This window comes from Streptomyces sp. NPDC001709, assembly GCF_053596375.1.
Genome location: NZ_JBSFGB010000002.1, coordinates 286,954 through 401,979 on the forward strand (window position 1 = coordinate 286,954; position 115,026 = coordinate 401,979).

General features: G+C 71.9%; 101 protein-coding genes and 2 pseudogenes (2 of these 103 cut by a window edge). 60 read left to right on the top strand and 43 right to left on the bottom strand.

All coding sequences use genetic code 11. The annotated features are described in order from the left end of the window. On the bottom strand, positions 1–576 hold the 5' portion of the coding sequence (locus ACWC0C_RS04150) for a GH92 family glycosyl hydrolase (protein ID WP_450861430.1). 3,231 nt of this gene lie to the left of the window's left edge; 576 of the gene's 3,807 nt are visible here — the first part of the coding sequence; it begins with the start codon at positions 574–576; the stop codon falls past the left edge of the window. A 343-nt stretch (positions 577–919) separates the two neighbouring features. Here ACWC0C_RS04150 and ngcE point away from each other — a divergent pair, with 343 nt between their 5' ends. From ngcE to ACWC0C_RS04195, 9 genes are all read left to right on the top strand, one after another. Continuing rightward, positions 920–2,362: an N-acetylglucosamine/diacetylchitobiose ABC transporter substrate-binding protein gene (ngcE, locus tag ACWC0C_RS04155; protein WP_450861432.1), complete on the top strand. Its 1,443-nt coding sequence runs from the start codon at positions 920–922 to the stop codon at positions 2,360–2,362. Between the two features lie 71 nt (positions 2,363–2,433). Continuing rightward, positions 2,434–3,369, top strand: a complete 936-nt coding sequence (locus ACWC0C_RS04160; protein ID WP_449194791.1) for a carbohydrate ABC transporter permease — start codon at positions 2,434–2,436, stop codon at positions 3,367–3,369. 14 nt (positions 3,370–3,383) lie between these two features. Next, the gene (locus ACWC0C_RS04165; protein WP_449194790.1) at positions 3,384–4,307 is read left to right on the top strand and encodes a carbohydrate ABC transporter permease; all 924 of its coding nucleotides are present in this window, start codon (positions 3,384–3,386) and stop codon (positions 4,305–4,307) included. 187 nt (positions 4,308–4,494) lie between these two features. After that, entirely contained in the window at positions 4,495–5,694 is a 1,200-nt protein-coding gene (locus tag ACWC0C_RS04170; protein WP_450861434.1) for an ROK family transcriptional regulator, read from the top strand. A gap of 133 nt (positions 5,695–5,827) precedes the next feature. Then, positions 5,828–6,928 carry a sugar ABC transporter substrate-binding protein gene (locus ACWC0C_RS04175; protein WP_450861717.1) on the top strand — a complete coding sequence of 367 codons (1,101 nt, stop codon included), beginning with the start codon at positions 5,828–5,830 and terminating at the stop codon, positions 6,926–6,928. A gap of 210 nt (positions 6,929–7,138) precedes the next feature. Then, on the top strand, positions 7,139–7,930 hold the full coding sequence (locus tag ACWC0C_RS04180; RefSeq protein ID WP_449194788.1) for an ATP-binding cassette domain-containing protein: 792 nt from the start codon (positions 7,139–7,141) through the stop codon (positions 7,928–7,930). Further along, on the top strand, positions 7,927–9,231 hold the full coding sequence (locus ACWC0C_RS04185) for a sugar ABC transporter permease (RefSeq protein ID WP_450861436.1): 1,305 nt from the start codon (positions 7,927–7,929) through the stop codon (positions 9,229–9,231). The genes ACWC0C_RS04180 and ACWC0C_RS04185 overlap by 4 nt, the downstream gene beginning before the upstream one ends. 232 nt (positions 9,232–9,463) lie before the next feature. Further along, entirely contained in the window at positions 9,464–11,392 is a 1,929-nt protein-coding gene (gene dxs / locus ACWC0C_RS04190) for a 1-deoxy-D-xylulose-5-phosphate synthase (RefSeq protein WP_450861438.1), read from the top strand. 154 nt (positions 11,393–11,546) lie between these two features. After that, complete coding sequence (locus tag ACWC0C_RS04195; RefSeq protein WP_450861440.1) at positions 11,547–13,073, top strand: amino acid permease; 1,527 nt, start codon at positions 11,547–11,549, stop codon at positions 13,071–13,073. Between the two features lie 620 nt (positions 13,074–13,693). Here the strand turns inward: ACWC0C_RS04195 and ACWC0C_RS04200 are convergent. After that, on the bottom strand, positions 13,694–14,074 hold the full coding sequence (locus ACWC0C_RS04200; protein ID WP_449194784.1) for an NTP pyrophosphohydrolase: 381 nt from the start codon (positions 14,072–14,074) through the stop codon (positions 13,694–13,696). Positions 14,075–14,114: 40 nt separating this feature from the next. Beyond that, positions 14,115–15,083 (bottom strand): hypothetical protein, encoded by a 969-nt coding sequence (locus tag ACWC0C_RS04205; protein ID WP_450861442.1) that lies wholly within the window; start codon positions 15,081–15,083, stop codon positions 14,115–14,117. 26 nt (positions 15,084–15,109) lie between these two features. Between ACWC0C_RS04205 and ACWC0C_RS04210 the strand changes: the two genes are divergently transcribed. From ACWC0C_RS04210 to ACWC0C_RS04235, 6 genes are all read left to right on the top strand, one after another. Further along, positions 15,110–16,330, top strand: coding sequence for a CapA family protein (locus ACWC0C_RS04210; RefSeq protein ID WP_450861444.1), 1,221 nt, complete (start codon positions 15,110–15,112; stop codon positions 16,328–16,330). A 206-nt stretch (positions 16,331–16,536) separates the two neighbouring features. Next, positions 16,537–18,780, top strand: coding sequence for a HAMP domain-containing protein (locus ACWC0C_RS04215; protein WP_450861445.1), 2,244 nt, complete (start codon positions 16,537–16,539; stop codon positions 18,778–18,780). Between the two features lie 6 nt (positions 18,781–18,786). Then, positions 18,787–20,340, top strand: coding sequence for a poly-gamma-glutamate synthase PgsB (gene pgsB, locus ACWC0C_RS04220; protein ID WP_450861447.1), 1,554 nt, complete (start codon positions 18,787–18,789; stop codon positions 20,338–20,340). Then, positions 20,337–20,819, top strand: a complete 483-nt coding sequence (locus ACWC0C_RS04225) for a poly-gamma-glutamate biosynthesis protein PgsC/CapC (protein WP_189950767.1) — start codon at positions 20,337–20,339, stop codon at positions 20,817–20,819. The genes pgsB and ACWC0C_RS04225 overlap by 4 nt, the downstream gene beginning before the upstream one ends. A gap of 37 nt (positions 20,820–20,856) precedes the next feature. Continuing rightward, positions 20,857–21,909 (top strand): NlpC/P60 family protein, encoded by a 1,053-nt coding sequence (locus ACWC0C_RS04230; RefSeq protein WP_449194779.1) that lies wholly within the window; start codon positions 20,857–20,859, stop codon positions 21,907–21,909. Positions 21,910–21,955: 46 nt separating this feature from the next. Next, positions 21,956–22,975 (top strand): hypothetical protein, encoded by a 1,020-nt coding sequence (locus ACWC0C_RS04235; protein ID WP_450861449.1) that lies wholly within the window; start codon positions 21,956–21,958, stop codon positions 22,973–22,975. A gap of 52 nt (positions 22,976–23,027) precedes the next feature. Here the strand turns inward: ACWC0C_RS04235 and ACWC0C_RS04240 are convergent, their stop codons facing one another. From ACWC0C_RS04240 to ACWC0C_RS04260, 5 genes are all read right to left on the bottom strand, one after another. Beyond that, positions 23,028–25,157, bottom strand: coding sequence for a 3-hydroxyacyl-CoA dehydrogenase NAD-binding domain-containing protein (locus tag ACWC0C_RS04240; protein ID WP_450861451.1), 2,130 nt, complete (start codon positions 25,155–25,157; stop codon positions 23,028–23,030). Further along, a complete protein-coding gene (locus ACWC0C_RS04245) occupies positions 25,154–26,371 on the bottom strand; it encodes a thiolase family protein (RefSeq protein ID WP_449194776.1) in 1,218 nt (405 codons plus the stop codon). The genes ACWC0C_RS04240 and ACWC0C_RS04245 overlap by 4 nt, the downstream gene beginning before the upstream one ends. Before the next feature lie 214 nt (positions 26,372–26,585). Next, positions 26,586–27,887, bottom strand: a complete 1,302-nt coding sequence (locus ACWC0C_RS04250; protein WP_450861454.1) for a ribonuclease D — start codon at positions 27,885–27,887, stop codon at positions 26,586–26,588. 134 nt (positions 27,888–28,021) lie between these two features. Then, positions 28,022–28,678 carry a response regulator transcription factor gene (locus ACWC0C_RS04255; RefSeq protein ID WP_031169226.1) on the bottom strand — a complete coding sequence of 219 codons (657 nt, stop codon included), beginning with the start codon at positions 28,676–28,678 and terminating at the stop codon, positions 28,022–28,024. Positions 28,679–28,969: 291 nt separating this feature from the next. Beyond that, positions 28,970–29,647 (bottom strand): DUF3000 domain-containing protein, encoded by a 678-nt coding sequence (locus ACWC0C_RS04260; protein WP_449194774.1) that lies wholly within the window; start codon positions 29,645–29,647, stop codon positions 28,970–28,972. A gap of 131 nt (positions 29,648–29,778) precedes the next feature. On the opposite strand from ACWC0C_RS04260, the gene hemE reads away from it, so the two are divergent. Next, a complete protein-coding gene (gene hemE, locus ACWC0C_RS04265; protein WP_450861719.1) occupies positions 29,779–30,819 on the top strand; it encodes a uroporphyrinogen decarboxylase in 1,041 nt (346 codons plus the stop codon). A gap of 1 nt (position 30,820) precedes the next feature. On the opposite strand, the gene ACWC0C_RS04270 is transcribed toward hemE, so the two are convergent. Next, a complete protein-coding gene (locus ACWC0C_RS04270) occupies positions 30,821–31,645 on the bottom strand; it encodes a rhomboid family intramembrane serine protease (protein ID WP_450861457.1) in 825 nt (274 codons plus the stop codon). A gap of 92 nt (positions 31,646–31,737) precedes the next feature. On the opposite strand from ACWC0C_RS04270, the gene ACWC0C_RS04275 reads away from it, so the two are divergent. Then, positions 31,738–32,007, top strand: coding sequence for a hypothetical protein (locus ACWC0C_RS04275; protein ID WP_450861458.1), 270 nt, complete (start codon positions 31,738–31,740; stop codon positions 32,005–32,007). Here ACWC0C_RS04275 and ACWC0C_RS04280 read toward each other — a convergent pair. Further along, entirely contained in the window at positions 32,004–33,398 is a 1,395-nt protein-coding gene (locus ACWC0C_RS04280; RefSeq protein WP_450861460.1) for an FAD-dependent oxidoreductase, read from the bottom strand. The genes ACWC0C_RS04275 and ACWC0C_RS04280 overlap by 4 nt on opposite strands. Positions 33,399–33,425: 27 nt before the next feature. Continuing rightward, on the bottom strand, positions 33,426–34,400 hold the full coding sequence (locus ACWC0C_RS04285) for a DUF4349 domain-containing protein (RefSeq protein WP_450861461.1): 975 nt from the start codon (positions 34,398–34,400) through the stop codon (positions 33,426–33,428). Positions 34,401–34,551: 151 nt separating this feature from the next. Here ACWC0C_RS04285 and hemG point away from each other — a divergent pair, with 151 nt between their 5' ends. Together hemG and hemQ are read left to right on the top strand one after the other, a co-directional pair. Further along, entirely contained in the window at positions 34,552–36,006 is a 1,455-nt protein-coding gene (gene hemG / locus ACWC0C_RS04290; RefSeq protein ID WP_450861463.1) for a protoporphyrinogen oxidase, read from the top strand. 5 nt (positions 36,007–36,011) lie between these two features. After that, positions 36,012–36,743 (top strand): hydrogen peroxide-dependent heme synthase, encoded by a 732-nt coding sequence (gene hemQ / locus ACWC0C_RS04295; RefSeq protein WP_449194768.1) that lies wholly within the window; start codon positions 36,012–36,014, stop codon positions 36,741–36,743. Between the two features lie 91 nt (positions 36,744–36,834). Here hemQ and ACWC0C_RS04300 read toward each other — a convergent pair whose 3' ends face one another. The 7 genes from ACWC0C_RS04300 to ACWC0C_RS04330 form a co-directional block, all read right to left on the bottom strand. Further along, on the bottom strand, positions 36,835–38,499 hold the full coding sequence (locus ACWC0C_RS04300) for an alpha/beta hydrolase (protein ID WP_450861465.1): 1,665 nt from the start codon (positions 38,497–38,499) through the stop codon (positions 36,835–36,837). A 158-nt stretch (positions 38,500–38,657) separates the two neighbouring features. Then, positions 38,658–39,443: a TIGR04222 domain-containing membrane protein gene (locus ACWC0C_RS04305; protein WP_450861467.1), complete on the bottom strand. Its 786-nt coding sequence runs from the start codon at positions 39,441–39,443 to the stop codon at positions 38,658–38,660. Between the two features lie 97 nt (positions 39,444–39,540). Next, positions 39,541–40,311: a DUF4142 domain-containing protein gene (locus tag ACWC0C_RS04310; RefSeq protein ID WP_449194765.1), complete on the bottom strand. Its 771-nt coding sequence runs from the start codon at positions 40,309–40,311 to the stop codon at positions 39,541–39,543. A gap of 276 nt (positions 40,312–40,587) precedes the next feature. Next, positions 40,588–41,901 (bottom strand): DUF692 domain-containing protein, encoded by a 1,314-nt coding sequence (locus tag ACWC0C_RS04315; protein WP_450861470.1) that lies wholly within the window; start codon positions 41,899–41,901, stop codon positions 40,588–40,590. Between the two features lie 105 nt (positions 41,902–42,006). Next, positions 42,007–42,603 carry a TIGR03086 family metal-binding protein gene (locus tag ACWC0C_RS04320; RefSeq protein WP_450861472.1) on the bottom strand — a complete coding sequence of 199 codons (597 nt, stop codon included), beginning with the start codon at positions 42,601–42,603 and terminating at the stop codon, positions 42,007–42,009. Between the two features lie 77 nt (positions 42,604–42,680). Next, a complete protein-coding gene (locus ACWC0C_RS04325) occupies positions 42,681–43,319 on the bottom strand; it encodes a TetR/AcrR family transcriptional regulator (protein ID WP_450861474.1) in 639 nt (212 codons plus the stop codon). Positions 43,320–43,329: 10 nt separating this feature from the next. Continuing rightward, entirely contained in the window at positions 43,330–44,055 is a 726-nt protein-coding gene (locus tag ACWC0C_RS04330) for an aminoacyl-tRNA hydrolase (RefSeq protein ID WP_450861476.1), read from the bottom strand. Positions 44,056–44,105: 50 nt separating this feature from the next. Here ACWC0C_RS04330 and ACWC0C_RS04335 point away from each other — a divergent pair, with 50 nt between their 5' ends. After that, the gene (locus ACWC0C_RS04335; protein ID WP_450861478.1) at positions 44,106–44,984 is read left to right on the top strand and encodes an ATP-binding cassette domain-containing protein; all 879 of its coding nucleotides are present in this window, start codon (positions 44,106–44,108) and stop codon (positions 44,982–44,984) included. Continuing rightward, positions 44,981–45,652: an ABC transporter gene (locus ACWC0C_RS04340; protein WP_450861480.1), complete on the top strand. Its 672-nt coding sequence runs from the start codon at positions 44,981–44,983 to the stop codon at positions 45,650–45,652. The genes ACWC0C_RS04335 and ACWC0C_RS04340 overlap by 4 nt, the downstream gene beginning before the upstream one ends. A 27-nt stretch (positions 45,653–45,679) precedes the next feature. Here ACWC0C_RS04340 and ACWC0C_RS04345 read toward each other — a convergent pair whose 3' ends face one another. The 9 genes from ACWC0C_RS04345 to zapE all read right to left on the bottom strand — a co-directional run bounded on the left by ACWC0C_RS04345 (position 45,680) and on the right by zapE (position 53,137). Beyond that, complete coding sequence (locus ACWC0C_RS04345; protein ID WP_449194758.1) at positions 45,680–45,862, bottom strand: hypothetical protein; 183 nt, start codon at positions 45,860–45,862, stop codon at positions 45,680–45,682. Between the two features lie 18 nt (positions 45,863–45,880). After that, entirely contained in the window at positions 45,881–46,729 is an 849-nt protein-coding gene (locus ACWC0C_RS04350) for a polysaccharide deacetylase family protein (protein ID WP_449194757.1), read from the bottom strand. Between the two features lie 87 nt (positions 46,730–46,816). Beyond that, complete coding sequence (locus ACWC0C_RS04355; protein WP_450861482.1) at positions 46,817–47,674, bottom strand: PPK2 family polyphosphate kinase; 858 nt, start codon at positions 47,672–47,674, stop codon at positions 46,817–46,819. Positions 47,675–47,784: 110 nt separating this feature from the next. Further along, the gene (locus ACWC0C_RS04360; RefSeq protein ID WP_450861484.1) at positions 47,785–48,348 is read right to left on the bottom strand and encodes a YbhB/YbcL family Raf kinase inhibitor-like protein; all 564 of its coding nucleotides are present in this window, start codon (positions 48,346–48,348) and stop codon (positions 47,785–47,787) included. Positions 48,349–48,368: 20 nt separating this feature from the next. Further along, positions 48,369–49,169: a slipin family protein gene (locus tag ACWC0C_RS04365; RefSeq protein WP_450861486.1), complete on the bottom strand. Its 801-nt coding sequence runs from the start codon at positions 49,167–49,169 to the stop codon at positions 48,369–48,371. A gap of 136 nt (positions 49,170–49,305) precedes the next feature. Beyond that, the gene (locus ACWC0C_RS04370; protein WP_450861488.1) at positions 49,306–50,790 is read right to left on the bottom strand and encodes a SulP family inorganic anion transporter; all 1,485 of its coding nucleotides are present in this window, start codon (positions 50,788–50,790) and stop codon (positions 49,306–49,308) included. An 8-nt stretch (positions 50,791–50,798) separates the two neighbouring features. Beyond that, positions 50,799–51,377 (bottom strand): carbonic anhydrase, encoded by a 579-nt coding sequence (locus tag ACWC0C_RS04375; RefSeq protein WP_449194752.1) that lies wholly within the window; start codon positions 51,375–51,377, stop codon positions 50,799–50,801. A gap of 95 nt (positions 51,378–51,472) precedes the next feature. Beyond that, the gene (locus ACWC0C_RS04380) at positions 51,473–51,868 is read right to left on the bottom strand and encodes a hypothetical protein (RefSeq protein WP_450861490.1); all 396 of its coding nucleotides are present in this window, start codon (positions 51,866–51,868) and stop codon (positions 51,473–51,475) included. A 165-nt stretch (positions 51,869–52,033) separates the two neighbouring features. Then, positions 52,034–53,137, bottom strand: coding sequence for a cell division protein ZapE (gene zapE / locus ACWC0C_RS04385; RefSeq protein ID WP_449194750.1), 1,104 nt, complete (start codon positions 53,135–53,137; stop codon positions 52,034–52,036). A 37-nt stretch (positions 53,138–53,174) separates the two neighbouring features. Between zapE and ACWC0C_RS04390 the strand changes: the two genes are divergently transcribed. From ACWC0C_RS04390 to ACWC0C_RS04460, 15 genes and pseudogenes are all read left to right on the top strand, one after another. Continuing rightward, complete coding sequence (locus tag ACWC0C_RS04390) at positions 53,175–54,035, top strand: pyrimidine reductase family protein (protein ID WP_450861492.1); 861 nt, start codon at positions 53,175–53,177, stop codon at positions 54,033–54,035. 129 nt (positions 54,036–54,164) lie between these two features. After that, on the top strand, positions 54,165–54,638 hold the full coding sequence (locus ACWC0C_RS04395; RefSeq protein WP_449194748.1) for an indole-3-glycerol phosphate synthase: 474 nt from the start codon (positions 54,165–54,167) through the stop codon (positions 54,636–54,638). Positions 54,639–54,717: 79 nt separating this feature from the next. Beyond that, entirely contained in the window at positions 54,718–56,106 is a 1,389-nt protein-coding gene (gene murC / locus ACWC0C_RS04400; RefSeq protein WP_450861494.1) for a UDP-N-acetylmuramate--L-alanine ligase, read from the top strand. Between the two features lie 14 nt (positions 56,107–56,120). Further along, positions 56,121–56,528, top strand: coding sequence for a peptide-methionine (R)-S-oxide reductase MsrB (gene msrB, locus ACWC0C_RS04405; RefSeq protein ID WP_449194746.1), 408 nt, complete (start codon positions 56,121–56,123; stop codon positions 56,526–56,528). 177 nt (positions 56,529–56,705) lie between these two features. Then, positions 56,706–58,010 (top strand): PP2C family protein-serine/threonine phosphatase, encoded by a 1,305-nt coding sequence (locus ACWC0C_RS04410; RefSeq protein WP_450861495.1) that lies wholly within the window; start codon positions 56,706–56,708, stop codon positions 58,008–58,010. Positions 58,011–58,244: 234 nt separating this feature from the next. After that, positions 58,245–59,582: a ferredoxin reductase family protein gene (locus tag ACWC0C_RS04415; RefSeq protein ID WP_450861497.1), complete on the top strand. Its 1,338-nt coding sequence runs from the start codon at positions 58,245–58,247 to the stop codon at positions 59,580–59,582. Between the two features lie 16 nt (positions 59,583–59,598). Beyond that, the gene (locus ACWC0C_RS04420) at positions 59,599–60,042 is read left to right on the top strand and encodes an FMN-binding protein (RefSeq protein WP_450861498.1); all 444 of its coding nucleotides are present in this window, start codon (positions 59,599–59,601) and stop codon (positions 60,040–60,042) included. A 1-nt stretch (position 60,043) separates the two neighbouring features. After that, entirely contained in the window at positions 60,044–60,766 is a 723-nt protein-coding gene (locus ACWC0C_RS04425) for an FAD:protein FMN transferase (protein ID WP_450861500.1), read from the top strand. Positions 60,767–60,925: 159 nt separating this feature from the next. After that, positions 60,926–62,041: pseudogene (locus tag ACWC0C_RS04430) on the top strand (ABC transporter ATP-binding protein); the annotation flags it as partial. A gap of 359 nt (positions 62,042–62,400) precedes the next feature. After that, complete coding sequence (locus ACWC0C_RS04435; RefSeq protein WP_449194741.1) at positions 62,401–63,054, top strand: ABC transporter permease; 654 nt, start codon at positions 62,401–62,403, stop codon at positions 63,052–63,054. Then, entirely contained in the window at positions 63,051–63,719 is a 669-nt protein-coding gene (locus ACWC0C_RS04440) for an ABC transporter permease (protein ID WP_449194740.1), read from the top strand. The genes ACWC0C_RS04435 and ACWC0C_RS04440 overlap by 4 nt, the downstream gene beginning before the upstream one ends. A gap of 152 nt (positions 63,720–63,871) precedes the next feature. Further along, a complete protein-coding gene (locus ACWC0C_RS04445) occupies positions 63,872–64,834 on the top strand; it encodes an ABC transporter substrate-binding protein (RefSeq protein WP_449194739.1) in 963 nt (320 codons plus the stop codon). 202 nt (positions 64,835–65,036) lie between these two features. Continuing rightward, the gene (locus tag ACWC0C_RS04450) at positions 65,037–66,461 is read left to right on the top strand and encodes an MFS transporter (protein ID WP_450861503.1); all 1,425 of its coding nucleotides are present in this window, start codon (positions 65,037–65,039) and stop codon (positions 66,459–66,461) included. Between the two features lie 40 nt (positions 66,462–66,501). Next, positions 66,502–66,870, top strand: coding sequence for an ArsR/SmtB family transcription factor (locus ACWC0C_RS04455; RefSeq protein ID WP_449194737.1), 369 nt, complete (start codon positions 66,502–66,504; stop codon positions 66,868–66,870). Then, positions 66,860–69,670 carry an HAD-IC family P-type ATPase gene (locus ACWC0C_RS04460; protein ID WP_450861505.1) on the top strand — a complete coding sequence of 937 codons (2,811 nt, stop codon included), beginning with the start codon at positions 66,860–66,862 and terminating at the stop codon, positions 69,668–69,670. The genes ACWC0C_RS04455 and ACWC0C_RS04460 overlap by 11 nt, the downstream gene beginning before the upstream one ends. Positions 69,671–69,738: 68 nt before the next feature. Here ACWC0C_RS04460 and ACWC0C_RS04465 read toward each other — a convergent pair whose 3' ends face one another. After that, positions 69,739–70,191, bottom strand: a complete 453-nt coding sequence (locus ACWC0C_RS04465) for a DUF6114 domain-containing protein (protein ID WP_450861507.1) — start codon at positions 70,189–70,191, stop codon at positions 69,739–69,741. Further along, complete coding sequence (locus tag ACWC0C_RS04470) at positions 70,185–70,886, bottom strand: DUF6230 family protein (protein WP_449194734.1); 702 nt, start codon at positions 70,884–70,886, stop codon at positions 70,185–70,187. The genes ACWC0C_RS04465 and ACWC0C_RS04470 overlap by 7 nt, the downstream gene beginning before the upstream one ends. A gap of 690 nt (positions 70,887–71,576) precedes the next feature. Here ACWC0C_RS04470 and ACWC0C_RS04475 point away from each other — a divergent pair. Further along, positions 71,577–72,230, top strand: a complete 654-nt coding sequence (locus ACWC0C_RS04475) for a Tat pathway signal sequence domain protein (protein WP_450861509.1) — start codon at positions 71,577–71,579, stop codon at positions 72,228–72,230. An 18-nt stretch (positions 72,231–72,248) separates the two neighbouring features. Here the strand turns inward: ACWC0C_RS04475 and ACWC0C_RS04480 are convergent, their stop codons facing one another. Continuing rightward, a complete protein-coding gene (locus tag ACWC0C_RS04480) occupies positions 72,249–73,133 on the bottom strand; it encodes a lytic polysaccharide monooxygenase (RefSeq protein ID WP_450861721.1) in 885 nt (294 codons plus the stop codon). Positions 73,134–73,566: 433 nt separating this feature from the next. Here ACWC0C_RS04480 and ACWC0C_RS04485 point away from each other — a divergent pair, with 433 nt between their 5' ends. Both ACWC0C_RS04485 and ACWC0C_RS04490 read left to right on the top strand, forming a co-directional pair. Then, positions 73,567–74,214: a ScbR family autoregulator-binding transcription factor gene (locus ACWC0C_RS04485; protein WP_449194731.1), complete on the top strand. Its 648-nt coding sequence runs from the start codon at positions 73,567–73,569 to the stop codon at positions 74,212–74,214. Between the two features lie 22 nt (positions 74,215–74,236). Next, positions 74,237–75,418, top strand: coding sequence for a damage-control phosphatase ARMT1 family protein (locus ACWC0C_RS04490; RefSeq protein ID WP_450861511.1), 1,182 nt, complete (start codon positions 74,237–74,239; stop codon positions 75,416–75,418). Here the strand turns inward: ACWC0C_RS04490 and ACWC0C_RS04495 are convergent. Continuing rightward, a complete protein-coding gene (locus ACWC0C_RS04495) occupies positions 75,411–76,673 on the bottom strand; it encodes a cytochrome P450 (RefSeq protein WP_450861512.1) in 1,263 nt (420 codons plus the stop codon). The genes ACWC0C_RS04490 and ACWC0C_RS04495 overlap by 8 nt on opposite strands. Then, on the bottom strand, positions 76,670–77,488 hold the full coding sequence (locus ACWC0C_RS04500; protein ID WP_450861514.1) for an alpha/beta fold hydrolase: 819 nt from the start codon (positions 77,486–77,488) through the stop codon (positions 76,670–76,672). Before ACWC0C_RS04500 ends, ACWC0C_RS04495 begins: the two co-directional genes overlap by 4 nt. Before the next feature lie 313 nt (positions 77,489–77,801). On the opposite strand from ACWC0C_RS04500, the gene cyc2 reads away from it, so the two are divergent. Further along, positions 77,802–79,964: a germacradienol/geosmin synthase Cyc2 gene (gene cyc2, locus ACWC0C_RS04505; RefSeq protein ID WP_450861515.1), complete on the top strand. Its 2,163-nt coding sequence runs from the start codon at positions 77,802–77,804 to the stop codon at positions 79,962–79,964. A 43-nt stretch (positions 79,965–80,007) separates the two neighbouring features. Here cyc2 and ACWC0C_RS04510 read toward each other — a convergent pair whose 3' ends face one another. Beyond that, positions 80,008–80,730: a CTP synthase C-terminal region-related (seleno)protein gene (locus ACWC0C_RS04510; RefSeq protein ID WP_450861517.1), complete on the bottom strand. Its 723-nt coding sequence runs from the start codon at positions 80,728–80,730 to the stop codon at positions 80,008–80,010. 94 nt (positions 80,731–80,824) lie between these two features. Here ACWC0C_RS04510 and ACWC0C_RS04515 point away from each other — a divergent pair, with 94 nt between their 5' ends. From ACWC0C_RS04515 to ACWC0C_RS04530, 4 genes are all read left to right on the top strand, one after another. Continuing rightward, positions 80,825–81,691, top strand: a complete 867-nt coding sequence (locus ACWC0C_RS04515) for a LysR family transcriptional regulator (protein ID WP_450861518.1) — start codon at positions 80,825–80,827, stop codon at positions 81,689–81,691. Positions 81,692–81,832: 141 nt separating this feature from the next. Then, the gene (locus tag ACWC0C_RS04520; protein ID WP_450861520.1) at positions 81,833–82,408 is read left to right on the top strand and encodes a PDZ domain-containing protein; all 576 of its coding nucleotides are present in this window, start codon (positions 81,833–81,835) and stop codon (positions 82,406–82,408) included. Between the two features lie 294 nt (positions 82,409–82,702). Beyond that, positions 82,703–83,830, top strand: a complete 1,128-nt coding sequence (locus ACWC0C_RS04525) for an aminopeptidase P family protein (RefSeq protein ID WP_450861521.1) — start codon at positions 82,703–82,705, stop codon at positions 83,828–83,830. 86 nt (positions 83,831–83,916) lie between these two features. Beyond that, positions 83,917–84,855, top strand: a complete 939-nt coding sequence (locus ACWC0C_RS04530) for an aminoglycoside phosphotransferase family protein (protein WP_450861523.1) — start codon at positions 83,917–83,919, stop codon at positions 84,853–84,855. A gap of 372 nt (positions 84,856–85,227) precedes the next feature. On the opposite strand, the gene treZ is transcribed toward ACWC0C_RS04530, so the two are convergent. Next, positions 85,228–86,973 carry a malto-oligosyltrehalose trehalohydrolase gene (gene treZ, locus ACWC0C_RS04535; RefSeq protein ID WP_450861525.1) on the bottom strand — a complete coding sequence of 582 codons (1,746 nt, stop codon included), beginning with the start codon at positions 86,971–86,973 and terminating at the stop codon, positions 85,228–85,230. A gap of 191 nt (positions 86,974–87,164) precedes the next feature. Between treZ and ACWC0C_RS04540 the strand changes: the two genes are divergently transcribed. Next, positions 87,165–87,716, top strand: a complete 552-nt coding sequence (locus ACWC0C_RS04540; protein ID WP_450861527.1) for an FHA domain-containing protein — start codon at positions 87,165–87,167, stop codon at positions 87,714–87,716. A gap of 108 nt (positions 87,717–87,824) precedes the next feature. Then, the gene (locus ACWC0C_RS04545) at positions 87,825–88,259 is read left to right on the top strand and encodes a subtilase-type protease inhibitor (protein ID WP_449194720.1); all 435 of its coding nucleotides are present in this window, start codon (positions 87,825–87,827) and stop codon (positions 88,257–88,259) included. 66 nt (positions 88,260–88,325) lie between these two features. Here ACWC0C_RS04545 and ACWC0C_RS04550 read toward each other — a convergent pair whose 3' ends face one another. Together ACWC0C_RS04550 and lpdA are read right to left on the bottom strand one after the other, a co-directional pair. Then, complete coding sequence (locus ACWC0C_RS04550; protein WP_450861529.1) at positions 88,326–89,576, bottom strand: M14 family zinc carboxypeptidase; 1,251 nt, start codon at positions 89,574–89,576, stop codon at positions 88,326–88,328. A gap of 138 nt (positions 89,577–89,714) precedes the next feature. Further along, the gene (lpdA, locus tag ACWC0C_RS04555; protein ID WP_450861531.1) at positions 89,715–91,193 is read right to left on the bottom strand and encodes a dihydrolipoyl dehydrogenase; all 1,479 of its coding nucleotides are present in this window, start codon (positions 91,191–91,193) and stop codon (positions 89,715–89,717) included. 96 nt (positions 91,194–91,289) lie between these two features. Between lpdA and ACWC0C_RS04560 the strand changes: the two genes are divergently transcribed. Further along, positions 91,290–92,306, top strand: a complete 1,017-nt coding sequence (locus tag ACWC0C_RS04560) for a LysR family transcriptional regulator (RefSeq protein WP_450861532.1) — start codon at positions 91,290–91,292, stop codon at positions 92,304–92,306. Positions 92,307–92,341: 35 nt separating this feature from the next. On the opposite strand, the gene treY is transcribed toward ACWC0C_RS04560, so the two are convergent. Together treY and glgX are read right to left on the bottom strand one after the other, a co-directional pair. Beyond that, complete coding sequence (treY, locus tag ACWC0C_RS04565) at positions 92,342–94,711, bottom strand: malto-oligosyltrehalose synthase (RefSeq protein ID WP_450861534.1); 2,370 nt, start codon at positions 94,709–94,711, stop codon at positions 92,342–92,344. Between the two features lie 82 nt (positions 94,712–94,793). Next, positions 94,794–96,905, bottom strand: coding sequence for a glycogen debranching protein GlgX (glgX, locus tag ACWC0C_RS04570; RefSeq protein WP_450861536.1), 2,112 nt, complete (start codon positions 96,903–96,905; stop codon positions 94,794–94,796). Between the two features lie 195 nt (positions 96,906–97,100). Between glgX and ACWC0C_RS04575 the strand changes: the two genes are divergently transcribed. From ACWC0C_RS04575 to ACWC0C_RS04590, 4 genes are all read left to right on the top strand, one after another. Beyond that, positions 97,101–97,892, top strand: a complete 792-nt coding sequence (locus ACWC0C_RS04575; RefSeq protein WP_450861538.1) for a Tat pathway signal sequence domain protein — start codon at positions 97,101–97,103, stop codon at positions 97,890–97,892. 59 nt (positions 97,893–97,951) lie between these two features. Beyond that, positions 97,952–99,277, top strand: a complete 1,326-nt coding sequence (locus ACWC0C_RS04580; RefSeq protein ID WP_450861540.1) for a copper amine oxidase — start codon at positions 97,952–97,954, stop codon at positions 99,275–99,277. A 117-nt stretch (positions 99,278–99,394) separates the two neighbouring features. Then, positions 99,395–100,633, top strand: a complete 1,239-nt coding sequence (locus ACWC0C_RS04585; protein ID WP_449194712.1) for an SAV2148 family HEPN domain-containing protein — start codon at positions 99,395–99,397, stop codon at positions 100,631–100,633. A 102-nt stretch (positions 100,634–100,735) separates the two neighbouring features. After that, on the top strand, positions 100,736–101,461 hold the full coding sequence (locus tag ACWC0C_RS04590) for an exonuclease domain-containing protein (RefSeq protein ID WP_450861542.1): 726 nt from the start codon (positions 100,736–100,738) through the stop codon (positions 101,459–101,461). 70 nt (positions 101,462–101,531) lie between these two features. Here the strand turns inward: ACWC0C_RS04590 and ACWC0C_RS04595 are convergent, their stop codons facing one another. Continuing rightward, positions 101,532–102,395: a phosphotransferase enzyme family protein gene (locus ACWC0C_RS04595; protein ID WP_450861544.1), complete on the bottom strand. Its 864-nt coding sequence runs from the start codon at positions 102,393–102,395 to the stop codon at positions 101,532–101,534. Between the two features lie 158 nt (positions 102,396–102,553). On the opposite strand from ACWC0C_RS04595, the gene ACWC0C_RS04600 reads away from it, so the two are divergent. The 4 genes and pseudogenes from ACWC0C_RS04600 to mgt all read left to right on the top strand — a co-directional run bounded on the left by ACWC0C_RS04600 (position 102,554) and on the right by mgt (position 106,910). Further along, complete coding sequence (locus ACWC0C_RS04600) at positions 102,554–103,474, top strand: carbohydrate ABC transporter permease (RefSeq protein WP_450861547.1); 921 nt, start codon at positions 102,554–102,556, stop codon at positions 103,472–103,474. Next, positions 103,471–104,304 (top strand): carbohydrate ABC transporter permease, encoded by an 834-nt coding sequence (locus ACWC0C_RS04605; protein WP_449194708.1) that lies wholly within the window; start codon positions 103,471–103,473, stop codon positions 104,302–104,304. Before ACWC0C_RS04600 ends, ACWC0C_RS04605 begins: the two co-directional genes overlap by 4 nt. 11 nt (positions 104,305–104,315) lie before the next feature. Next, complete coding sequence (locus tag ACWC0C_RS04610) at positions 104,316–105,584, top strand: ABC transporter substrate-binding protein (protein ID WP_450861549.1); 1,269 nt, start codon at positions 104,316–104,318, stop codon at positions 105,582–105,584. A gap of 77 nt (positions 105,585–105,661) precedes the next feature. Beyond that, positions 105,662–106,910 (top strand): annotated as a pseudogene (mgt, locus tag ACWC0C_RS04615) (macrolide-inactivating glycosyltransferase). A gap of 95 nt (positions 106,911–107,005) precedes the next feature. Here mgt and ACWC0C_RS04620 read toward each other — a convergent pair. Further along, the gene (locus tag ACWC0C_RS04620) at positions 107,006–109,258 is read right to left on the bottom strand and encodes an MMPL family transporter (RefSeq protein ID WP_450861551.1); all 2,253 of its coding nucleotides are present in this window, start codon (positions 109,256–109,258) and stop codon (positions 107,006–107,008) included. A gap of 399 nt (positions 109,259–109,657) precedes the next feature. Between ACWC0C_RS04620 and ACWC0C_RS04625 the strand changes: the two genes are divergently transcribed. After that, on the top strand, positions 109,658–110,209 hold the full coding sequence (locus ACWC0C_RS04625) for a DUF1697 domain-containing protein (protein WP_450861553.1): 552 nt from the start codon (positions 109,658–109,660) through the stop codon (positions 110,207–110,209). Here ACWC0C_RS04625 and ACWC0C_RS04630 read toward each other — a convergent pair. Further along, a complete protein-coding gene (locus ACWC0C_RS04630) occupies positions 110,175–111,044 on the bottom strand; it encodes a transglutaminase-like domain-containing protein (RefSeq protein WP_450861555.1) in 870 nt (289 codons plus the stop codon). The two genes, ACWC0C_RS04625 and ACWC0C_RS04630, sit on opposite strands and share 35 nt — an antisense overlap. Positions 111,045–111,238: 194 nt before the next feature. Between ACWC0C_RS04630 and ACWC0C_RS04635 the strand changes: the two genes are divergently transcribed. The 4 genes from ACWC0C_RS04635 to ACWC0C_RS04650 all read left to right on the top strand — a co-directional run bounded on the left by ACWC0C_RS04635 (position 111,239) and on the right by ACWC0C_RS04650 (position 114,121). Beyond that, complete coding sequence (locus ACWC0C_RS04635; RefSeq protein ID WP_450861557.1) at positions 111,239–112,210, top strand: sigma-70 family RNA polymerase sigma factor; 972 nt, start codon at positions 111,239–111,241, stop codon at positions 112,208–112,210. A 55-nt stretch (positions 112,211–112,265) separates the two neighbouring features. Beyond that, positions 112,266–112,925, top strand: a complete 660-nt coding sequence (locus tag ACWC0C_RS04640) for a mycothiol-dependent nitroreductase Rv2466c family protein (protein WP_450861558.1) — start codon at positions 112,266–112,268, stop codon at positions 112,923–112,925. A gap of 252 nt (positions 112,926–113,177) precedes the next feature. Then, positions 113,178–113,651: a hypothetical protein gene (locus ACWC0C_RS04645; RefSeq protein ID WP_450861560.1), complete on the top strand. Its 474-nt coding sequence runs from the start codon at positions 113,178–113,180 to the stop codon at positions 113,649–113,651. 146 nt (positions 113,652–113,797) lie between these two features. After that, positions 113,798–114,121 (top strand): hypothetical protein, encoded by a 324-nt coding sequence (locus ACWC0C_RS04650; protein WP_450861562.1) that lies wholly within the window; start codon positions 113,798–113,800, stop codon positions 114,119–114,121. A gap of 150 nt (positions 114,122–114,271) precedes the next feature. On the opposite strand, the gene ACWC0C_RS04655 is transcribed toward ACWC0C_RS04650, so the two are convergent. Further along, entirely contained in the window at positions 114,272–115,009 is a 738-nt protein-coding gene (locus ACWC0C_RS04655) for a sirohydrochlorin chelatase (RefSeq protein WP_450861564.1), read from the bottom strand. Position 115,010: 1 nt separating this feature from the next. Further along, positions 115,011–115,026, bottom strand: the end of a protein-coding gene (locus tag ACWC0C_RS04660; RefSeq protein ID WP_450861566.1) for an ABC transporter permease. 875 nt of this gene lie beyond the right edge of the window; 16 of the gene's 891 nt are visible here — the last part of the coding sequence; its start codon lies beyond the right edge, outside the window; the stop codon is at positions 115,011–115,013.

Consider the following 115,026-nt stretch of genomic DNA (forward strand, 5'->3'; position numbering starts at 1 on the left):
GGCGGGCTCGGCCAGGTCGTACGACTTGGTCTGGAACCGCTGGGAGAAGGTCTCGCCCGAGCGGCTGTCGACCGTCTTCCAGTCCTTGCCGTCGGTGGAGCCGAGCAGCGTCCAGTCCCGTGGGTCGCGCTCGGCGTAGTCGTTGGCCGAGGTCAGCGCGTACGTCTGAAGCTTGATGGGCCTGTCGAGGTCGAACTCCACCCAGCCGGTGGGCGCGAAGGTCAGCCACTTGGTGCCGGGCTCGCCGTCGACCAGGTTCTCCTTCACCTCGCCGGCGCCCGTGTTCTCGCCGCTCGCCCGGACATCGGTGACATGGTCGGTCACATTGCCCGGAATGCCGGTACTGTAGCCGCCGTCGACACCCGAGGCGCGTTTGTCGCCGTCCGGCCCGGTGTCGACGGTGTTCAGCCAGTCCGGAGCGGGGTCCCCCGTCTCGAACGAGGATGCGAACTCGCGGTCGGCGGCCGGAGTCCTGGCGGGCAGGGCGACCGCCGCGCCCTGTGCGCCGACGGCCATGACAAAGGCGGCCGTGAGGACGGCCGCCGGACCCCATCTGTGCCGAGTTCTCCGCTGCATCTAGTGGATTCCCCTCCTGGCGGCCGCCCTGGACAACGTTGTCACCTTCGGTACGCAGGAACCAGTAGGTGGTCAAGTGGCCGTTGATGTCAAGGGTGTTGGGTGTGGCATTCAGGGGCTGATGGCGCGAATTTTTCGCACAGGGCACCCACCGGGCGCTCATATTTCCGCGAGGTCTCAACTCGGAAAAGACCCATCGCGAACCTTGCATTCGATCTTGCTCCGCTGGCGGGAAGTGGACTATACCTGTCGGCGTTTCCCGCACAACCCTGCACTACCCGACCGCGGTGCCGGGGAGGATCCGGTTCACCGCTTGAGTCCTGGAGAAGGCGAGGACTTCAGCATGGGATCCACTGAGCACCACGGTGGCGAGGGTGTCGGCCGCCGCGATCTGATCAAGCGTTCGGCCGCGCTGGGCTTGGTGGCGGCCCCCGCGATGAGCCTGCTGTCCGCCTGCGCCAGCGGCGGGGACGGCGGCAACTCCGACGAGGGCAACACCAAGGGAAAGACGTCCAAGGACAACCCCTTCGGCGCGAAGAGCGGCAGCAAACTCGACGTCGTCGTCTTCAAGGGCGGATACGGCGACGACTACGCCAAGGCGTGGGAAGCCGACTTCGGCAAGAAGCTCGGCATCACCTCGACCCACACCGGCACCCAGGAGATCACCGGCAAGCTGCAGCCGCGCTTCAACGCCGGTAACCCGCCGGACATCGTGGACGACTCCGGTGCCCAGCAGATCAAGGTCGACGTCCTGTACAAGAACGACTCGCTGCTCGACCTCTCTGAGGTCCTCGACGCGCCGTCGGTCGACGACCCGGGCAAGAAGGTCCGCGACACCCTGATCCCCGGCACCCTCGACCCGGGTGTCCAGGAGGGGAAGGTCGTCGCCCTCAACTACATCTACACGGTGTGGGGGCTGTGGTACTCCGGCAAGCTCTTCAAGGAGAAGGGCTGGACGCCGCCGAAGACCTGGGACGACTTCCTCGGCATCTGCCAGGACGCCAAGAAGCAGGGCATCGGCGGTCTCGCCCACCAGGGCAAGTACCCGTACTACATCAACGTCGCCATCATGGACATGATCGCCAAGAAGGGCGGCATCGACGCCGTCAAGGCGATCGACAACCTGGACCCGAAGGCGTTCGTCGGCTCCGACGCGGCCCAGGCGGGCATCGAGGCGATCTACGAGGTCGTCGAGAAGGGCCTGTTGATGCCCGGCACCAACGGCCTGACCCACACCGAGTCGCAGACCCGCTGGAACCAGTACAAGGCCGCGTTCATCACCTGCGGCTCCTGGCTGGAGAACGAGCAGCTGAAGCAGACGCCGACCGACTTCGACATGAAGTTCCTGCCGATGCCGCTGCTGCCCGGCAGCAAGATGCCGTTCGAGGCGATCCGGGCCGGCTCCGGTGAGCCCTTCATCATCCCGGCGAAGGCGGCGAACCTGCCGGGCGCCAAGGAGTTCATGCGGCGGATGCTGTCGAAGGAGTGGGCGACCCTGTTCGCCAAGGAGGCGAACTCGCTGACGATTCTGCAGGACGGTGTGGATCCGAGTGTGAAGCTGCGGCCCGGTACGCAGTCGACGGTGGAGGCCTCCAAGGCGGCCGGCTCCAACACGTTCCGGTATCTGTACCCCGACTGGTACAGCGAGATGGACACGGCGATTCAGAACGCGTCCAATGAGCTCATGGCGAAGCGGATTCAGCCCAAGGAATGGCTGAAGAGGTGTCAGGCGGCCGTTGACAAGCAGGCGAAGGACCCGGCCAGCAAGAAGAACCACCACGCCTGAGCTCGACCGACCGGATTCGGGGCCGGGAACCGCTAGGATTCCCGGCCCAGAACTTCAGGGGCAGGAACGCCATGCGCAAAGGGCAGTACCGGTTCGTCGCGGGGTTTCTCTTCGTTCCCGTGGCGCTTTATCTGATCTTCGTGATCTGGCCGTACATCCAGACGTTCGGCTATTCACTGACCGACTGGAAGGGGCAGTCGCAGACCTTCGGCTTCGTCGGTCTGGACAATTACAAGGCCCTGTTCCAGGACGATGTCTTCCTGGAGGCCGTCTGGCACAACATCCTGTTCCTGATCTTCATCCCGGTGATCACGATCCTGCTCGCCCTGTTCTTCGCCTTCATGCTGAACGCGGGCGGGCGCAGCAGGGCCGGCGGAGTGCAGGGTGTCGCCGGGTCGAAGTTCTACAAGATCGTCTACTTCTTTCCGCAGGTGCTGTCACTGGCGATCCTCGCCGTGCTGTTCAACGCGGTGTACCGCAGTGACGGCGGCGGTCTGCTCAACGGCGCGCTGATCAAGGTCGGCCTGGTCGACGCCGACAACCCGATCGAATGGCTGAACGAGCCGAACCTGGTGCTGTGGGCACTGATGGTGGCCGTGATCTGGCAGGGCGTCGGCTTCTATCTGGTGCTGTTCTCGGCCGCCATGCAGTCCATCCCGAAGGACATCTACGAGGCCGCGCTGATCGACGGCGCGAGCCGCAACCAGTCCTTCTTCCGCATCACCCTGCCGCTGCTGTGGGACACCGTGCAGACCGCCTGGGTCTATCTGGGCATCGTCGCCATGGACATGTTCGTGCTGGTGTCCTCCATGACCCAGAGCATGGGCGCGTACGGCGGCGGCCCCGACCATCACAGCGATGTGATGGCGACGGTGATGATGCGCAACTTCCTCTACTACGGCAAGAGCGGCTACGCCTGTGCGATGGGCGTGGTCATGCTGCTGCTCACCCTGATCCTGTCCGTGGTCACGCTGCGCGCCACCCGCCGCGAGCGCATCGAGTTCTGAGCGGAGTGACGACGATGACCGCATCCGTCAAGGAGACCACCCCCGTTCCCGCCGAGCGCCCCGCGGCCAAGGCGCCCGTCGGGCCCGGTGACCGGCGCGGCGAGGGCGTGGTCCTGAACGTCTTCTCGCACGGCTTCCTCGCCCTGTGGGCGCTGCTGATCGTGCTGCCGCTGCTGTGGCTGGTGCTCAGCTCCTTCAAGACCGACGCCCAGATCGGCGGCTCCGCCTTCGGCTGGCCGCACGACTGGTCCCTGGACGTGTTCCGGCGGGCCTGGAACAAGGGCATCGGGGACTACTTCCTGAACACCGTGATCGTCCTGGTGTTCTCCGTGCCGCTGACGATGCTCTTCGGCTCGATGGCGGCCTACGTGCTGGCCCGGTACCAGTTCTGGGGCAACCGGCTGCTGTACTACTTCTTCGTCGCCGGCGCCATGTTCCCGGTGTTCCTGGCCCTCGTCCCGCTGTTCTTCATGGTCAAGCGGCTGGACATGCTGAACACCTACCAGGGTCTGATCCTGGTCTACATCGCCTACTCGATGCCGTTCACGGTGTTCTTCATGCACGCCTTCTTCCGGACCCTGCCCACGGCGGTCTTCGAGGCGGCGATCCTGGACGGCGCCTCGCACACCCGGACCTTCTTCCAGGTGATGCTGCCGATGGCCCGGCCCGGCCTGATCAGCGTGGGCATCTTCAACACTTTGGGCCAGTGGAACCAGTTCATCCTGCCCACGGTGCTCATGCAGCCGCAGAGCGGCTCCGACCCCGAGCGCTATGTCCTCACCCAGGGTCTGATCCAGCTGCAACAGCAGCAGGGGTACGCCTCCGACCTGCCCGTTCTGTTCGCGGGTGTGACGATCGCGATGATCCCGATGCTGGTCGTCTACCTGTCCTTCCAGCGCCAGGTGCAGGCGGGTCTGACCTCGGCGACCCTGAAGTAGCGGCACGCTCCGCGTCCGTCCGTGTGCACGCCGTTCCGGGCTCCGGGACGGCGTGCACACATGTGTCCAGGGACCCGGAATGGGTTCAACCTCTTGACGTAAGTCGCCCCGAACGGCTCAGCTTAGAGTTCACTAGTTGGACATACGCGGGGCCTCGCCGAAGCGGCCCCGCGCTCAGGAGGTCGTCGTGGAGACTCCAGGGTCGCAGTCGTCGCTGCACCGAGCCAACCTGGAGCGGGTCGTACGGGCCGTGCGCCTGGCCGGATCCCTTACGCAGGCGGAGATCGCGCGGACGACCGGTCTGTCCGCCGCGACCGTCTCCAATATCGTGCGGGAGCTGAAGGACGGCGGAACCGTCGAGGTCACGCCCACGTCGGCGGGCGGGCGGCGGGCCCGCAGCGTCAGTCTGAGCGGGGACGCCGGGATTGTGATCGGCGTCGACTTCGGGCACACCCATCTGCGGGTCGCGATCGGGAACCTCGCCCACCAGGTGCTGGCCGAGGAGGCCGAGCCGCTGGATGTCGACGCCTCCGCCGCGCAGGGCTTCGACCGGGCGGAGGAGCTGGTCAGCCGGCTGATCGCGGCAACGGGCGTGAACCGGTCCAAGGTGGCCGGCGTGGGGCTCGGCGTGCCGGGCCCGATCGACGTGGAGTCGGGCACGCTGGGGTCGACCGCGATCCTGCCCGGCTGGGGCGGCACCAAGCCCGCCGAGGAGCTGCGCGAGCGGCTCGGCGTGCCCGTGCACGTGGACAACGACGCCAACCTCGGCGCCCTCGGCGAGCTGGTCTGGGGCAGCGGAAAGGGCGTGCGGGACCTCGCGTACATCAAGGTCGCGAGCGGTGTCGGCGCCGGTCTGGTGATCGACGGGAAAATCTATCGCGGCCCGGGCGGCACAGCCGGAGAAATCGGTCATATTACACTCGACGAATCCGGTCCGGTCTGCCGTTGCGGGAACCGCGGCTGCCTGGAGACGTTCGCGGCCGCGCGCTATGTGCTCCCGCTGCTCCAGCCCAGCCATGGCCCCGACCTGACGATGGAAGGCGTCGTACGGCTGGCCAGGGACGGAGACCCGGGCTGTCGTCGGGTGATCGCCGACGTCGGCCGCCACATCGGCAGTGGAGTGGCCAATCTCTGCAATCTGCTGAACCCGAGCCGGGTGGTCCTCGGCGGTGATCTCGCCGAGGCAGGTGAGCTGGTGCTCGGGCCGATCAGGGAGTCCGTCGGCCGCTACGCCATCCCCAGCGCGGCGCGGCAACTGTCCGTTCTCCCGGGGGCACTTGGCGGTCGTGCGGAGGTGCTCGGAGCGCTCGCCCTCGCTCTCAGCGAGATGGGCGATTCAACACTTTTGGACGGTTCACTGTCTGCGGCGGTCCCTGCCTTCACTTAGAGAACGGATGGCACCGTTGCCATCTCGTTAAGGATTTACTTCTTGACGTCGCACGTGTGGCCGAGTTGACTTCCAGCCACCTCGGCCGCAACGACGCGGCCTCGTCAGGGAGGTTTCTGAAGTGAACATGCGTATGCGTCGTGCGGCCTTCGCCGTTGCTGCTGGTGCCATGGCCGTCTCGCTCGCCGCCTGTGGCAGCGCCAAGGAGGCCGGCGGTGGCTCCTCCAAGTCCTCCGGCGCCAAGAAGGGCGACGCCATCAAGGTCGGCCTGCTCCTGCCGGAGAACCAGACGGCCCGTTACGAGAAGTTCGACCGCCCCTTGATCGAGAAGAAGATCAAGGACCTCACCAACGGCAAGGGCGAGGTCGTCTACGCCAACGCCAAGCAGGACGCCACGACGCAGAACCAGCAGGTCGACAGCATGATCACCAACAAGGTGGACGTGCTGATCGTCGACGCGGTGGACGCTGCGGCCATCAAGAACTCGGTGCAGAAGGCCAAGGACGCCGGCATCCCGGTCGTCGCCTACGACCGCCTGGCGCAGGGCCCGATCGACGCGTACACCTCGTTCGACAACGAGACGGTCGGCAAGACCCAGGGCGAGGCCCTGCTGAAGGCCCTGGGCTCCAAGGCCAAGTCCGGCAAGATCGTCATGATGAACGGTTCCTCCACCGACCCGAACGCCGCGCAGTTCAAGAAGGGCGCCCACGAGGTGCTCGACGGCAAGGTGAACGTCGGCAAGGAGTACGACACCAAGGAGTGGAAGCCGGAGAACGCCAACTCCAACATGGAGGGCGCCATCTCCGCTCTGGGCAAGAAGAACATCATCGGCGTCTACTCCGCCAACGACGGCATGGCCGGCGGTATCATCACCGCCCTCAAGGCCGCCGGCATCGCCAACATCCCGGTCACCGGCCAGGACGCGGAGCTCGCGGGTGTCCAGCGCATCGTCGCCGGTGAGCAGTACATGAGCGTCTACAAGCCGTACGCTCCCGAGGCTGCCGCCGCCGCCGAGATGGCCGTGGACCTGGCCCAGGGCAAGTCGCTCGACTCCGTCGCCAAGGACAAGGTCGACAGCCCGACCACCAAGCAGGTGCCCTCCGTCCTGGTGCCGGTCACAGCGCTGACCAAGGACAACATCAAGGACACCGTCATCAAGGACGGCGTCTACACGGTGGCCGACATCTGCACCTCGCAGTACAAGGCGGCCTGCGACAAGATCGGCCTGAAGTAAGCAGCCGCACGCGCCTTTCCAGCTAGGAGAATTCACCCTTGAATTTCCCTAGCGGAGAAAGGCGCCCCACCAGCTCCTCCGGCGCCCCGCGCACACAAACAGCCCCGCAAGCTCGGCACGGGGCGCCGGACGGAACTACCCCGCGGCGGGTCCCCCGCCCACCCACCCAGAATTCTGCACAACCTCCCGCCGGGTCAGGCGGCGAAGGAGATGGTTCACGTGTCCGCTACGCCCGTGCTGGCGTTGCGCGGGGTCTCCAAGCGGTTCGGTGCCGTTCAGGCGCTCACCGACGTAGAGCTTGAGGTCCACGCCGGTGAGGTGGTCGCCCTGGTGGGCGACAACGGTGCCGGAAAGTCCACGCTGGTCAAGACGATCGCCGGCGTGCATCCCATCGATGAGGGCGTCATCGAATGGGAAGGCAAGGCCGTCCAGGTCAACAAGCCGCACGACGCCCAGAACCTGGGCATCGCGACGGTGTACCAGGACCTCGCGCTGTGCGACAACATCGATGTCGTCGGCAACCTCTACCTCGGCCGGGAGATCCGCCGCCGCGGTGTGCTGGACGAGGTGGAGATGGAGCGGCGCTCGCGCGAGCTGCTGGACCAGCTCTCCATCCGCATCCCCAGCGTCCGTATCCCGATCGCCTCCCTCTCCGGCGGTCAGCGCCAGGTCGTGGCGATCGCCCGCTCCATGCTCGGCGAGCCCAAGCTGGTCATCCTCGACGAGCCCACCGCCGCCCTCGGCGTCGAGCAGACCGCCCAGGTCCTCGACCTGGTGGAACGGCTGCGGGAACGCGATCACGCCGTGATCCTCATCAGCCACAACATGGCTGACGTGAAGGCCGTCGCCGACAAGGTGGCGGTGCTGCGTCTGGGTAAGAACAACGGCGTCTTCGAGGTCAAGTCGACCTCGCAGGAAGAGATCATCTCCGCCATCACCGGCGCCACGGACAACGCCGTGACCCGTCGTGCGGCGCGCACCAATGGGGAGATCAAGAAGTGAGCATCGACAAGACCTCCACGCCCGCCGAGGACGCCCCCGTGGACACCCCCGTGGAGAATCCCGAGGCGGCACGCGGCTCCGACGTCGCCGTCGACCCCCGCCTGCTGGTGCGCGAGCAGGGCCTCGCGGGCTACGTCACCGAGTTCAAGCGCAAGATGAAGGCCGGTGACCTCGGCTCCATCCCGGTCGTCATCGGCCTGGCGATCATCTGGATCATCTTCCAGAGCCTGAACTCCAACTTCCTCACCGCCGGCAACCTCTCCGACATCTCCGTCGCCATGGTCGGCACGGGCATGATCGCCGTCGGTATCGTGTTCGTCCTGCTGCTCGGCGAGATCGACCTGTCGGTCGGTTCGCTCTCCGGTGTCGCGGGCGCCACCTTCGCGGTGCTCAACATCACCCACGGCATGAACGAGATCCTGGCCCTGGTGCTGTCGATCCTCACCGGAACGGTCGCGGGCGCGCTGCACGGCTTCTTCTTCGCGAAGGTCGGCGTGCCGGCGTTCGCGGTGACCCTGGCCGGTCTGCTGTTCTGGAACGGCCTCATGCTCAAGATCCTGGGCGACAACGGCACGATCAACCTGAACGACAGCGGCCTGGTCGCCAAGCTGACCAGCTACTACTTCTCCGACGTGGCCGCCGCCTACGGTCTCGCCACCGCGGTGACGGTGCTGTTCTTCCTCAGCTCCTACTTCGGCAACAAGCGCCGCGAGGCCGCCGGGGTGCCGTCCCGCCCACTGAGCGAGACCGTCCTGCGCACCGTGCTGCTGGCCGTCGTCTCCTTCGCCGCCGCGATCGTCTTCAACCAGTACAAGGGTCTGCCGCTGGCCGTGGTGATCTTCGTCGCCATGCTGCTGATCACCGACTTCGTACTGCGTCGTACCTCCTACGGCCGCAAGGTCTTCGCGCTCGGCGGCAGCGTCGAGGCGTCCCGCCGTGCCGGTATCAACGTGGACCTGGTCCGGATCTCGGTGTTCGCCATCTCCGGTACGTTCGCGGCGATCGGCGGTCTGTTCATCGCCTCCAAGATCGCCTCCGCCAACCAGGGCGCCGGCGGCGGTGACCTGCTGATGAACGCGATCGCCGCAGCGGTCATCGGCGGTACGTCGCTGTTCGGTGGACGTGGGCGCACCTGGAACGCGCTCCTCGGCGTGCTGGTGATCGTCTCGATCCAGTACGGCCTCGCGCTGGAGGGCATCGCCTCGCCGGTGCAGTACATGATCACCGGTGGTGTGCTGTTGGCCACGGTCGTGATCGACGCGGTGACGCGCAAGACGCAGAAGAGCGCGGGTCGCGCATAGCGCGGTTTCGCCGTGGGGGTGCGGGTGTGACTGCGGGGGCCGGTCCGTCGTGGCTGGTCGCGCCCCCGCGGCGGAGCCGCCCCCCATATCGATACCGCCCCGCGCCCCTTCGGGGCGCTCCTGACGCCCGGCACCGAAACGTGCCGGGCGCTGTCATGTCTGGGAAAGCCGGAACATTAGACTCGGGCGAGCCCGGCGAAAGCTCGATCAGCTCTACTGCAAGGAGGCACGGGTGCCGCTGCTGACCCGCATCAGGGGACCGCGCGATCTGGACCGGCTCAGCCCGGAGGAGCTGGACCAGCTGGCACAGGAGATCCGGACCTTCCTCGTCGAGGCCGTCTCCAAGACCGGCGGCCACCTCGGCCCCAACCTCGGTGTGGTGGAGCTGACCATCGCCCTGCACCGCGTCTTCGAGTCGCCGAAGGACAAGGTGCTGTGGGACACCGGCCACCAGTCCTATGTGCACAAGCTGCTCACCGGCCGGCGGGACTTCTCCAAGCTGAAGATGAAGGGCGGCCTGTCGGGCTACCCCTCGCAGGCCGAGTCCGAGCACGACGTCATCGAGAACAGCCACGCCTCCACGGTGCTCGGCTGGGCCGACGGCATCGCCAAGGCCAACGAGCTGCACAAACGCGACAGCCACGTCGTGGCCGTCATCGGTGACGGGGCGCTCACCGGCGGGATGGCCTGGGAGGCGCTGAACAACATCGCCGACGCCAAGGACCGCCCGCTGGTCATCGTCGTCAACGACAACGAGCGGTCGTACGCCCCCACGATCGGCGGTCTCGCCAACCACCTGGCCACGCTCCGCACCACCGACGGGTACGAGCGGTTCCTCGCCCGGACGAAGGAACTCCTGGAGCGCACCCCGGTCGTGGGCAAGCCGCTCTACGAGACGCTGCACGGGGCGAAGAAGGGGTTCAAGGACTTCATCGCCCCGCAGGGCATGTTCGAGGACCTGGGCCTGAAGTACGTCGGCCCCATCGACGGACACGACATCGAGGCACTGGAGTCGGCGCTGGCCCGCGCCAAGCGGTTCCGCGGGCCGGTCATCGTGCACTGCCTGACCGAGAAGGGCCGCGGCTACCAGCCCGCCCTGCAGGACGAGGCCGACCGGTTCCACGGCATCGGGCCCATCCACCCCGACACCGGCCTGCCGGTCAAGGCCTCGGGCGCCGACTGGACCTCCGTCTTCGGTGACGAGATGGTCGAGCTCGGCAAGGAGCGCGCCGACATCGTGGCGATCACGGCGGCCATGCTCCAGCCGGTCGGCCTGAAGAAGTTCGCCGACACCTTCCCGGACCGGATCTACGACGTCGGCATCGCCGAGCAGCACGCCGCCGTCTCCGCCGCGGGCCTCGCGTACGGCGGGGTGCACCCCGTCTTCGCCGTGTACGCCACCTTCCTCAACCGCGCCTTCGACCAGGTCCTCATGGACGTGGCCCTGCACAAGTGCGGGGTGACCTTCGTGCTGGACCGGGCCGGTGTCACCGGAACGGACGGTGCCTCGCACAACGGCATGTGGGACATGTCGATCCTCCAGGTCGTGCCGGGGCTGCGGCTGGCGGCCCCGCGGGACGCCGAGCAGGTGCGGGCCCAGCTGCGGGAGGCCGTCGCCGTCGACGACGCGCCGACCGTGGTGCGCTTCTCCAAGGGCGCCGTCGGGCCCGCCGTACCCGCGGTGGGCCGGGTCGGCGGCATGGACGTGCTGCGCGAGCCGGGCACCGACGAGCCGGACGTGCTGCTGGTCTCCGTGGGCGCCCTCGCCCCGATGTGCCTGGAGATCGCCGCGCTGCTCGACAAACAGGGCATCTCCACCACCGTGGTCGACCCGCGGTGGGTCAAGCCCGTCGACGAGGCCATGGCCCCGCTGGCCGAGCGGCACCGGGTCGTCGTCACCGTCGAGGACAACAGCCGGGCCGGCGGTGTCGGCTCCGCGATCTCCCAGGCCCTGCGCGACGCGGGCGTGGACGTGCCGCTGCGTGACTTCGGCATCCCGCCGCGCTTCCTCGACCACGCCTCCCGCGGCGAGGTCCTCGCCGAGATCGGCCTGACCGCGCCCGACATCGCCCGCCAGGTCACCGGTCTCGTCGCCAAGCTGGACGGCCGGTACGACCGTACGGGCGCCGAGGTGGACTCGGTGGAGCCCGCGCGCGACTGACGCCGAACGCGCCCCCACGGGCCGGTCCCGCCCCTCCTTGCGGTGGCGGAACCGGCCCGTTTGCGTGAACCTGCCTGTGCCGGGGCATACGCATTCCCGACCCTCTCGATCATGACGGGCCGCGGCGAGGCCCCCAAGCGTGGGAGGCAGACACGTGAGCAGCGCGCTGTTCAGGACGAAGAACGTCGAGCAGTCCATCCAGGACACCGAGGAACCCGAGCATTCGCTCAAGAAGTCCCTCTCCGCGCTCGACCTGACCGTCTTCGGCGTCGGTGTCATCATCGGCACCGGCATCTTCGTCCTCACCGGACAGGTCGCCAAGAACAACGCCGGTCCGGCGGTGTCCCTGGCCTTCGTGACGGCCGGCGTGGTCTGCGCGCTCGCCGCCCTGTGCTACGCCGAGTTCGCCTCCACGGTCCCCGTGGCGGGCTCGGCGTACACCTTCAGTTACGCCTCCCTGGGCGAGCTGCCCGCCTGGATCATCGGCTGGGACCTGGTCCTGGAGTTCGCGCTGGGCACGGCGGTGGTGGCGGTCGGCTGGTCCGGCTACATCCGCTCGCTGCTGGACAACGCCGGGTGGCATCTGCCGGACTATCTGGCCGGCCGGGACCATGCCACCGGTTTCGGCTTCGACATCCTCGCCGCCGCCCTGGTGCTGGTGCTCACCGGCATCCTCGTCCTCGGCATGAAGCTGTCGGCCCGGATCACCTCGCTCGTCGTCGCCATCAAGGTGGTCGTGGTCCTCATCGTGATCGTCGCGGGTGCCTTCTTCGTCGAGTCCGCGAACTACTCGCCGTTCATCCCGCACGCCCAGCCGGTGCCGGCGGGCGGCAATCTGAAAGCCCCGCTCATCCAGCTGATGTTCGGCTGGGCGCCCGCCAACTTCGGCGTGATGGGCATCTTCACCGCCGCCTCTGTGGTGTTCTTCGCCTTCATCGGCTTCGACATCGTGGCCACGGCCGCCGAGGAGACCCGCAACCCGCAGCGGGACATGCCGCGCGGCATCCTCGGCTCCCTGTTCATCTGCACCGTCCTCTACGTGGCCGTCTCCATCGTCGTCACCGGTATGGAGAAGTACTCCAAGCTGTCCGTGGAGGCCCCGCTCGCCGACGCCTTCAAGGCCATCGGGCACCCCTGGTTCGCGGGTGTGATCAGCTTCGGTGCCGCCGTCGGCCTGACCACCGTGTGCATGATCCTGCTGCTCGGCCAGACCCGGGTGTTCTTCGCGATGAGCCGCGACGGACTGCTGCCGCGCTTCTTCTCCCGCGTCCACCCGCGCTTCCGTACCCCGCACCGGCCGACCATCCTGCTCGGCGTGATCATCGCGATCGTCGCCGGTTTCACCAGCCTGAGCGAGCTGGCCGAACTGGTGAACATCGGCACGCTCTTCGCGTTCGTCGTGGTCGCCATCAGCGTCGTCATCCTGCGCAGGACGCGCCCGGACCTGCCACGCGCCTTCCGCACCCCGTGGGTGCCGGTGATCCCGATCCTGTCGGTGTGCGCCTCGCTGTGGCTGATGCTCAACCTGCCCGCCGAGACCTGGCTGCGGTTCGCCATCTGGATGGTGGTCGGTTTCGTCGTCTACTTCTTCTACGGCCGCACCCACAGCCGACTGGCCCTCGGCGAGCAGGCCCCCGCGGGCGAGGTCCCGCGCCCGCCCACCGCCGGAAACGCTCCGTAACCCTCCTCGCCCGGCGACCCCCGATTCCCGGCCGGCGGGGCTGGAACGCGCTCCGGCCCCGCAGGGACCGTGGACACGAGGACCGTCACCCGGACGGCGTACCGGACCCGGGCTGCTGCCCCTTCTCGCGGCACTCGCCTGCCGTCCTCCCTACGGCCGCTGCGGAACCCGGACGAGGGCTACCTCGCGTTCGCGGTGCACGGCTCCGACTCGCTGACCCCGCCGCGGGAGCCCGCGGTCCTCACCCAGCTGCTCACGGCCACGGCTGTGGCCTCCCTCGCCCGGCGCTGTGCGGGCGGGCGGTGGGCTAGGCCCGGCACCATGCCGGTGGGAGGCGGCACCATGCCGGTGGTGGTGGGCCTGGGCTGGCCGTGTGTGGATGGTGAGGTTCGGCCCGGGAACGTGCGGGTTGGGTGCGTGGCAGGGCCGGCGGCGTGTGAGCAGTGGGTTCGGCTCGGCGGCGTGTGGGCCGTGGGCTCGGGCCGGTGGCGTGTTGGCGGTGGGTTCGGCCCGGCGGCGTGTGGGCGGTGGGCTCGGGCCGGTGGCGTGTTGGCGGTGGGTTCGGGCCGGCTGCGGGTGGACCGACGGCGAGCCGGCTCGGCGCCGTGCGGACCGCAGGGTCAGCTCAGTACCGTGCGCGGGCCCGTGACCTGTGCCCCGTGTTCCTGGACGCGGCGGCGCAGTTCGCGGTCGGCCGTGACCACCAGGCAAGGGCGGTCGCCGGAGGCCGCCGCGAGGGCCACGATGTGGTCGTCGCCGCTGCCGGGCGCCTCCTCGACGCGCACCTCGGGCACCGCGGCCACACCCCGGGCCGCGCCCTCCACCACCAGGACCAGTTCCAGCGGACCGGGCAGAGGGGCCACGCCGGACCGGGCGAGGGGCACCAGCCGGTCGCGCAGGCGCTCGGCGGCACCGCGGCGGTCGCGCCACCAGCCGTCGGGCACCGAGCCGACGACGTTCGCGCCGTCGACGATGAGCAGGGGGAGGGGCTCGTCCGTCATGTCCGGTAACTGTCTTGTTTTGTGGTGTTCGTAGGCAGACTCAGTCTGTCACGGGTTTGCTCGCCCAGTCGCCCGTGATCTTCGCGATCGCGGCGGCCGCCCGCTCGGCGGGGCGCCCTCCGGCGCGCACCCCGGGGGAGAACTCGACGTGCAGGAAGGGCACATGGTCGGCGTCCGCCACCTGGCCCTGGACGTTCGTCAGGCCCTCCAGCGGACAGGACCGCACCCAGGCCCGGCAGACCCGGAAGCCTTGCCCGCCCAGGGCGTCGGCCAGGTCGCGGCCGTCCTGCCGGCCCGCCGACCCGGCGCCGGTGGAGGCGACCACGTCGTAGCCGGGCACGGCGGAGGCGGCGAAGCCGTGCAGCTGGATCCCGGGCATCCCGCGCCGGGCCAGCTCGGCGCAGATGGCGTGGAACACGGTGTCCTCGCGGTGTGCCACGTCCGCGGAATTACCGACTCCGGCTTTGCGGTGTGCACCTGCAATCACCAGGACCCCGCCAGGGGAGCCGCGCAGCACACGTACGCCCAGCTGTTCGGTGCCCAGGTCGAAGCCGGGATGCGGGACCTGCACCGACCAGCTCGGGCGGTGGTCCAGATCGAGGTAGACCCGGCCCCAGCCGCGCGGTGTCACGGCGGAGTCGGTGCGGTCGGCCACCTCGGTGTAGCGGTGGCCGGAGGGCCGGTCGACGACCGTGCGCACGGTGAAGTCCCGTTGCGAAAGCCGCTGTTCCGCTTGTGCGCGGTGGCCGTCGAGCAGCAGGCCGACCGCCGCGGCGATGTCCTCGCGGTCGGCCCGGCCGGGCGGCAGATAGCCCCGGCCGGGGGCGAACCGGCTCGTGTAGTCCGCCACCTCGCGCGCCAGGTCGATCTGCGCGTCCCCCGTCGGGGCGGGTCGGCCGTTGTCGCGTCCGTCGCCGCCCGAGGCGCGGAGCAGGACGGTGAGACCGCCGGCGAGGACGGCGGCGACCAGCAGAAGTGTTGCGATCGTTATCGCGCGTGAGCGAGGCACTCTCATGGTTGTATCAAGATATCCCGGTGAACAGACGCCGTAGCCGGACCCTGCTGTCCCTGCTGACCCCGCTCTCCCTGCTTGCCGCCGTCTCCGGCTGTGGTCTCCTCTCGGACGACTCCGGTGCCGAGGGCGGCGGGCGCTCCTTCACCGTCGCCGCGGCCGGGGACATCCTGATGCACCCCGAACTGGTCGACCAGGCGCGCAAGGACGCGAAGCGCACCGGCAAGGGCGTGGACGGGCTGGACTTCGGGCCCATGATGGCGGGCATCAAGCCGCTGATCAGCAAGGCGGACCTGGCGATCTGTCACTTCGAGCCGGTGATGGGCCCGGCGAAGGGCCCGTTCGAGGGCTTCCCGGACTTCCAGGTGCCGCCGCAGCAGGCCAAGACGATCAAGGACATCGGCTACGACACCTGCTCCACCGCCTCCAACCACACCCTCGACCACGGCTACGAGGGGGTGAAGCGCACCCTGGACGCGCTGGACGCCGCCGGGCTGAAGCACACCGGCTCCGCCCGGACCCGGAAGGAGGCACTGACTCCGCTGGTCATGGACGTCAAGGGCGTCAAGGTGGCGCAGATCTCCTTCGCCTTCGGCTTCAACGAGCCGCACAAGCTCCCGAAGGACAAGCCGTGGCTGGCCAACGAGCAGGACCTCGGCCGGATCAAGGCCGCCGAACAGCGGGCCCGCAAGGCCGGCGCCGACGTGGTGATCCTCTCCCTGCACTGGGGCCGTGAGCACCATCCGGAGCCGTCGGCCTCGCAGCTCTCCTTCGCTCGGCAGATCGCCCGGAAGACCGGCATCAACCTCGTCATCGGCCATCACGCGCATGTCGTGGAGCCGATGGAGAAGGTCGACGGCACCTGGATCAGCTACGGCCTCGGCAACCAGATCGCCCGGCACGAGGTGCCGACGGGCCTGACCGAGGAGGGCGTGATCGCCTGGTTCACCTTCACCGAGCGCGGCAAGGGCCACTGGGACGTGCAGCCGCGCTTCGAGCCGACCCTGCTGACCATCCCGCCGGACGCCGAGAACGTGCGGGACGGCGGCACCGCCGCCTACGCCGGCGACGATGCGCGGGACTACCGCCTGCTGGACGTGCCGGCCGCGCTGCGTGACGGTCACGACCTCACCGATGCCCAGAAGGCCCGGCTGCGGCTGGCGTTCGAGCGCACCCAGGGCACGCTGCTGAACCGCGGCGCGGGGGCGGACGGGCTGAAGCCACTCACCCCGCTGCCCGAGTAGACGGGGCATTTGTCGGAATTTGTACGACAGTTGCGCGATGTTGCCCAGATCACGTTGGACTTACCGCAACTTAACCCCCCTCTTATCTGTCTGAGCTTTCCGGGTGCGGTCTTTCCATCGGCGCGCCCGGACCGTATTCAAGAGAGGACCGTCCTGTGGCGTCACCGCCCCCGGCGCGGCAACACCGAGCCCGCCGCCGAGCCGACATGTCACTGATCGGGGGCATACGCCCGCCCATCGCGGTCCTCTCGGCGCTGTTGCTGACGCTCGCCGGCATCACGGCCCTCGTGCTGGGCCGCGTCGACGACGCCGGCGTGCCGAGGGCGGTGCTGACGTCCCAGCAGCACTTCTCCGAGGACGGCGCCATCGCGCTGCGCGCCTCCATCGACGAGTCCGTCACCGACGTGACCCGCTCCGCCGCGCTGTTCAGCGCCGGGGAGCCGGTCTCCGGCGACGCCGTCCTGGACAAGCTCGGCAGCACCTACCAGAAGTGGATGGGCACCGCCGTCGTCGAGATCCGCACCGGCAAGCTGGTCGCGGCCCGCGGCGAGACGGTGCCGCTGACCTCCGTGGACCTGTCCTCCCTCAGCGGCGAGGACGGGCTGGCCCCGCGGATGGTCCGGCAGAAGAACGGCGAGGTGCGGCTGCTGTCCTTCGGGCTGCTGACCTGGCCGGGCAAGCCGCAGCTGCTGCTGGTGGCCTCCCGGAACCTGAAGTTCCCCGGCATCAGCCTCGGCCAGTTCCGCTCCATCGCCGTGGTCGACGCGAACGGCGCGATCCTCAGCAGCGACGGCATCGCCGAACCCGAGTCGGCGCGCAACAGCGTCGACCGCGAGGACATCAAGGACTCCACCAAGCAGCTGAAGGACTTCGCCCGGCTGGCCGCCCGCAAGGCCCGCCAGGATCCGCGCAGCAGCAAGGAGCCGGGCACCGGCGGCTACCAGGGCGTCAGCGGCAGCCTGATCGGCGGGAAGGTGCTCGGCGACCGGTCCGTCGCCGGATACGCCACGCTCGCCGCGTCCGAGCCCGGCGCGGCCACCACCGCCGGCGGGCTCGGCCTGTCCGTGGTCGCCATGGTCAAGGTGACCGAGGAGTCCGCCCGGGCCCAGTCCCCGGTGTTCGGGCTGGCGGCGGGCGGCGCGCTGCTCGTCGTCGGCGCCCTGGCCGTGGCGGTGCTGCTGGGCACCGTGCAGCGCCCGCTCATCCGCCTGTTCCTGGAGTCCCGCCGGCTCACCCGCGGCGATCTGACCCGGCCCGTCACCGTCCCCGGCTACGGCGAGGCGCACCGCATCGGAGCCGCCCTGGAACGGCTGCGCCGGCAGCTGCTCGGCGAGAGCGCCGAGGCCACCGGTCCGGCCGAGCGTCCCAGCGGGCTGCGCCGGGTGGGCACCCCGGCCCTGCTCGCGGTCTGCGCGGTCCTGCTGCTGGCCTGGTGCGCACCGCTGATGCTGCTGTTCAACCGCGCGGACAACACGGCCGACGTCCCGCGCCAGCTCGTCAACGACCAGCGCGAACGCACCGACACGCTCAGCGACCGGGTGCGCCGCGCGCTCAACGAGGGCGACGCCGACCTGCAGTCCGTCGCCTCCCTGATCGGCGACAAGACCTCGCCCGAGGCCATGGAGACGGTGCTGGAGCGCACCTACAACGAGAACAGGCGCTACCGCTCCCTCTACGTCGTCGACTCCTCCGGCGAGATCCAGGCCCGCGAGGGCAAGGACCCGAAGGTGATCCGCTCCCACCGCGTCTCCGACAAGTCCCTGCGGCTGCTGGGCCGCGGCGGCAAGGAGCCCGTGGTCGTCGCCTCCGCCGAGATACCCGGCCGGGGCGGCGCCCAGCTGATCGGCGAGTTCCGCGTCGAGTTCCTCAACGTCCTGCTGACCCGGCCGGGCCTCGGTGTGGTCCGGCTCGTGGACGACCAGAACAAGGTCATCGCCGGCAACACCGGCTTCCTCGCCTTCCAGTCGCTGCCCGACGACCACCTGAAGGACCTCGTCGCGGCCAGCGCCCAGCGGCTCGGGAAGAAGCCGCGCCCGAACGGCGTGCTCTACCGGGAGAACGGGGTGCGCATCGCCGCCGCCGCGCCGTTCTCCGGCAGCGGCTCGGCCGAGTCGCTCGGCTGGAGCGTCGTCAGCTGGCAGCCCGTCGACCGGCTCGCCATCCCGGAGTACGACGCCCAGAACCGCACCGTCCTCGCCGGTCTGCTCGGCGCCGCCGCGGCCGTCGCCTGCCTGGGCTGGCTGCACATCGTGGTGGCCCGGCCGCTGCGCGGTCTGGCCGACCGGGCCGAGGCACTGGCCGGCGGCGACCGCAGGACCGTGCTCTTCCCGCAGCACCACGACGAGGTCGGCGCCGTCACCCGCTCCCTGGAACTCATCCGGCAGCAACTGCAGGACCAGCGCCGCCAGCAGCCCCGCAGCACCCCCTCCCAGCAGTACACAAGGAACTGATCACCTGTGCTCTTCCTCTACGCCGTGCTGCTGATCTGCTGCGCGATACTGCTCGTCGCGGGCATCGTGGAACAGCGGCGGCACTTCGAGAACCTGGACCACATCCCCACCCGGGTCCTGGTCAACGGCATCCGCGGCAAGTCCTCCATCACCCGGCTGTGCGCGGGCGCCCTGCGCGGCGGCGACCTGGTCACCGTCGCCAAGACCACCGGCACCGCGGCCCGGTTCATCCACCCGGACGCCACCGAGGAGCCGGTCTACCGCAAGTTCGGCATCGCCAACGTGGTCGAGCAGATCGGCATCGTCCGGCGCGCCGCCGCGTACAAGCCGGACGCGCTGGTCATCGAGTGCATGGCCGTCATGCCGGCCCTGCAGGAGATCAACCAGTCCAAGCTGATCCGCTCCACCATCGGCGTGCTGTGCAACGTCCGCGAGGACCACCTCGCCGAGATGGGCCCCACCCTGGACGACGTGGCGCGTTCGCTGTGCCGCTCCATGCCCGAGGACGGCATCTGCGTCACCGCCGAGAAGGACCGCTTCCACATCCTCCAGGAGGAGGCGGACGCCCGTAACTGCAAGCTGATCTACGCCGACCCCGAGACGGTCACCGACGAGGAGCTGCGCGGCTTCAGCTGGTTCACCTTCAAGGAGAACGTGGCCATCGCCCTCGCCGTCGCCGAACTCCTGGGCGTCGACCGGGAGACGGCCCTCAGGGGCATGTACGAGGCCCCGCCGGACCCCGGTGTCCTCTCCGTCGAGCGCTACCGGACGCCCGATGGCAAGAAGCTGCGCTTCGCCAACGTCTTCGCGGCCAACGACCCCGAGTCGACGCTGATGAACATCAACCAGCTGCTCGACCTCGGCGCCATCCACCGCCCGCTCAACGTGGTCATCAACTGCCGCCCCGACCGCGTGGAACGCAACGGGCAGATGGGCGAGATCATCCCCGACCTCGACCCCGAGCGCGTCTTCGTCATCGGCCACCCGGCCAAGTCCGCCATCGACGCCATCCCCGCCGAGTTCCGCTCCCGCGCCGTCGACCTCGGCGGCGACAAACGCGACCCCGAGGAGTTCATGGGCAAGATGCTGGACATGCTCGGCCCGGACTCGTCGATGGTCGCGATCGGCAACATCCACGGCCAGGGCGAGATCCTGCTGGAACACCTCGCCGAACTGCCGCCGGACGAGAGCGCCGACGAGCCGGCCGCCACGGCCCCGGCCCGCCGGACCGAAACGGCTCCCGCCGTGGTCGAGCACGCCGAGACGATGCAGCTGTACGTGCCCCGCATCGACCCCTACCAGCGCTACCCGGAGGCCTACGAGGCGCGGTACGCGCAGGCGCAGCCGCACGTCCCGCAGCTCCCCGCGCAGACCTCGTACGAGACGCCGTACGAGACCTCGTACGAGACGTCGTACGACACCTCGCACGACACCTGGACCGAGCCGCGGCCCCACCACGGACCGGCCCCGGCCCGTGGACTCTTCGAGCCCCGCATCCCGCCCCAGCCTTCCGCCGACGACGACAGCCAGCAGTGGCACAGCCCAGGAGAACAGCGTTGATCCCCTCCGTCCTCACCCCCGAGATCGCCGCGATCGGCATCGGCCTGGGCCTGATGTTCTCGCTCATGTGCTACCTGACGACCAATCTGTCGCCGGGCGGCATGATCACCCCGGGCTGGCTCGCGCTCACCCTCATCGAGGACCTCCAGCGCGCCGCGCTCGTCGTCGGCGTGACCGTGCTGACGTACCTCGCCACGCTGCTGATGCAGAAGTTCGTGATCCTCTACGGCAAGCGGCTCTTCGCGGCCGTCGTGCTCAGCGGCGTGCTGATCCAGGCCACCGTGATCATCGTGCTGCAGATGGAGTTCCCGCTGCTGTACGCCAACCAGACGCTCGGCTTCATCGTCCCCGGCCTGATCGGCTACCAGCTGGTCCGCCAGCCCAAGGGCGCGACCCTGCTGTCCGTCGGCTCGGTCACCCTCGCCACCTATGTGGTGCTGACCGCCGGCATCCTCCTCGGCGCCATGCCGACCGCCTGAACCCGCCCGAATCCGACGCACTCCTGGAGCCCCCACCATGACGAAGCGCAAAGGCCGCCCCGTCGTCCACGCGGTGACGGTCCTGGCCCTGCTCGCGGGCAGCGCCTACTTCACCTACGAGCTGCGCAAGGACGAGCAGGCGAAGCTCCCGGCCGCCCAGACGATCACCGAGAACCTGCACAGCTCGGGCGGGACGACCGGCAAGCAGACCTGGGAACGGCTGAACAACCCGGCGCGCTCGGTACTGCGTGACGGCAAGGGCGACGTCATCGCCGCCTTCACGGACGGCGCCCGTACCGCCACCCTCAAGGGCCCGACCCGGACCTTCGCCGAGCCCGTCAACACCACCACCAAGGTGGTCACCAACGACTGGGTCCGCCTCATGCCGGAGGCGTGGACCAAGGGGTCCGAGAAGCAGCAGTGGTTCAAGGACTGGTTCAAGCAGTACTACGGAAGCGAGGAGGACGACGTCTTCGCCTTCGCCTTCCAGTACATCGTGGGCGCGCCGGTCAAGAAGGACGACCAGGGCATCCAGTACGCGGGCCACGCCACCTACGGCCCCCTCAAGGCCGACGGCGTCGACCGCTACGAACAGACCGACTTCTACGACTACCTGGGCATCCCGTACACCTTCCGGGACGGCGTCACGGTGTACCCGCAGAAGGACCGCCTGCGGGCCGTGGACTGCTCCGGCTATCTGCGCCTGGTCTACGGCTACCGCGCCCGCTACCCGCTGATGTCCGACAACGCCCACGGCGACGGGCTGCCGCGCACCGCCGACGGCATGGCCCGCGGCAAGGAGGGCGTGGACATCATCAAGCTCCAGGGCCCGAGCCCCTGGTACGTGCAGCCGCAGAACATCGACGTCCTCCAGCCGGGCGACCTGCTGTTCTTCAAGATGGACCACCGCACCGGCAACCACATGGACCACTCCGCGATCTACCTCGGCCCGGACACCGAGGGCCACAAGGTCTTCATCTCCAGCCGCAAGGAACAGAACGGCCCCACGATCGGCGACCAGGGCGGTGTCTCGCGCCTCGACGGCGACGGCTTCTACGCCAAGCTGTTCCGCACCGCGAAGCGGCTGTGAGCAGGCACGAGCGGGCCACCGTGAAGCCACGGCATAGAGTGAACCGGTGAACGGCGACTGGCTCCTGCGCGGCCGAGACGGCCGGCTCAGTGTTTACCAGCTGTCGGGCGACGCCGTCCTGTGCCGGGCGGAGCGCGTCCCCGGCGGCCCCTGGACCGACCCGCGCACGGTGGGCGGCGACCAGAAGCTCCACCCCGTCCTGGCCGTCGGCCAGGGCGCCGACGGCTACGCCCACCTCGTCTCCTGGCGGCCGACGCTGCCGGGCGAGTCGGGCCTGGTGCACTCCACTCATTTCCGGCCGCACCTCGCGGCCCTGGACTGGAACCCGATCGGCCACCCGAGGAAGAAGGGCGGTGACCGGTCGGGCACGCCGGCCGTCGCCGTCGACGCCCAGGGCCGCGCCCATGTCTTCGTCCGCAACGACGGCGGCGGGGTGCACATGGTCGCGCAGAAGGAGAAGGGCGGCTGGGAGCCCTGGCGGGACCTGAGGGGGCGCAAGGTGCGGGACGGCCTGGCCGCGGTGACGGGGGAGTCCGGCCGGGTCGAGGTCTACGCGGCCGTCCCCGAGGGCCTGCTGCACTGGCGCCAGGAGGAACCCGGTGCCCAGCCCGTCGTGCAGGAGCCCCTGGAGGCCGCGGTCCGCCCCGGCACCCTCTACGCCCTCGCGACCTCCCCCGACAGCACGACCGTGTTCTTCACCGACGCCTCCGGTGACCTGTGTGCCTGGCGACCGGGCGGCAAACCGGTCGCCCTGCTGCCCGCGGCGGGCCCGGGCCCGGTCACGGCGGTCCGCTGCACCCTGGACGGGCACGACTGCACGTTGCTGGCCCAGCGCTCGGCGAGCGGCCGGGTGGCCTTCGCCGCCTACCCGACCGAGCAGGAGTCGGCGGGCGCCTGGTGGACGGAGTCGGGCCCGCAGCTGCCCGCGGACGCGCTGGTCTCCCTCGCCGTGGACGGGGACGACCGGGTGGTGGCGGCAACGCTGTCGCCGTCGACCGGCCGGCTCCTGCTGACCCGGCGCAAGGACGAGCCGGGGCTGGCGCTGGAGGCGTGGCGACCGGTCTGAGCACGCGGAAGGGCCCCCGCCGCAGCGGGGGCCCTCCAGGTGTCACCGGGTGTTATGCGGGAACGCTCGCCACACCCTGCGCCAGGAACGTCTTGCCGTTCACGCGCTCCGAGACGCCCTCGCGGTCCAGGTACGGCGTGATGCCGCCCAGGTGGAAGGGCCAGCCGGCGCCCGTGATCAGGCAGAGGTCGATGTCCTGGGCCTCGGCGACGACGCCCTCGTCGAGCATGAGCCCGATCTCCTGCGCCACCGCGTCCAGCACCCGCGCCCGCACCTGCTCCTCGGTCAGCACGACATCGCCCTGCTTCAGCAGCGCGGCGACCTCCGGGTCCAGCTCCGGCTTGCCGCTGTCGTAGACGTAGAAGCCGCGCTTGCCCGCCTTGACGACGGCCGCGAGGTTCGGGGAGACCGTGAAGCGGTCCGGGAAGGCCCGGTTGAGGGTCTCGGACACGTGGAGACCGATCGCGGGGCCGACCAGCTCGAGGAGGACCAGCGGGGACATCGGCAGACCGAGCGGCTCGACCGCCTTCTCCGCGACCTCCACCGGGGTGCCCTCGTCGATGACGTTCTGGATCTCGCCCATGAAGCGGGTCAGGATGCGGTTCACGACGAACGCCGGGGCGTCCTTGACCAGAACCGCGGTCTTCTTCAGCTTCTTGGCGACGGCGAACGCGGTCGCGAGCGACGCGTCGTCGGTCTTCTCGCCACGGACGATCTCCAGCAGCGGCAGCACCGCGACCGGGTTGAAGAAGTGGAAGCCCACGACCCGCTCGGGGTGCTTGAGCTTCGACGCCATCTCCGTCACCGACAGCGAGGAGGTGTTGGTCGCGAGGATCGCGTGCGCCGGGGCGACCGCCTCGACCTCCGCGAACACCTGCTGCTTGACACCGATCTCCTCGAACACGGCCTCGATGATGAAGTCCGCGTCGGAGAAACCCTCGGCCTTGTCCAGGACACCGGTGACCAGTGCCTTCAGGCGGTTGGCCTTGTCCTGGTTGATCCGGCCCTTGCCGAGCAGCTTGTCGATCTCGGCGTGGACGTAGCCCACACCCTTGTCGACGCGCTCCTGGTCGATGTCGGTCAGCACGACCGGCACCTCCAGGCGGCGCAGGAAGAGGAGGGCGAGCTGCGAGGCCATCAGGCCCGCGCCGACCACGCCGACCTTGGTGACCGGGCGGGCCAGGTTCTTGTCCGGGGCGCCGGCGGGACGCTTGCCGCGCTTCTGCACCAGGTTGAACGCGTAGATGCCGGAGCGCAGCTCACCGCCCATGATCAGGTCGGCGAGGGCGACGTCCTCGGCGTCGTACCCCTGCTGCAGGTCGCCGTTCTTGGCGGCCGCGATGATGTCCAGGGCGCGGTAGGCGGCCGGAGCGGCCCCGTGCACCTTGGAGTCGGCGATGAACCGGCCCTTGGCGACGGCCTGGTCCCAGGCCTCGCCGCGGTCGATCACCGGGCGCTCGACCTCGACGTCGCCCTTGAGGACGTTCGCCGTCCAGATCAGGGACTGCTCCAGGAAGTCCGCACCCTCGAAGAGGGCGTCGGCGATGCCGAGCTCGAAGACCTGCTTGCCCTTGAGCTGCTTGTTCTGGTTGAGGCTGTTCTCGATGATCACCGAGACGGCCTTGTCGGCGCCGATCAGGTTCGGCAGGATCGTGCAGCCGCCCCAGCCCGGGACCAGACCCAGGAAGACCTCGGGGAGCGAGAAGGCCGCGATCGCCTTCGACACCGTGCGGTACGTGCAGTGCAGACCGACCTCGACGCCGCCGCCCATCGCCGCGCCGTTGTAGTACGCGAAGGTCGGCACGGCCAGGCCCGCGAGGCGCTTGAAGACCTCGTGGCCGCCCTTGCCGATGGCCAGCGCGTCCTTGTGCTCCTTCAGCAGCTCGACGCCCTTGAGGTCGGCGCCGACCGCGAAGATGAACGGCTTGCCGGTGATGCCGGCGCCGACGATGTCGCCGGCCGCGGCCTCCGCCTCGACCTGGTCGATGGCGGTGTTGAGGTTCGCCAGCGAGGCCGGGCCGAAGGTGGTCGGCTTGGTGTGGTCGAAGCCGTTGTCGAGGGTGATGAGCGCGAAACGGCCCGCACCGAACGGCAGGTCGAGGTGGCGTACGTGCGCGGACGTCACGACCTCGTCGGGGAACAGCTCGGCCGCACCCTTCAAAAGCTCAGCGGTGGTGCTCACTTGTCCCCCTCGAAGTGCGGGTTCTCCCAGATGACCGTCGCGCCCATGCCGAAGCCGACGCACATGGTGGTCAGGCCGTAGCGGACCTGCGGCTGCTCCTCGAACTGGCGGGCCAGCTGCGTCATCAGCCGGACACCGGAGGAGGCCAGCGGGTGACCGAAGGCGATGGCGCCGCCGTACTGGTTGACGCGCTCGTCGTCGTCCGCGATGCCGTAGTGGTCGAGGAAGGCCAGCACCTGGACGGCGAAGGCCTCGTTGATCTCGAACAGGCCGATGTCACCGATGCCGAGGCCCGCCTTGGCGAGGGCCTTCTCGGTCGCCGGGATCGGGCCGTAGCCCATGACCTCCGGCTCCACGCCCGCGAAGGCGTAGGAGACGAGCCGCATCTTGACCGGCAGGTTGTTCTCGCGGGCGAAGTCCTCGGAGGCGATGATCGAGGCCGTCGCACCGTCGTTCAGACCGGCGGCGTTACCGGCGGTGACCCGCCCGTGGACGCGGAACGGCGTCTTCAGGTTCGACAGGTTCTCCAGGGTGGTCCCCGGGCGCATCGGCTCGTCGGCGGTGACCAGACCCCAGCCGGTCTCACCGGCCTCCGGGTTGGTGCGACGCACCGAGATCGGCACCAGGTCCTGCTGGATCTTGCCGTTGGCGTACGCCTTGGCGGCCTTCTCCTGCGAGCGCACGGCGTACTCGTCGGCGCGCAGCTTGGTGATCTGCGGGTAGCGGTCGTGCAGGTTCTCCGCGGTCATGCCCATGAACAGGGCGGACTCGTCGACCAGCTTCTCGCTCACGAACCGCGGGTTCGGGTCCACGCCCTCGCCCATCGGGTGGCGGCCCATGTGCTCCACACCACCGGCGATGACGGCGTCGTAGGCACCGAAGGCGATCGAACCGGCGGTGGTCGTCACGGCGGTCAGCGCGCCGGCGCACATGCGGTCGATGGAGTAGCCGGGCACCGACTGCGGCAGACCCGCGAGGATCCCGGCGGTACGGCCCAGGGTCAGACCCTGGTCACCGATCTGCGTGGTCGCCGCGATGGCGACCTCGTCGATCTTCTTCGGGTCGAGACCCGGGTTGCGGCGCAGCAGCTCCCGGATCGCCTTCACGACGAGGTCGTCGGCGCGGGTCTCGTGGTAGATGCCCTTCGGGCCCGCCTTGCCGAACGGGGTGCGGACGCCGTCGACGAAGACGACATCCCTGACGGTACGAGGCACGATGGCTCTCCTCCAGGGTGCGGAACGCTGAGCGCTTGCTTAAGCCCATGCTACTTATGAGTAACGTAGCTGCACAGCCCTGCCGGGGGGAGCGGCGAAGGTCACACCACGGCGGCATGCGGTATGGCTTGATCTCGACGTGCCTGCCCGGCCGCCGTAGGGCCTGATCGCGTACGGCGGCTGCGGATTGTCCTGGTTGCTCGCGCCCAGGCGCTTACGGGGCGCCGGCGGCACCCTTCGCCGACAGCGCCGAAACCAACACCGGCGTCACCAGCTCCACCTGCCACGGACGCGCGCCGTACCCCGCCAGGGCAAGCTCCACCGACCCGGTGTCCACCACCTTCGGCGGCTCCCAGCAGATGCGCCGGACCGTGTCCGGCGACATCAGGTTCTCCTGAGGCATCCCGAGCCGCTCGGCAAGGGCCGTCACCCCGGCCCGGGCCGCGGACAGCCGAGCCGCGGCGGCGGGGTCCTTGTCGGCCCAGGCCCGCGGCGGCGGAGGCCCGGTGACCGGCTGGCCCGGCTGCGGCAGCGCGGAGTCCGGCAGGGCCTTGGCCCGGTCCACCGCCGCCTGCCACTGCTCCAGCTGCCGCCGTCCCATCCGGTGCCCGAACCCGTTCAGCGCCGCGAGCGCATGGACGTTGGCCGGAAGGGAGAGCGCCGCCTCCACGATGGCGGCGTCACTGAGCACCTTGCCCGGCGACACGTCCCTGCGCTGCGCGATCCGGTCCCGCGTCTCCCACAGCTCCCGTACGATCCCGAGCTGCCGGCGCCTGCGCACCTTGTGCATACCGGACGTACGGCGCCAGGGATCCTTCCTCGGCTCGGCCGGCGGCGCGGCCGCGATCGCGTCGAACTCCTGCAGGGCCCACTCCAGCTTGCCCTGCCGGTCCAGCTCCTTCTCCAGGGCGTCGCGCAGGTCGACGAGGAGTTCCACGTCGAGCGCGGCATAGCGCAGCCAGGGCTCGGGGAGCGGGCGGGTCGACCAGTCGACGGCGGAGTGACCCTTCTCCAGGACGAAACCCAGCACGCCCTCGACCATGGCGCCGAGACCGACCCGGGGGAACCCGGCGAGCCGGCCCGCCAGCTCGGTGTCGAAGAGGCGGGTCGGGACCATGCCTATCTCGCGCAGGCAGGGCAGGTCCTGGGTGGCCGCGTGCAGCACCCACTCGACGCCGGACAGGGCCTCGCCGAGCGCGGACAGGTCGGGGCAGGCCGCGGGGTCGATCAGCGCGGTCCCGGCGCCTTCGCGGCGCAGCTGCACCAGGTACGCGCGCTGGCCGTAGCGGTAGCCGGAGGCGCGCTCGGCGTCGACGGCGACCGGGCCGGAGCCCGCGGCGAAGGCGGCGATCACCTTGGCGAGGGTGGCCTCGTCGGCGACGACGGGCGGAATTCCCTCGCGCGGTTCCAGCAGCGGTGTCGGCGCCCCCGTCACAGAAGATCCGGCGTCATCCGGAGGGGTGCCTCCGGTGGTATGCAGGGAGCTGTCTGCTGCGGTGTCTTGGGCGTCGGTCACCTGTCAAGGGTATCCGTGTGTGGACGGCGCCCGTCGACGGAACGTTCCGTCGACAGGCGCCGGAGGGTCGTAAACCAGTCAGGCCGGTGAATGGTGCGGTTCAGGTGAGTGAACCGGCGGCTGCTCCGGTCGGCTCAGTGGATGATCCCGGTGCGCAGGGCCACGGCCACCATGCCGGCCCGGTCGCCCGTGCCCAGCTTGCGGGCGATGCGGGCGAGGTGGCTCTTGACGGTCAGGGCGGACAGGCCCATGGAGACGCCGATCGCCTTGTTCGACTGGCCCTCCGCGACCAGCCGCAGCACCTCGACCTCGCGTCCGGACAGCTCGCGGTAGCCGCCCGGGTGGCTCGGGGCACCCGGGGGGCGGCGGTGCATCCGGGCGGCGCCGAGGGGAGCGGCGCCGGGCCGGGCGGGCAGGCCGATGTTGGTGCGGGTGCCCGTGACGACATAGCCCTTGACCCCGCCCGCCAGGGCGTTGCGCACCGCGCCGATGTCGTCGGCGGCGGACAGCGCGAGGCCGTTGGGCCAGCCCGCGGCGCGGGTCTCGGAGAGCAGGGTCAGGCCGGAGCCGTCGGGCAGGTGGACGTCGGCGACGCAGATGTCGCGCGGATTGCCGATGCGGGGACGAGCCTCCGCGACGGACGAGGCCTCGATGACATCGCGCACGCCGAGAGCCCACAGGTGGCGGGTGACGGTGGAACGGACGCGCGGGTCGGCCACGACCACCATGGCGGTCGGCTTGTTCGGGCGGTAGGCGACCAGGCTTGCGGGCTGCTCGAGGAGAACGGACACCAGGCCTCCTGGGTGGGGGGACGGGGCCGGCTTGTGGGGATGAAGCCGGGACGAACCGTGCTTTCAAGGTCACAGTCGTCTTCGGCAGCAAACTCGTCCGCCTTTAGAGAATGATCACGATCTAGTGAGTAACAATCTGTGCAATTCGGACACGCGATCGATCATCCGAAGATCGAGTCGGGTTCACGCGGGTGCGATTCGGGTCGGAAAGTGGCCGTATCGACAAAGACATGGTCAATAAGGCCGCCATGTGGGCGAAGTCGCCGGTCGGCGGCCTTGCCCACCTCGGTCTCACCGTGACTGCGGGCCCCTGCGCTGCGGCAGCGTCACCACGGAGGCATCGCCCGGACCGGCCGGCGGCAGCCCCGCGACCTGGGCCAGCAGATCGCACCAGGAGGTCAGGTGGGAGGCCGTGTCCGGCACCCCGCCGAGCCCCTCGCGGGGCGTCCAGGACGCCCGGATCTCGATCTGCGAGGCCGCCGGCCGCTCCGCCAGCCCGCCGAAGTAGTGCGAACTCGCGCGCGTGATCGTCCCGCTCGGCTCGCCGTAGCCGAGCCCGCGCGCCTGCAGCGCCCCGGTCAGCCATGACCAGCACACCTCGGGCAGCAGCGGATCGGCCGCCATCTCCGCCTCCAGCTCCGCCCGCACCAGCGTCACCAGCCGGAACGTTCCCTGCCAGGCGTCGTGCCCCGCCGGATCGTGCAGCAGCACCAGCCGTCCGTCGGCCAGCTCCTGCTCGCCGTCGACCACCACGGCCTCCAGTGCGTACGCGTAGGGGGCGAGCCGCTGCGGGGCGGGGGTGGGCTCCACCTCGACCTGCGGCCGCAGCCGGCTGCTGCGCAGGGCGTCGACCGCGGCCTGGAAAGCCGGTGGACCCGAAGTACTGGAACGCCGGTCCGCCTCCTCGGTGTCCTTCACGTCGTCCAATCCGTCAGCGCCGTCCGACATTCGTCCGTGAGCCGCAGCCATGCGGGGAAGAGTAAGGGGAAGCGGGGCTTTGTGCAGGGCAAGACACAGTCGGTGGCCACGGGCCGCCCCCGCACCGGGCCGGTCCCGATCCGGTGGCATGCGAGACTTGCCCCGTGACCGCCAACGACAGCATGCAGCCGACAGCGACGTACGACTCCGCCTTCCTCAAGGCGTGCAGGCGCGAACCCGTACCGCACACCCCCGTGTGGTTCATGCGCCAGGCCGGCCGCTCCCTGCCCGAGTACCGCAAGGTGCGCGAGGGCATCCCGATGCTCGAGTCCTGCATGCGGCCCGAGCTGGTCACCGAGATCACGCTGCAGCCGGTGCGCCGCCACCACGTGGACGCGGCGATCTACTACAGCGACATCGTCGTCCCGCTGAAGGCCATCGGTGTCGGCCTCGACATCAAGCCCGGCGTCGGCCCGGTCGTCGACGACCCCATCCGCACCCGCGCCGATCTGGCCCGGCTGCGCGACCTCACACCCGAGGACGTCCCCTACGTCACCGAGGCCATCGGCCTGCTCACCAGCGAGCTGGGCGCCACCCCGCTGATCGGTTTCGCGGGCGCGCCTTTCACCCTCGCGAGCTACCTCGTCGAGGGTGGTCCCTCGCGCACGTACGAGAACGCCAAGGCGATGATGTACGGCGACCCCGAGCTGTGGGCCGACCTGCTGGACCGCCTGGCCGACATCACCGCCGCCTTCCTGAAGGTGCAGATCGAGGCCGGCGCGAGCGCGGTCCAGCTGTTCGACTCCTGGGTCGGCGCCCTCGCCCCGGCGGACTACCGGCGCTCGGCCATGCCCTCCTCCGCGAAGGTCTTCGACGCTGTCTCCGGCTACGGCGTCCCGCGCATCCACTTCGGTGTCGGCACCGGCGAGCTGCTGAAGCTCATGGGCGAGGCCGGCGCGGACGTGGTCGGCGTCGACTGGCGCGTCCCGCTGGACGAGGCGCAGCGCCGCGTCGGCCCCGGCAAGGCGCTCCAGGGCAACCTCGACTCCACCGTCCTGTTCACCGACAAGGACACCGTCGAGGCCAAGGCCCGCGAGGTGCTGGACGCGGCCGCCGGCCTGGAGGGCCACGTCTTCAACCTCGGCCACGGCGTCCTGCCGAACACCGACCCGGACGCGCTGACCCGGCTCGTCGATTACGTCCACACCGCGACCGCTCGCTGACTCACCAGGTGTATCGGGGCCGCGCCCGCCTGCCGAACAGCAGGCCGCGCGGCTCCGGCGGGGGCGGGGTGCCGGGCTTGAGCGGCCAGGCGAGCAGCATGCCGGTCAGGAAGCCGACCACATGCGCCGCGTACGCCACGGTGCCGGCGCCGGTGACAGCGTGCCCGGACGAGTACACCGCCTGCAGCACGAACCAGAAGCCCAGCACCAGCCAGGCGGGCAGCCTGAGCGGCAGGAAGATCAGGAACGGTACGAGGACCCAGACCCTCGCGCTCGGCCACAGCACGATGTAGGCGCCGAGGACCCCGGCGATCGCGCCCGACGCTCCGATCAGCGGGTCCCCCGATGTGTCGTTGAGCAGCGCGAAGCCGTAGCCGGCCGCGTAACCGCAGACGACGTAGAAGAGGAAGAAGCGGATGTGGCCCATCCGGTCCTCGACGTTGTTGCCGAAGATCAGCAGGAAGAGCATGTTGCCGAGCAGGTGCAGCCAGCTGCCGTGCAGGAACATCGCCGTGAAGACCGACAGCGGCGGCGACTTGTCGTAGCCCGGCGGCGCCACCACGCAGCCCGGGCCGTGCGGTCCGATGCCCACGTCTCCCGTCGGGACCAGCCGTGGCATCTGATGGTGGATCAGTTCTCTTGGGACCGCCGCGTAGTGGTCCATGAAGGCCTGCAGATGGCACAGCTGCGCCACGTCGCTGCCGCCGGCCACGGAACCGGCTATGCCGGGCGTGCTGATGAACACCAGGACGCCGGCGGCGATGAGGGCGTACGTCACCCAGGGGGTGCGGCGCACCGGGTTCACGTCATGGACGGGGATGACCACACAGAAGTAGTGCCCGGGATGCGGCGGGCGAACCGGTGAACGGCGCGGGGTGGGCGTGCGTACTGATTCCCAACCGACGTGAGGATCAGGCGATGAACGAGCGAGTTACTCCTGCGATGCACGCTCTGCCCGACGGTGAGGCGGAGATCTCCCTGGTCGTACGGCTTCCCTGGGAGGATGTCGCACGGCTCGGCCAGGAAGCGGGGCGGCTTGCCTCGCAGATGCAGCGGCCCGTGACGCTGGACGAGGCGGTGAGTTACCGGCTGCGGTCCACCCGGCCGTCCGCCACGCATGCGAAACCCGCGGGAGAGCAGCCGCCGGCCGCCGTATCCGCTCTGCCGCGCATCAGCGGGACAGCCTAGGAGGCGCGTACCTTCGCCGTCGCCTTTCTCGCCGCCACCAGGACCGGGTCCCACACCGGCGAGAACGGTGGGGCGTAGCCCAGGTCGAGGGCTGTCATCTGTTCCACCGTCATCCGCGCGGTCAGCGCCACCGCCGCGATGTCGACCCGTTTCGCGGCGCCCTCCCTGCCGACGATCTGGACGCCCAGCAGCCGGCCCGTGCGGCGTTCGGCGAGCATCTTGACCGTCATCGGGGAGGCGCCCGGGTAGTAGCCGGCCCGGCTGGTGGACTCGATGGTGACCGTCTCGTACCGCAGGCCCACCCGGGCGGCGTCCTTCTCGCGCAGGCCGGTGCGGGCGATCTCCAGGTCGCAGACCTTGCTGACCGCCGTGCCGACCACGCCGGGGAAGGTGGCGTAACCGCCGCCGACGTTGCTGCCGATGACCTGGCCGTGCTTGTTGGCGTGGGTGCCGAGCGGGACGTACTGGTCCTGGCCGGAGACCAGGTTGAGCACCTCCACGCAGTCCCCGCCCGCCCAGATGTTCCGGTGGCCACGCACCCGCATCGCGAGGTCGGTGAGCAGGCCGCCGTGGGCGCCGAGCGGGAGGCCCGCGGCCTTGGCGAGCGCGGTTTCCGGGCGCACGCCGATGCCGAGGACCACCACGTCCGCGGGGTACTCGGCGTCCTGCGTGGCCACCGCGCGGGCGCGGCCGTCCGCTCCGGCGAGGATCTTGGTGACCTCGGCGTCGTTCACCATGGTGATGCCGAGGCCCTCCATGGCCCGGTGCACCAGGCGGCCCATGTCCGCATCGAGCGTCGACATGGGTTCCTTGCCGCGGTTGACGACCGTCACCTCGAAGCCGCGGTTGATCAGCGCTTCCGCCATCTCCACGCCGATGTAGCCGGCGCCCACGACCACCGCCCTGCGGCCACGCGTGTGTGCCAGCGTGTCCAGCAGGGCCTGGCCGTCGTCCAGGGTCTGCACGCCGTGCACCCCCGCGGCGTCCACTCCGGGCAGGCCGGGGCGGACCGGGCGCGCGCCCGTCGCGATGACGAGCTTGTCGTACGACGTCCAGCACTCGGCACCGGAATCGACGTCACGCGCGCGTACCCGCTGTCCGGCCACGTCGAGCTCCGTGACCTCGGTGCGCAGGCGCAGATCGATCCCCCGCGCGCGGTGTTCCTCGGGGGTGCGGGCGATCAGGTCGTCCCGTTCGGGGACGTCGCCGCCCACCCAGTACGGGATGCCGCACGCCGAGAACGACGTGAAGTGCCCACGTTCGAAGGCCACGATCTCCAGCTCGCCGGGCCCCTTCAGCCGGCGCGCCTGCGACGCCGCCGACATGCCCGCGGCGTCCGCGCCGATCACGACCAGCCGTTCCGTCCCGCCCCGCCCGTCACCCATGTTCATGGGACCACGCTACGGGGCGGGGACAGGTCAGTCCCGGTCCGGCTGCTCACCGGCGGACTCCGGCGCCGGGCGGGCCGAGGGCAGCGGGCCCAGCGCGGTCATCGCGGGTGCGGGCTCCCGGCGGTGCGGCAGCCGGGGCCGTACGATCCGCAGCCACAGCAGCGCCGACAGGGCCGCACAGGCCGCGAACGGCAGGGCGGCGCCGAGCGCGAGGACGATCCAGCGCAGCATGGTGACGAACACGTGCCAGCCGCCCGACAGCGCGCCCACGATGCCGGGGGAGTCACCGGACGCCGTGCGCACCGGCGTCCCGGACAGCGACAGCGTGATGGTGGCGAGGCTCGTGCGGTCCTTCAGGGACGCCTGCCGGGCCAGCAGCGACTCCAGGTCGGCCTCGCGGCTGCTCAACTCGCCTTCCAACGTGACGACATCGCTCAGTTTCGTCGCCCGGTCCATCAGCGCACGGATCCGGTCCAGGCCGGCCCGCTGCGACTTGACGCGGCTGTCGACGTCCACGACCTGGTCGGTGACGTCCTCCGCCTGGGCCGTGCGGTCGATCAGCCTGCCCGTCCCCTGGAGCGCGGCGAGGACCTCGTCGTACTTCGCACCGGGCACCCGCAGGACGACCCGGGTGCGCTCATGGCCGTCGGCGTCCCGGCTGGTGCTCTCCTTGCCGACGTAGCCGCCCGCGCCCTCGGCGGTGGCGCGGGCCTGCTCCAGGGCCTTGGGCACCTCCTTCACCTGGAGGGTGAGGGACGCGGTGCGGACGATCGCGCTCTGCGGGAGCCGCGGTGTCCTGGGCGCCGTCGGCCTGGCGCTGTCGGCGGCACCCGGTCCGGCGGCCACGTCGGCGCCGCTCGCCGCGGACTTCGCCGAGGCGCCACCGCCCGAGTCGTCCGCGCTGCCGCACCCGGCGAGGGCGAGGCCGAGGGAGGCGGCGAGCAGGATCCCCGCCAGGGCTCTGCTGGGGCGTGCGGGTCGTGCGGAACGTGATGTGCGCATGGGCGGTACCCCCGAGGGCTCTTCGGCCGGTGACCTCCCTACGACGGCCGGACACCCCGGAACGTTCGGACAACGGCCCCCGCCGCGCAGGACGGTGCGGAGGACTTCGGGCCCGGGCGGGAGTGTCAGTGGGGTCTGAGAGAGTGGGGGCATGAGCGCAACGGGTACGCGTACAGGGCATGTCGTCGTCATCGGAGCCGGTATCGCCGGGCTGGCCGCCGCCCACCGGCTGCTCGGGCGCGGCGCGCGCGTGACCGTGCTGGAGGCCGCGGACCGGGTCGGCGGCAAGCTGTTGCCCGGCGAGATCGCGGGCGTCCGGGTCGATCTGGGCGCCGAGTCGATGCTCGCCCGCCGCCCCGAGGCGGTGACCCTCGCGCGCGAGGTGGGCCTCGCCGGCCGGCTCCAGCCGCCGGCCACGGCGACCGCCTCCATCTGGACCCGCGGCGCCCTGCGCCCCATGCCCAAGGGCCATGTGATGGGTGTGCCCGGCACCGCCACCGCGCTTGCCGGCGTGCTGTCCGAGGAGGGCGTCGCCCGGATCGAGCGCGACGCCGACCTGCCGCGCACCGAGGTCGGAGACGACGTGGCCGTGGGGGAGTTCGTGGCCGCCCGGCTCGGCCGCGAGGTCGTCGACCGCCTGGTCGAGCCGCTGCTCGGCGGCGTCTACGCGGGCGACGCGTACCGCATCTCGATGCGCTCGGCCGTCCCCCAGCTCTTCCAGGCCGCCCGCACCCACACCTCCCTCACGGAGGGGGTCCGCGAGCTCCAGGCCAAGGCGGCGGCGAGTCAGCAGACCGGCCCGGTGTTCATGGGCATCGAGGGCGGGGTCGGCACCCTGCCGCTCGCGGTCGCGGAGTCGGTGCGGGCGCGTGGCGGAGAGATCCTGACCGGGACGCCGGTGCGGGAGCTGCGCCGGGAGGCCCCCGGCGGCTGGCGGGTCGTCGCGGGAGAGCGGGTCCTGCACGCGGACGCCGTGATCGTCGCGGTACCCGCCCCGGCCGCCGCGGAGCTGCTGCGCGCCGAGTCCCCGGCCGCGGCGACCGAACTCGCCGCCGTCGAGTACGCCTCCATGGCCCTGGTCACCCTCGCCTACCGGCGCGCGGACCTGAGCCTCCCCGGGGGAAGCGGCTTCCTGGTCCCGCCCGTCGACGGCCGCACCATCAAGGCCTCGACCTTCGCCTCACAGAAGTGGGGCTGGATCGCCGACGAGGACCCGGACGTGGTCGTGCTGCGCACCTCGGTCGGGCGGTACGGCGAGACGGAGGTGCTCCGGCGGGAGGACACCGAACTGGTCGAGGTCTCCCGGCACGACCTGAGCGAGGCCACCGGCCTGGACGCGACACCCATCGGCACCCGGGTCACCCGCTGGACCGACGGCCTGCCCCAGTACCCCGTCGGCCACCACGCGCGCGTGGCCCGCGTCCGCGAGCACGTCGCCAAGCTGCCGGGCCTCGCGGTGTGCGGCGCGCCGTACGACGGCGTCGGCATCCCGGCCTGCATCGCGAGCGCGTACGCGGCCGTGGACCAGCTGGGCGGCGACCTGAGCTCGGTGGCGGAGCTGACGGCCAACCCGGTGCAGAGCCTCCACGGCGGAGCGGGAGAATAGGGACCATGAGTGACGACGCCCCCACCACCGAGCCCGGCAGGATCCCGAACAAGGGCAAGCTGGCCAAGGACCTCAACGAGGTCATCCGCTACACCCTGTGGTCGGTCTTCAAGCTGAAGGACGTGCTGCCGGAGGACCGCGCGGGTTACGCCGACGAGGTCCAGGAGCTGTTCGACCAGCTTGCCGCCAAGGACGTGACGATCCGCGGCACCTACGACGTCTCCGGCCTGCGTGCCGACGCCGACCTGATGATCTGGTGGCACGCCGAGACCAGCGACCAGCTCCAGGAGGCGTACAACCTCTTCCGCCGCACGAAGCTGGGCCGCGCGCTCACGCCCGTGTGGTCGAACATGGCGCTGCACCGCCCGGCCGAGTTCAACCGCTCGCACATCCCGGCGTTCCTCGCCGACGAGACGCCCCGCAACTACGTGAGCGTCTACCCCTTCGTGCGCTCCTACGACTGGTACCTGCTGCCCGACGAGGACCGCCGCCGCATGCTCGCCGACCACGGCAAGATGGCCCGCGGCTACCCCGACGTGCGCGCCAACACGGTCGCCTCGTTCTCCCTCGGCGACTACGAGTGGATCCTGGCCTTCGAGGCCGACGAGCTGTACCGCATCGTCGACCTCATGCGCCACCTCCGCGCCTCCGAGGCCCGCATGCACGTCCGCGAGGAAATCCCGTTCTACACGGGCCGCCGCAAGGACATCGCGGAACTGGTGGCAGGCCTGGCCTGACAGGCGCCCCGTAAGGGGCGCGGGCACTGCGCGCCCAGCCACCACGGACCCGCAGCCGCCGACCGGCGGTTCGCGGCACCCCGGTGGGCGCTCAGTGCTCCCCGACCCGGCCCTTGACGACGTCCCGCCGGGCCCCCTTCTCAGCCCGGCCGCCGGAGGCTTCGGGCTTGGGCTCGGTGCGCGGCGCGCACGAAGCGCGCCGCCCCGGCACCCGCCCCGTCAGCAGGTATGCCTCGAGGTGGCCGTTGACGCACTTGTTCGGTCCGCCCGCGATGCCGTGCGTTCCCGCGTCCCGCTCGGTCACCAGCACCGAGCCGGCCAGTCGCCGGTTCATCTCCACCGCGCCCGGGTAGGGCGCCGCCGCGTCCCGCTCGGCCGCCAGGATCAGCACCGGCGGCAGCTCACCGGGCCCGGTCCGCACGTCCAGCGGCTGCTGCCGGGGCTCCGGCCAGTAGGCGCACGGCAGGTTCATCCACGCGTTGTCCCAGGTCTCGAAGGGCGCCACCCGGGCGAGGCGGGTGTTGTCGCGGTCCCACACCTTCCAGTCCGTCGGCCAGGGCGCGTCGTTGCACTCCACGGCCGTGTAGACCGCGCTGCCGTTCTCCGCCTCCGCGGCACCCTGCGGGCTCGGCGCCGCCAGCTGTACCAGCGGCTTCGGGTTGCCGTGCAGATACGCCGACAGGGCCCCGGCCCGGCTCGGCCAGAAGTCGTCGTAGTACCCGGCCATCAGGAACGCGTTCTGCAGCTGGCCGGAGCCGACCTTCCCGCCGGCCGCCTTCCCGGCCAGCCGGTCCAGTGCGGTGTCGTAGCTGCGCTGCACCTTCTCGGCGGTGTTGCCGAGCTTGTAGACGTCGTCGTGGCGGGCGATCCAGTCCCGGAAGTCCGCCCAGCGGTCCTCGAACGCGGCCGACTGGTCGAGGTTGCTGTGGTACCAGATCTTCTCCGGGGCGGGGTTCACCGCCGAGTCCAGCACCATGCGCCGCAGGTGCGAGGGGAACATCGCCGCGTACAGAGCGCCGAAGTACGTGCCGTACGACGCCCCCATGAACGTCAGCCGGTCCTCGCCCAGCGCGGCCCGCAGCACGTCCAGGTCCCGGGCGTTGTTCAGCGAGGTGTAGTAGCGCAGCTTGCTCCCGGAGCGCTGGGCACAGCCGCGCGCGTACGCCTTGGCCTCGGCGATGCGCTGCCGCTTGTACGTCTCCGAGGGGTGCGCCGACGACACGGTGGGCGCCTTGACGAAGCGCTTGGGGTCCTCGCAGGACAAGGGTGCCGACCGGCCCACGCCGCGCGGGGCGTAGCCGACCAGGTCGTAGGCGGCGGCGATCTGCTTCCACTTCGGGATCGCGCCGACCAGCGGGAAGTACATGCTGGACCCGCCGGGCCCGCCGGGGTTGTAGACGAGGGCGCCCTGCCGGGGGACCTTCCGCTTGCTGTTGTACGGGTCCTTCTGCGTGGCCGGGATCCGGCTGACGGTCAGTTTGATCCGGGTGCCGTCCGGGTGGGCGTAGTCGAGCGGGACGGTGACGGTGCCGCAGCGCATGGCGGCCGGCGCCTTCGGTACGTCGGCGGAGGAACACGTGCCCCAGTCGATGCCCGCCGCCCGGGCGCGGGCCACGGCCACCTCGGTGCCGTGCAGCTCGGCCGTGCCGGGGACACCGGGCGCCCCGCCGCCGGCAGCCGCATGGCCCGCCGGGGCGGCGGCCAGGGTGGACAGGAGCAGGGTCCCGGCGGCCGAGTACAGGGCGGCAGCTCTCATCGCGTATCCCTTCGGTGCGGCGGCGGCGATGGCACGGCTACCACGCCCCGGCGACAACAAAAGGGATATTTCGATGGGCCCAGGGTGAAGGCAAGCACCATCCGGCCGGTGTCGGCGCCAATGCCCCCTATGCGCCCCCCGAAGGCCTGTGGGCGCCCTCACTCCCGCCAGGGCTGGTCGCGGTGGGTGAAGGCGGCGCGCAGCTGCGGCTCGCCGATCGCGCGGATCCCGCGCACGGCGACGGAGGTGAGGAAGGACCGCTCGTCACCGGCCGGCCTGCGCACCAGTGCGCCCAGCAGCCGCTGCCCGGCCGGTGAGGCCCAGCGCGAGTACGGGTGCACCTCGAAGCGGGCGATGGCCAGGCAGCTCAGGGACAGGATGAGGGGCAGGGCGAACCACAGGCCGACCAGCAGCCGCGGCGTCCCGGTCTGCACCGGCAGCAGCAGGGCGGTCACGCCGAGGGCCGCCACGGCGAGCGCGGCGGCGCGCACCTGGCGGACGGCCGCGCCCACGGTCGTACCCGCGTCGTCGGGGACGGCGAGACCGGCGCGCACCAGGCCGTCGGCGAGCCGCCGTACGGCCTCGGTGCCGGCCGCCCGCGCCCGCACGGGCGCGATCCGCGACTGCCCCTGCGGACCTATGGCCCCGATGACGGACTGCTCCATCTCGTCGCGCCCGCGCGGGTCCACCACCGTGGCCCAGCCGGTGTGCGCGAGCAGCAGGCGCCGCTGGCGGGCCATCGAGACCAGGGTCACATCGGCGACCCGGGCGGGGCCGCCGGAGAGGAAGGCGGCCTCGTACAGCGTCAGATCACGATCACGCTCCCGGGCCGTCGTCGCGGCATCCGCGTCCATGGTGGCCGCACGGACGGCCGCCAGGCACAGCCGGGTGCATGCCGTACCGGCGAAAACCCAGGCCAGGAGCAGGAGAAGGACCCAGAACATGACGTGTTTCTATGCCAGTGGCCTGGGTGAACGCCATGCCCTTTTCACCATCCGGACACAGTGTTAGCGGTCTGTGACGTTCCGTTTCCCGCCCAGGTCAGGAGCTGCTCGTCCGCGGCGGCGGGCTGGTGGTGGCGGGCGGCAGGGAGTACGACTCGCTCGGCGACGGCACGACCGGCACGGCGGCGCTCGGGTCGACGGCCGGCGGGGCCGGTACGGGAGTGGGGGAGGCGGCCAGCTCCCTGGCCAGCGCGGCGAAGTCGACGTACCCCGTCGCCTCCATGACCTTGATGTGGTCCAGGACGGTCGCGTTCGCGTCGTCGGCGAGATCGCGGACAAGGGAGTTCTGGGTGCCGGCCCGGACCTGTGCGACCAGCGCGAAGACCCGGCCGTGGGCGAGCCGCAGGATCCCGGCGAACTGCCGGTCGAAGTCCTGCCCCCGCGCCGCCTTCAGGGTGTCGAGCCACTGCTCCTGCTGTGCGTTCGGCTCGTTGGGCAGCGGTACGCCGAGCTGGGTGGCCACGGTGCGGACATGGGCGTCCAGTGAGGTGTGCCCGTCGACCAGGTGCTGGCCCGCGGTGCGTACGGCCGCCGTGGTCCCCTTCTGCTCGGCCAGTTCACCGGCGGGCAGCTCCCACAGTCCCGCCAGCCGGACCTTGGTGATGAAGTCCCGGTCCTGCGTGGACAGCGGGCCGAACGGGGTCGTGACGGTCTGCGTGCTCAGCACGGTGGCGCCGGCCGCTGCCGGCCGGTCCGCGTAGGTCCAGAGCGGGTAGAGCAGTGCCGCCGCGGTTGCCGCGAGGGCCGCGATGACGAGTCCGGTACCGCTGAATATGCCTCGGCCCTTGACCGGGGGTCGGGGTCGCATGGCGCCTCCTGTAGCGCACCGCACGCGAGTGTGCATGGGGGTGCGTGCGAGGTTGGCATATTACTCGGGTGCGCTGGGGGGCTCGGGCGGGTGCGCAGGGTCGCCGTCGGACTACGGTGCGTCGGCGTGTGCATGTGCGGGTGCGGGTGCGTTGTGGCTGGTCGCGCCTACGCGGCGGAGCCGCATGTCGACACTGCCCCGCGCCCCTTACGGGGCGCTCACAGCTGCGGGCGGTCGTGCCGCCAGGGGCGAGGGGCGGCACCCGTTCCACAGAGTTCAGCCCAGGTGCCGCAGCAGCACCCTCTGCGCCACCCGGCCCACCCGCGTTCGGCGCCGCGGTGCCGGCCCCGCCCGGTCCAGCCACCACTGCCGCAGCTCCCGCCGGGCCCCCGCGTCCTTCGGTCCCCCGCCCCGCAGCAGATGCCCCGCGAAGTCCAGCGCGTCCCGCCGGTACCCCCCACCCATCGGCCGCTCCCGCGCGTACTCCAGGAACGCCACCCGGTACCCCGTGCCGAGGATCACCGGCAGCTCGGGCGCCGCCTTCGCCACCACGTCCGCCCGCTTCGACGCGAGCGCCCGCGCCTGTACCCCCATCCGCACCCGGTCGAATCCCTCGGGCACCGGCGTCCCCGCCACCAGGGCGGACAGGACCGCGGCCTGGGCGACACCGAGCCGCTCCCGCGCACCGGCCACCGGCCGCGCCGGCACGGCGGAACCCCCGTCGGCCGAGCCGGTCACAGCTCCCGCACCCTGGCAGCCCCGCCCACGCCCGGCCGCCACCGCCTCCCCGATCAGCTTCAACTCCCGCTCCAGCTCGGCCGGTTCCGGAAAGTTCTCGTCCCGCTCCAGCAGGACACCGGGCGGCGCGGTACGCGAGGCCAGGTCGGTCAGGATGTCGAGCACCGGGCGCGGCACGGGGTGGGCGTGGCTGTCGTGCCAGACGCCGTCCCGCTCGAAGCCGCCCGCGACATGGACGTAGGCGATCGCCTCCACGGGCAGCTCGGCCAGCGCCCGGGCCGGGTCCTCGCCCCGGTTGACGTGGTTGGTGTGCAGGTTGGCCACGTCGATCAGCAGCCTCACGCCGGTGCGCTCGACCAGCTCGGACAGGAACTGCCCCTCGGTCAGCTCCTCGCCCGGCCAGGAGAACAGCGCGGCGATGTTCTCCAGGGCCAGCGGCACGGGAAGGGCGTCCTGGGCGATGCGGACGTTCTCGCAGAGCACCTCCAGGGCGTCCCTGGTGCGCGGCACCGGCAGCAGGTGCCCCGCCTCCAGGTGCGGGGAGGCGGTGAGCGGGCCGCCCGCGCGGACGAACGCGATGTGCTCGGTGACCAGGGGGGAACCGAGGGCCTGTGCCCGCTCCGCCAGCGCCGTCAGCCGGCCCTCGTCGGGACGGTCGGCGCCGCCGAGGCCCAGGGAGACGCCGTGCGGGATCACGGTGACCCCGCGCTCGCGCAGCCGCTGCAGCGAGTCGGGAAGGTGGCCGGGGCAGACGTTCTCCGCCACGACCTCCACCCAGTCGATGCCCGGCATGCGCTCCACGGCGTCCGCGATCTCCGGCCGCCAGCCGATCCCCGTGCCCAGTCGCCGCATGGCTCCTCCCCTCCGTCGAATGCAGGGGGTATGGCCCCGGCGACCGGACCCGAACCTCCTCCGTGTCGTGTTCAGAGCAACATTTGAGGTTCAGTCCCGTGCCGCTCACCGCTGCGGACCGCGCCCCAGCAGGCGCAGCACCTCCTCCAGCGGGCCCGCGCCCTCCGGCACCTCCAGCACCGGGGCGAAGGCGAAGCCCGGGCCGCGCCGGGCGGGATCGGCCGGGACCCGCCGGGCCACGGCGAGCGCGGCGACGAGCACGTGCTCGGGGAGTTCCACGGTGACGCCGAGGGAGGCGGCGACGTCCCAGGCGTGCACGACGTAGTCGATGAAGTGGAAGCCGATCGCCCGGCCGCCCGGGAAGCCGCCGCCCAGCTCCGGCAGCGTGAACTCGCGCTCCGTCACACCCGGTTCGGCGAAGGCCGTAAGGACCGTGGCGGCGGCCGACCGGTGCGTCCGGGCCGGCTCGCTCATGTCCTCCGGCTCCCGCCAGTACTCCGGCTCGCGCCCCGCTCCGCGCGCCGCGGCGGCGAAACCGAGGTGCTGTGCGGTCATGTGCGCGACGAGCCGGCGCAGGGTCCAGCCCGCGCAGGGGGTGTCCCGCGTCCAGTCCGCGGTCGTGGCCAGGTCCACCAGGCGTACGGCCTCCTGGACGGCGATCCGGTCGAGTTCGACGAAGTCCGCTCCGGTCACATGCGTCATGGTCCGAGCCTAAAACAAAGCGAACGATCGTGCTTATTGTTTTGGAAGGCCGAAGGAGCCGCCAACCGGGCGTCGCCTCAGGGGACTTGGGGGAGTGGGGTGCCGTCCGTGGCCGCACCGCGCAGGCGTTCCGCGATGCCCACCCGGGCCCTGCGGTACGCGGTCTCCTCGTCGTGCAGGACCGACAGGGCGTTCGCCGTCTCCAGCAACGCCACCAGTTCGAAGGCGAGTTGCCGGACATCCGTGCCGGCGAGCAGCTCGCCCGCCGTACGGGCCTCGTCGATGGTGCGCTCGACATGGGCCGTCCAGTCGCGCTGCGCGCGGACCACGGCGTCGTGCACCGGCCCGCTCCGCGCGTCGAACTCGGCCATGGCGCCGTAGAAGAAGCAACCGCCCGGGAACACCCGGCCGCGCGAGTACTCCAGCCACAGCTCGCACAGCCGCCAGACCCGGCCCAGTCCGGCTGGGCTCTCGGCCGCGGGGCGGATCACCCGCTCGGTGAAGATCCGCACCGCCTCGCGCACCGTGGCCAGCTGCAGTTCCTGCTTGGAGCCGAAGAGCGCGAACACCCCGCTCTTGCTCAGCTCCAGCTCGGCGGCGAGACGGCCGACGGTGAGCGCCTCCAGGCCCTCGACCGAGGCGATGTCCACCGTGCGGCGCAGCACCAGCTTGCGGGTACGGTTGCCCCGTTCGACCCGCCCGTCGACCCGCGTCATCCGGCTTCTCCTAGCGCAGCGCCGGGTGGTCGGCGACGACCGTGCAGCTACCGGGCGCGATCTCCGTGAACCCGGCGTCCCGCACCACCGGCAGCCCGCTGCCGGTCAGCCGGGCCCAGTCGGCGGGGTCGGCCGTACGGACGGCGAGCGCGTGGCCCGCGTCCCGCCAGGCGGTGCGCTCCGCGCCGGACAGCGCCCACCAGGCCAGCTGGGCGGCGTGCCCGGCCTGGGCCATCGCCTTCCCGGCCGACATCTCCAGCTCCGGGTTCAGCCACAGCACGGGCTGGGCCTGGTCCGGGGCGACGGGCGGCTCCGGGTCGTCCAGCTCGGTGCCCGATACCTGGAGCTTGGCCAGGTCCTTGGGCCAGCCGTCGAGCGGGATCGGCGGGAAGACCCGTACCTCCGCGGACTTTCCGGTCACCGTGGTCCCGGGCAGCGCCTCGGCCCGCCGCCACTCGGTGCCCCGGGCCCGCCGGACGACCTTGCGAATCCGCGCGTCCTCCCAGCTCCGCACCGCCTCGGCCCACGCGCCGTCCCCGTGCGCCCGTTCATCCCCGAGCAGCACCAGCACCGCCCGGGCGGCCGTCTCCAGCGCGTCGGTACGGGCGGGCGGCGCGCTCTTCTCGATCCGCACGACGAGGGGGAGCACGAACTGGGGGGCTTCGTCGCGAGGGGTGTGCTGAGAGTGGAAGGGGCTGTCGCTCGGGGACTCTGCATCAGGGCTCACACCAGCCAACTTTAAGGGGCGCGGGGAACTGCGCGACCAGCCAAGACCACAATGCCCCCATGCAACATGATCTACGAATGGCATGCGTAGGCCGCCGCTACGGCATCCGCGGGCCCTGGGTGTTAAGAGGCGTCGACCTCACCCTCGCCCCCGGAACCCTCACCCGTATAGAAGGAGCGAACGGCACCGGAAAATCCACCCTCCTCCGCCTCCTCGCGCGGCTCGACGCACCCAGCGAGGGCCGCATCACCGGCCGTCCCCGCACGGCGTACGTCCCCGAACGCTTCCCGTCGGCGCTCCCCTTCACCCCGCTCGGCTATCTCACCCACCTCGGCACCGTCCACGGCCTGAGCCGCAAGACCGCCGCACGCGCCGCAGGCACCTGGCTGGACCGCTTCGGCGCGGGCGCCTACGCCGGTACGCCCATGTCCCAGTTGTCCAAGGGGAGCAGCCAGAAGGTCGCCGTGGCCCAGGCCCTGCTCGGTGAACCGGAGCTGCTGGTGCTGGACGAGGCCTGGACCGGTCTGGACGCGATGGCGCGGGCCGAGCTGGAGCGGGCGGTGGCCGAGCGGGCCGCCGCCGGGGGAGCCGTGGTGTTCGTGGACCACGACCCGCGCCGGCTGGCCGGGGTGCCGGACGCGACGTACACCGTCCTCGACGGCGGTCTCAAGCGCCGTACGGACGACGGGAGTTCAGCGGCCGGGCCGCTCACCCTCGTCACCGTGCGCGGACCGGCCGGCGGGCAGCTGCCGCCCGACGCGGCCCGGACCGTCACCTCCGCGCAGGAGACCACGCCCGGCATGTACCGCCTCGCCGTCCCCGCCTCCCAGTCCGACATCGTCCTGCGCACCCTGCTCACGGCCCGCCCGCCCTGGCACGTCGTCAGCGTCACCCCGCCCCCGGACGATCCCGTAGCGAACCCCGGAAGCCGCCCATGACCGCACTCCTGCGCTACCAGGCCGACCTGCTGGTGCGCTCCCAGCGCTGGCTGCCGCCGGTGATCCTGTACGCCGCGTTCCTCGGGATCGGTGTGCAGAGCGGCCAGCCCGTCCTCGACTCGCTCGGCTACACCGCCGCCGGTCTGCTCCCGGTGGCCGCCTGGCTGGTGCGGATCTGTGTCACCGGCGAGCCGGACGCGGCCCGCGCCTGCGTCGCCGCCGCGCGCGGCCCCGCCCGGGCGCACCTCGCCTGCCTGCTGACGGCGCTGCTCGCGGCGGTGACGCTCGGGCTGGTGGCGACCCTGGTGATCACGCTGATCAGTGATCCGGCGAGCAATGGCCACCGGGTCCACGTGCCCCTGCCGCAGGCGGGCGCGGCCGGGCTGCCGGCCACGCTCACCTGCGCGTTGCTCGGCTCGGCCGTCGGCGCGCTCACCAACCGGCCGCTGCTGCGCTCCACCGGCCGGGCCGTGCCCGCGATGCTGCTGGGCGCGCTGCTGGCGGTGGTGCTCACCGGCTCCCCGGCGCGGGCGGCGGTCAGCGGCCTGGTCACCGGTTCGCAGACCGGCCGGGCCCCGATGCCGCTGCTGCCGCTGGCCGGGGCGGCCCTGCTCACCGCGGCGGCCTTCGCCCTGGCCGCGCGGCTCACCGCCCGCCGGTCACCCTGAGCGGATCGGTCACCCCGAGCGGATCGGTCACCCCGAGCAGGAGGTGCGCTCCGCCTCCCGCCACTCGCACACCGGGCAGAGCGTGATGCCCTTGTACGACTCCGGGTACTCCGTCGGCTCCCGGCACAGCACACACTCCGCGTACGGCGGGCCGTCAGCCTTGGGCGGCTTCGCCGTCTCGGCGACCGTGCAGTAGTCCTCCTCGCTCACGCTCCCAGCGTAGGCCGCTCAGCGGTGACCGCTGGTCTCGCCGATCAGCTCGGAGACCTTTACGAACCGGTAGCCGCGCTTGCGCAGTTCCGGGACGACCGCGCGGACGACCCGCTCGGTGGTCGGGGCGGCGCTGCGGGTGCAGTGCATGACGACCACCGAGCCGGGCTTCACCCCGTCCAGCACCTGCCGGGTCACGGCGTCGGCGTCCGTGGCGAACGCGTCGCCGCTCACCACGTCCCACTGCACCGCGGTCACCCCGAGCCCGCTCAGCGCGCGCAGCGCCCGCCGGTCGTAACAGCCGCCGGGGAAGCGGAAGTACGGCAGCGCGTGCGGCACGCCGGCCTTGCGCAGCGAGGCGTACGCCCGCTCCACGTCCGACCGCATCCTGGCGGGGTCGACGGTCGGCAGGCCGTAGCAGTCGCCGGTGAACGCGTAGTGGCTGTAGGAGTGGTTGGCGACCTCGAACCGCGGGTCGTGGCCGAGGCTGCGGGCCTCGGCCGGGTACTCGTCGGCCCAGCGGCCGGTCATGAAGATCGTCGCCGGCACCTTCAGGGCGCGCAGGGTGCCGATGAGGTCCGGGTTGTCGAAATGCTCGCCGGCGGCCGCGCGGGGCCCCTGGTCGGCGGTCATGTCGGCGTCGAAGGTCAGCGCCACCGTCTTGCCCAGGGTGCGCGGACCGTGCTCGAAGACCGGGGTCAGGCCGCCGGGACCCGGGGCCAGCACGGGCGGCCGCGACGCGGCGGCGGACACGGCGGACCTGACCGGGGCCCGATGGGCACCACCCGCAGGACCCGCGCCACCGCAGGCGGCGAGAGCCGCACCCAGGGCACAGACGGCGGTGATACGGCGTACTCGTGGGATCACCGTACGAACGTAGGACTGAACGACCACTTGTATGGCGATATGCCCGACGGCACGGCGGTACGGTCACCCACGCGGCGGCCCCCGTGCCTACGGCCCTTTCAGCAGCCGCTCCCGGCACGCCGCCACCTCGAAGTCGCCCTTCGGGTACCGCGGGTCCAGCTCCTCCAGGTGCTCCAGCAGCAGGCGGCCGATCGCCCAGTTCCGGTACCACTTGCGGTCCGCCGGGACCACGTACCAGGGCGCGTACGGCGCCGCGCAGCGCTCCAGGGCCAGCTCGTAGGCCTCCTGGTAGGCGGGCCACAGGGCGCGGTCGTCGATGTCGCCGGGGGCGAACTTCCAGTGCTTGTCCGGGCGGTCCAGGCGGCGCAGCAGCCGGCGCCGCTGCTCCTCGTAGGAGAGGTGCAGAAAGCACTTGATCACGGTCACGCCGTCCTCGGCGAGGGACCGCTCGAAGTCGTTGATGAGGCCGTAGCGGCTGCCGATCTCCGCCGGCAGGGCGAGATGCCGTACCCGGGCGACGAGGACGTCCTCGTAGTGCGAGCGGTCGAAGATCCCGATCTCACCCGGCCGGGGCAGAACCGTGCGCACCCGCCACAGGAAGTCGTGCCGCCGCTCCTCCTCGGTGGGCGCCTTGAACGCCTGGATCCGGCAGCCGGCCGGGTTGAGGTGCCCGATGACGTGCTTGACCGTGCCGCCCTTCCCGCTCGTGTCCATCCCCTGCAGCACCAGCAGCACCCGCCGCCGATCCCCCGCCGTACCCGCCGCCCACAACCGCTCCTGCAGCCCGGCCAGCCGCTTCCCCATCCGGGTACTGTCAGCGAGCCCGGCCTGCTTGCCCCCGGGGGCACCGGGCGTGGCCCGCGCGTCGTACGCGGCCAGGTCGACCTTCTCGCCGGGCGGGAGCCGCAGCAGCCCTCGAAGATCCTTCGCACTCTCCTTCGTCATGGCCGCCCCTTCCCTCCGGATTCCAAGCGGTGCATCCGCGCCCCAGGGGCGCGGGGAACTGCGCGACCAGCCACGACGAAGCCGCAGACGAACGGTGGCCCGTCCCGGCACTACCGGCCGTAGCGCCCCGTCAATGTGCCCGTGGCGAGAGTGTGCCCCGACAACGCACGCATCAGGTCGGCCGGCGAGGCCCCCGCGGCCAGCGAGACCCGGCGGTCCACGGCATACACCGTCAGGACGTACCGGTGCGGCCGGTCTCCACGCGGCGGGCACGGCCCGCCGTACCCGGTCCTGCCGAAGCCGTTGCGGCCCTCGGTCGCCCCCCGCGGATGCTCCCCGGCGGACAACTGCCTGGTGTGCGGGTCGACATCCCACACCAGCCAGTGCGTGAACATGCCGTGCCCGGCGTCGCGGTCCCGCAGCAGCAGGGCCAGCGAGGCCGTGTGCGCCGGTACGGCGGTGAGGGCCAGCGGAGGCGAGAGGTCCGCGCCGTCGCAGGTGTGCCGTCGCGGGACGGTGCCGCCGTCGGCGTACGCGGAGCTGGTGACGGTCAGCCGGTGGGCGGCGGTGGGCGAGGGCACGGCGACCGGTCCGCCACCGCCACCGCCGCCGCAGCCCGCCGCGACGGCCGTCGCGGATACGGCGGCCAAGGTGATCACCCAGTTCCTGCGCATGCCCGGCACGCCAGTGCACGTTAGCCGGAGTGGAGCTCTCCGTCACCGTTCGCCGCGGGTTGCTGTGCGCCCCGTTCCAGGAAGTGCAGCAGCTCCACCGGGATGGGCAGCACCAGCGTGGAGTTCTTCTCGGCGGACACCGCCATCACCGTCTGGAGCAGCCGCAGCTGGAGAGCGGCCGGTGTGTCGGCCATCTGCTGGGCGGCCTCCGCCAGCTTCTTGGAGGCCTGGAACTCGGCGTCGGCGTTGATGATCCTGGCCCGGCGTTCCCGGTCGGCCTCGGCCTGGCGGGCCATGGACCGCTTCATCGTGTCCGGCAGGGAGACGTCCTTGATCTCGACCCGGTCGACCTGGATGCCCCAGCCGACGGCCGGGCTGTCGATCATCAGCTCCAGGCCCTCGTTGAGTTTCTCGCGGTTGGAGAGCAGATCGTCCAGGTCGCTCTTGCCGATGATCGACCGCAGGGACGTCTGGGCCATCTGCGACACCGCGAACTTGTAGTCCTCGACCTTCACCAGGGCGCTCGCCGCGTCGACCACGCGGAAGTAGACGACCGCGTCCACCCGAACGGTGACGTTGTCGCGGGTGATCCCCTCCTGGGCCGGGATCGGCATCGTGACGATCTGCATGTTGACCTTGTGCAGCCGGTCCACGAACGGGATCACCAGGGTCAGGCCGGGCTCGCGTTCGCCTCCCGCCACCCGGCCGAGCCGGAAGAGGACGCCTCTCTCGTACTGCTTGACGATCCGCGCCGCCATCGCCAGATAGACCACCGCGACGGAACCCGCCGCCGCTGCGGCGCCCAGCAGCTCTTGGACCATGGTGACCTCCTCACGGAGAGGTCCGTTTTCGTCCGCTGCTGTAACCATATGCCCGGGGTGGGGCGGAAGCCATAAGCCCGGGGACCGGGCCGGGCTGCCGAGGGGCGTCGGCATCCCGGACCGCAGAGGGCGGCCGTCAGCCGGCGCGCGTGGTGACCTTCACCGGTTCCGTGCCCGCCGCGCTGTGCCGCTCGGCCCAGTTCTCCAGGGCTGTACGGCAGGCGTGGTCCAGGTGGTGCAGGCCGGACAGGTCCAGGCGGACCGGGCGGTCCTGGGGCAGCGACTCCAGGCTGTCGAGGATCTTCGGCAGCCGCAGGAACGTCGCGTTGCCCGAGAGGTAGGCGTCGACCGGGCCCGCGCCCTTGTCGACGACCTCCAGCCTGACGTGCGAGGCCTCCCAGGCCGTCTTGACCACGGCCAGCGCCAGCCCGATCAGCACCCCCTCGAACATGCTGACCGCCACGATGGACAGGGCCGTGACGGACAGGACCAGCGCCTCGCCCCGGTGCTCGCGCCACAGCCCGGCCAGCGCCCGGACCGGGACCAGCTTGGCGCCCGAGTGGATCAGGATGCCCGCCAGCGCCGGGATCGGGATGTAGGCCAGCACGTCCGGCAGCAGCGCGGCGAAGAGCAGCAGCCACACCCCGTGCAGGACACGGGAGGCCTTCGTACGGGCGCCCGCCTGCACGTTGGCCGCGCTGCGCACGATCACCGCGGTCATCGGCAGCGCGCCCAGCAGCCCGCACACCGTGTTGCCGACGCCCTGGGCGAGAAGCTCCTTGTCGTACTCGGTGCGCGGCCCGGAGTGCAGCCGGTCCACGGCCGCCGCGCTGAACAGGGACTCGGCGGACGCGATCAGTGTGAAGGCGACGATCGTGCCGAGTGCCCCGACGCTCGCCAGCTCGCCGAACGCGCCGAGCGGCGGCGGCTGGACCGAGCCGAGCAGGCCTCGCACCTCCACTGTGGCCACCGGCAGGTCCAGTGCGAACGCGGCCACCGTGGCGAGGCCCACCGCGGCCAGCGGGCCGGGCAGCGTACGCACCTTCGCCGGGGCGTGTTTCCACAGCAGGAGCACCGCGATGGTGCCCGCGCACACCGCGAGCGAGGCCACCGCCGTGCCGTCGCCGAGGGCGTCCAGGAGCGCCCCGGGCAGTCCGGCGATCTTGCCCAGTCCGGAGTCGGGTGCCTTGGCCGCGAGTGCCGGGTACAACTGCCCGGCGACGAGCACGAGTCCGATTCCGGCCAGCATGCCCTCGACGACCGAGACCGAAATGGCGCGGAAGTAGCGGCCCAGCTTCAGCAGGCCCATGCCCACTTGGAGGAGTCCGGCGGCGAGCACGATGGCGCCGAGCCCCGGCAGCCCGAACTCCTTGACCGCTTCGAAGACGAGCACGGTCATTCCGGCGGCCGGACCCGACACCTGCAGGCTGCTGCCGCGCATCAGCCCGGTGACGAGTCCGCCCACGATGCCGGTGACCAGGCCGAGTTCGGCCGGGACACCGGAGGCGACGGCCACGCCGACGCACAGCGGCAGCGCGACCAGGAAGACGACGAGAGAGGCGGCGACGTCCTGCCGCAGATACGGGAACCGGGCTATGAGGGTGGTGTTCTCACTGGTCATCGGCGCGCTCACAGGGACTCGAAGGTGTCGGTCTGCGGGCGGTGCGCACGTACGGCGCCGGTGTGCACCTCGTAGTACCAGGCGTGCAGGCCCAGCCGGCCCTCCGCCAGCTTCCGCTCGACGCAGGGGTACGAGCGCAGCCGCAGCAGCTGGGTCAGGACGTGCGCCCGCACGCCCTCGGCGACCTCCGGGTCCTCGGCCGCGCCGGCCGGGCGCGGGGTGGCGTGCGCGAGCCAGTCGCGCACGGCGGGTACGGCGGTCAGGTCGTCGCCGCGCACCAGCGCGCCGACGGCACCGCAGTGCGAGTGGCCGCAGACGACGATGTCGCGGACACCGAGCACCTCCACGGCGTACTCGATGGTGGCGGCCTCGCTGGTGGGGTGGAGCGAGGTGTGGGGCGGGACGATGTTGCCCGCGGTGCGCAGCTCGAAGAGCTGGCCGGGGCGGGCGCCCGTGATCAGGGCCGGGACGACCCGGGAGTCGGAGCAGGTGATGAACAGCACCTGTGGGGACTGGCCTGCGGCGAGTTGGGCGAACTCCTCAGGGCGCTGTCCGAAGGTACGGGCGTTGTCGATGAGGGGCTGCATATGTGTGAGTTCCTCCTGGCGCGCCTGCACGGGCGCGTCGGGCTTGAACGACGTTGTGTGTGTGGGGGGGGAGAGAGAGTGCGCGCGGGCGCCGGTCAGCAGCGGAAGACTTGGAGCGCTGACGGGGTGTGGGCTCTGGAGGCTCTGGAGGCCGGGTCGTGCACGGTGCCGGGCGCGTGGGACGGGCCCGTACCGGCCGCCCGGCCGGCTATGAGCGGGTGCGCCTGCGCACAGCCTGCGGCCGGGCCGCGCTGCCGGTCGCGCACGTGCGGGAGGCCTGCGGGAGTACCCGGGCAGCCCGGGGCGCGGAGCGTGTCCGCCCCGTCGCGCGCCGGCTTCGCCGGGGAGGCGATCCCGGGTTCGGTCTTGGCCCGCGCTTCACTGAGCGTGTGCGCGGGTGCGAAGGTTTCCGTGTGCGCGAAGCACAGCAGGGCGAGCAGGGCAACGGCAAAGGAGGCGAGCAGGGTCCGGGCCGTCGTGCCTTGGAACATGCGCCCCCCTTCCGGAAGTTCACACCTCTTGTCCAGACCAAGCATTGGTCAATGGCTGGTCAAGAAACAGATTAACCCTGCAAAGTCCTTTGCAGGGTTAACAGCGCGTTACGGGCGCAAGAGAGCGTGAAAAGTGCCGGTTGTGTGGCTTGATCTGGCTCTTGACTAGGAGCCGACGAGACCCTTCGCGTCGCGGGCCAGCGCGGTGAGCCGGGATATCGCGCGGAAGTACTTCTTGCGGTAGCCGCCGTTCAGCATCTCCTCGCTGAACAGTCGGTCGAACGGCAGCCCCGAGGCCAGCACCGGGACCTCGCGGTCGTAGAGCCGGTCCGCGAGCACCACGAGCCGCAGCGCGGTGGACTGGTCGGGCACCGGCCGCACATCGGTGAGGCATACGGCCGTCAGCCCGTCGGTCAGTGCGCCGTAGCGGCTCGGGTGCACCCTGGCCAGGTGCTCCAGCAGGTGCGGGAAGTCGTCGAGGGAGGCGCCCGCGGTGGCGTAGGCCGCCTTCGTCACCTCTTCGTCGGTGAACGGCTTCGGCGCCTCGGGCAGACCGCGGTGGCGGTAGTCCTCGCCGTCGATGCGCAGGGTGCGGAAGTGGGCCGACAGGCCCTGGATCTCGCGCAGGAAGTCGGCGGCGGCGAACCGGCCCTCGCCCAGCTTGCCGGGCAGTGTGTTGGAGGTGGCGGCGAGCGCCACGCCCGCCTCGACCAGCTTGCCGAGCAGGGTCGACACGAGGACCGTGTCGCCCGGGTCGTCCAGCTCGAACTCGTCGATGCACAGCAGGCGGTGGCCGGAGAGGGTCTGCACCGTCTGCTGGAAGCCGAGGGCGCCGACCAGGTTCGTCAGCTCCACGAAGGTGCCGAACGCCTTGAGCGAGGGCTCGGCGGGGGTGGCGTGCCACAGGGAGGCGAGCAGGTGGGTCTTGCCGACGCCGTAACCGCCGTCCAGGTAGACCCCGCGCGGGCCGGCCGGGGTCTTGGGTGCCCTGGCCCTGCCGAAGCCGAAGAGGCCACGCCGGCCGGCGCCGGTCGCGTGCGCCCCGCCCAGCCCGGCCGCGAAGCCGTCGAGTACCCGCACGGCCTCGGACTGGCTGGGCTGGTGCGGGTCGGGTATGTACGTCGAGAAGCGGACCGAGTCGAAGCGTGGGGGCGGCACCATCTCGGCGACCAGCCGGTCCGCGGGGACGCGCGGCTCACGGACGCACAGGGAGAGGGGGCCCGCTTCGGTCAGAGGGCTGGATCCGGGGGCGGCGGTGGAGGACGACACGGTTACCCATGCTAAGTGCCGTGCCACACTGCACGACATGCGACGCCTGTTCCCTGTGACCGACGAGACAGCACCCCAGACCTCCGGCGGGACGGCCGAGAGGGAGGGTGCGAGGGGGTTTGCCGGGACCCGGGGGGCGGCCGTGGCCGGTGCCTCCGCCCTCGTCGATCGCGAGTGGACACTCGCCGAGCTGGCCGCCGCCTACGCCTACCCGGATCCGGCACCGGGCGCCGCACGGCCCTGGCTGCGGGCCAACATGGTCTCCACGCTCGACGGCGCCGCCCAGCACGAGGGGCGCTCCCAGCCCATCTCCAGCGCCGCCGACATGCGCATCTTCGGCACGCTGCGGGCGCTGGCGGATGTGATCGTGGTGGGCGCGGAAACGGTACGTCAGGAGGGGTACCGCCCCGCACGCGCGCGTGCCGGGTTCGCCGCGGCCCGTGCCGCCGCCGGACAGGGCCCGGCAGCCGCGATCGCGGTCGTCAGCGCGAGCCTGGAACTGGACCTCTCGCTGCCGCTGTTCACCTCGCCCGTGGTGCCCACGCTGATCCTGACCGGAGCAGGGGCCGACGCCGACCGGGTCGCCGCCGCCGAGAAGGCGGGCGCCAAGGTGGTGATCGCCGGCGAGGGCCTGGGCGTCGACCCCGCGCGGGCGGTGCGCGCCCTGGCCGGCCTCGGTCACACCCGGCTGCTCACCGAGGGCGGTCCCCGGCTGCTGGGCCAGCTGGTCGCCGCCGAGGTGCTGGACGAGATGTGCGTGACCCTCTCGCCCATGCTCACCGCGGGCGACGCGCAGCGGATCGCCGGGGGGCCGTCGGTCGCCGTGCCGCGCCGGTTCGAACTCGTGTCCCTCCTTGAAGAGGCCGGATTCCTGTTCGGTCGTTACCGTCGGTCCTGAAATCAGCGGAATATACCGTTCCGTTTAACTTCCGGAGGGCAGACTTAGTCCGCAGATCCCGTGCGATCACGGGGCAGGATGGTTTCCGCAGGGGTCTTGTCAGGGCCCACGGAGGAGAAGAGGCGTTCGGTGTTCACAAGCGTTCTGATGATCGAGAAGGCCTTGACGTCCGCCGACGTGGAGTTCGTCACCACCTTGCACGGAGACGAGCCGGTCGCGTTCCACGTGCTCCTCCAGCCGCGCGGCGACCAGGCGGACCGCCTGTTGCGGGCCATCGACGACATCGCGCTCGGCGAACTCGACGAGGCGGTGCGGGAGCGGGAGACGCCGGAGGGGGAGGACGCCAGGAGCGTCGGGCAGCAGGCGCTGGACGTGTCCGTGCAGGCGCTGCGCGCGGCGGGGAGCCAGGCGCAGGGGCAGCTGGTCGAGGATCATCCGCTGGACGCGCTGAAGTCTCGCGTCGCCGAGGTGAACGCGGATGAGGTGATCGTGCTCACCGACCCCCACTACGTGGAGGAGTTCTTCCACCGGGACTGGGCTTCTCGGGCTCGGCACAAGGTGGGGGTGCCGGTGCTGAAGCTGTTCTCGCACAGCAAGGCCTAGGCCGCCCCTTGCACGGCGACCCGTGCTCGAGCGCATAGGCTAGGCACGCTCCAGCCCGCACCGTATCTGGGAGAAACGCATGGCACCCGGCCTTCCTACCGCCATGGACCGACCGCACTTCATCGGCATCGGTGGCGCCGGGATGTCGGGGATCGCCAAGATCCTGGCGCAGCGCGGGGGCAGGGTCGCCGGGAGTGATGCCAAGGAGTCGCCGACCGCCGAGGCGCTGCGGGCGCTCGGGGTCACCGTGCACATCGGGCACGCGGCGGAGCACCTCGCCGACGACGCGAGCTGTGTCGTGGTGTCGTCGGCGATCCGCCGGGACAACCCCGAGCTGGCCCGCGCTGCCGAGCTGGGCATCCCGGTGGTGCACCGCTCCGACGCGCTCGCCGCGCTGATGGAGGGACTGCGCCCGATCGCCGTGGCCGGCACCCACGGCAAGACGACGACCACCTCGATGCTGGCCGTCTCCCTGACCGAGCTGGGCCTGAAGCCGTCGTACGCCATCGGCGGCGACCTCGACGCGCCCGGCTCCAACGCGCTGCACGGCGACGGCGATATCTTCGTCGCCGAGGCGGACGAATCGGACCGCAGCTTCCACAAGTACGCGCCCGAGGTCGCCATCGTCCTCAACGTCGAGCTGGACCACCACGCCAACTACGCCTCGATGGACGAGATCTACGAGTCCTTCGAGACCTTCGCCGGGAAGATCGTGCCCGGCGGCACGCTGGTGATCTCCGCCGACCAGGAGGGCGCGCGGGAGCTGACCCGGCGACTGGCGGGGTCCGTGAAGACGGTGACGTACGGCGAGGCGGACGACGCCGACGTACGGGTGCTCGCCGTCGTACCGCAGGGGCTGAAGAGCCAGGTCACCGTCCTGCTGGAGGGGCAGGAGCTGACCTTCGCGGTGTCCGTCCCCGGCCGCCACTACGCCCTCAACGCCGTCGCCGCGCTCGCCGCCGGTGCCGCGCTCGGCGTCCCGGCCGACGGGCTCGCGCCCGCGCTCGCCGCCTACACCGGCGTGAAGCGGCGCCTGCAGCTCAAGGGCGAGGCGGCCGGAGTGCAGGTGATCGACTCCTACGCCCACCACCCCACGGAGATGACCGCCGACCTGGAGGCCATGCGCGCCGCCGCCGGTGACTCCCGCATCCTCGTCGTCTTCCAGCCGCACCTGTTCTCCCGCACCCAGGAGCTGGGCAAGGAGATGGGACAGGCACTGGCCCTCGCCGACGCCTCGGTGGTCCTCGACATCTACCCGGCCCGCGAGGACCCGATCCCCGGCGTGACCAGCGAGCTGATCATCGAGGCCGCGCGCGCGGCCGGCGCCGACGTCACCGCCGTACACGACAAGGCGGAGATCCCCGCGGTGATCGCGGGAATGGCGAAGCCCGGTGATCTCGTTCTCACCATGGGCGCGGGTGACGTGACCGACCTGGGCCCGCTGATCCTGGACCGCCTGTCGGAGTAAAGGGGCTGACGCTCATGTCGTACGACGTCGAGAAGCCGGACGAGCAGTGGCGGGCGGAGCTGAACCCGGCCGAGTACGCCGTGCTGCGCCAGGCCGCCACCGAGCCGGCGTTCACCGGTGAGTACACCGACACCAAGACCAGGGGCGTCTACTCCTGCCGTGCCTGCGGCGCCGAACTGTTCACGTCGGAGACGAAGTTCGCGTCGCACTGCGGCTGGCCGAGCTTCTACGACCCGAAGGACACCGACGCGGTGGAACTGGTCGAGGACCGCTCCCACGGCATGGTCCGCACCGAGGTGCGCTGTGCCCGCTGCGGCTCCCACCTCGGCCATGTCTTCGAGGGCGAGGGGTATCCGACCCCGACCGACCAGCGGTACTGCATCAACTCCATCTCCCTGCGGCTGACGCCCGCCGAGGGCTGACTCCCAACCTGGGAATCTGGCAAAAAGCGTCCTCGACGAGTCTCGTCCGGTCGAAGATGAACGCCATCGGACACCGGAGCGGGACTCATGTCCTGGCCTGGGGCTGTCGGGGGCGCTGGGTGGGATGAGGCCGGTGCCCCACTCGCTCCGGTTTGAGACGCTGTGAGGGTGTTGGGTGTGGCGCACTGGATCCAGTCCCACCGCAGGCCTGCGCCGACCGAGGATTCCGCGGACACCGCCGGGTCCACACAGGACGCGGACGGCCTGTCGGCCGCCGGTGACGCGGCGGCCGGCGCGCGCCTGAGCGTGCTGCGGGACGTGCTGGCCGGTATCGGCACCACCCTCGACGAGGCCGTGACCTGCGCCGAGCTGACCCGGGCCGCCGTGCGCCTGGCCGGCGGGACGGCCGCCGTGATGCGCCGGACCGGCCAGACCATCTCCGGGTACGAGGCGATCACCGGGGACGCCGACACACTGCCCGACGCCCGCTGGGCGACCGCGGTGGCCCGCGAGGCGGCCGTACCCGCGCTCGCCGCCGAGCCCGAGCCCTGGGTCGAGTACGCGCGCGCCACCCCCACCCGGATCGCCCTGTGCGCGCCGCTGACCAGCGGCGACGACGGGTACGGCGTCCTCGTGTGGGCCCGCTCCGGGCAGCCGCTGCGCCGTCCCGAGGCCGAGCTGCTCAGCGCGCTCGCCGAACGCGCCGCCTCCCACATCCGGCACGCCCGCGCCTACGCGAGCGTCAACCGCACCGCCGGCGACCTGCAGCGCGCCCTGCTCTCCGAGCCCGGCCGCCCGCACCCCAACCTCGACATCGCTGTCCGCTATCTGCCGGCCGGCGGAGGCGTGCTGGTCGGCGGCGACTGGTGCGAGACCGTACGGCTGCACTTCGGCCGGACCCTGCTGGTCGTCGGCGACGTCATGGGGCACGGCCTGGAGGCAGCCGTCGACATGAACGCCTACCGCTCCTCCCTGCGCTACATCGCCTCCGCCGACCTGCCCCCGCACCGGGTACTGCGGCAGATGGACGACATCGCCTCCCGGGAGGCGGACCTCAGGCCCGCCACCTGTCTGCTCGCCCGCGTCGACCCGGGGCGCCACCAGGTCACGCTGGCCAGCGCCGGGCATCTGCCCCCCGTACGCATCTCCTCCGGCGGTGCGGCCTCGTTGCTGTCCGTCCCGGTGGGGCCACCGCTCGGCACCGGGCTCGGCGGCTACGAGTCGGCCACGCACCCGCTGGCCGCGGGGGAGACGCTGGTGCTGTTCACCGACGGGCTGGTGGAGCGGCGGGGGGAGGACATCGACCGGTCGCTGGAGCGGCTGGCCGCGGTTCGCTTTCCCGGTGGGGGCGGGCTGGAGGACGTCCTGGACATCATCCTGGAGCGGCTGGACGCGCGGCACGCGGAGGACGACGTCGCCGCGCTCGCCTGCCGCCCGCATGCCCGTCCCGGGGGGTTCGCCGACAACGAGGTCGCGCCGTAGGGGGTAGTCCGTCTGCGCAGCCGGCTCCGCGTCGGGCAGAGACCGGCGGGTCGTCGTCCACGACCAGCAGCCGTACTTTCTCCACCCGCCCGTCCTGCGGCACCCGTTCGGCCCCGGCCGAGCTGCGGGTCCCCGCGGGCCGTATCGATACTCAAGTGAAAGTCGTCCGGCAGGAGAACGACAGCATCCGCGGGCGAAGCTCGTCACCCAGGACCCGATCAAGGAGCAGCGTCCGTGACGACCCTGCAGTCCCGAACCGCGCCCCCCACGGCGATCCGCCCCCAGGTCGTGGCCCGTACCGGCCTCTACATCCTGCTGGCCGCCAACGTGGCCGTCGTGACCTGGTTCTTCGCCCAGGCCGGATTCGCCTCGAACCCACTGATCGTGCTGGGCCGCCTCGCCGGCCTGTACGGCGCCCTCCTCATGGCCTTCCAACTGCTGCTGGTGGCCCGGCTGTCCTGGCTGGACCGCCGTATCGGCATGGACCGGCTGACCGCCTGGCACCGCCGCACCGGCATCGGTGTCGTGTGGACCCTGCTCACCCACGCCGTGTTCATCACCTTCGGCTACGCCCGGGAATCCTCGATGGACCCGGTGAACCAGCTGGTGAACCTCGTTGAGACCGTCGAGGGCGTGCTGCGCGCCGTCGTCGCGCTCGCGCTGCTCCTCGTGGTCGGCGTCGTCTCGGCCCGCTGGGCACGCCGCCGACTCGCCTACGAGACCTGGCACTTCATCCATCTGTACACCTACGTCGCCGTCGTCCTCGCCTTCACCCACCAGGTCGCCGTCGGTACGACCTTTACCGCGTCGCCCACCGCCAGGGCGTACTGGTACACCGTGTGGGGCGTCGCCCTCGGCGCGGTGTTCCTGGGCCGGCTGGTGCTGCCGCTGTGGCGGAACCTGCGGCACCGGCTGCGCGTCGCGGCGGTCGTCCCCGAGTCCGACGACGTCGTCTCCGTCTACGTCACCGGCCGCGACCTGGACCGGCTGCCCGCGCGGGCCGGCCAGTTCTTCCTCTGGCGGTTCCTCACCCGGGGCCGCTGGTGGCAGGCCAACCCCTTCTCCCTGTCGGCCGCCCCCGACGGCCGCACCCTGCGCCTCACCGCCAAGGCGTCCGGCGACGGCAGCGCCGCCCTGCGCCGGCTGAAGGTCGGCACCCGCGTCTTCGCCGAGGGCCCCTACGGCGCGTTCACCACGCTGCACCGCACCCGCCCGGAGTCCGTGCTGATCGCCGGCGGCGTCGGCGTCACCCCCATCCGGGCGCTGCTGGAGGACCTGGAGGGCCACGCCGTGGTCATCTACCGGGTGGCCACCGACCGCGACGCCGTCCTGTACGACGAGCTGCGCGACCTCGCCCTCACCAAGGGGGCCGAGCTGCACCTGGTGACCGGACCGGTCGCCCCCGACAAGCTCCCCCCGCGCGAGCTGGCGCGGCTCGTCCCCGACATCGGCGACCGGGACGTCTTCCTGTGCGGACCGCCCGGAATGATGACCGCCGTGCTGCGCAGCCTGGCCGACCTGGGCGTGCCCAAGCGGCAGATCCACTTCGAGCGCTTCAGCCTCGCGGGCTGAGAGAGGGCATCCCACCGTGAAGCGAGTCATTCCCGTCTTCGTCCTGACCGTCGCGGGCCTGATCCCGGTGTGGCGCTACCATCCCTCGATCGGCACCACGGACACCGCCCAGCCGGCCTCGACGCCGGCCACCGCGCCCTCGCCCCCCGCGACTTCCCCGGCTTCGACTTCCCCGGCTTCTCCGTCTCCTGCGCCGTCCGTGAAGGTCCTCCCGGGCCCCGCGGTGAACACGTCGAAGGGCGTCATCCAGGTGGAGGTGACCCTCCGGGGCGACCGGATCGCCTCCGTGCGGATGCTCCAGGCGCCACACCACCGACAGACCGCGTTCGCCGTACCCCAGCTGATCGCGGAGACGCTCAAGGCGCAGAGCGCCCATATCGACGCGGTGTCCGGCGCCACGATCACGAGCGAGGGATACAAGGAGTCCCTCCAGGCCGCACTCGACGCCAAGGGCACCTGACATGCGGCGTGTCGAGCACGTCATGGGCTTGCCCGTCTCGCTGCGGATCGACGACGAGGGCGACTTCGGGGCGGCCGCGGACGCCGTCTTCGCCTGGCTGCGCCAAGTGGACGCCCGTTTCAGCCCGTTCAAGCACGACAGCGAGGTCTCCCGGTACGGGCGCGACGAGTTGACGGAGGACGAGCTGAGCGCGGACCTGACGGAGGTCCTGGGCCTGTGCGAGCAGTACCGGGCCGCGACCGGCGGCGCCTTCGACGTCCGGCTGCCCGGCCGGGGCCTCGATCCCTGCGCGGTGGTCAAGGGCTGGTCCGTGCAGCGGGCGGCCGGGCTGCTGGCGGCCGCCGGGGCGCGGCGGTTCTGTCTCAACGCCGGCGGTGACGTGGTGGTCTCCGGCGGGCCGTGGCGGGTCGGGATACGGCATCCGGAACAGGCCGACCGGCTCTGCGCCGTGCTGGCGGTCACCGACGCGGCCGTGGCGACCTCCGGGCGGTACGAGCGCGGCGAGCACATCCTCGACGGCCGCACCGGGCGCCCCGCGACCGGGCTGCTCAGCCTCACGGTGGTGGCCCCGACCCTGACCGAGGCCGACGGGACCGCCACGGCCGCCTTCGCCCTGGGCGCCGAAGGCCCCGCCTGGGCCGCCGCCCGCACCGGCTGCGAGGTGTTCGCGGTGGACACCGCACGACGCGTGGTCCGCACTGCGGGACTGCCGGTGGCGGCCTAGGCCTGTCCGACGCTCGCCGGGGCCTTCCGGTGGGCCGGCCATTCGCCCGCCAAAACGCTGAAACACTCGCGGTCTAGACTCTCCCCGCAACGGCCTGCGCACCGACGACCTTGGCCGAAGACGGGCGGAAGCTGCCAAACCCGAAGGGTGTTCGGCGTTTTGATACGGATAGACTCAGTCACCAAGCGGTACCCGGACGGCACGGTCGCGGTCGACGGGCTGTCGCTGGAGATACCGGACCGCGCGATCACCGTCCTCGTCGGGCCATCCGGCTGCGGCAAGACGACGACCCTGCGGATGATCAACCGGATGGTGGAGCCCAGCGAGGGCAGCATCCTCCTCGACGGCACGGACATCCGGCAGCAGCCGGTCAACACCCTGCGCCGTTCGATGGGTTACGTCATCCAGAACGCCGGGCTCTTCCAGCACCGCACCATCCTCGACAACATCGCCACCGTGCCCCGGCTGCTCGGCTGGGGCAAGCAGAAGGCCCGCACCCGGGCCGCCGAGCTGATGGAGCGCGTGGGGCTCGACGCCTCGCTCGCCAAGCGGTACCCCTACCAGCTCTCCGGCGGCCAGCAGCAGCGCGTCGGAGTGGCCCGGGCGCTCGCCGCCGATCCGCCGGTGCTGCTGATGGACGAGCCGTTCTCCGCCGTCGACCCCGTGGTGCGCAAGGGACTCCAGGACGAACTCCTACGTATCCAGGACGAGTTGGGCAAGACGATCGTCTTCGTCACGCATGACATCGACGAGGCGATCAAGCTCGGCACGATGGTCGCCGTGCTGCGCACCGGCGGCCGGCTCGCCCAGTTCGCCCCGCCCGCCGAGCTGCTCAGCGCGCCCGCCGACGCCTTCGTGGAGGACTTCCTCGGCGCCGACCGCGGCATCCGCCGGCTGTCCTTCTTCCCGTCCGCCGGCCTGGAGTTGCAGACCGCGCCGATCGTGGGCATCGACGCCGATGCGGCCCAGCTCGCCTCCGGCTCCGACGCCCCCTATCTCCTCGTCACCGACCTCGACGGCAGGCCGCTCGGCTGGAGCGAGCCGGACCGGCTCACCGCCGGGGCCATCGACGAGGGCCGACTCATCGACCACGGGCGGCCATTCGTACCCGGCAAGGACTCGCTGCGCGCCGCTCTCGACGGTGCCGTGCTCTCCCCGGCCGGCTGGGCCGTCGCGGTGGACGCCGACGGACGCGCCGTCGGCGTCGTCTCCCAGCAGGCCATCGGCGAGGCCATCCGCACCGCCCACGGCCGGGCCACGAACGGCACCGACACCGCGAACGGCCCGGCTGGGGGCGGTGGTGGCGCTGCGGGTCCGGCTGGGGACGGCCCGGCTGGGGGTGGTGGTGGCGCTGCGGAGGGCCCGGCTGAGGGCGGCGCGGACGCCACAGAGGGCGCCGACGCCGCGAAGGGCTCGGCTGGGGGCGGTGGCGACGCTGCGGAGGGTCCGGCTGGGGGCGGCGCGGACGCCACAGAGGGCGCCGACACCGCGGACGGCCCGGCCGCGGACGATAGCGACGCCGCGGACGGCCCGGCCGCGGACGATAGCGACGCCGCGAACGGCCCGGCCGCGGACGGCGCGGACGCCACAGAGGGCGCCGGCGCCGGGGACGGCACCGACATCAAGGCCGCCCGATGAACGGCTTCTTCGATCTGCCGAGCGACCTCCAGCACAGCTGGCTCGGCCTCGTCGGCCTGCATGTGCGCGAGGGGCTGCTGCCGGTGCTGGCCGCGCTGCTCGTCGCGCTGCCGGTGGCCCAGCTCTGCGTCCGTTTCCGCTGGGTCTACCCGCCCGTCCTCGGCATCACCACCGTGCTCTACTCCATCCCCTCGCTGGCCTTCTTCGTCGTCCTCATCGACTACTTCGGGCAGAGCGAGACGACGGTGATGATCCCGCTGGCCGTCTACAGCCTGGTGGTGCTGGTGCCGGGCATCGTGGACGGCGTCCGCTCGGTCCCCCAGGAGACCCTCTCCGCCGCGCAGGCCATGGGTTTCGGGCCCGTACGCCGTTACCTCCAGATCCAGTTGCCCATAGCCGTCCCCGCGATCATCGCGGGCCTGAGAGTGGCGGTCGTCTCCAGCCTCTCCCTGGTCAGCGTCGGCATGCTCATCGGCAACCAGGGTGCGCTCGGCAACATGCTCAACGACGCCACCGCCTACCACCGGCCCGCCCTGGCCGTGAACTCGGTGCTGACGACGGCGGTGCTGGGCGTCCTCGCCGACGCCCTGCTGGTCCTGGTCCGCCGCCTCCTCACCCCCTGGATGCCGAGGAAGGGTGCCACCCGGTGAACGTCCTGAACTTCGCACACGCCTTCTTCAGCGACAGCGCCCACTGGCACGGCTACGACGGCATCCCCACCCGGCTCGCCGAACACGTCAAGTACTCCCTGCAGGCGCTGCTGTTCGCCGCCCTGATCGGACTGCCCATCGGCCTGGTCACCGGCCACTACGGCCGCGGCGGCAACGCCCTCGCCCTGATCGCCACCGCCGGCCGGGCCCTGCCCAGCTTCGGTCTGCTGGTCCTGATGTTCATCTGGATCGGATTCGGTCTGCTGCCGGTGATGATCCCGCTGGTCGTGCTGGCCGTACCGCCGATCCTCGTCACCACCTACGAGGCGATCCGCTCCGTCGACCCCTCTCCCGTGGACGCCGCCCGGGGCATGGGCATGCCCGAGGCAAGGGTGCTGTTCCAGGTCGAGTTGCCGGTCGCACTTCCCCTCATCCTGAGCGGCCTGCGCACCGCGGCCATCCAGATCGTCTCCACCGCGACCATCGCCGCCTACGTCAGCCTCGGCGGCCTCGGCCGCTACATCATCGACGGCCTCTACCAGCGCGACTACGCGAAGGTCGTCGGCGGCGCCGGCCTGGTCGCCGGACTCGCCCTCGCCACCCTCGTGGTGTTCTGGGCGGCCTCCCGCATCACCGTCTCGCCGGGGGTACGCCGAAGCGGCTGAGCCCAAGCCGACTTGGTTGTCCGTTCGGCGCGCCTTTCATGAAGAATCCGTTACAAGGGGACTGCTCTCTGCACGCAACTGACCACAGATCGAGGCCAATCGGGAATCCGCGCCCCTTGACTGACCCAGAATCGGCTGGATTGGATCAGCAGGTGACTTCCACCAACCGCATCAGCAGGTCCATCCGGAGGAACCGAGGCGCGGCGGTGGTCGCCCTCGCGGCGACGACGGCTCTGCTGGCGGGCTGTTCCTCCACCGACGGCAAGTCCGGCAGCAACCCCCTGACGGACGACAAGGCAAGCGGCGACACCGTTGTCGTCGGATCCAACAACTTCCCCGAGAGCACCCTGCTCGCCGACATCTACGGCGAGGCCCTCAAGGCCAAGGGAATCAAGGTCGATTACAAGCCGAACATCGGCAGCCGCGAGACCACCTACGGGCTGATCAAGAACGGCTCCATCAAGGTGCTGCCCGAGTACAACGGCGCGCTGCTGGCCTACCTCGACCAGAAGGCCAAGCCGACGACGGCCGAGGCCACCACGACGGCCATCGAGGCCAAGCTGGACTCCAAGCTGACCCTGCTCAAGCCGGCGGCGGCGGAGTCCAAGGACTCGGTGACGCTCAACGCGGCCACCGCGAAGAAGTACCACCTCACCGAGAAGTCGACCATCGCCGACCTGAAGGACAGCGCCAAGGACCTGGTCATCGGCGCCTCGCCGGAGTTCCAGACCCGGCAGCAGGGCCTGGTGGGCCTGAAGTCGGTCTACGGCCTTCAGTTCAAGTCCTTCAAGGCGCTGGACGCGGGCGGCCCGCTCACCAAGGCGGCGCTGAAGAAGGACGCCGTGCAGGTCGCCGACATCTTCACCACGGACCCGACCATCTCCAAGGAGAAGTTCGTCGTCCTGCAGGACCCGAAGAACCTCTTCGGCTTCGAGAACGTCCAGCCGCTGGTCCACAAGGGCGCCCTGTCCCAGAAGGGCGTAGACGCGCTCAACGCGGTCTCGGCCAAGCTCGACACCGCGACCCTGCTGGAACTGGACACCCAGGTACAGGTCCAGAGCAAGGACCCGCTGGACGTCGCCAAGGCCTGGCTGAAGTCCGCGGGACTCGCCTGAACCCGCACCTGACAGACGACGACAGGGGACAGACGACTGACGACTGACGACAGCGAAAGCCCTGTCGGATTCCTTCACGAACAGCGGGGCGGATGGAAGAAATCCGCGCACAGGCTGTTCCCGGTGGAGTCACTCCGTCCGTCTCCCCCACCCTCGCTCCGGGGCCGCTTTCCGGCCCCGTAGCGAGCGTGAGGGGAACCCCATGACCACGGAACAGGTGGCTGTCGCCACTCCATACCGTAGGCGCTGGCCCGCCCTGGCCGCCCTGCTGCTCGGCGAGGCGATGAACCTCCTGGACGCGACCGTCGTACAGGTGGCGGCCCCGGCCGTCCACGCCGACCTGGGCGGGCCGGTCTCCGACGTGCAGTGGTTCGGCGCCGCCTACACCCTGCCGTTCGCCGTGCTGCTGATCACCGGCGGGCGGCTCGGGGACATCGCGGGCCGGCGCCGGATGTTCGTCCTGGGTGTCACGGTGTTCACGGCGGCGTCCGTGGCCTGCGCCCTGGCGCCGTCGCCGGGGCTGCTCATCGCCTTCCGGGCCGTGCAGGGCGCCGCGGCGGCGCTGATCATTCCGCAGACCATCGGGCTGATCAAGGCGATGTTCACGGGGGAGGAGACGGCGAAGGCACTGGGCAGCATCGGGCCGGTGATGGGCCTCGCCGCCGTCTGCGGGCCCGTCGTCGGCGGTGTGCTGACCCACGCCGACCTGTTCGGCTCGTCCTGGCGGTCCGCGTTCCTGGTGAACGTGCCGGTGGCCGCGCTGGTCCTGGCCCTCGCCCGGAACCTGCCGGAGAACCGCGCCCCGCACCGACCGCCCCTCGACTGGACCGGCACGGCCCTGGCCGCGCTCGGCACCGGGCTGCTGGTGTACCCCCTGATCGGCGGCGACCTCCGCCGACTCCCCGCGCACGACTGGCTGTTGCTCGGCGCCGGTGTCCTCGCCCTGTGTGCCTTCGCCCTGCACCAGCGGCGCACGCCCCGCCCCCTTCTCGAGCCCTCCCTGTTCACCCACCGCGGCTTCCCGGCGGCTCTCGTCACCTCCACGGCGTTCTTCGCGGTGACCAACGGGCTGACGGTCGTGGTCGTCCTCCAGCTCCAACTCGGCGCCGGTACCGGTGTGTTGGCGTCGGGCCTGAGTCTGCTGCCGTGGTCCGCCGGGCTCGCCCTCGCCTCCTGGTGGGCGGGCTCGCGGCTGGTACGGCGGTACGGGCGCCGGGTGATGCCCTACGGGCTCGGGGTGCTGTTGACCGGACTGCTCGCCGGCGTGGCCGCCTACCGGACGACCACGTCGGGGCACTACCCGCTCGCCCTGCTGCCCGCCCTTGCCCTGGTCGGCCTCGGCGCCGGCCTGTTCACCCCCGCCTTCTTCACCCTCGCCCTGCGACCTCTGCGTCCCCGTGAGGTCGGCTCGGCGGCCGGACTGCTCAACGCGGTACAGCAGTTGGGGGCCACCTTGGGGGTGGCGGTGCTCGGCAGCACGTACCTGGCCGGGACGGGCCAGGGCGCAGCCCAGGGCGCGTGCTGGGTGGCCGTCGGGCTGCTGGGCGTGGCCTGGGCGGCGAGCGGCAGGGTCGGGACGGGGGACGGAGAAGCCCATGGGACGTCCGGGAAGTTCCCGCCGACCTAGACTGAATCCCCGCACACAGACCGAACAGAGGAAGGCGACAGTGGCGACAGCGCCCGGCACCGGCCATCAGGACCCCTCCGCCGAGGTGCTCACCGAGGCGGCCGCCGCCTTCGGGCTGCTCGCCTCGCCCGCCCGGCTGCACATCGTGTGGGCGCTGATCCACGGGGAGAGCGACGTGACCGGGCTCGCCGAGCGGGTCGGCGGCGCGCTGCCCGCCGTCAGCCAGCACCTGACCAAGCTGAAGCTCGCCGGGCTCGTCCGCTCCCGTCGCGAGGGCCGCCGCCAGGTGTACTTCGTGGACGCCGCCGGACAGGCCACCGTCGTCGACGTCGTACGCCTGCTCGTCGGCCGGCTCGCCGAACGGGACCTCGCCGTCCCGGCCCCGGCCCGCCGCCTCCATGGCCTCTGAGCCCCCGGCGGGCCCGGTGACCGGATCCGGACCTACGAGCGGACCCGTGGGCGCAACGTCCCTCCAGGTGCTGCGGCGCCTGGACACCGGCCCGCGTGGACTCACCGACGCCGAGGCGGCCCTACGGCTCAGCGCATACGGCGGGAACACGCCGCCTCGCCCGCGCACCCCCTCGGCGCTCCGGCGCTGTCTGCGCGGCCTGCGCGACCCGTTCACCACCGTGCTCCTCGTCCTCGGCCTGGTCTCGGCGTTCGTCGCGTCCTGGGGCACCGCCACGGTGATCCTCGCCCTGGTCGCCGTCAGCTGCGTGCTGCGCGCGGCCGGGGAGCGCCGCGCCGACCGCGCGCTCGCCGCCCTGCGCGACCTGGTCGCCGGCACGGCCACCGTGCTGCGCCGCACCGACGACACCGCCGACCCGCGCGCCCACGAGGTCCCGGTGGCCGACCTGGTACCCGGCGACGTCGTACGGCTCGGCCCCGGCGACCTCGTCCCCGCCGACGTACGACTGCTGCGCGCCCGCGGGCTGACCGTGCGGGAGGCCGCGCTCACCGGCGAGTCCGCGCCCGTGTCCAAGGCCGCCGCCGAGCTGCCGGAGCCGCTCGCCGAGTCCCATCTGTGCTTCCAGGGCAGCGCGGTCGTGGCGGGCAGCGCCACCGCGGTCGTCGTGGCGACCGGGCCGCGCACCCGGTTCGCCGCCGCACAGCCCTCGCCGGAGCCGCGCGGGCCCAGCGCCTTCGACCGCTCCGTGCACGGCATCGCCTGGGTGCTGGTCCGGTTCATGCTGCTGACCCCGCCGCTGGTGCTCATGGCGGGCGCGGCGCTGCGCGGCCGGGGCCTGCAGACCCTGCCGTTCGCCGTGTCGGTGGCCGTCGGGCTCACCCCCGAGATGCTCCCGGTGATCGTCACCACGTGCCTCGCGCGCAGCGCGGCGCTGCTGGCCCGCGCCCGCCGGGTCGTCGTACGGCGGCTGCCCGCGCTGCACGACCTGGGCGCCATCGACGTGCTGTGCGTGGACAAGACCGGCACCCTCACCCAGGACCGGCCCGTCGCCACCCGCGCGCTCGGACCCGACGGCCGGGACGACCCGGAGGTGCTGCGCTGGGCGGCCGCCGGCGCCTGGTGGACCCTGCAACTCGCCGAACTGCCCGCCCCGGACGCCCTCGACGAGGCGCTGCTCGACGTCGCCGGGGAGGCGGGGGAGGAGTACGACGGGCTCGCCGCCCTGCCCGTCGCGCCCGGCCGGCGCCTCGCCACCGCCGTCGTCGCCGGCCGGCTCGGGCACCATCTGCTGATCACCAAGGGCGCCGCCGAGGACGTCCTGGACCGCTGCGACCTGCCGGCCGCCGAGCGGCGGCGGCTGCTCGGGCTCGCCGCACGCGAGGCGGCGGCCGGGCAGCGCGTGCTGGCCGTCGCCACCGCCGAACGACCCGCCCGCACCCGCCCGTACACCCCCGCCGACGAACGCGGCCTCACCTTCCGCGGCCTGGTCACCTTCCACGACGAACTCACCCCCGGCGCCGCCGGCTCCCTGCGCACCCTCGCCGCCCTCGGCATCACCGTCCACATCCTCACCGGCGACCACCCCGCGACCGCGGCCCGCGTCTGCCGCGAGCTGGGGCTGGAACCGGCCGAGGTACGGACGGCCGGGGGCGACGCCGTCGAGGTCCCGCGTGGGGGAGGGGCGGCTGGTGCTCATGGCTGTGCGGGTCGGGGTCGGGTCGACGAGGTCTCGTTCGGCATCGACGGCGCCGGCGTAGGCCCGGCGGGCACTGGTGTCCGGCGCGGCGCCGACGGGGGCCGGGCTGACGCGGACGGGGTTCGGGCCGGCGCCGATGACGTGCGGGTCGGCACTCACGCTGCCCCGGCCGGCACCGACGCGTTCCCGGCAGGCTCAGCCGACGTTCGGGCCGCTACCGGGGCGATCCGCGGCGGATCCACCACGGTGGTCGCCCGCTGCACCCCCGAGGACAAGGCCCGCCTCGTCGCCGGACTGCGGGCCGCCGGGCACACCGTCGGGTTTCTCGGGGACGGCGTCAACGACGTGCCCGCGTTGCTCGCCGCCGATGTCGGGATCGCGCCGCGCGGGGCCGTGGCGGTGGCCCGGGAGAGTGCCGATGTCGTGCTCGCCGAGAAGGACCTCACCGCCATCGGGTACGCCGTCACCGCCGGCCGGCGCAGCAGCGCCAACATCGCCGCCTATCTGCGCGTGACCCTCTCCTCCAACCTGGGCAACGTCCTCGCCATGCTCGCCGCCGGGCTGTTGCTGCCCTTCCTGCCGATGCTCCCGGTCCAGGTGCTCGCACAGAACCTGTGCTTCGACGCCGCCCAGCTCGCCTTCGCCCACGACCACCCCGCCCCGCGCGAGCTGCGCCGGCCGACCGTACTGCGGCCGCCCGCCTTTCTGCGGTTCATCACCGGCTTCGGCGTGCTCAACGCCGTAGCCGACCTGGCCACCTTCGGCGTCCTCGCGCTCGCGCTGGACGGCCCCGACGCCCTGGACGACGAGGCCGTGTTCCACTCGGCCTGGTTCACCGAGAACCTGCTCACCCAGGCGCTGGTCATGCTGCTCCTGCGGGACGGCCGGCGCCTCCTGTGCGGCGGCCGGCCGGGACCGGTCGGCTGGGCCGCCGCCCTCCTCGCCGTCGTCGGCCTCGCCGTACCGCCCAGCCCGCTCGGCGCCGCGCTCGGCTTGACCGCCCTGCCCGCCGCGTACCACCTGCTGCTCGCCGCAGTCCTCGGCCTGTACGCCCTCGCCCTCACCGTGGCGAAGACCCGCCCTCGCGGGCGTCCCGCAGCGTGACGTCGGCGGGGCTCTCCTGGACGCTCTGATCCGAGACCAGAGTGAGCCGGGCGCAGGCCGCCCAACCCTCAGGCAGCGGTGCCCTCCGCCCCCTCCGCCATCGCCCGCGCCTGCTTCCGGCGCTTGCGGCGGCTGACGCGCGGCTCCTGGTCGGGGAGCCAGCCGAAGGTGAGGCAGCTGCCGGTCACGCCCAGCAGGAGGCCGATGAAGAAGCCGCCCAGGTTCGAGGTGACCCAGCTGCCCAGCGAGAGCAGGACGCCGGTGAGGGAGTAGAAGAGCCGCTGCGCGGGGTTGAAGAGGATCAGCAGGCCCAGCAGCGCCATGAGCGACGGCAGCAGGTAACCGGCCAGCCCCTGCATGCCGATGTGCATCACGACCTTCAGCGAGGCCTTCTCGGTGAGCAGGATCTCGCCGCCGGCCAGGGCGAGCAGCAGCCCGCCCCAGAACGGCCGGCGGGCCCGCCACCCGCGGAAGGCGGCCCGCGCTCCCGGGCGTGGACGGTCCGCCACCGTGCTCAGCAACCCGAGCCGCTGAAGCGGAGCTTGAGGCCGGGAAGCTTGAACACCCCTGCCGTGGTCGCGTAGTTGGTCTGCCGCAGGTTGGCGATGCGCACGGTGTCGGCCTGCTGGCTGAAGACGCCGATCGGGCCCTTCGCGTTCGCCTTGTTCAGCGTGCTTGCGTCGTTGCCGATCTCGATGTTCTTGAACGCCGCGTCGCCGGACAGCTCCGTGGAGTCGGTCGTCAGGTCGCTCGCGGTCACCTTGTCGGCACCGCTTCCCGCGGTGATCAGCAGGTTGGTGCCGCCGAGGTCGACGCTCTGGCACAGCTTGGTGAGCGTGGCGTTCTTGATCGCGGAGGTGACGACGAGCACCTGACCGCCGGAGTCCCCGGCGTTCGGGCTGCCGTCCGCCATGGTGTCGAGGCCGCCGAACTGCTCGAAGCCGGTGCCGTTGAGTTCGGTCGCGGTGACCGTGAACGGCATGCCGGATATCGCGAACTGCACGCCCAGCGCCCCCTGCGCGGTGAGGACCGCGAGACCTGCGGCGACGAGGGTGGCGGGTACGGCCATCACCGCGGCGCGGCGGGCCCGGACCCGGCCCCGTCGCTCGCCGCCGGCGGTCCCGGCCGCGGCTGTCCGCGGTGCTTCGGACGGTGAACCGTTTCCCGGGTTCTCGGGGGTGTTGCCGACGGACGGGACGTCCGGGGACGAGGCCATGTCTGCTCCCATGGGCATGGATCAACGCGGGTCGGGCTTCAGTGGCGCGGTGTCCTGGCGCGGACGGCGACCGCCGCGCACGCCTTCCTCGCACTCCCGGTGGAGCAAGGGCTTTCTCGTTACGCGGCAGTAGCCTCCGAGGAAGTTACCGCCGGTTACTTTGAGGGGTCAAGGGAGATGTGAAAAAAGGGTGTCGGATGTGCGCGGACCGCGACCGCTACCCACAACTCCCTTTGGCGGCCTTGACGTTGACGGTTGATCAGGTCTACAAATTCCCCTGTTTCACGGATCCGTGGCGCCGGATCCGCCGAGCGGCACCGGCCGCGTCTCCCGGCCGCACACGCCGACCGCTCGACTCGGCTCATGGAAACCGTTCACCTAGGTGTGGCCGCGCACGGTCCCTTCCCCCGGCCGTGCCCTGCCCCGCCCCGCCGGCCCGGCCGAAGGCCTTCCCCCGGGTCTTCGGCCGGTGCCCGGACCGCCGCCGTCGCCGGTTCCGTCGCGTACGGAGAAGGCGCCACGGCCCTGCGCCGGCGGCCACCCGCGTACACCACCCGTACAACACCGCGCCACGTCTCACGGCGCTGTGCACACCCGCCTCACGGCGCTGTGCGCACCACGCCTCACGGCGCTGTCCGCAACCCCCGCCTCACCTCATCCGGACCCCCCACCCAGGAAAGAGACACCCGCATGCGCACGCGATCCCTCCTCGCCCTCGCCGGCTCCGCCACCGCACTCGCCCTCGCGGTGGCCGCCCCCGCCTCCGCCGACGGCGCCGCCGTCCTGACCACCGGCGGCGCGGGCGGCACCGCCGTCGCGACCGGCGACACCCTCATCGCCCCGCTGGCCTCCGGCACCTTCGCCACGCTCTACTCCAGCGCGACCGGCACCAGCGGCGTCAAGTGCACGTCCTCCCAGTTCACCGCCACGGTCACCGGCAACCCGACCGCCCCCGGCACGGCCACCGAGTCCGTCACCGGGCACACCTTCGACGCCGCCTCCTGCACCAGCAACGTCGTCGGCGTCACCGGCGTCAGCGGCATCACCGTCGACAACCTGCCCTACACGGCGACGGTCGCCTCCGACGGCACCCTCACCGTCTCGCCCGCCAGCGGCTCCACCATCCAGACCACGGTCAAGCTGAAGACCCTGCTGGGCTCCATCACCTGCGTCTACCGGGCGGCGTCCCTGACCGGGAAGGCCGACAACACCGACAGCAGCATCACCTTCACCAACCAGCAGTTCACCAAGAGCTCCGGTTCGTCGCTGTGCTTTGCCAGCGGTTACTTCACCGCCAAGTACGCGCCCGTGACGGACGGCGGCGCACCGGTCTACGTCAACTGATCATCCAGAAAGCCGAGTTCAGCGTCGTCGTAGACGCATCGCAAGGGCGGCGCCCCCGGTGAGCACCAGCACCGCGGCGGCGCCGCCCGCCAGCACGGGCGCCGAAGGGCCCGTGTCCTGGGCGGCGCGCCCCTCCGCGGCGGGGGCCGGATCAATGGCGGGGGCCGGACTTGTCGTCGTAACCGGTGTCACCTTCGTTTCCCCTGCCCGCGCACCCTGCGCACCCTTCTCGCCCCCCGCACTCTTCGCGCCCGCCGCGACTTTGTCCGGAAACACCACGTCGGAACACGAGTAATAGGTGTCCGGCGTGCTGCTGTTCTGCCAGATGGTGTAGAGGACCTGACGCCCCGTCCGGTCCGCCGGCAGGGTCGCGCCGATGTGATACGCCCCGTTCCGCAGCGGCGGATCGTTGACCTGGGCGAAGGGCCGCTCCGGCAGGTCGGACCAAGTAAGCGGTTTCGCCGGGTCGTAGCCGGGCTTGGTCAGGTACAGCCTGAACGTGCCCGTGTGCGCGATCGTCGAGGCGTACGTCATCGTCAGCCTGCCGCCGGGCGTCAGCCGTGTCGCCGGCCAGTCCCGCCGCGCCAGGTCCAGGCCCCGGTACGCCGGCAGGTTCCCGCTGCACAGTCTGCCGTCCGGAATCGTCTGCCGGTCCCGGCCATTCACCCCTGCCGCGCGCAGGTTGTCCCACGCGGTGAACGGAGCGCCGTTCGCCGCGATCGCCGCCCGGCAGGCCGCCGAGCGCGCCGTGTCGCCGCCCTCGGGGGAGCAGGCGTAGACCCGGCTGACCGGGTCCGTGGGCGCTCCGTGTGCCTGGGCAGACCCCGCCGCCCACGGCAGGAGCAGGAGCGGGGCCGCGGTGGCGGCCGCCGTGACGCTCAGGCGGGCGGTCGTCCGAGTCATCCGGGACTTCTCCTCGGCGGGCGCGGGAACGGGGTCTGCGGGCTCCAGTACGGCGGCGGCGTTCCGTGTGTTCAGCCGGCCCGGCGCACCGGTGATCCGGGTCCTGAAGACCACCGACCGGTTGGGATGTTTCTCGCCTCCTTCGCGGCCCCGTTGAGGAGCCGGCCGTCGGCCTCGTATCGTGGCGATCATGGGTCCGGCACCCGCCGCGCGCGGCTGCCGCGAGCAGTCGGGCAAGGGAGGGGAAAACCGTTCTGGTCTCGTCCGTTCACGTACCGCCGAGGGGTCGTCCGCTGTCGGATCTGCCGGTGACACGCTTCGCAGCGCCGGCCCGCGCCCCGGACTCCCGCTGCCATTTGTGAGTTATCGTATGCGGGGGGTTAAAAACAAACCGCACGTGCTGTTCTTTTCGAGCGCGAGGAGGGGTGCCAGGATGGCAAGGCAGTTACGCGCCGAGCAGACCCGGGCAACGATCATCACGGCCGCCGCCGATCTGTTCGACCGGCATGGCTACGAGTCCACCAGCCTGAGCGACATCGTCGCACACGCGAAGGTCACCAAGGGTGCGCTGTATTTCCATTTCGCCGCCAAGGAGGACCTCGCCCACGCCATCCTCGAACTCAACGCGAAGGCCGGGCGGCAGCTCATCGCCGAGGTCGAGAGCCGCGGCTACTCCTCGCTGGAGGCCCTGATGCGCACCACGTTCGGGGTCGCCAGGCTCGCCGTGGCGGACCCGGTGCCACGCGCCGCGCTCCGGCTCGCCACCGCCGACATCGCCATACGGCCGCCGCTCAGGCACCCGTTCACCGTATGGCTGGAGTTCGCCACCCGGAAGTTCCAGCAGGCAGTCAGGGAGGCCGATGTGCACGGCGATCTCGACGTCTGCATCGTCGCGCACTCCCTGGTCTCCTTCTTCGTCGGCACCCGGGTCGCCGGGCGCTCGCTCGAACCGGTCGGACGGCTGCCGCGCCGGGTGGCCGAGATGTGGCACCTGCTGATCCGGGGCCTGGTCCCGGTGCACCGCCGCCCCCGCTATGTCTCGCTCGCCACGCAACTGGAGCGGGAGATCAGAACGTCCTGACGCCCGCGATACGGTGACGGGCATGCCCGACACACCGTTCGCACCCGTGATTCTCGGCAACGAACCCGGCTCGTTCCCGCACAGCGTGCTGGCCGAGCGGCACCCCGCGATCATCAGGCAGGTGCGGGACGCCTTCCCGTACGGCCCCGGACAGCGCCGGGCGCTGGACGAGCTGCTGAAGAGCTGCACCGAGGGCGCGGTCGAGCCGCTGCCCGCCGATGCCCCGGACCGGGACCGGTGGCAGCGGTGGGGCCTGGCCGGTCACGCCGGGCACTCCTGGTACGACGTGCCGTGGCTGTGGTCGGAGAGCTACTTCTACCGCCGGCTGCTCGATGCCGTCGGCTGGTTCGGCCCCGGCGCCTGGCAGGGCGTCGACCCCTTCCGCCCGTTCAAACGCGCCGAACTCGACGCGCCCGGCACGGACGAGGAACTGGCCGCGCTGGACGACCTGCCCGGCCTGCCGGAGGAGGAGCGGGCGCGCGCCCTGCTGCACGGCTCGCTGTGGGGCAACCGCGCCGACCTCGGCTTCCGGCTCTCCGCGGAGGGCGCCGAGACCCGGGAGCCGGCCCCCGCGCTGGTCGCCGACGACAGTGCGGCCCTGTGGCCGCTGCTGCCGCCCGGCGGCACCGCCACCCTGGTCCTGGTCGCGGACAACGCGGGCCGCGAACTCGTCCCGGATCTGCTGCTGATCGCCCATCTCCTCGCCGAAGGCCGGGCCGCGCGGGTGGTGCTGCACGTCAAGCCGTACCCGTACTACGTCTCCGACGCCACGACCGCCGACGTCGTCGACGCGCTGCACCGGCTGCGTGCCGCCTCCGGCGCGGCCGCCGAGTACGCGCGCGTGCTCTGGTCGGCCATGGCCGACGGCCGCCTCGCCGTGCGCGCGCACCCTTTCTCCTGCGCCCCGCTGCCGTACGCCGAGATGCCGGACGACCTGCGCGCCGAGTTCGCCGCGGCCACGCTGACCGTCTTCAAGGGCGACCTCAACTACCGGCGTCTGGTGGGCGACCGGCTGTGGCCGCCGACCACGCCCTTCCAGGAGACGACCGGCTACTTCCCCGGGCCGGTCGCCGCGCTGCGCACCCTGAAGTCCGACGTGATCACCGGCCTGTCCACAGCGACCGTGGTCGCCCTGGAGGCGGCCGAGGGCGGGCGCTGGCGCACCGGCGGCACCCACGCACTGATCCAGGCCGACGTCACATGACCCGCAGCGGCAGCGACTTGACGCCGTTGATGAAGTTCGACACGAGCCGGTCGGCCGGACCGGCGGGCCGCAGCTCGGGGACCGTGCGCAGCACCTCCTCGTGGAGCAGCCGCAGTTGCAGCCGGGCGAAGTGGGCACCCAGGCATACGTGCGGGCCGTCGCCGAAGGACACATGCGGGTTGGGCGAGCGGGCGAGGTCGAGGCGGGCGGGGTCGGGGAAGACCCGCTCGTCCCGGTTGGCCGAGGCGTGGAAGACCACGACCTTGTCACCGGCCCGGATCCGCCGCCCCGCCAGCTCGGTGTCGCGTACGGCGGTCCTGCGGAAGGTCAGCACCGGCGGATGCCAGCGCAGCAACTCCTCGACGGCGGTGGGAAGTTCCGTCTTCGCGGCGCGCAACGACTCGTACGACTCCCGGTGTTCCGCCAGTGCCAGCAGCCCGCCGGGGGCCGCGCTGCGCACGGTGTCGTTGCCCGCGACGGTGAGCAGGAAGAAGAACATCTCCAGCTCGGCGTCGGCGAGTTCGGACTCGTGGGCGAGCGTCGTCATGATGTCGTCGGCAGGATGCCGTCGTTTGTATACAGCCAACTGTCTGGCGTATGCGAACATGTCCGCCAGCATCGCCGGGGAGCGCGGATTGACCGGTTTCCCCGTCTCGTCCAGCACCGGGGAACCGGCCTCGTCCGGGTCCTGGTAGCCGATGACCCGCTGCGTCCAGTGCAGCAGCAGCCGCCGGTCGCCCTCCGGGACGCCCAGTAGATCAGCCAGGTTGAGCAGCGCGTACTCGTCGGTCACGGAGGCCACCAGATCGACGGTGCCGTCCCCGTTCCGCGCCGCCCGGACCGCCCCGGCGAGCAGGGTCCGTGCCCGCTCCCGGGCGAGGCCCGCGAACCGGTCGATCCGGGCCGGCGTGAACGCCCGGCTCACCAGCCGCCGCAACCGCCCGTGCCGCGGCGGATCCTGGTTGAGCATCATCCGGCGGATGAAGGGCAGGTCCGCCGGATCCGGGTCACGGATCTGGGTCGCGCCGAGATGGGAGGAGTACGTCGTCGCGTCCTTCAGCACCCGGACGACGTCCGCGTGCCGGGTCACCGCCCAGAACCCCGGCCCGGCCGGCCAGCCCAGCACCTCCGGCTCCTCCTGCCAGGCCACCGGATGGTGGTCGCGCAGCACGCGGTAGTCGTCGTGGGGCACACCGACGGCGTACCGGCGCGGGTCGAACACATCGGGCACCGGCGGCGCCTCGGGCACGCTCACGCGGGCTCGCCTTCGCCGGCCGGGACGGCGGCGACCACCGGCTCTTCCGTGTCGGCCCGGAGGAAGTCCTCGACCACGCGGATCAGTTCCAGCGGGCACTCGTCCATGGCGTAGTGCCCGGCGAACGGCAGGGCCACGAGTTCGGCCCGCGGATACCAGGACAGCCAGGTCTGCCGCATGACCTCGGGCGGCAGGGCCGGGTCCAGTTCGCCGGCCACGGCCAGGGCGGGGATCTCGCTGCCCTCGACGTCGGCGTGGAAGTCTTCGCCCGCCCAGGAGTCCAGCCAGACCCGGAACGCCTTGGCGTCGCTGCGCTCCAGGGAGCGGGCGACCATCCGGTCCAGCCAGGCGGCCGGACGCCGGCCCCCGGTGGTGAAGTCGATGATCGCGCGCCGGTTCTCCGGCCGGTGCGCGGCGTCCGTGAACAGCGCGGCCTGCTCACCGGCCAGCGGCACTCCCGAGGCGGGCACCGGGGAGACTCCGACGATCCGGCGCAGCCGCCGCGGCGCGAGGGCCGCCACCCGCTGCGCCACCGCGCCGCCCATCGAGTGCCCGATCACCGAGAACCGCTCCCAGCCCAGCCGGTCGGCCAGCTCCACCAGGTCCCCGGCCGCCTCGGCCGTCGTGTACGCGCCCGCCGCGTCCCGGGCCTCGCCGTAGCCGCGCAGGTCGACGAGGGCGTAAGTGAAGGCGGCGCGGTCGAGATCCGTCAGGACGGGGGCGTAGGCGGACCGGTCGGCGAACCAGCCGTGCACGGCGAACACCTTGTGGGCGCCGTCGCCGTGCACCTCATGGGGCAGCACAAAGGAGGTCATGCGCCTACCGTGGCCCGCGCGCGAGGGCACGGCAAGGGCACGGACGGGGCATACGGGCGGCACCGGCGGTGTTGCCCCGTCAGGCCCGCGCGTCCGTACGACGAAGGGCGGCGCCCTGCGCATCGGCGGCCGGGAATCCCGGGGGCATCGGAAACGCCCCGATGGCCTGGGTCGCACGGGAACTTCTGCCGCCGCGGTCCTGAACACCCGTGGGTGACGGGGAGGTTGCCCGTGCCGGGGGCAGTTCACGCGATGGTGTGATCATGTCCCGCGCGGCGGATGGGTCTCGGGGACCGCGGGTAGGGCCCCGGCCATGACGCAGCCGTTCGAACTCCCGCACTTCTACATGCCGTATCGCGCGCGGCTCAACCCGCACCTCGACGAGGCCCGTGTCCACTCGACCGGGTGGGCACGCGAGATGGGCATGCTGGAAGGCTCCGGGATCTGGGAGCAGGCCGACCTGGAGGCCCACGACTACGGACTCCTGTGCGCCTACACCCACCCCGACTGCGACGGCCCCGCTCTCTCGCTGATCACCGACTGGTACGTGTGGGTGTTCTTCTTCGACGACCACTTCCTCGACATGTACAAGCGCACCCAGGACCGCGCCGCCGGAAAGGCCCACCTGGACCGCCTGCCGCTGTTCATGCCCCTGGACCCGTCAACTCCCGTGCCGGAACCGGAGAATCCCGTCGAGGCCGGGCTGAAGGACCTGTGGGCGCGCACCGTACCGTCGATGTCCGTGGACTGGCGCCGCCGCTTCTCCGTGGCCACCGAGCACCTGCTCAACGAGTCGATGTGGGAGCTGTCGAACATCAACGAGGGGCGGATCGCCAACCCCGTCGAGTACATCGAGATGCGCCGCAAGGTGGGCGGCGCCCCCTGGTCGGCCGGGCTGGTGGAGTACGCGACCGCCGAGGTGCCCGCCGCCGTCGCCGGCACCCGGCCGCTGCGGGTCCTCATGGAGACCTTCGCCGACGCCGTCCACCTGCGCAACGACCTGTTCTCCTACCAGCGCGAGGTCGAGGACGAGGGCGAGAACAGCAACGGCGTGCTCGTCCTGGAGAAATTCTTCGACTGCACCACCCAGGAGGCCGCCGAGACCGTCAACGACATCCTCACCTCGCGCCTGCACCAGTTCGAGCACACCGCGCTCACCGAAGTCCCCGCCGTAGCCCTGGAGCAGGGCCTCACCCCGGACCAGGCCGCCGCGGTCGCCGCCTACACCAAGGGACTCCAGGACTGGCAGTCCGGCGGTCACGAATGGCACATGCGCTCCAGCCGCTACATGAACAAGGGCGCGCGCACCGACTCGCCCTGGCAGCTCCCGAGCGGCCCCGGCACCTCGGCCGCCGACGTCGCCGCGCTCCTCGCCGCCGCCGCCCAGGAACGCCTGCGCGCCTACAGCCACCTGCCCTACCAGAAGGTCGGCCCGGCCATCCTGCCCGAGTTCCACATGCCGTACCGGCTCGAACTGAGCCCCCACCTGGACGACGCCCGCCGCAACCTCGTCGGCTGGTCGCACCGCATGGGCATCCTCGAGGAAGGCGTCTGGGACGAGGACAGACTCGCCGCCTCCGACCCCGCGCTGTGCGCCGCGGGCATGGACCCGGACGCCACCCCCGAGGCCCTCGACCTCAGCGCCCAGTGGCTCGCCTGGGGCACCTACGCGGACGACTACTACCCCCTGGTCCACGGCCACCGCCGGGACCTCGCCGCCGCCCGGCTGACCACGGCCCGGCTGTCCCGGTGCATGCCCGTCGAGGGCGGGCCGGACCTCGTCCCGGCGAGCGCGATGGAGCGGGGGCTCATCGACCTGTGGGCGCGTACGACGGCCGGCATGACCGCCGACCAGCGGCGCACCCTGAAGGCCGCCGTCGACGCGATGACCGAGAGCTGGGTGTGGGAGCTGTCCAACCAGCTGCAGAACCGCGTCCCCGACCCGGTCGACTACCTGGAGATGCGGCGCGCCACCTTCGGCTCCGACCTCACCCTGAGCCTGTGCCGGATGGGGCACGGCCCCGCCGTCCCGCCGGAGGTGTACCGCAGCGGCCCGGTGCGCTCACTGGAGAACGCCGCCATCGACTACGCCTGTCTCGTCAACGACATCTTCTCGTACCAGAAGGAGATCGAGTACGAGGGCGAGATCCACAACGCCGTCCTGGTGGTGCAGAACTTCTTCGGCGTCGACCACCCGACCGCGCTCCGGGTCGTACACGACCTGACGACCCAGCGCATGCAGCAGTTCGAGCACGTCATCGCACACGAACTGCCCGTGCTGTACGACGACTTCGAGCTGTCGGAGGCGGAGCGGGCCGCCATGGACGGCTATGTCCTCGACCTGCGGAACTGGCTCGCCGGGATCCTGAACTGGCACCGCGAGGTCGACCGTTACAAGGCCGAGTGGCTGGGCCGCCGGGCGCACGGCTTCCTGCCCGGCCGCGCGCCCGCCGTACCGGCCCTGGCGCTCGGCTGACGGGCGCGCAGGCGCGGCGCCCTCCCGCGGGTGCCTGCCGGGGTCACGCCGGCCGGGCGAGCCCGGACGTCGCGTGCTCGACCGCGGCTCGCGCCAGCGCCCGGACCATCGGGTGCGGGCGCGAGCCGTCGCCCGCCAGCTCCGGCTGGAACAGGGAGGCCAGGAAGAAGGGGTGGCCGGGCAGTTCGGCGAGCCGTACCTGCCCGTCCTCGTCGTGCCCGGAGAACCGCAGACCGTGGGCGCGGAGCGTGTCGAGGTGGCGGGAGGGGCCGTAGGCACAGAAGTACCGCTCCACCGTGCGCGCCGAGCCGATCACGGACTCCGCCAGCGTGCCCGGCTCGATCGTCACCGCGGCCTCGTGGCCCACCAGCGAGCAGGCCAGCGGCTCGATGAGCAGGTCCGTGGCGTCCGGGTCGTTCTCGGCATGGGCGACCCCGGTCAGACCGCAGACATCGCGGGCGAACTCCAGCAGCGCGTGCTGGAAGCCGCCGCACGTGCCCAGGAACGGAATGCCCTCCTCGCGCGCGGTGCGCACGGCTGCCAGGACACCCGCCTCGCTGCGGTACGGGCTGCCCGGCAGCACCCACACGGCGTCGAACCCCCGGACCGCGCCCTCGGCCTCGGCGTCCTGGGAGGGGATCCAGTACGCGTCCAGGACCAGCCGGTCGTGCTCGGCCAGAGCCTCCAGGAGCAGCGGGACACGGGTGTGGGACACGACGTTGGGGGAGCGGTCGCCGACGAGGGCGATGGTGGCGGTGTTCGTCATGACCCTCATCCTCTGCGCGAGCACGAGTTCACGTCCAACGATGATTGCTGCATTTTCGATAAGCAGGGCTGATGTCGATGGCATGCTGGGCCGCATGGACCCGCATCTGCTGCGCACGTACGTCACCGTGGCCCGCCTCGCCTCCTTCTCGGAGGCCGCCCGCGAGCTGGGCTACACCCAGTCCGCCGTCTCCCAGCACATCGCCGCGCTCGAACAGGATCTGGGCGCATCCCTGCTGACCCGCCGCCCCGTCGCGCCCACCGCGGCCGGAGAGCGGCTCCTGGAGCACGCGGGTCCGCTGCTGCTGCGCCTGGACGCGGCCCGCGCCGACGTCGTCCGTATGGCCGCCGCGCCCCAGCAGGGCCTGACCCTCGCCACCACCCCGACCGCGCTCGGCGCCGGCATCCTCGCCGCCCTCCCGCCGGCCGGTGTCACCCTGCGCGTCCTCACCCGCGAGGAGATCCCGGCCGCCGTCGCCACCGGAGCCGCCGACCTCGGCCTCGTCGACGGGCTCGCCGCGCCGAGCGATCCGCTGCGACTGCCCGACGTGGCGCCGCTGACCACGCACGGCATCGGCGAGGAACCGGTGAGCGTCCTGCTGCCCGCCGGGCACCCCCTGGCCGCCCGCACCGGCCTGCGCCTCGACGACCTCGCCGACGCCCGCTGGCTCGACGCGCCCGACGCAGCGCTCCCGCTGAACCATCTGCGCGCCGCGACCGGCGGCGGCGCCTTCCGCCCTGCCCTCCGCTACGAGGGCACCGACCTGCACACCCTCACCGCGCTCGCGGCCGCCGGACACGGCCTCACCCTGCTGCCGCGCTCGATCGCCACCGCCGTCCCCGGCACGGTCGCCGTCCCGCTCACCGCACCCCGCCTCGTCCACCGCACGGAACTGCTCCACGGCGGAAGTGCCCAGGGAGCGGCGGCGGAGGTCGTACGGAGGCTGGTGGGTCGGGTGTGAGGACCGGGACGTGCGGGCTGTCGAGGTGCTCCTCCCTGGGTGCCATGACTACCCTCCGCCACCCTCCGGCCAATCTCACTCGTTCGAGTCTCGTCGCGGCCCGGCGCCCCGGGTAGAGCACCAGCCGGAGGCGAGCGAACCATGGAACACACTGCGTTGCGTCCCAAGCCGATGCCCGGTCAGGACCCGCGGGAGGGCGGCACCCCCGCCCCCGCCCACCGCCCGCACGCCGCGCCCCGGCGCGGACGGCGGCTGCGGACCGTCCTGTTCGGCGTGTGCACCGGCACCGTGCTGGTGCTGTCCGGCGTCGGCATCGGCACGGTCGGCGCCACGGTGATCGGCATGAGCAGGCTCGCCGAACTGCAGCGTCACGCCCCACCGGCCACGCCGCCGGCCAGGGCGGCGCCCACCACCCCCGCCGCCGGCCCGAGCCCCGCTCCGGCCGCCACGACCGGGGCGACCCTCGGCGTCGAGGCCGTCGACGCCGGGAAGGCGGGCGCGCTGGTCGTGGGCGTGCACGTGCCCGGTCCCGGCTACGCGGCCGGCCTGGTGCGCGGGGACGTCCTGCTGTATTTCGGCTCCGCCCGGGTCGACACCGCGGCCGGCCTCGCGCGGGCCGTCGCCCGTGCCCGGCCCGGCAAGGAGGTGCTGCTCACCGTGCGTCACCCCAGCGGCGGGTACCAGCAGTTGACGGTCCTGCCGGGCGTAGTGACCTGAGGGGACCCGACGCGGGCCCCTGCCTCTCGACCCTTCGGCCACCCATCTCCCGGCCCTTCGGCCACCCACCTCCCGGCCCTTCGGCCGCTCGCTTCCTCGATCTTTCGGTCACCCCGGGAAACCCGCTGGTCACCTTCCGCACCACGCGCCATGATGGCCCCATGCCGAGTCCCTTCTCCGCCGACCGCACCCCGCGGGGAGCCCCGGCGATCGGCTCGCGGGACCCTGTTCCGCCGGGCAGGATGCTGCCCGAGACGCCGCCGCCCCTGTCCCCACCCGCGCCCGGAGGCCCGGATGACCGGTAGTACGCCCGCGCTCTTCACCGCCGCCGACTACAACGCCCGCATGGAGCGTGCCGCGCGCTCCACGGCCGACGCCGGCCTCGCGGGGCTGCTCGTGGCACCGGGGCCGGACATGGTCTGGCTCACCGGCTACACGCCCACGGCCGTCACCGAACGGCTCACCGTGCTGGTCCTCACCCCCGGACAGGACCCCGTGCTCGTCGTGCCCACCCTGGAGGCCCCGGACGCCGAGCACGCGGCCGGCGCGACCACACTCACCCTGCGCGACTGGACCGACGGCAAGGATCCCTACGCCGTCACCGCCGCCCTCCTCGACGGCCACGGCCGCTACGGCATCAGCGACAACACCTGGGCCATGCACCTGCTGGGCCTCCAGCGGACCCTGCCCGACAGCTCCTACGCCGCTCTCACCGACGCCCTCCCCATGCTGCGCGCCGTCAAGGACGCCCCGGAACTGGAACTCCTCGCAGCCGCCGGAGCGGCTGCCGATGCAACGTTCGAGGAGATCCGCAAAGTTCCCTTCGCAGGCCGCCGCGAGTCCGACGTCGGCAAGGACCTCGCCGGCCTGCTGCGCCGCTTCGGCCACTCCCAGGTCGACTTCACCATCGTCGGCTCGGGCCCCAACGGCGCCAACCCGCACCACGAGGTCGGCGATCGCGTCATCCGGCACGGCGACATGGTCGTCCTCGACTTCGGCGGCCTGAAGGACGGCTACGGCTCCGACACCACCCGCACGGTCCACGTGGGCGAGCCCAGCGAGGAGGAGCGCCGGGTGCACGACATCGTGCGCGAGGCCCAGGAGGCGGGCTGCCAGGCCGTACGGCCCGGCGTGGCCTGCCAGGAGGTGGACCGGGCCGCCCGCGCGGTGATCACCGGCGCCGGGTACGGCGAGTACTTCATCCACCGCACCGGGCACGGCATCGGCGTCACCACGCACGAGCCGCCCTACATGATCGAGGGCGAGGAACAGCCCCTCGTGCCCGGCATGTGCTTCTCCGTCGAGCCCGGCATCTACCTGCCCGGCCGGTTCGGGGTGCGCATCGAGGACATCGTCACGGTGACCGAGGACGGCGGCCGCCGGCTCAACAACACGACACGCGAGATGGTCATAGTGGACTGAGAGACCACCGAGAGACCACTGAGGGACCACTGCGACACCCAGGTGACACACTCTCCACGACATCCCGGAACGGCGACGCGCGACCCATGACCCAGGCACCGACACCCACCGCGGACACCGTCCGCAGACTGGTCCGTTCGCTGCTCAAGGAGGGCGGCGACGGCACCGGGGGACCCGATGTGCGGCCCGTGGCGGAGGGCGGCGAGCACTGCACGTGGTGGGTGGGCACCCGCCATGTGCTGCGGCTCGCCCCCGACCGCGAGGCCTCCCTGCGCCGGCGCCGCGAACTGCGCCTGCGTGATGTGGTGCGGCCGCACATCCCCGTCGCCGTCCCGGTCAGTGTGGCGCACGGTGAGTGGGCACCGGGCCTCGCCTACACGCTCGACACCGTGATTCCCGGCGGGACGGCCGAGGAACACGACGTCTCGGCCGTCGGCGAGGCCGACCTCGCCGGGCTGCTCACCGGGCTGCGCGCGGTGCCCGCACGGCAGGCGGAGGCGCTCGGCGTGCCGCGCACCGCCCCGCGCTCCCTGGAGGCGCTGCGCCGCATGGCCGTACACGCGGCCGAACGGCTGGCCGCCGCCGACGAGTTCGACGCCGCCCGGCTGCACCAGCTGACCCCGCCCGCCGCGGCCCAGCTCGCCGCCCAGCCCGGCACCGCCGTGCTCGTCCACCACGACCTCAAGGGCGAGCACCTGGTCGTCGGCACCGACGGCAGGGTGCGCGGCGTCCTCGACTGGACCGACGCGGCCGTGGGAGACCCCGCCGAGGACATCGCGGGGCTCGTCCGCGCCGTCGGCTCCGGCGCGGCGGTACGCGCGGCCACCCTCGCCGGCTACGGCGCCCGCCCCTGCCTGCGCGGCCTGTGGCTGGCCCGCTGCGACACCGTCATCCACCTCACCGACCGCCTGGAAGGCCGCGATGCCGGCCCCCTCCCCCTCCTGCGCACCCAGCTGGACCGAGCCTGGGAGCCGATCCTCCTGGAACGCCTGACGGACTTCAAGGAGAACGGGACGGAGCGGTAGGCCCGGCGCTGGCGGGTGTTCCGGCTGTCAGCTGCGGGTGCCTGCCGGGAGGCCTGGGAGCCGGCGCAGGGACGTCGGCGGGTGCCGATTCGGAGGCTGTGCGGCGGGTGGCTCCGGAGGCTCGCCCGGGGCCCGATGCTGCGGGGGTCTGTGACCTCGGGCCCGGTGGCCTGGAGGCCGGACGTCGGCGGGATGCCGTTCCGGAGGCTGTGCGGCGGGTGGCTTCGCAGGCCCCCCGGGGCCCGGTGCCGCGGAGGGTGGGGGCCTCGGGGCTGGTGGCCACGGGACCGGACGGTGCCGGAGGCTCGGGAGGTTGTGGAGGGGCGGCGCTGGTCGCCCGGAGCCGTGCGGGCTCCGGGCGCCTCGCCCCGCTCAGGGCTGTGTCAGTACCACGCAGGACTCGGCGGGTACCTGGAGCAGGCCGTCCGGGCCCGGGGTGCCGACCGGCTCCCAGGCCGCCAGGACCGCTGCGGGGCGGGTGCCCAGGGGGATCGCCGCCGGTTCCTTGCCGAGGTTCACCGCCACGCTTACGTCACCGCGCCGGAAGGCCAGCCAGCGGGCGCGCTCGTCGTACGCCACCTTCGTGTCGGCCAGGTCGGGATCGGTGAGGTCCGGCTGTTCGTGCCGGAGCGCGATCAGGCGCCGGTACCAGGCGAGCACGCGCGCGTGGGGCTCGCGTTCCCGTTCCGACCAGTCCAGGACGGAGCGGTCCCGCGTCGCCGGGTCCTGCGGGTCCGGTACGTCCTCCTCCGCCCAGCCGTGCGCCGCGAACTCCCGCCGCCGGCCCCGTCGTACCGCCTCGGCCAGCTCCCGGTCGGTGTGGTCGGTGAAGAACTGCCAGGGCGTGCCCGCCGCCCACTCCTCGCCCATGAAGAGCATCGGCGTGAACGGCGAGGCCAGTGTCAGCGTCGCCGCGCAGGCCAGCAGACCGGGGGAGAGGTGGGCGGACAGCCGGTCGCCCTGGGCGCGGTTGCCGACCTGGTCGTGGGTCTGGCCGTAGCCGAGCAGCCGGTGCCCGGCCACCCGCGAGCGGTCCAGCGGGCGCCCGTGATGCCGGCCCCGGAAGCTCGAGTACGTGCCGTCGTGGAAGTAGCCGCCGGTCAGGGTCTTGGCGAGCGCGGCGAAGGGAGCCCGCGCGAAGTCTGCGTAGTAGCCCTGCGACTCGCCCGTCAGCGCGGTGTGCAGGCAGTGGTGGAAGTCGTCGTTCCACTGCGCGTGCAGCCCCAGGCCGTGCTCCGCGCGCGGGGTGATGAGCCGGGGGTCGTTCAGGTCCGACTCGGCGATCAGGAACAGCGGCCGGCCCAGCTCTTCGGCGAGGCCGTCCACGGCCGCCGACAGCTCCTCCAGGAAGTGGTACGCGCGCGTGTCGTGCAGCGCGTGCACCGCGTCCAGCCGCAGCCCGTCGATCCGGTAGTCCCGCAGCCACGCCAGCGCACTGCCGACGAGGAACGCGCGCACCTCGTCCGAGCCCGGCGCGTCCAGGTTCACCGCCGAACCCCACGGCGTGTGGTGCGTGTCGGTGAAGTACGGTCCGAAAGCGGGCAGATAGTTGCCCGACGGGCCCAAGTGGTTGTGCACGACGTCCAGGACGACACCGAGTCCGAGTGCGTGCGCCTGGTCAACGAACCGTTTCAGCGCCTCGGGTCCGCCGTACGGCTCGTGCACCGCCCACAGCGACACCCCCTCGTACCCCCAGCCGTGCCGCCCCGGGAACGGACACACCGGCATCAACTCCACGTGCGTGACACCCAGTTCCGCCAGGTGCTCCAGCCGGGCGGCCGCCGCGTCCAGGGTGCCCTCGGGGGTATACGTGCCCACGTGCAGCTCGTACAGCACGGCGCCCGGCAGCTCCCGCCCCGCCCACTGCGCACGCCACGTGTAGTGCCCGTGCTCCACGACCGCGCTCAGCCCGTCCGGGCCGTCCGGCTGGCGGCGCGAGCGCGGATCGGGCAGCACCGGACCGTCGTCGAGCGCGAACCCGTACCGCGCGCCGTCCCCGGCCTCCGCCTCCCCCGTCCACCAGCCCGCGCGCTCGGGATCGCGCGCCAACGCGTGTGTGCCGCCCTCGCAATGGAGCGTCACTCGGTCTGCCTGCGGTGCCCACACCTCGAACTGCACGGACGGTTCCCCTTCGTCTGTGATGGATCGCCTGCTCACCGTGATGTCCCGCGGTCCCATCGTGCCCGCCCGGACGATCAATCCGCTTTCGAATCCGCCCTTTCCCGGCGGGTGTCGTGGAAGTAACCGCAGACCGGCGCCGATTCCCCGTTTTCTGGACACCCGGGGTTCACTGCCCGACAATCACCAGCGTGACGTCGTCTTTCGAGTTCTCCACGTACCCCGCGCGGCTGTCCGACGCGGAACGCGACAAGGCGCTCCAGGTGCTGCGTGACGGCGTCGCCATGGGCCGGCTCTCACACGACACGTTCGTGCGCCGCATGGAGCTGGCGCTGGCCGCCCGCCGCTCCGACGAACTGGCCGCCCTCGTCGCCGACCTGCCCCGCGAGAATCGTTTCTCCCGCGCGGTCCTCGGCACCGTCGAGGCCGTCTCCGGGTTCACCGTACGGCTGCGCCGGGCCTGGCAGGCCGAGCGGCTGCCCAAACTGCTGCTGCCGCACCCCGCGCACACCCACCCGCTGCGCATCGGCCGCGACCCGGCCAACGGGCTGCGCCTGAACCACGAGACGGTCTCCCGCGTGCACGCCGAACTCCGCCGCCAGGGCGGCCTGTGGGTCCTGCGTGACCTCGGCTCCACCAACGGCACCACCGTCAACGGCCGCCGCGTGATCGGCTCGGTCGTCGTGCGCGAGGGTGACCAGGTCGCCTTCGGCAGGATGGCGTTCCGGCTCGCCACGAGTTGAGCGGCGCAGGCCGGGCGTGTTCGAACCGGCTCACCCGCACGGGCACGTGCCCGACCGATCGGGTGAGCCGGGCTGTGGAAGGCGGCCCCGTGTGCCGATGCATCGGTCATGACGTACATCTCCCGACTGACCGCGGCCGCCGGCGCCCTGCTGGCCTGTGCCGGTCTCCTCGCCGCGGGCCCGGCCCAGGCGGCCCCCCGCACCCCCCTCACCAGGTTTCCGCTCTCCGACAACTGGCTCTACCTCACCGTCGTCCGTGGTGAGACCGCCCAGTCCGGCGACAAGCACGGCACGCTGCTGCTGTGCGACCCGGTGCCCCTGGGGTACGCGCGCGCGGCCGAGGCCTGTGGTGAACTGGCGGCCGTCGACGGCGACATCGCACGCATGCCGCAGAAGAAGGTCTTCTGTCCGATGATCTTCGCCCCCGTGACCGTCCGCGCGAACGGGCAGTGGAACGGACGGCCGGTCGACTACCAGCAGACCTACTCCAGCAAGTGCGTCATGGAAGCGCGGACGGGAGCGGTCTTCGCCACCGACCACTGAGCCCGACCGCCGGGCGGCGCGACACGGCGGCCCGACACGGCGGCGCGACACGGACCGCGCGGAGCCTCACACCGTCCGCTCCCGGGCCTGCTGCGCCGCCACCAGCACCGTTCGGGACTGGTGCTCCACCTGATGCTCCAACGGCACCCAGCGGGCCCGGAACCGCGCCGCGAAGGCATCGCACCAGGCGGCGACCAGCTGTTCCAGCCGCGGCGCCGCCCGGTCGTCCGTCTCCCGCAGCACCCGCAGCAGCATCGCCGCCGCGCGCAGCGGCAGCCGCCGCCCGAACGCGTCCACGCTGCCGACGTACGCCATCGTGTCGCCGGCCGGCGGGGTGTGGGTCCAGTCCTCGGCCAGGCCCGGGATCAGCTCCAGCGCCCAGCGCGACGCCCGCAGCAGCGGACCGTCCGCGCCGTCCAGGCGCGGCAGCGCGTCGCTGAGCACGTGCTCCACCTCCAGCGCATCCCGCAGCAGCCGCTGCGCCAGGCGTCGCATCGCCGCCGCCGGTGCCGGGTGCGGTGCCGGATCGTCCACCAGGTCGCTGGCCCACATCGGCACCTCCACCACGGCCGTCAGACCGCCGTACCGGTGCGCGTGGTACCAGGTGCTGTGCCGTGCGTCGTCCGGCATGCTCGGGTAGGCGGCGCCCGTCTCCGGGCCGGGCATGACATGCACCCCGGGGCCGGAGGCCGGCCAGCCGGCGGCGTCCGAGGCGCCGGTCTCCACCGGGATGTGCAGTTGCGCCGCGGACTTGGCGAACGGCTCGGCGAGCCCCGGCACGTCCCTGGTCAACTGCACCCAGCTGCCGCCCAGATCGGTGCCGTGCAAGGTCACCTGCAGGTAGGGCCGCAGCTCGTCGATCACCCCGGTGAGCGTCCGGGTCTCGGGCGGCAGCCGGTCCGGCGGCAGCACCGACGGCGACCACTCGGGCTGCTCCGCACCCGTCGGCCGGTAGAAGCCGAGGTGGTAGTCGAGCAGGCTGCGCGGCGCCGGCGTCACATGCAGGCTCGCGCCGTCCGGATCCGCGCACAGCAGGAAGTGCCAGGACGTGTCCGCGCGCAACTCCCTCTCGGCCAGGATTCTTTCGGCCAGCACCCGCAGGGTGGAGCCCCCGGTCGGCTCGTTGGCGTGGGCGCCGGCCACCACCAGCACCGCCCGCCGGGCGTGCCCCACCGACAGCAGGTGCAGGGGTCTTCCCGCGCGCGAGACGCCCACCTGCCTGAGCGAGCACAGCCCGGGTTCCTGAGCGGCCAACGCCTGTGCGGAGGCGATCAGTTCGGGAACGCTGGGGTAGCGCAGCTCCGGCAGAAGACTCACCCCCGACTTGTTCCGCCCGGCTTCGCCCTCCAAGTCCCGCACGGGAAGGATGAACTGTCAAGCATGCGGCGGGGGAGGCTACCGGGGGCGCCCGGACACAGGCACGGGGGTGCGGCGCGGGCGGTGCGTGCCGTGCGTTCACTGCTGGTGCAGGCCGCGTCCCGCGAGCGTCAGGAACACCTCACCCACCGCCTCCGACAGCGTCGGGTGCGCGTGCACATGCCGGGCCACGTCCGAGGGCTCGGCGTCCCAGCCGACGATCAGCTGGCTCTCGGCGATCATCTCCGACACGTTCGGGCCGACCAGGTGCACCCCGAGCACCTGGCCGCCGGCCTCGGCGACGACCTTCACCATGCCGCCCTGCCCGTGCACCATCCCCTTGGCCACGGCGGTCAGCGGCATCGTGTTGATCTCGACCACGCGTCCACGCGCGCGTGCCTCGGCCTCGCTCAGCCCCACCGAGGCGGTCTGCGGTGAGGAGTACGTCACCCGGGGCACGGCCGCGTAGTCCACCGGGGCCGACGGCAGCCCCGCCAGCGTCTCGGCGACCAGCAGGCCCTCCGCGAACGAGGCGTGGGCGAGACCGAGCGAGGGCGGCGGCAGCAGGTCGCCGACGACATGGATGCCCGGCACGGCCGTCTCCAGCCGCTTCCAGTCGGCCGGTACGACGAACCCCCGCTCGTCCGTCGTCAGCCCGGCCGCCGCCAGGCCGAGGCCCTCGGTGACCGGCGACCGGCCGACGGCCACCAGCAGCCGCTCCGCCTCCACCGCGCGGATCTCGCCCCGGGCGGTGCGCACACGCGCGCGTACGCCCTTCTCGAGCACCTCCGCGTCCAGCAGCCGCGCGCCCGCCCGCACATCGATCCCGCGCTTCTTCAGGCCACGCGTCAGATGCCGGCTCACATCGGCGTCCTCCAGCGGCACGATCCGGTCCGCGGCCTCGACCAGGGTGACCTCCGCGCCCATGGACCGGTGGAAGGAGGCGTACTCCACGCCGATCGCGCCCCCGCCCAGCACCAGGACGGACGCGGGCAGCCCCGGCGCGAACAACGCGTCGTCACTGGTCACCACACGCCGCCCGTCCGGCACGAGCCCCGGGAGCGTGCGCGGGCGCGAGCCGGTCGCGAGGACGATCCCACGGCGCGCGGTGAAGTCGCGCACGCCCGGCGCGTTCCCGTCCACCGTGACCGCCTCCGCATCCATGAGCACACCCTCCACGCGCACGCCCTCCACACGCACCGTGCGCGTCCCCGTCAGCCGTGCGCTGCCCCGCACCACCCGCACGCCGGCGTGTGCCAGATGCGCCTCGACCCCCTTGTGGTTGCGCGCCACGATGTCGTCCCGCGTGGCCACCAGCGCCGCCCAGTCGACCGAGTCCAGCGTGGCCTTCACGCCCCACCGCTCGCGCGCCTCGGCGATTCCGTCGACCAGTTCGGCGGCGTGCAGCATCGCCTTGCTCGGAATGCAGCCCCGGTGCAGACAGGTTCCGCCGACCTTGTCGCGTTCGACGAGGACGACGTCCAGCCCGAGGGCGGCGGCGCGCAGGGCGGTGCCGTACCCGCCCGTGCCGCCGCCGATGACGAGGACGTCCGCTGTGTTCGTGGCCCGTGTGCTCATGCCCCCACCCTCCGCCCGCCCCTTGCCATGAGTCCAAGGCAATGTTCTTGTAGGAGCCATGCAGGATGCTTATGAGTCTCGGGGGAGGGGGCGGAGTTGAGCCTGCGGCAGATGGAGTACTTCGTGACGGTCGTCCACGAGGCGTCGTTCACCCGCGCGGCGGAGGCCCTGCACGTCACGCAGCCCGCGCTCTCGCACCAGATCAAGGCCCTGGAGAAGTCGGTCGGCGGCGCCCTGCTGGAGCGCATGGCCCGCGGTGTGCGCCTGACCCCCATGGGACGCGCCTTCCTGCCGCACGCCGAACTCGCCGTCCGCAGCGCCGCGCAGGCCCGCCGCGCCGCCCGGGCCACCGCCGGCGCCGAGGGCGGCGAACTGCACGTCGCCACCCTGCACTCCCTCGCCGTGGGCGTCCTGCCCGACGTCTTCGCCCGCTGGCGTACGGCCCACCCCCGGGTGCTGCTGCGGCTGCACGAGTACGCCACCACCGAGGCGCTGGAGGAGGCCGTGCGGCGCGGCACCGCCGACCTCGCCTTCGGCCCGGAGCCCGCCGATCCGCCCGGCACCGTCGTACCGGTCGGCGCGGAGGAAGTGGTCCTGGTGGTCCCGTTCGACGACCGGCTCGCGGGCCGTACGACGGTGACACTGCCCGAACTCGCCGACCGCGCCTGGGTCCGCTGCGCACTGGAACCCGTCGTCCACGGCGAACGTTTCCTCGACTGGGCCTGCGGAAGGGCCGGGTTCACGCCGCGGACCGCGGTGTGGACCGAGCACACCTCGACGGCCGTGCGCATGGCCGCCGCCGGGGTCGGGGTGTGCGCCGTGTCGGCCGACGTCGTGCGCGGGGCCGTGGGGGAGGACTGCGTGATCCTCACCCCCGACCCGGCCTGGAAGCGCCCCCTGGCCGTCTACGCGCGCGTGCCGCCCACCGGCGCCGCCGAGGCCTTCGTGGACCTCCTGCGTACCACCTGGCCCCCCGCGCCCGCACCGCCACCCGCCCGGCACGACAGGACCGAACGGCCGCACGAAGGGGGCGAGGAGAACAAGCCGTCCGAGGGGCGCGAGGAGAGGAAGGCTTCCGCGAAACGCGAGCCGCTCCCCACGCATACCCACTGAGCCCCCTCGGCCGCCCGCGCCCCGGCAGGGGGCCCTCACTCCTCCGCAACCCGCTCCAGCAACCCCACCGGCATCCGGTCGAAAAGATCCGCCACGCGTGCGTGGCCGGTGAATTCCCGCCCTGGAGTGAGGACATCCACCCAGCGCCCGGGGGGCAGCGCCAGCCGGGTCCCCTGCCAGCCGCCCGCCTCCGTGAGCCGGAGCGACAGCCGGGTCACGGCCGTGACCACCTCACCGGAGCGTGCGAAGGCCACACAGTGCCCGGCCGCCGGGCCGTCGACGGCCAGCGGGTCGTACGACGCGGCGGTGCCGAAGGCGTCGGGACGCCGGGCACGCAGCCGGAGCGCCGCCGCCGTCAGCGCGTCCTTCTCGCCGGGCTCCTCGGGCGGGAACGGCACCGGACGCCGGTTGTCCGGGTCCACCAGCGCCCGGTACTCGCCCTCCGTGCCCTGGTAGACGTCCGGCACCCCCGGCATCGTCAGATGGACCAGCGCAGTGCCGAGCACGTTGACCCGGATGTGCGGCTCCAGCGCCTTGCGGAAGGCGGCCACGCGCTCGCCGGGCGGCCCGCACGGTCCGGCGGCGACGAACGCGGCCACCGCCTCCTCGTACGGCGGCTCCTGCTCCGTCCAGCTGGTGTACATCCCCGCCTCGCGCACATGCTTCAGCAGCGCCTGCCGGACCCGCGCCGCCTCGGCGGGCCCCAGCCCGAACACCGTCTGCCAGGCCGCCCAGGCCAGCTGCCCGTCCGGCGCGCCCTCCTCGGGCAGGGTCACCTCGGCCAGCAACTCCGCCCACCGGTCGGGGCATTCGGTCAGCACGGCCAGTGCGGCGCGGACGTCGGCGCTGCGCTTGGTGTCGTGCGTGGAGACCACCGTGCCGGTGGCCGGCCACTCGCGCTGCACGCGCGCGCAGTACGCGTGGAAGTCCTCCGGGGCCACCCCCGGCCGGCCCGGATCGCCGCCCACCTCGGTCGTCGACAACAGCGGCACATAGCGGTAGAAGGCCGTGTCCTCCACCGACTTGGCGCGCAGCGCCGACGCGGTCTGCGCGAACCGGGCGCGGAACTCCACCCGGTCGGCGTGGTCCGGGGCCGAGGCGTCACCGAGCGGCTCGACCAGCAGCCGGCGCACGATGCCGACGGCCTCCGCCTCCTCGGGCACCACGAAGGCGAGCCGGGCCTCCTCGGCGGCCTCCTCGGTGACGACGGCGGCCGCGTCACCGGAGGCGTACGGCCGGTACACCCGCATCCGCACCAGCAGCTCCTCCACCGCCGTGCGCAGCGTCCAGGGCGCCCGGTCGCGCAGGCCGGGATCCGGCGAGGACGCGCACACCCGGGCGGCCACCCGGGTGAGCCGGTCGGCCTCGGTGGCCAGCTCGTGCGTGAGTACCTTGTAGGCGGCCCGCCGTACCGTCGCCTCCCAGTTGCCGCCCCGGTCCGTCTGCGGGGCCGCGAACGCCCGGTACCGGCCCAGCAGTTCGTACGCCCCCGTCCGGTCCGTGAACAGGCCGTCGACCTGGCGCAGGGCGTCGTAACCGGTGGTGCCCGCAACCGGCCAGGAGTCCGGCAGGCGCTCGCCGTCGGCGAGGATCTTCTCCACCACCGTCCAGCGCCCGCCGGTCGCCTCGTGCAGCCGCGCGAGATAGCCGTCGGGGTCGGCGAGCCCGTCGGGATGGTCGATGCGCAGCCCGTCGATCACGCCCTCCCGGAGCAGCTGGAGGATCTTGGCGTGGGTGGCGTCGAACACCTCCGGATCCTCCACCCGCACCCCGATCAGCTCCGAGATGCTGAAGAACCGCCGGTAGTTCAGCTCGGTGCGGGCCAGCCGCCACCACGCCGGGCGGTACCACTGGGCGTCCAGCAGCTCGGGCAGCGGCAGGTCCCCGGTGCCGGCCCGCAGCGGGAAGGCGTGCTCGTGGTAGCGCAGCACGTCGCCGTCGACCACGAGGTGCTCCAGCTGCGAGCCGACCGGACCGCCGAGGACCGGCAGCAGCACCCGCCCGCCCTGCGCCTCCCAGTCGATGTCGAACCAGCGGGCGTACGGCGAGCCGGGCCCCTCGCGCAGCACCTCCCACAGGGCGTGGTTGTGCCGCGGCGCCATGGCCATGTGGTTCGGCACGATGTCGGCGACCAGGCCCAGACCGTGCTCCCGCGCGGTCCGCGACAGCGACCGCAGGCCCTCCTCGCCGCCCAGTTCCTCGCGCACGCGCGCGGGGTCCACCACGTCGTAGCCGTGCGTGGAGCCGGGCACGGCCTCCAGGACGGGGGACAGGTGCAGATGCGAGACGCCGAGCGACGCCAGGTACGGTACGGCCGCCGCGGCGGTGGCGAACGGGAATGCGGGCTGGAGTTGCAGCCGGTAGGTGGACGTGGGCACCTGCGGTCCGGGTTGCGCGGAAGTCATGGAAACCTACGTACCCAGCCCGCCGCCTTTCGTGTCATCGCTTCCCGCACACACCCACGGCCCGGCCGGGCCCGCCCGCCCCCTACGTCGGCCGCTGCAGCACCGTCAGGCTGCGGTCGGGCAGGGTGAGCCGGTCGCCCGCGTCGACCTTCGTCCCGGACCCCGGCGGCACGCCGTCCGGGTGGCCCGTGTCGACGACCACCTGCCACTGCCGGCCGTGGTTGACCGGCACCAGGAAGTCCAGCGGTTCCGGGGAGGCGTTGAACATCAGCAGGAAGGAGTCGTCGGTGATGCGCTCCCCGCGCACTCCGGGCTCGGAGATCGCGCTGCCGTTGAGGAACACCGTCAGCGCGGACGCCCGCGCCGAGTCCCAGTCCCGCTGGGTCATCTCGGCGCCCTCCGGAGTGAACCAGGAGATGTCGGACAGCGCGTCGTGGGTACCCTCCACCGGACGTCCGTGGAAGAACCGGCGCCGGCGGAACACCGGGTGGTCCCGGCGCAGCCACACCATCGCGCGCGTGAACTCCAGCAGGTCGCCCTCCGTGGCCTCCGGCCAGTGCAGCCACGACAGCTCGCTGTCCTGGCAGTAGGCGTTGTTGTTGCCGCGCTGGGTACGGGCGAACTCGTCGCCGTGGCTGATCATCGGCACGCCCTGGGACAGCATCAGCGTGGCGACGAAGTTCCGCATCTGCCGGGCGCGCAGCGCGAGCACCTGCGGGTCGTCGGTCTCGCCCTCCACCCCGCAGTTCCACGAACGGTTGTGGCTCTCGCCGTCCCGGTTGTCCTCGCCGTTGGCGGCGTTGTGCTTCTCGTTGTACGAGACCAGGTCGTGCAGGGTGAAGCCGTCGTGGCAGGTCACGAAGTTGATCGAGGCCAGCGGCCGGCGGCCGTCGTACTGGTACAGGTCCGACGACCCGGTCAGCCTGGACGCGAATTCCGCCAGCGCCCGCGGCTCGCCCCGCCACAGGTCCCGCACCGTGTCCCGGTACTTGCCGTTCCACTCGGTCCACAGCGGCGGGAAGTTGCCCACCTGGTAGCCGCCCTCGCCCACGTCCCAGGGCTCGGCGATCAGCTTCACCTGGGAGACCACCGGGTCCTGCTGCACCAGGTCGAAGAACGACGACAGCCGGTCCACCTCGTGGAACTGCCGGGCGAGGGTCGCCGCGAGGTCGAAGCGGAAGCCGTCGACGTGCATCTCGGTGACCCAGTACCGCAGCGAGTCCATGATCAGCTGGAGCACGTGCGGGGACCGCATGAGCAGCGAGTTCCCGGTGCCCGTGGTGTCCATGTAGTAGCGGGGGTCGTCGGTGAGGCGGTAGTACTGCCGGTTGTCGATGCCCTTGAAGGACAGCGTCGGGCCCAGGTGGTTGCCCTCGGCGGTGTGGTTGTAGACGACGTCCAGGATGACCTCGATGCCGGCCTCGTGCAGCGCCCGGACCGCCGACTTGAACTCCAGCACCTGCTGGCCGCGGTCGCCCCAGGAGGCGTACGCGTTGTGCGGGGCGAAGAAGCCGATGGTGTTGTAGCCCCAGTAGTTGCTCAGGCCCATGTCGGCCAGCCGGTGGTCGTTCACGAACTGGTGAACGGGCATCAGCTCCAGCGCGGTCACGCCGAGCTTGGTCAGGTGTTCGATGAGTGCCGGATGGGCGAGCGCCGCGTAGGTGCCGCGAAGCTCCTCCGGCAGGCCCGGATGGCGCATGGTCAGGCCCTTGACATGCGCCTCGTAGATCACCGTGTGGTGGTACCCGGTGCGCGGCGGCCGGTCGTCGCCCCAGTCGAAGTACGGGTTGATCACGACGGAGGCCATGGTGTGCGGCGCCGAGTCCAGGTCGTTACGGCTGTCCGGCGCGCCGAAGTGGTAGCCGTACACCTCCTCGCCCCACCGGACCGTGCCGCTGATCGCCTTCGCGTAGGGGTCGAGCAGCAGCTTCGCGGAATTGCAGCGCAGCCCGCGCCCGGGGTCATACGGGCCGTGCACCCGGAACCCGTACCGCTGCCCCGGCATCACGCCCGGCACGTACGCGTGCCGCACGAATGCATCGCTCTCGCGCAGCTCCACCGCCGTCTCCGAGCCGTCGTCGTGCAGCAGACACAGCTCTACTCGGTCCGCGGCCTCCGTGAAGACCGCGAAATTGGTTCCGGCGCCGTCATAGGTGGCGCCGAGCGGATACGCCTCTCCAGGCCAGACCTGCATGGCTACGACTCTCCCAGGTGTGCCGCCGCCCCGGGGCGGCGTTGGCCCCCGAGTCTGCCCGAATTGACGGAACCTCCTGTGACTTGCGTCCCTCTTACCCACCGACCAGCGCACACGGCGTCGCTCTTACCCGCTGTGTGCCGAACCAGTGGGGCAACACGTACTCCCGGACGACCACGGGACCAGGGGGACAATGTGCGTGAGACAGTGCACCGCCATCTGGGCAAGTTAGTGGCAGGAGTGGCCCTCGCGGCGGTGGGGACCGCCGCGATGGTCGCGATCACCCTGCCGGGCACGGCGGGGGCGGACACCTCGGCGGGAGCGAGAGGCGGCGGACCGGGTACGGACGCGGTCCGGCCCGGTGTCGTCGAGCAGGCGCCCGCCGAGGGCCGCAAGGGCAGCGGGCGGGACCCGCTGACCGACGACGAGATCCGGCGGGCCGAGCGGATCGCCCTGAACGGGCAGCCGCTGCACACGGGTGAGAACGTCGACGGCGGCCGCGGGCCGCAGCGCCTGAGCGTCGACCTCGCCGAACCCGAGGCCGGCGAGGCGGACGACCCGGCCGCGCCGCGACGGGCCGACATCACCTTCTACGACTACCGCGACGACACGCTCGTCACCAAGACCGTCGACCTGGACACCGGCAAGGTGGAGCGCACCGGCACCCAGCGGGGCGTCCAGCCGCCGCCGAGCCGGGCCGAGAACGCCGAGGCGGCCCGGCTGCTGATCGCCGCACCGCTCGGCGCGGGCCTGAAGGCGGACTACAAGGACGCCACCGGCAGGCAACTCACCTCCCCGGACCAGCTGCTGCTCAGCGGCGGCATCTACCGGGCCGCTCCGGGCGCCCAGCCCGCCGTCCTCGACCAGTGCGGCGTGCACCGGTGCGTCCGGCTGTTCACCAAGGTCAGGAACGGCCCCTGGATCGACACCAGGTCCCTGGTGATCGACCTGAGCGCACGCAAGGTCGCCGCTCTTCACCGCGGCTGACTCACACGTTTCCTCGAACCCGCATGAACCCGTATCTCCTGCAAGGGAGCCATTTCGTCATGCCCATGTACGGAATCCGGCGCGCCCGCAGAGCAGCGGCCGCCGCCGGACTGACCGTGGCCGTGCTCGCCGCCGGCGCGACGACCACCGCCGGACCGGCCGCCGCCCGCCCGGGAACGGTCACCGCCGCGCCCGCGGCCGACTGCAGCGCCGCCTACCGCATCGAACAGAAGCTCTCCACCGGCACGACCTGGCGCATGTGCTGGCACTACGACAGCAAGGCCGGTCTCGTCCTGGAGAAGATCAGCTACCAGCCCAAGGACGAACCCGAGCCGATCAAGGTCCTGAACAGCGCCAGACTGTCCCAGATCCACGTCCCCTACGACGACGGACAGCACGAGTACAAGGACCTGACGGACGAGGGCTTCGCCCAGTCGCTGATGAACCTCTCGCCCGCCGAGTGCCCCGGCGGCACCATCAGGACCGTCAAGGTCCCCGACGCCGTGGACCCGGAACACCCGAACGTCAAGGGCCTGTGCACGACCACCCGTTCCCGCGGTCACGCCTACCGCATGCACGACGACCTCGGCACGGGCAAGGTCTACCAGGCGCAGGGCAAGGACTTCCTCGTCTACACCGTCAACCAGGTCGGCTGGTACGAGTACATCACCGAGTGGCGCTTCCAGGACGACGGCATGATCGCCATGAACGTCGGCGCGACCGGAAGTCTGTCCTGGGACGACTACGACGCCGGTGACGGCCGCGGCTGGCCCATCGGCAAGGGTGCCAAGGCCTATGCCACCAGCCACAGCCACAACGTCTTCTGGCGGCTGGACTTCGGTCTCGACGGCTCGTCCAAGACGAAGGTCGAGCAGTACGACTCGGCCGTCAGCCCCCGCACCGGCGGGCAGGAGGGCCCCACCACCAGGACCACCCGCACCGAGGTCACCAAGGAACTCGCCGGCGACCTGAAGACCTACCGCTGGTGGCGGGTGGTCAGCGCGACGGGCAAGAACAAGGACGGACACGCACGTTCGTACGAGATCGTCCCCGGACCCACCACCAAGTACCCCGGCCGCGGATTCACCAAGCACGACCTCTACGTCACCGAGTACAACCCGTGCGAACTGTTCGCCAGCAACAACCTGACGTGCGGCGGCGGGCACCCCGCATCCGTCGACACATGGGTCGGCGGACAGACCCTCACCCACCCGGTGATCTGGATGAACGTCGGCTTCCACCACATCGCGCGGGACGAGGACCAGCAGCCCATGCCGGTGCACTGGCAGGGCTTCGCCATCGTGCCGCGGGACGTCACGGCTATGAATCCGCTCACTCCGCGTGACCTGGCATGGCAGAACGGCCATTGGGAGCCGCGTAGTTGAGGAAAACAGTTGAGAAACCGACCTGTCCATCCGGCTGCACCGCCGACCCGTCGCGGAGTACCCTTCCTTGATCGTTGAGACTGGGAAAGGCCCGGGGAAGCGGAAGGCGGTGCGCGGGTGGGCTCGGGAGGCCTGGAGCTGCCCCCTGGTGACGAGGGTCACGAGGGGAACTCCACAGACGTCCCGCCCGGCGCGGTGTCCCTGGCCCGGCCGATGGACGCGGGGTCCATCGGGCCGGAGCTGGACTGGGACGCCGACGCCTGGCGCGAGGTGCGCACCCGCGCCCAGCGGGCCGGCCGGGCCTACATCTGGCTCAACCTCGTCGAACAGCGGCTGCGCGCGGTCGTGGCCGCCGTGCTGCGCCCCATCTACGAACCCGTCCACGCGGACGACTGGGTGGTCGCCGCGGCCGGTCCGGCCGGGCAGGAGTGGGTGCAGCGCGCGGTCGCGGTCCGTGAGGTCAGCCGCCGCAAGGGGTACCTGCTCGACCCGGCCGACGACAATGTGCTCAGCTTCCTCACCCTCCCGCAGCTGCGCGAGCTGATGGTGCAGCACTGGCCGTGCTTCGAGCCGTACTTCGACGAGCGCCGCGACCTCGAACTCGCCCTGGACGAGCTGGAGGTCACCCGCAACGTCGTCTCCCGCAACCGGGCGCTGTCGGAGGCGGTCCTGAGCCAGGCCGAGCGCGCCTCGGCCCGGCTGCTGGAGGTGCTCGGCGCCGGCGGTGACGTGCCCTCCGCGCGCCGGCTGCCCGTGGACGCGGTCGAGGACCTGGTCGGCGACCGGTACGCCGACGTCGTCGCCGTCCATCCGGACCGGGTGCGGCTCATGCGTCAGTTCCCGGCCGAGGACATCTTCGGCGCCGCCCGCCGCCTCGACGCCATCGGCATCGGTCTCAACCTGCTGGTGCAGAACTTCTCCGGGCGCCGTCTGGTCCGGCTCGCCGAGTCCGGCTGCCGGGTACGGCTGCTCTTCATCAACCCCGCCTCCAGCTCGGTCAAGCGCCGCGAGCGCGAACTCGGGATGAAACGGGGCGAACTGAGCCGGTCCGTCGAGATGAACATCCTGCACATGCGCCGGGTCCGCTCCCGGCTGCGCGACCCGGGCGCCTTCGAGATCCAGGTCTACGACGAGACCCCGCGCTTCACCGCCTACCTGGTGGACGGCGACGGCGCCGACGGCATCGCCGTGGTGCAGTCCTATCTGCGCGGGGCGCGCGGGATGGAGTCGCCGGTGCTGGTGCTGCGCAACGGCAGCAAGCTGGTCAGGTCGGACGAGGTGGGCGAAGCCGGGCTGTTCCCGACATACCGCGAGGAATTCGAGCTGGCGTGGGCGGATTCGCGCCCGGTGTCCTGAACTGTTCGTGAGGGCAAGCGGAACGCGATCGTCGGATTGTCAGTGCCGCATGCGATGGTGGAGGCCACTGGGGGAAAGCACCACCAAGAAGGGGGGCCGCACATGGGCTGGCACCGGGAGCTGCTGATCGGCTTCGACCTGGAGACGACCGGGACCGATCCGCGCGAGGCGCGCATCGTCACCGGCGCCGTGATCGAGGTCAGGGCCGGTGAGCCCATGGGCCGCAAGGAGTGGCTGGCCGATCCGGGCGTGGAGATCCCGGCGGACGCGGTGGCGGTGCACGGCATCAGCAACGAGCGGGCGACGACCGAAGGCCACCCGGCCGACCGGGTGGTCGACTCCATCGCCGACGTCCTGGTGGGGTACTGGAAGACGGGCGTCCCGGTCGTCGCCTACAACGCCGCGTTCGACCTCACCCTGCTCTCCGCCGAACTGCGCCGCCACGACCTGCCGTCCCTCGCCGACCGCCTGGGCGGCGCCCCGCCCGCGCCGGTCATCGACCCCTACACCATCGACCGCTGGGTCGACCGCTACCGCCGCGGCAAGCGCAACCTGGAAGCGGTCTGCGCCGAGTACGGCATAACCCTCGACGCGGCCCACACGGCCCCGGCCGACGCCCTCGCCGCAGCGCGCCTCGCCTCCGCGATAGCCGACCGCCACCCGAAAATCGCGTCCCTGAGCCTGGCTGACCTGCACGAACGCCAGATCGAGTGGTATGCGGCGTGGGCGGCGGACTTCCAGGCGTTCCTGCGGCGCAAGGGAGACGCGGACACGGTGGTCGACGGCATGTGGCCCCTACGGGAGCTGACCGAGAACCAGCCCGCGTAGGTTCCATGGGCCGACTTCGCCTGCGGGCCGCTGGGGGCCGATCGCGCAGTTCCCCGCGCCCCTAGGGGGGTCAGAACGGGTACCAACGGACCGTCTCGTCCCCGTCCCGCAACGACCCCACCCGCCGCCGGAACTCGGCCAGCGCCTTCGGGTTGCTCGGCGCGTGCTGTGCAACCCAGGCACAGCTGGCCGTCTCCCGAGCCCCGCGCAGCACACCGCACCCCTCCCACTCCCGCACATCCCACCCGTACGCCTCTGCAAAGGAGTCGTACGCCTCCGCGGACATCCCGTACCGGTCGCGGGAGAGGGCCATGACCACCAGGTCGTGCTCGCGCAGGTCGGCGGAGAAGGTCTCCAGATCGACCAGCACCGGTCCGTCGGGCCCGATGTGGACATTGCGGGGCAGCGCGTCCCCATGGATCGGCCCCGGCGGCAGATGCGGCGTCAGCGCGGCCGCGGCCGCCGCGAACCCGTCCCGGCGCGCCCGGAGATAGGCCGCGTCCGCCGGATCGATCGCGTCACCCGCGAGCCGCAGCCAGCGCTCCACACCGCTCAGCAACGCGCGGGGCGGCAATGCGAAGGGAGGAGAGTCAAGTGCGTGCACCAGCCGCAGCAACCGCGCCAGGTCCCCCGGCTCGGCGGGCCGTACCGGATCCGGCAGCCGGTGCCACACCGTCACCGGGTGCCCGTCCACCAGCCGCGGCTTCGGCTCCGCCGCCCGTACCGCCGGCACGCCCGCCCCGGCCAGCCAGCCGGCGATGTCCAGCTCCCGCTGGGCCCGCTCCAGCAGCTCGGCGTCGCGGCCCACCTTCACCACCAGGTCACCGGCGACGAACACCGCGTTCTCACCGAGGGCGAGGAGAGCTGCGTCCCGGACCGGGCCCGGCAGCACGTCCGCCGCGGCCAGTACGTCCCGTGCCCGTGCCTCGTCCATCGTGCCTCCGTGCCGCGCGGTCTTCCGGTCTTCCGGTCGGATCTCTCCGGCCAGTCTCGCATTCGTACAGGTCGGGCCGTGTGCGCGGGCCCTTGACGAGGTATCGGGCCTTCACGACCATGAACACGTCAATCGGAGCGGGCAAAGGGGCTGAATCCGTGGCATCAGTGGCCGAAATCCGAAGGCAGGACCGCCCGGCCGGCCACCATGCCACCGGGCAGGGCGCCTGGTTCCTCGTCCTGCCCGCCCTGATCCCGATCCTCCTGTTCAGCGTGGGCCCGCTGCTCTACGGCACCCTGCTGGCGTTCACCGACGCCCAGTCGGGCCGCACCCAGGCCACCCGGTGGATCGGCACCCTGAACTTCCGGGACCTGCTGCACGACACGCTGTTCTGGGAGTCGTTCCGGATCGGCCTGGTCTGGGCGGCCGGCGTGACCGTGCCCCAGTTCCTGCTGGCCCTCGGCCTCGCTCTGCTGCTCAAGGAGGACTTACGGCTGCGCCGGCTGGCCCGCGCCCTCGCGATCGTGCCCTGGGCGATGCCCGAGGTCGTCGTCGGCATCATGTGGCGGCTGGTCTACAACCCGGACGCGGGCATCCTCAACGAGACCCTGCGCGCCCTCGGCCTCGGCGGCGGCCGCGACTGGCTGGGCGGACTGGCCACCGCCCTGCCCGCGGTGATCGTCGTCGGCGTCTGGGCCGGCCTGCCGCAGACCACGGTCGCCCTGCTCGCCGGACTGCAGAACGTTCCGCGCGAACTCCACGAGGCCGCCGCGGTCGACGGCGCCGGCGCCTGGCGCCGCTTCCGCGCCGTCACCTGGCCCGCACTCAGACCGGTGGCCCTCGCCATCACCGCGCTCAACCTGATCTGGAACCTCAACTCCTTCGCCCTGGTCTACGTCCTCACCAGCGGCGGCCCCGGCGGAAAGACCCGGCTGCCCTCCCTCTTCGCCTACGAAGAGGCCTTCCGCTACGGCCAGTTCGGCTACGCGGCGGCCATGGGATGCGTGCTCGTCGCCGTCGTCTCGGTCCTGCTCGCGGTGTTCCTGGCCGGCCGGCTGCGCGGAGGTGCGGACGCATGAGGACCCGTCGCGCGGCACGCGCCGGACAGTACGCCGCCCTACTCGGCTATCTGCTCTTCCTGGCCTTCCCGCTCCTGTGGCTGCTCTCCACCGCCCTGAAGTCGCCACGCGAGCTGGGCAGTCTGCACCCGGCATGGATCCCGCGCCGTCCCACCCTGGCCAACGTCCGGCAGGCCTTCCAGGAGCAGCCGCTCGCGCACGCCGCCCTCAACTCCCTGCTGGTGGCGCTCGCGACCGCCGTCGTCGCCGTTCTGCTCGCCACCCCGACGGCCTACGTCATGGCCCGGCGCCGCACCCGCCTGGCCCGGGCCGCCACCGGATGGGTGGTGGTCAGCCAGGCCTTCCCCTTCGTGCTGGTGATCATCCCGCTGTTCCTGGTGCTGAAGAACCTGCGGCTGATCGACTCCCTGGCCGGGCTGGTGGCGGTGTACACCGTGTGGGCGCTGCCGTTCGCGCTGTGGATGCTCGCCGGGCATGTGCGGGCGGTGCCCGCGGAGTTGGAGGAGGCGGCGGCCGTCGACGGCGCCGGGCGAGTGCGCACCCTCGTGTCGGTCACGGCGCCGCTGCTCGCGCCGGGCATCGCGGCGACGGCGCTGTTCGCGTTCGTCACCGCGTGGAACGAGTTCTTCTTCGCACTCGTGCTGCTCAAGAGTCCCGGGAAGCAGACCCTGCCGGTGGTCCTCACCCATTTCATCGGCGCGGAGGGCGTGGCCGACCTCGGCCCGCTGGCCGCGGCCGCGTTCCTCGCCACGCTCCCTTCCCTGGCCGTCTTCGCCCTGGTCCAGCGGCGGATCACGACCGGACTGCTCGCCGGGGCGGTGAAGAGCTGATGAAAGCCCGCATGACCATGGCACTCCTCGCCGTCCTGCTGCTGCTCGCGGGCTGCTCGTCGCCGGGCCACCGCGACGGCGGCCCGATCACCCTGCGCTTCCAGTCCCTCGCCTGGCAGCAGGAATCCGTCGCCGCCAACAAGGCCCTGGTGAAGGAGTGGAACGCGACGCATCCCGACGTCAAGGTCGAGTACATCCAGGGAAGTTGGGACAGTGTCCATGACCAGCTGCTCACCTCCTTCGAGGGCGGCGAGGCCCCGGACGTCATCCACGACGCCTCCGACGACCTGGCCGACTTCGCCTACGGCGGTTACCTCGCCGACCTGACCGACCTGTTGCCGAAGCGCCTCAAGTCCGATATACCGCCGACCAGTTGGGGCACCGCCACCTTCGGGCACGGCATCTACGGCGTGCCGTTCCTCCAGGAACCCCGGGTGCTGATCGCCAACGCCACCTGGCTGCGCGCGGCGAGGGTGCGCATCCCGACGCCCGAACACCCCTGGACCTGGGACGAGTTCCGAGTGGTGACGAAGAAGCTCGGCGGACCCGGCAGGTACGGCGTGGCCTGGCCGTTGAAGGAGCCCGTCTCCGCCACGCTCAACCTCTCCCTGTCGGCGGGCGGCCGGCTGTTCCACCGGGGTAGCGACGGCAAGGTGACCGTGCGCTTCGCCCCCGGCGACGCGGTCGTACCGAGCACGGTCCACGACCAGGTCGCCGTCGACCACAGCGCTCCCGCCGCCACGCTCGGCAGCGGCGGCTCGGACACGCTGCCCGGCTTCTTCGGCGGCCGCTACGCGATGGTCCCGCTGGGCTTCTCCTACCGCCAGCAGATCGTGCAGCAGGCGCCGAAGGGCTTTCGCTGGCAGGTGCTGCCCGCCCCGGCCGGCGCCGCCGGGCTCGCCCAGGGGGTCAGCCCGCAGACCCTGTCCGTCTCCGCCGACTGCCCTCACAAGAAGGAGGCCGCCGCGTTCATCGACTTCCTGCTGCGCCCGGAGAACATGGTGCGCCTCGCGCTGGGCGACTGGATGCTGCCCACCGGCACCCAGGCCCTGAAGGACCCCGCCCTGCACACCGCGAAGTACGGCTGGGCGACCGGCACGGCCCTGGCGGACCGCCTGCGCCCGGCGCCCGCCCAGTCCGTCCGCGGCTACCCCGAGTGGAAGGACAAGGTGGCCACCCCGGCCTTCCAGGAGTACTACAGCGGCGCGATCGGCCTCACCGAGCTGCGCAGACGCCTGGAGCGGGACGGCAACCTGGTCCTGGCGCGCTATCAGCGCTGAGCGGGGCCGCAGGGGTACGCACCGGGTTCGCTCCAGCCCCGGATGCGGCGCCTGAAGCACGCCCGGCGGAAAACACTTTGAACGAGACGTCTCGTCTCGCCTATCCTCGCCGTCATGACTGCTTCCACCGCTCCCGCCCATATCGCCATGTTCTCCATCGCCGCGCACGGCCATGTGAACCCCAGCCTGGAGGTGATCCGAGAACTCGTCGCCCGGGGCCACCGGGTCACCTACGCCATCCCGCCGCAGTTCGCCGAGAAGGTGGCCGTCACCGGGGCCCGGCCCGTGCCGTACAGCTCGACGCTGCCCGGTCCCGACGCCGACCCGGAAGCCTGGGGGACCACGCTGCTGGACAACGTGGAGCCGTTCCTGGCGGACGCGATCCAGGCGCTCCCGCAGCTCGCGGAGGCCTACGCGGATGACGTGCCCGACCTCGTGCTGCACGACATCGCCTCCTATCCGGCCCGCGTCCTCGCCCACCGCTGGGGCGTCCCGGCGGTCTCCCTCTCACCGAACCTGGTCGCCTGGGAGGGCTACGAGAAGGAGGTGCTCGAACCGATGTGGGCCGAGCCGAGGAAGACCCCGCGCGGGCAGGCGTACTACGCCCGGTTCGAGGCCTGGCTGGCCGAGAACGGGATCACCGAGCACCCGGACTCCTTCATCGGCCCGTCGCGCTCCATCGTCCTCATCCCGAAGGCCCTCCAGCCGCACGCCGACCGGGTCGACCAACGCGTGCACACCTTCGTCGGCGCCTGCCAGGGCGACCGCGCCGACCAGGGCGACTGGGGGCGGCCCGGCGGCCCGGAGAAGGTCGTACTGGTGTCCCTGGGCTCGGCCTTCACCAAGCAGCCCGCCTTCTACCGCGAGTGCGTCCGTGCCTTCGGCGACCTGCCCGGCTGGCACCTCGTCCTCCAGATCGGCAGGCATGTGGACCCCGCCGAGCTGGGCGAGGTACCCGGCAACGTCGAAGTGCACAACTGGATACCGCAGCTGGCGGTCCTCCGGCAGGCCGATCTGTTCGTCACGCACGCGGGCGCCGGCGGCAGCCAGGAGGGGCTCGCCACCGCGACCCCGATGATCGCCGTTCCCCAGGCCGTCGACCAGTTCGGCAACGCCGACGTGCTCCAGGCCCTCGGCGTCGCCCGCCGGCTGGACACCGAGGAGGCCACCGCCGAGCGCCTCCGCGAGGCCGCGCTCGCCCTGGTGGACGACCCCGAGGTGGCCCGTCGCCTGAAGGACGTCCAGGCGGAGATGGCGAAGGAGGGCGGCGCGCGTCGGGCGGCGGACCTCATCGAGGCGGAACTGCCGTCGAGGAGCGCCCCGTAAGGGGCGCGGGGAACCGCGCGAACAGCCCCCACACCCCCGCACCCGCGCACGGTCTCCACCGCCCCGCCGGGTGGGCGCCCGTCCGGACCCCGGAATCAGACCGGCAACCGTTCCCCCTCCTCCCGCACCGGCCGGGAGGAGGCCGCCTCCGGCGCCTCGTCATGCGTGAGGTCGGGCAAGCGGTGCAGCCACTTCGGCAGGTACCAGTTGCGCTCGCCGAGCAGCGCCATCACGGCCGGCAGCAGCACACCGCGGATGATCGTCGCGTCGATGAGGACCGCCGCGGCCAGGCCCACACCCATCTGCTTCATGGACTGCATCGACAGCGTGCCGAAGATCGCGAACACGGCGACCATGATGACCGCGGCGCTGGTGACGACGCCGGCCGTGGTGACCACGCCGTGCCGGATCGCGTCCTTCGTCGTCCGGCCGTTCATGCGGGCCTCACGGATCCGGGACACCACGAACACGTGGTAGTCCATCGACAGCCCGAACAGGATCACGAAGAGGAACAGCGGCAGCCAGGTCACGATCGCGCCGACCCCCTCCGCGCCGACCAGCGACGCACCCCAGCCGTGCTGGAACACGGCGACGAGGATGCCGTACGCGGCGCCCACCGACAGCAGGTTGAGCACGATCGACGTGATCGCGACGGTCAGCGAGCGGAACGACAGCAGCATCAGCAGGAAGGCGAAGACGACCACGAACGCGAAGACCGGGACGACGGAGCCGAGCAACTGGTCGTTGAAGTCGTGGTTGCCGGCCACCTGCCCGGTGATCGCCGCCTGGACGCCGTCCACCTTGCCGAGGGTCGCGGGCCGGACCTCGTCGCGCAGCTTGTCCAGGCTCTTGACCGCCTGGTCCATGTCGGAGCCGCCGACCAGCGGCACGGAGACCAGGGCGACGTTCTGCGCGTCGTGCAGCCGGATGTCGACCGGGCCGCGCGAGGCGCCCGAGGAGATCGCCCGCTGCTTGAAGTCGGCCAGTGCCTGCCGTACTTCGGGGGCGTTGATGTCCTTGGCCTTGACGACGACCTGGGCCGGCTCGCTGCCGCCCGGGAAGGCGTCGTTGATCCGGTTGTACGTCTGCACGATCGGCAGCGACTTGCCGAACTCCTGGTCCAGGGTGAGCTGCTGGGTCTTCATGCCGAGCGCGGGCGCCGTGACCGCCAGCAGCGCGCCGGCCGCCACGACGACGGAGATCAGCGGCCGCGCCAGCACCACCCGCAGCACGGCCGTCCAGAACCGGCTGCCCTCGTCCGCGGCCCGCTTCCCACGCCTGCGGCTCAGGAACGGGATCCGCCCCTTCTCGACGCGCTCACCGAGCAGCGACAGCAGCGCCGGGAGCACCGTCACCGAGCCGACCATGGCGACCGCGACCACCATCAGCGAGGCCAGACCCATCGCCTCGAACTCGGCGAGCCCGGTGAAGAGCATGCCCGCCATCGCCACGCACACCGTGACCCCGGAGACGATGATCGCCCGGCCACTGGTGGCGGCGGCGATCCTGAGGGCGGTGCCCGCGTCCCGTCCGGCCTGCCGCTCCTCGCGCTCACGGCGCAGATAGAACAGGCAGTAGTCGACGCCGACGGCCATACCGACCAGCAGCATCACGGAGTTGGCGGTGTCGCTCATCGGCTGCAGATGGCTGACGATGCCCATCAGACCCATCGTCGCCATGATCGCGGTGATCGCGAGGGCCACCGGCAGCAGCGCCGCCACCAGCGCCCCGAAGGCGATCAGCAGGATGCCGAGTGCCACCGGCACCGCCGAGTACTCGGCCTGCTTGAAGTCGTCCCCGAAGGCGTCCTTGTACTGCTTCTGCATGCTGGCGCCGCCGATCTCCTCGATCCGCAGGCCGCCATGCGCCTTCTGCACCCTGGCGACGGCGTTCAGCACCGGCTCGATCCGCTCGACGGCCGTCTTGGCGTCGCCGCGCATGTCGAACTGCACCAGCGCGCTGCGGCCGTCGCGGGAGATGGTGTGCGTGTCGTACGGCGAGGTCACGGACGTGACCTTGCCGGTGCCCTGCACGGCCTTCACCACGTCGGCGACGGCGGCCCGGAACTCGGTCCCGGTCGCCGTCACACCGGCGTTCCTGGACTGGATCAGGACGGTCTCGCCGGCCGGTTGCTTGATCCCCGCGTCGTCGATGATCTGCGCGGCGGTGTGTGTCTCGCCCTTGAGCTGGTTGCCCTCGTCCACGTCGACCCGGCCCGCCGCCGAGCCGAGCCCCATCGCCAGCACGACGAACAGCACCCATATGCCGACGGCCGCCCAGCGGTGCCGGGCGCTCCAGCCGCCGGCGCGGGCGGCCAGCCCCCGCACCCGAACGTCCCTGTTCCCCATCCCGGGTCTTCCCCCTCGTGTCCGGTGCCGGCCCCCTGCCGCCACCTCTGCGTTTGCTCCGCATCGACCGTATGAGCCGGATAAACGCGTCTCGTCGTACTGCCCGGCGAACTCGGCGGCCCGCCCGTCACCACTGGGGAGGACAACGGCCCCTTACATCTATCCGCCCGTCTCGGGGATGCTTCTCGGGGTCCTCGCCGCAGGTGAGGACATGGGTTGTCCGTTCTGCCACCGGCGCGGCGGTTTGTGATTACAAAGCTTTGTTGAACAAGTCACAGGTGCGTGTAGAGGTTGATCCGGTGCCCGCCCATCGGCGAGAGTTTCGCGCAGTCCCGCCTGCGCGGGCCCGGCCGTCGTGCCCACCCCCACGGGGCACGACGGCCGTTCTAGGCTTGCCGGATGACGACCTATGCGGCGCTGTTGCGCGGAATCAACGTCGGCGGCAGCAAGAAGTTGCCCATGGCCGACCTCCGCACGCTGCTGACCGGCCTCGGCCACACCGGCGTACGGACGTATCTGCAGAGCGGCCAGGCCGTCTTCACCGCCGGCCATGGTGACGAGGAGTCGCTGGCGGCGGAGTTGAGCCGGGCGATCGTGGAGCGCTTCGGCTTCCCGGTCGACGTACTCGTGCGCGACCACGCCTATCTGAAGGCGGTCGTCGAGGCCTGCCCGTTCCCGGCCGCCGACCTGGAAGCCAAGCAGCTGCACGTCACGTACTTCTCCGCGCCCGTCACCCCGGACCGCTTCGCGGGCATCGACCAGGCCGCCCATCTCCCCGAGGAGTTCCGGCTCGGCGACCGCTGCCTGTATCTGTACGCCCCCGAGGGCCTCGGCCGCTCCAAGCTCGCCGAGGTGCTGTCCCGCCGCCCCCTGACCAAGGGTCTGATCGCCACGAGCCGGAACTGGAACACGGTGGTCAAACTGGTCGAGCTGACGGTTCCGGGAGCGTGACGGACCGCCGCCCGAGGAAGGTCGTGTGCGCGATGACCTCACGGGGTACGGCGAGCCTCGGGTCCGTGTGCAGACGGCGCTGCCCCTCGGCGGTGCCGGCGGCGGCCACCGTGTCCAGCAGCGCGAGGTCGTCCGGGGTGAGGGGGTGCTGCGCATCCCAGCGCCCCCAGCAGTCCCAGGGGAGCGTCTCGGTGCCGGACACACAGGCCAGGTCGAGCACGACGCTATGGGCCACCATCCGCAGTCCCCGCAGCTCCGGTACGCCCCAGACGCCGAAGGTGTCCGGATCCGCCTCCCCGGCCCGACAGGCCCGCCACGCCTGCCCGGCGACGATGAACTGGTCCCGGGGCACGTCCAGGGTGTCGAACGGCACGCCGTAGCGTCCGTCGTGGACCTGCGGGTCGGCCAACCGCCAGGCGTCATCGGGAAGTTGGTACTCGGTCACCCAGTGGTCGTCGTGGAAGCCCGCGACGAAGTAGGCGGCGTAGCCACCCCGGATGCGGGCCGGGGTGCCGGTGGCCCGCAGCAGCGAGCACAGCAGCAGCGCGCAGTCCCGGCAGGTGCCCACGAACCTCTCCTGGTACGGTCGTTCCTCGGTGAGCGGCCGATCGGCGCGCTCGCGCAGGACGCGCAGGATCTCCGTGACGTACCGGGACTCGGCGTCGTGGTGCAGCCGTTCCTCGGGGATGGCGTACCCGAAGCGCTCGCCTTCCAGCCGGTGCAGGATCAGCCCGCGCACCAGCCCGGTGAGCCGGCGCGGATCGCGGGGCAGGGCGGCGACGTCCAGGTCGCCCGGGTCGCTGTACGGGGTCTGTCGCAGATAGAAGTCGTCCATGCCCCGCACGCTTCGCCTTGCCCCAGGGGCAAGGTCAAGCACCCCCGGATCAGCCGTGCTCGACGCGGCCGACTGCTCCGGCGACTCGCCATCCGGTTGATCTTCCGGCCCGATTGGCGTTTCGTGGGCCCCGGCAGCGTGCACGAGCCGCGCGTGCCAGTGCGCGCGGGAAGAGCGGCAAGGGACGGGGAACGGTGGGGGACTTCACGGAGGACGCCGAGCGGCGGCTCGCTGCGCGGTTCGAGGCGGACCGGGCGCATCTCACGGCCGTGGCCCACCGGCTGCTCGGCTCGGCCGCCGAAGCCGACGACGCCCTGCAGGAGGCCTGGCTGCGGGCCCGGGAGGCCGACCTCGGCGCGGTACGGAACCCGACCGGCTGGCTGACCACCGTGGTGACCCGGGTCTGCCTCAACATGCTGCGCTCCCGCCGCAACCGGCGCGAGGAGTTCCTCGACGCCCACGACCACACCCAGGACCCCGTCCGTGACCGCCCCCGCGGCACGCCGTTGCCCTCACCCGAGGCCGGTGACCCCGCCCGGGAGGCGCTGCTGGCCGACGAGGTCGGGGTCGCGCTGCTGGTCGTCCTCGACACCCTGGGCCCGGCCGAGCGGGTCGCCTTCGTGCTGCACGACATGTTCGCGGTGCCCTTCGAGGAGATCGCCCCGCTGATCGAGAAGACCCCGGCCGCCACCCGGCAGCTGGCCAGCCGGGCCCGCCGCCGCGTCCAGGGCCGGCCGCCCGCGCCCGGCGCCGACGCCGTACGCCGGCGCCGCGCCGTCGAGGCGTTCCTGGCCGCCACCCGGGGCGGCGACTTCACGGCGCTGGTCGCCCTGCTCGACCCGGACGTGGTGCTGCACGCCGACGCGCTGGTCGTACCCACGCCCGAACCGATCACGGTACGGGGCGCCGAGCCCGTCGCCCAGGGTGCGATGGCGGCCATGGCCCGCGCCCGGTTCACCGGACTCGCCCTGCTGGACGGCCAGTTCGGCCTGGTCATGGCGCCACAGGGGCGGCCGCGCCTGGTCCTCGTCTTCGCCTTCGGCACGGACGCCCGGATCACCCGCATCGACGTCGTGGCGGAACCGGAACGCCTGCGTGGGACGGAGATCGCGGTCGTGGACCGGGGGCAGGCGGGGCCCGGAGGTCCCACAGAATTGGACCAATGAATCGGCGGCGAATTGGGCCGGGATATCGAACCAGTGGCCGACTAGCCTCGCCGTCATGACGCACCGCGACACCGACGCCACCCGCGACACCGAGCCCGCCGCCCAGCCCGCCCCGACCCGGGTCGACTTCTTCTTCGACCCGGCCTGCCCCTTCGCCTGGATCACCTCCCGCTGGATGCTGGAGGTCGAGCGCTTGCGCCCGCTCGACCTCCGGTTCCGGGCGATGAGCCTGTACCTGCACAACGTGGGCAACGAACTCCCCGACTGGTACCGGGACTTGGTGGACCGCTCGATCGGCCCGGTGCGCGTCGCCGTGGCCGCCGCCGAACGGCACGGCGAGAAGGTCTTGCGCGACCTGTACACCGCGTTCGGCACCCGGATCCACGAACGCGGGATCAAGGACTTCGACCAGGTGGTCACGGAGTCGCTGGCCGAACTCGGACTGCCCGCCGAGCTGTCGGCCGCCGCCCACGACCCGTCGTACAACGACGCGGTGCGCCGCAGCCACGAGGCCGGCGCCGAGCCGGAGTCGGGCGGCTATGTGGGCACGCCGACCATCCACGTCGACGGCACGGTGTGGTTCGGACCCGTGCTGCGCGCGATTCCGCGTGGCGCGGAGGCGGCCGAACTCTTCGACAGCTTCCGGGTACTGGCCCGCCACCCCGACCTCTTCGAACTCAAGCGCACCCGCACCGGCGCCCTCCGTTTCGACTGACCGGGAGGACCGGGCAGCAGCGTGGCCGATAAACGCCCCTAGCGCATGCCAAGTTCTCCGATCGTGTGACGCGCGGGCCGTGAGCGGCGCAGAACGAAATGCCGCCGCGGTCCGACGTCGCAGGGGAGCGCCGGACCCGGCGGCGGCCCCTTACCACGCGCCCGCCCCCCAAGGGATCCGCTCGGCGAACCTCGCGACAAACTCACCCGGCCGTCCCTAGGGTGAAGCGCGCAGACGGCCTGAGGGGGACGGATGAGCGTGACGGGCACACCATTACGGGTGCTGCCGCATTACTGCGGAGACAGAGCGGCCGGGCGGCGCCCCAGCGCCTCGGTGCACCCCGGGCACGGAACCGCCCGGCGCGGCGGCCGGGCGCTCACCGCAGACCGGCCGAAGGCCTCCGTGCCGGGTCTGGGCCCCGACATCGTGGTCCCGGCCCGGCACACGCGCGTGGACCGCCACCGCGCGGCCCCCGACCACCGGCTCTTCCGACTCGAAGCGGCCGTACCCCTCTCGTTCCCCCGCGCCCTCCGGGGCCTGGTCAACGGACAGCGTTCACCCGGATGGGTGGCGATTTTCGGCCCACTCGGCGCCCTCGCGGCCGGCCCCGGACGCACCCCCGAACCGTCCCACGTCGACAAGGCAGCCTGCGCCGGGCCGTTCGTCGTCGGCGGCGCCCAGAGCACACAGGCTGTCCCGCCGACCCACCCGTCTCGACATCGGTAACGTCGGCGGTCCCGGCAACTTCGGCAGTCAGGGCCTGGTCGCCATGGACGGGCCGGGGCCCCGGGATCCGGGCCGCCGCCCGCGCCGCAGCCGCAGCCAACCCCCCACCCGCGCAGGCTCCTTCGGACCACTAGCCAGGACAGGACATGAGCACCTACAACTTCGGAAACGTCAACGGCCCCGTCGGCTACGGCGATTACGGCCGCATCGACACCAGGTTCGGCACACCGGACCTCGAGACCCTCATGGCCCTCGCCGAGCGGCTCACCGAGGCGCTGCGGACCGAGTACCCGGGGCTCGCCGGGCAGGGGGAGTCCATCGAGGCCGAGTTGGCGCTGTCGGCCGAGGACGGCCTGCCGCCCAACCGGGGCCGGATCCGCACCGCGCTGGAGAACGTCGCCATCGCGGCGGGGGCCGGCACCGCCAGCCTCACCTTCACTCGGCATCTCCTGCACGGGCTCGGCCTGTGACCGGCCGGTCCGGGACGCCGGGCGGACCCCGGCCCGCCGGTGCGGGCCGCAGCGGTTAGGCCCTGTCGTCTGGATCATCCCGGCGTCGCGGGGTCGGGTCGGTTGGAAGGCGCCGTGACCTACAGCCCGGCCTGATCCAAACGACAGGGCCTAGGCGCCCAGGGCCGTCAGGGCCGGCCGGCGCGCCGTGTCGTAGCGTTCCAGCAGCAGCCGCGCCACCTCGGGCGCCGCACCCAGCACGTCCGCCAGTACGTCCGCCCCGGCCGCGCCCCGCGCGATACGGTCCGGCAGGAAGCCGGGGGCCAGGACGTACGGCGCGACGGCGACCCGCTCGCAGCCGAGGGCGCGTAGCTCGGCCACTGCGTCCTCGGTGCGGGGCAGAGATGCGGAGGCGAACGCAGGCCGCACGGCGCACCAACCGGTGTGCCACCACTCCCGCGCGATATCGGCGATCACTGCGATCGCCTCCGGGTCTGAGGACCCCGCCGAGGCCAGCACGACCCCGGTCGAGGACTTGTCGGCGGGGCTCAGCCCCGCCTCGTACAGCCGCCGTTCCAGCGCGGACAGCAGCAGCGGGGACGGGCCGAGCACATCCGCCTGCCGGATCCGCAGCCGCGCCGGCGCCTCCCGCAGCACGGCGGGAATGTCGGCCTTGGCGTGGAAGGCGCGGGTCAGCAGCAGCGGCAGGGCGACGACGTCCCCTACGCCCTCCGCCGCGAGCGACTCCAACACCCCGTGCACGGACGGGACGTTGAAGTCCAGGAAACCGGTCTCCACACGCAGCCCCGGCCGCAGCGACCGTACCCGCTCCACGAGGGCGTGCACGGTCGCCGCGTGCCGCGGATCGCGGCTGCCGTGGGCGATGACGAGCAGGACCGGGGCGCGCATGTCAGCTCTTCACCAGC

Excerpts from the sequence above, each read along its gene's own strand:
- ACWC0C_RS04425 (WP_450861500.1), top strand. The coding sequence starts at position 60,044 with ATGCGGCGTGTCGAGCACGTCATGGGCTTGCCCGTCTCGCTGCGGATC.
- ACWC0C_RS04595 (WP_450861544.1), bottom strand. The coding sequence starts at position 102,395 with ATGGACGAGGCACGGGCACGGGACGTACTGGCCGCGGCGGACGTGCTG.
- ACWC0C_RS04515 (WP_450861518.1), top strand. The coding sequence starts at position 80,825 with ATGGACCCGCATCTGCTGCGCACGTACGTCACCGTGGCCCGCCTCGCC.
- ACWC0C_RS04530 (WP_450861523.1), top strand. The coding sequence starts at position 83,917 with ATGACCCAGGCACCGACACCCACCGCGGACACCGTCCGCAGACTGGTC.
- ACWC0C_RS04360 (WP_450861484.1), bottom strand. The coding sequence starts at position 48,348 with ATGCGCAGGAACTGGGTGATCACCTTGGCCGCCGTATCCGCGACGGCC.
- ACWC0C_RS04525 (WP_450861521.1), top strand. The coding sequence starts at position 82,703 with ATGACCGGTAGTACGCCCGCGCTCTTCACCGCCGCCGACTACAACGCC.
- ACWC0C_RS04380 (WP_450861490.1), bottom strand. The coding sequence starts at position 51,868 with ATGTTCCAAGGCACGACGGCCCGGACCCTGCTCGCCTCCTTTGCCGTT.
- ACWC0C_RS04475 (WP_450861509.1), top strand. The coding sequence starts at position 71,577 with ATGCGCACGCGATCCCTCCTCGCCCTCGCCGGCTCCGCCACCGCACTC.
- ACWC0C_RS04510 (WP_450861517.1), bottom strand. The coding sequence starts at position 80,730 with ATGACGAACACCGCCACCATCGCCCTCGTCGGCGACCGCTCCCCCAAC.
- ACWC0C_RS04305 (WP_450861467.1), bottom strand. The coding sequence starts at position 39,443 with ATGTTCTGGGTCCTTCTCCTGCTCCTGGCCTGGGTTTTCGCCGGTACG.
- ACWC0C_RS04300 (WP_450861465.1), bottom strand. The coding sequence starts at position 38,499 with ATGAGAGCTGCCGCCCTGTACTCGGCCGCCGGGACCCTGCTCCTGTCC.
- ACWC0C_RS04470 (WP_449194734.1), bottom strand. The coding sequence starts at position 70,886 with ATGGCCTCGTCCCCGGACGTCCCGTCCGTCGGCAACACCCCCGAGAAC.
- ACWC0C_RS04485 (WP_449194731.1), top strand. The coding sequence starts at position 73,567 with ATGGCAAGGCAGTTACGCGCCGAGCAGACCCGGGCAACGATCATCACG.
- ACWC0C_RS04340 (WP_450861480.1), top strand. The coding sequence starts at position 44,981 with ATGACCGCACTCCTGCGCTACCAGGCCGACCTGCTGGTGCGCTCCCAG.
- ACWC0C_RS04180 (WP_449194788.1), top strand. The coding sequence starts at position 7,139 with ATGGTTCACGTGTCCGCTACGCCCGTGCTGGCGTTGCGCGGGGTCTCC.
- ACWC0C_RS04390 (WP_450861492.1), top strand. The coding sequence starts at position 53,175 with ATGCGACGCCTGTTCCCTGTGACCGACGAGACAGCACCCCAGACCTCC.
- ACWC0C_RS04165 (WP_449194790.1), top strand. The coding sequence starts at position 3,384 with ATGACCGCATCCGTCAAGGAGACCACCCCCGTTCCCGCCGAGCGCCCC.
- ACWC0C_RS04325 (WP_450861474.1), bottom strand. The coding sequence starts at position 43,319 with ATGACGCGGGTCGACGGGCGGGTCGAACGGGGCAACCGTACCCGCAAG.
- ACWC0C_RS04450 (WP_450861503.1), top strand. The coding sequence starts at position 65,037 with ATGACCACGGAACAGGTGGCTGTCGCCACTCCATACCGTAGGCGCTGG.
- ACWC0C_RS04645 (WP_450861560.1), top strand. The coding sequence starts at position 113,178 with ATGAGCGTGACGGGCACACCATTACGGGTGCTGCCGCATTACTGCGGA.
- ACWC0C_RS04580 (WP_450861540.1), top strand. The coding sequence starts at position 97,952 with ATGCCCATGTACGGAATCCGGCGCGCCCGCAGAGCAGCGGCCGCCGCC.
- ACWC0C_RS04230 (WP_449194779.1), top strand. The coding sequence starts at position 20,857 with ATGACGAAGCGCAAAGGCCGCCCCGTCGTCCACGCGGTGACGGTCCTG.
- cyc2 (WP_450861515.1), top strand. The coding sequence starts at position 77,802 with ATGACGCAGCCGTTCGAACTCCCGCACTTCTACATGCCGTATCGCGCG.
- ACWC0C_RS04655 (WP_450861564.1), bottom strand. The coding sequence starts at position 115,009 with ATGCGCGCCCCGGTCCTGCTCGTCATCGCCCACGGCAGCCGCGATCCG.
- ACWC0C_RS04310 (WP_449194765.1), bottom strand. The coding sequence starts at position 40,311 with ATGCGACCCCGACCCCCGGTCAAGGGCCGAGGCATATTCAGCGGTACC.
- ngcE (WP_450861432.1), top strand. The coding sequence starts at position 920 with ATGGGATCCACTGAGCACCACGGTGGCGAGGGTGTCGGCCGCCGCGAT.
- ACWC0C_RS04160 (WP_449194791.1), top strand. The coding sequence starts at position 2,434 with ATGCGCAAAGGGCAGTACCGGTTCGTCGCGGGGTTTCTCTTCGTTCCC.
- ACWC0C_RS04630 (WP_450861555.1), bottom strand. The coding sequence starts at position 111,044 with ATGGACGACTTCTATCTGCGACAGACCCCGTACAGCGACCCGGGCGAC.
- ACWC0C_RS04320 (WP_450861472.1), bottom strand. The coding sequence starts at position 42,603 with ATGACGCATGTGACCGGAGCGGACTTCGTCGAACTCGACCGGATCGCC.
- ACWC0C_RS04605 (WP_449194708.1), top strand. The coding sequence starts at position 103,471 with ATGAGGACCCGTCGCGCGGCACGCGCCGGACAGTACGCCGCCCTACTC.
- ACWC0C_RS04625 (WP_450861553.1), top strand. The coding sequence starts at position 109,658 with ATGACGACCTATGCGGCGCTGTTGCGCGGAATCAACGTCGGCGGCAGC.
- ACWC0C_RS04315 (WP_450861470.1), bottom strand. The coding sequence starts at position 41,901 with ATGCGGCGACTGGGCACGGGGATCGGCTGGCGGCCGGAGATCGCGGAC.
- ACWC0C_RS04260 (WP_449194774.1), bottom strand. The coding sequence starts at position 29,647 with ATGGCTGCGGCTCACGGACGAATGTCGGACGGCGCTGACGGATTGGAC.
- ACWC0C_RS04490 (WP_450861511.1), top strand. The coding sequence starts at position 74,237 with ATGCCCGACACACCGTTCGCACCCGTGATTCTCGGCAACGAACCCGGC.
- ACWC0C_RS04590 (WP_450861542.1), top strand. The coding sequence starts at position 100,736 with ATGGGCTGGCACCGGGAGCTGCTGATCGGCTTCGACCTGGAGACGACC.
- ACWC0C_RS04520 (WP_450861520.1), top strand. The coding sequence starts at position 81,833 with ATGGAACACACTGCGTTGCGTCCCAAGCCGATGCCCGGTCAGGACCCG.
- ACWC0C_RS04355 (WP_450861482.1), bottom strand. The coding sequence starts at position 47,674 with ATGACGAAGGAGAGTGCGAAGGATCTTCGAGGGCTGCTGCGGCTCCCG.
- ACWC0C_RS04365 (WP_450861486.1), bottom strand. The coding sequence starts at position 49,169 with ATGGTCCAAGAGCTGCTGGGCGCCGCAGCGGCGGCGGGTTCCGTCGCG.
- hemE (WP_450861719.1), top strand. The coding sequence starts at position 29,779 with ATGCAGCCGACAGCGACGTACGACTCCGCCTTCCTCAAGGCGTGCAGG.
- ACWC0C_RS04650 (WP_450861562.1), top strand. The coding sequence starts at position 113,798 with ATGAGCACCTACAACTTCGGAAACGTCAACGGCCCCGTCGGCTACGGC.
- ACWC0C_RS04285 (WP_450861461.1), bottom strand. The coding sequence starts at position 34,400 with ATGCGCACATCACGTTCCGCACGACCCGCACGCCCCAGCAGAGCCCTG.
- ACWC0C_RS04435 (WP_449194741.1), top strand. The coding sequence starts at position 62,401 with ATGAACGGCTTCTTCGATCTGCCGAGCGACCTCCAGCACAGCTGGCTC.
- ACWC0C_RS04460 (WP_450861505.1), top strand. The coding sequence starts at position 66,860 with ATGGCCTCTGAGCCCCCGGCGGGCCCGGTGACCGGATCCGGACCTACG.
- ACWC0C_RS04200 (WP_449194784.1), bottom strand. The coding sequence starts at position 14,074 with ATGACGGACGAGCCCCTCCCCCTGCTCATCGTCGACGGCGCGAACGTC.
- ACWC0C_RS04280 (WP_450861460.1), bottom strand. The coding sequence starts at position 33,398 with ATGAACATGGGTGACGGGCGGGGCGGGACGGAACGGCTGGTCGTGATC.
- ACWC0C_RS04640 (WP_450861558.1), top strand. The coding sequence starts at position 112,266 with ATGACGCACCGCGACACCGACGCCACCCGCGACACCGAGCCCGCCGCC.
- ACWC0C_RS04545 (WP_449194720.1), top strand. The coding sequence starts at position 87,825 with ATGACGTACATCTCCCGACTGACCGCGGCCGCCGGCGCCCTGCTGGCC.
- ACWC0C_RS04620 (WP_450861551.1), bottom strand. The coding sequence starts at position 109,258 with ATGGGGAACAGGGACGTTCGGGTGCGGGGGCTGGCCGCCCGCGCCGGC.
- ACWC0C_RS04370 (WP_450861488.1), bottom strand. The coding sequence starts at position 50,790 with ATGACCAGTGAGAACACCACCCTCATAGCCCGGTTCCCGTATCTGCGG.
- treY (WP_450861534.1), bottom strand. The coding sequence starts at position 94,711 with ATGACTTCCGCGCAACCCGGACCGCAGGTGCCCACGTCCACCTACCGG.
- ACWC0C_RS04610 (WP_450861549.1), top strand. The coding sequence starts at position 104,316 with ATGACCATGGCACTCCTCGCCGTCCTGCTGCTGCTCGCGGGCTGCTCG.
- murC (WP_450861494.1), top strand. The coding sequence starts at position 54,718 with ATGGCACCCGGCCTTCCTACCGCCATGGACCGACCGCACTTCATCGGC.
- ACWC0C_RS04175 (WP_450861717.1), top strand. The coding sequence starts at position 5,828 with ATGCGTCGTGCGGCCTTCGCCGTTGCTGCTGGTGCCATGGCCGTCTCG.
- hemG (WP_450861463.1), top strand. The coding sequence starts at position 34,552 with ATGAGCGCAACGGGTACGCGTACAGGGCATGTCGTCGTCATCGGAGCC.
- hemQ (WP_449194768.1), top strand. The coding sequence starts at position 36,012 with ATGAGTGACGACGCCCCCACCACCGAGCCCGGCAGGATCCCGAACAAG.
- ACWC0C_RS04375 (WP_449194752.1), bottom strand. The coding sequence starts at position 51,377 with ATGCAGCCCCTCATCGACAACGCCCGTACCTTCGGACAGCGCCCTGAG.
- ACWC0C_RS04335 (WP_450861478.1), top strand. The coding sequence starts at position 44,106 with ATGCAACATGATCTACGAATGGCATGCGTAGGCCGCCGCTACGGCATC.
- ACWC0C_RS04500 (WP_450861514.1), bottom strand. The coding sequence starts at position 77,488 with ATGACCTCCTTTGTGCTGCCCCATGAGGTGCACGGCGACGGCGCCCAC.
- lpdA (WP_450861531.1), bottom strand. The coding sequence starts at position 91,193 with ATGAGCACACGGGCCACGAACACAGCGGACGTCCTCGTCATCGGCGGC.
- ACWC0C_RS04480 (WP_450861721.1), bottom strand. The coding sequence starts at position 73,133 with ATGACTCGGACGACCGCCCGCCTGAGCGTCACGGCGGCCGCCACCGCG.
- ACWC0C_RS04215 (WP_450861445.1), top strand. The coding sequence starts at position 16,537 with ATGTCACTGATCGGGGGCATACGCCCGCCCATCGCGGTCCTCTCGGCG.
- glgX (WP_450861536.1), bottom strand. The coding sequence starts at position 96,905 with ATGCAGGTCTGGCCTGGAGAGGCGTATCCGCTCGGCGCCACCTATGAC.
- ACWC0C_RS04275 (WP_450861458.1), top strand. The coding sequence starts at position 31,738 with ATGAACGAGCGAGTTACTCCTGCGATGCACGCTCTGCCCGACGGTGAG.
- msrB (WP_449194746.1), top strand. The coding sequence starts at position 56,121 with ATGTCGTACGACGTCGAGAAGCCGGACGAGCAGTGGCGGGCGGAGCTG.